The sequence below is a fragment of the Vreelandella neptunia genome, assembly GCF_022489065.1.
GTDB classification, from domain to species: domain Bacteria; phylum Pseudomonadota; class Gammaproteobacteria; order Pseudomonadales; family Halomonadaceae; genus Vreelandella; species Vreelandella neptunia_A.
In genome coordinates this window covers 57672-173014 of the sequence record NZ_JAKVTW010000006.1, presented here as the reverse complement: position 1 = coordinate 173014, position 115343 = coordinate 57672, and the positions used below count along the sequence as shown (strand labels likewise).

The 115343-nt window shown below is 53.2% G+C and carries 103 protein-coding genes (2 of these 103 cut by a window edge); 49 read left to right on the top strand and 54 right to left on the bottom strand.

Annotated features, from left to right (window positions below):
• Positions 1 to 328, top strand: partial view of a DASS family sodium-coupled anion symporter gene (locus MLE19_RS10870; RefSeq protein WP_240718207.1) — the 3' portion only. Its footprint begins 1139 nt before the window's first position; only the last 328 of its 1467 coding nucleotides appear in the window; its start codon lies beyond the left edge, outside the window; it ends in the stop codon at positions 326 to 328.
• Between the two features lie 124 nt (positions 329 to 452).
• On the opposite strand, the gene MLE19_RS10865 is transcribed toward MLE19_RS10870, so the two are convergent.
• The 14 genes from MLE19_RS10865 to MLE19_RS10800 all read right to left on the bottom strand — a co-directional run bounded on the left by MLE19_RS10865 (position 453) and on the right by MLE19_RS10800 (position 14187).
• Positions 453 to 638 carry a CsbD family protein gene (locus tag MLE19_RS10865; RefSeq protein ID WP_240718206.1) on the bottom strand — a complete coding sequence of 62 codons (186 nt, stop codon included), beginning with the start codon at positions 636 to 638 and terminating at the stop codon, positions 453 to 455.
• A 131-nt stretch (positions 639 to 769) separates the two neighbouring features.
• Complete coding sequence (locus tag MLE19_RS10860) at positions 770 to 1837, bottom strand: DUF2955 domain-containing protein (RefSeq protein ID WP_240718205.1); 1068 nt, start codon at positions 1835 to 1837, stop codon at positions 770 to 772.
• A complete protein-coding gene (locus MLE19_RS10855) occupies positions 1827 to 2888 on the bottom strand; it encodes an HlyD family secretion protein (RefSeq protein ID WP_240718204.1) in 1062 nt (353 codons plus the stop codon). Before MLE19_RS10855 ends, MLE19_RS10860 begins: the two co-directional genes overlap by 11 nt.
• Positions 2889 to 3080: 192 nt before the next feature.
• On the bottom strand, positions 3081 to 4406 hold the full coding sequence (locus MLE19_RS10850) for a TRAP transporter large permease (RefSeq protein WP_240718203.1): 1326 nt from the start codon (positions 4404 to 4406) through the stop codon (positions 3081 to 3083).
• On the bottom strand, positions 4403 to 4918 hold the full coding sequence (locus tag MLE19_RS10845; protein ID WP_240718202.1) for a TRAP transporter small permease subunit: 516 nt from the start codon (positions 4916 to 4918) through the stop codon (positions 4403 to 4405). The genes MLE19_RS10850 and MLE19_RS10845 overlap by 4 nt, the downstream gene beginning before the upstream one ends.
• Before the next feature lie 90 nt (positions 4919 to 5008).
• Complete coding sequence (locus MLE19_RS10840) at positions 5009 to 6070, bottom strand: C4-dicarboxylate ABC transporter substrate-binding protein (RefSeq protein WP_240718201.1); 1062 nt, start codon at positions 6068 to 6070, stop codon at positions 5009 to 5011.
• A 361-nt stretch (positions 6071 to 6431) separates the two neighbouring features.
• Positions 6432 to 6941 (bottom strand): porin family protein, encoded by a 510-nt coding sequence (locus MLE19_RS10835; RefSeq protein ID WP_240718200.1) that lies wholly within the window; start codon positions 6939 to 6941, stop codon positions 6432 to 6434.
• A gap of 77 nt (positions 6942 to 7018) precedes the next feature.
• Positions 7019 to 7939 carry an EamA family transporter gene (locus MLE19_RS10830; protein ID WP_240718199.1) on the bottom strand — a complete coding sequence of 307 codons (921 nt, stop codon included), beginning with the start codon at positions 7937 to 7939 and terminating at the stop codon, positions 7019 to 7021.
• 271 nt (positions 7940 to 8210) lie between these two features.
• Complete coding sequence (gene cyoE / locus MLE19_RS10825) at positions 8211 to 9134, bottom strand: heme o synthase (protein WP_240718198.1); 924 nt, start codon at positions 9132 to 9134, stop codon at positions 8211 to 8213.
• Positions 9092 to 9421: a cytochrome o ubiquinol oxidase subunit IV gene (gene cyoD / locus MLE19_RS10820; RefSeq protein WP_240718197.1), complete on the bottom strand. Its 330-nt coding sequence runs from the start codon at positions 9419 to 9421 to the stop codon at positions 9092 to 9094. Before cyoD ends, cyoE begins: the two co-directional genes overlap by 43 nt.
• 1 nt (position 9422) lies before the next feature.
• Positions 9423 to 10034 (bottom strand): cytochrome o ubiquinol oxidase subunit III, encoded by a 612-nt coding sequence (cyoC, locus tag MLE19_RS10815; protein WP_240718196.1) that lies wholly within the window; start codon positions 10032 to 10034, stop codon positions 9423 to 9425.
• Positions 10034 to 12028 (bottom strand): cytochrome o ubiquinol oxidase subunit I, encoded by a 1995-nt coding sequence (gene cyoB / locus MLE19_RS10810; protein ID WP_240718195.1) that lies wholly within the window; start codon positions 12026 to 12028, stop codon positions 10034 to 10036. The genes cyoC and cyoB overlap by 1 nt, the downstream gene beginning before the upstream one ends.
• Before the next feature lie 3 nt (positions 12029 to 12031).
• Entirely contained in the window at positions 12032 to 13057 is a 1026-nt protein-coding gene (cyoA, locus tag MLE19_RS10805) for a ubiquinol oxidase subunit II (protein WP_240718194.1), read from the bottom strand.
• A 338-nt stretch (positions 13058 to 13395) separates the two neighbouring features.
• Positions 13396 to 14187 (bottom strand): DeoR/GlpR family DNA-binding transcription regulator, encoded by a 792-nt coding sequence (locus MLE19_RS10800; RefSeq protein WP_240718193.1) that lies wholly within the window; start codon positions 14185 to 14187, stop codon positions 13396 to 13398.
• A 326-nt stretch (positions 14188 to 14513) separates the two neighbouring features.
• On the opposite strand from MLE19_RS10800, the gene MLE19_RS10795 reads away from it, so the two are divergent.
• The 8 genes from MLE19_RS10795 (at position 14514) to MLE19_RS10760 (ending at position 22665) form a co-directional block, all read left to right on the top strand.
• Positions 14514 to 15368: an outer membrane protein OmpK gene (locus tag MLE19_RS10795; RefSeq protein ID WP_240718192.1), complete on the top strand. Its 855-nt coding sequence runs from the start codon at positions 14514 to 14516 to the stop codon at positions 15366 to 15368.
• 36 nt (positions 15369 to 15404) lie between these two features.
• Positions 15405 to 16688, top strand: coding sequence for a NupC/NupG family nucleoside CNT transporter (locus MLE19_RS10790; protein WP_240718191.1), 1284 nt, complete (start codon positions 15405 to 15407; stop codon positions 16686 to 16688).
• A gap of 103 nt (positions 16689 to 16791) precedes the next feature.
• Positions 16792 to 17589 carry a deoxyribose-phosphate aldolase gene (gene deoC, locus MLE19_RS10785; RefSeq protein ID WP_240718190.1) on the top strand — a complete coding sequence of 266 codons (798 nt, stop codon included), beginning with the start codon at positions 16792 to 16794 and terminating at the stop codon, positions 17587 to 17589.
• Positions 17589 to 18944, top strand: a complete 1356-nt coding sequence (deoA, locus tag MLE19_RS10780; protein WP_240718189.1) for a thymidine phosphorylase — start codon at positions 17589 to 17591, stop codon at positions 18942 to 18944. The genes deoC and deoA overlap by 1 nt, the downstream gene beginning before the upstream one ends.
• Positions 18941 to 20185 carry a phosphopentomutase gene (locus MLE19_RS10775; protein ID WP_240718188.1) on the top strand — a complete coding sequence of 415 codons (1245 nt, stop codon included), beginning with the start codon at positions 18941 to 18943 and terminating at the stop codon, positions 20183 to 20185. The genes deoA and MLE19_RS10775 overlap by 4 nt, the downstream gene beginning before the upstream one ends.
• A 29-nt stretch (positions 20186 to 20214) precedes the next feature.
• On the top strand, positions 20215 to 20940 hold the full coding sequence (gene deoD / locus MLE19_RS10770; protein WP_240718187.1) for a purine-nucleoside phosphorylase: 726 nt from the start codon (positions 20215 to 20217) through the stop codon (positions 20938 to 20940).
• A gap of 56 nt (positions 20941 to 20996) precedes the next feature.
• Positions 20997 to 21404, top strand: a complete 408-nt coding sequence (cdd, locus tag MLE19_RS10765; RefSeq protein WP_240718186.1) for a cytidine deaminase — start codon at positions 20997 to 20999, stop codon at positions 21402 to 21404.
• A 136-nt stretch (positions 21405 to 21540) separates the two neighbouring features.
• Complete coding sequence (locus tag MLE19_RS10760; RefSeq protein WP_240718185.1) at positions 21541 to 22665, top strand: aminotransferase class V-fold PLP-dependent enzyme; 1125 nt, start codon at positions 21541 to 21543, stop codon at positions 22663 to 22665.
• Between the two features lie 81 nt (positions 22666 to 22746).
• Here the strand turns inward: MLE19_RS10760 and MLE19_RS10755 are convergent, their stop codons facing one another.
• Complete coding sequence (locus tag MLE19_RS10755) at positions 22747 to 23436, bottom strand: CBS domain-containing protein (protein ID WP_240718184.1); 690 nt, start codon at positions 23434 to 23436, stop codon at positions 22747 to 22749.
• Between the two features lie 193 nt (positions 23437 to 23629).
• The gene (locus MLE19_RS10750; protein ID WP_240718183.1) at positions 23630 to 25060 is read right to left on the bottom strand and encodes a hypothetical protein; all 1431 of its coding nucleotides are present in this window, start codon (positions 25058 to 25060) and stop codon (positions 23630 to 23632) included.
• 106 nt (positions 25061 to 25166) lie between these two features.
• Here MLE19_RS10750 and MLE19_RS10745 point away from each other — a divergent pair, with 106 nt between their 5' ends.
• Both MLE19_RS10745 and MLE19_RS10740 read left to right on the top strand, forming a co-directional pair.
• Positions 25167 to 26174 carry a J domain-containing protein gene (locus MLE19_RS10745; protein WP_240718182.1) on the top strand — a complete coding sequence of 336 codons (1008 nt, stop codon included), beginning with the start codon at positions 25167 to 25169 and terminating at the stop codon, positions 26172 to 26174.
• A 97-nt stretch (positions 26175 to 26271) separates the two neighbouring features.
• The gene (locus MLE19_RS10740; RefSeq protein ID WP_240718181.1) at positions 26272 to 26703 is read left to right on the top strand and encodes a hypothetical protein; all 432 of its coding nucleotides are present in this window, start codon (positions 26272 to 26274) and stop codon (positions 26701 to 26703) included.
• Here the strand turns inward: MLE19_RS10740 and MLE19_RS10735 are convergent.
• Positions 26620 to 29115: a mechanosensitive ion channel domain-containing protein gene (locus tag MLE19_RS10735; protein WP_240718180.1), complete on the bottom strand. Its 2496-nt coding sequence runs from the start codon at positions 29113 to 29115 to the stop codon at positions 26620 to 26622. The genes MLE19_RS10740 and MLE19_RS10735 overlap by 84 nt on opposite strands.
• A gap of 150 nt (positions 29116 to 29265) precedes the next feature.
• Between MLE19_RS10735 and MLE19_RS10730 the strand changes: the two genes are divergently transcribed.
• The gene (locus MLE19_RS10730) at positions 29266 to 30276 is read left to right on the top strand and encodes an amidoligase family protein (RefSeq protein ID WP_240718179.1); all 1011 of its coding nucleotides are present in this window, start codon (positions 29266 to 29268) and stop codon (positions 30274 to 30276) included.
• Positions 30277 to 30336: 60 nt separating this feature from the next.
• The gene (locus MLE19_RS10725) at positions 30337 to 31017 is read left to right on the top strand and encodes a gamma-glutamyl-gamma-aminobutyrate hydrolase family protein (RefSeq protein ID WP_240718178.1); all 681 of its coding nucleotides are present in this window, start codon (positions 30337 to 30339) and stop codon (positions 31015 to 31017) included.
• Positions 31018 to 31034: 17 nt separating this feature from the next.
• Here MLE19_RS10725 and tpx read toward each other — a convergent pair whose 3' ends face one another.
• Complete coding sequence (tpx, locus tag MLE19_RS10720; protein WP_240718177.1) at positions 31035 to 31535, bottom strand: thiol peroxidase; 501 nt, start codon at positions 31533 to 31535, stop codon at positions 31035 to 31037.
• A gap of 151 nt (positions 31536 to 31686) precedes the next feature.
• Here tpx and MLE19_RS10715 point away from each other — a divergent pair, with 151 nt between their 5' ends.
• Positions 31687 to 32403 carry a glutamine amidotransferase gene (locus tag MLE19_RS10715; RefSeq protein WP_240718176.1) on the top strand — a complete coding sequence of 239 codons (717 nt, stop codon included), beginning with the start codon at positions 31687 to 31689 and terminating at the stop codon, positions 32401 to 32403.
• A 3-nt stretch (positions 32404 to 32406) separates the two neighbouring features.
• Here MLE19_RS10715 and nfi read toward each other — a convergent pair whose 3' ends face one another.
• From nfi to MLE19_RS10700, 3 genes are all read right to left on the bottom strand, one after another.
• Positions 32407 to 33093, bottom strand: a complete 687-nt coding sequence (gene nfi / locus MLE19_RS10710; protein ID WP_240718175.1) for a deoxyribonuclease V — start codon at positions 33091 to 33093, stop codon at positions 32407 to 32409.
• Positions 33094 to 33231: 138 nt separating this feature from the next.
• A complete protein-coding gene (locus tag MLE19_RS10705) occupies positions 33232 to 34947 on the bottom strand; it encodes a DEAD/DEAH box helicase (protein ID WP_240718174.1) in 1716 nt (571 codons plus the stop codon).
• Between the two features lie 90 nt (positions 34948 to 35037).
• Entirely contained in the window at positions 35038 to 35226 is a 189-nt protein-coding gene (locus MLE19_RS10700) for a hypothetical protein (RefSeq protein ID WP_240718173.1), read from the bottom strand.
• A 221-nt stretch (positions 35227 to 35447) separates the two neighbouring features.
• Here MLE19_RS10700 and MLE19_RS10695 point away from each other — a divergent pair, with 221 nt between their 5' ends.
• Positions 35448 to 35645 carry a CsbD family protein gene (locus tag MLE19_RS10695; RefSeq protein ID WP_240718172.1) on the top strand — a complete coding sequence of 66 codons (198 nt, stop codon included), beginning with the start codon at positions 35448 to 35450 and terminating at the stop codon, positions 35643 to 35645.
• A gap of 67 nt (positions 35646 to 35712) precedes the next feature.
• A complete protein-coding gene (locus tag MLE19_RS10690) occupies positions 35713 to 36195 on the top strand; it encodes a PRC-barrel domain-containing protein (RefSeq protein ID WP_240718171.1) in 483 nt (160 codons plus the stop codon).
• A gap of 95 nt (positions 36196 to 36290) precedes the next feature.
• On the opposite strand, the gene MLE19_RS10685 is transcribed toward MLE19_RS10690, so the two are convergent.
• Entirely contained in the window at positions 36291 to 37283 is a 993-nt protein-coding gene (locus MLE19_RS10685) for a glutathione S-transferase family protein (RefSeq protein ID WP_240718170.1), read from the bottom strand.
• A gap of 98 nt (positions 37284 to 37381) precedes the next feature.
• Positions 37382 to 38299: a LysR family transcriptional regulator gene (locus tag MLE19_RS10680; protein ID WP_240718169.1), complete on the bottom strand. Its 918-nt coding sequence runs from the start codon at positions 38297 to 38299 to the stop codon at positions 37382 to 37384.
• A 438-nt stretch (positions 38300 to 38737) separates the two neighbouring features.
• On the opposite strand from MLE19_RS10680, the gene MLE19_RS10675 reads away from it, so the two are divergent.
• The gene (locus tag MLE19_RS10675) at positions 38738 to 40465 is read left to right on the top strand and encodes a peptidoglycan DD-metalloendopeptidase family protein (RefSeq protein WP_240718168.1); all 1728 of its coding nucleotides are present in this window, start codon (positions 38738 to 38740) and stop codon (positions 40463 to 40465) included.
• A gap of 106 nt (positions 40466 to 40571) precedes the next feature.
• Here the strand turns inward: MLE19_RS10675 and MLE19_RS10670 are convergent, their stop codons facing one another.
• Positions 40572 to 42206, bottom strand: a complete 1635-nt coding sequence (locus MLE19_RS10670) for a L,D-transpeptidase family protein (protein WP_240718167.1) — start codon at positions 42204 to 42206, stop codon at positions 40572 to 40574.
• Between the two features lie 107 nt (positions 42207 to 42313).
• Between MLE19_RS10670 and MLE19_RS10665 the strand changes: the two genes are divergently transcribed.
• The 11 genes from MLE19_RS10665 to MLE19_RS10615 all read left to right on the top strand — a co-directional run bounded on the left by MLE19_RS10665 (position 42314) and on the right by MLE19_RS10615 (position 54867).
• Positions 42314 to 43036, top strand: coding sequence for a murein L,D-transpeptidase catalytic domain family protein (locus MLE19_RS10665; RefSeq protein ID WP_240718166.1), 723 nt, complete (start codon positions 42314 to 42316; stop codon positions 43034 to 43036).
• A gap of 170 nt (positions 43037 to 43206) precedes the next feature.
• A complete protein-coding gene (locus MLE19_RS10660; RefSeq protein ID WP_240718165.1) occupies positions 43207 to 44337 on the top strand; it encodes a CZB domain-containing protein in 1131 nt (376 codons plus the stop codon).
• A 111-nt stretch (positions 44338 to 44448) separates the two neighbouring features.
• Complete coding sequence (locus tag MLE19_RS10655) at positions 44449 to 45468, top strand: patatin-like phospholipase family protein (protein WP_240718164.1); 1020 nt, start codon at positions 44449 to 44451, stop codon at positions 45466 to 45468.
• A gap of 370 nt (positions 45469 to 45838) precedes the next feature.
• On the top strand, positions 45839 to 47191 hold the full coding sequence (locus MLE19_RS10650) for a NarK family nitrate/nitrite MFS transporter (protein WP_240718163.1): 1353 nt from the start codon (positions 45839 to 45841) through the stop codon (positions 47189 to 47191).
• Positions 47192 to 47283: 92 nt separating this feature from the next.
• A complete protein-coding gene (locus MLE19_RS10645; RefSeq protein WP_240718162.1) occupies positions 47284 to 48573 on the top strand; it encodes a nitrate regulatory protein in 1290 nt (429 codons plus the stop codon).
• A 103-nt stretch (positions 48574 to 48676) separates the two neighbouring features.
• Positions 48677 to 49363 (top strand): SDR family oxidoreductase, encoded by a 687-nt coding sequence (locus MLE19_RS10640; RefSeq protein WP_240718161.1) that lies wholly within the window; start codon positions 48677 to 48679, stop codon positions 49361 to 49363.
• Between the two features lie 143 nt (positions 49364 to 49506).
• Entirely contained in the window at positions 49507 to 50499 is a 993-nt protein-coding gene (locus tag MLE19_RS10635; protein ID WP_240718160.1) for an LLM class flavin-dependent oxidoreductase, read from the top strand.
• Positions 50500 to 50522: 23 nt separating this feature from the next.
• A complete protein-coding gene (locus MLE19_RS10630; protein WP_240718159.1) occupies positions 50523 to 51017 on the top strand; it encodes a GNAT family N-acetyltransferase in 495 nt (164 codons plus the stop codon).
• Positions 51018 to 51358: 341 nt separating this feature from the next.
• A complete protein-coding gene (locus MLE19_RS10625) occupies positions 51359 to 53023 on the top strand; it encodes a methyl-accepting chemotaxis protein (protein ID WP_240718158.1) in 1665 nt (554 codons plus the stop codon).
• A gap of 190 nt (positions 53024 to 53213) precedes the next feature.
• Positions 53214 to 54278: a cache domain-containing protein gene (locus MLE19_RS10620; RefSeq protein WP_240718157.1), complete on the top strand. Its 1065-nt coding sequence runs from the start codon at positions 53214 to 53216 to the stop codon at positions 54276 to 54278.
• Between the two features lie 22 nt (positions 54279 to 54300).
• Positions 54301 to 54867 carry a GGDEF domain-containing protein gene (locus tag MLE19_RS10615; RefSeq protein WP_240718156.1) on the top strand — a complete coding sequence of 189 codons (567 nt, stop codon included), beginning with the start codon at positions 54301 to 54303 and terminating at the stop codon, positions 54865 to 54867.
• Here MLE19_RS10615 and MLE19_RS10610 read toward each other — a convergent pair.
• Together MLE19_RS10610 and MLE19_RS10605 are read right to left on the bottom strand one after the other, a co-directional pair.
• Positions 54864 to 55424, bottom strand: a complete 561-nt coding sequence (locus MLE19_RS10610) for a DUF1415 domain-containing protein (RefSeq protein WP_240718155.1) — start codon at positions 55422 to 55424, stop codon at positions 54864 to 54866. The genes MLE19_RS10615 and MLE19_RS10610 overlap by 4 nt on opposite strands.
• A gap of 77 nt (positions 55425 to 55501) precedes the next feature.
• A complete protein-coding gene (locus MLE19_RS10605) occupies positions 55502 to 56179 on the bottom strand; it encodes a GntR family transcriptional regulator (protein WP_240718154.1) in 678 nt (225 codons plus the stop codon).
• Positions 56180 to 56358: 179 nt separating this feature from the next.
• On the opposite strand from MLE19_RS10605, the gene MLE19_RS10600 reads away from it, so the two are divergent.
• The 10 genes from MLE19_RS10600 (at position 56359) to MLE19_RS10555 (ending at position 68464) form a co-directional block, all read left to right on the top strand.
• Positions 56359 to 56943: a chromate transporter gene (locus tag MLE19_RS10600; protein ID WP_240718153.1), complete on the top strand. Its 585-nt coding sequence runs from the start codon at positions 56359 to 56361 to the stop codon at positions 56941 to 56943.
• Positions 56940 to 57470 (top strand): chromate transporter, encoded by a 531-nt coding sequence (locus MLE19_RS10595; RefSeq protein WP_240718152.1) that lies wholly within the window; start codon positions 56940 to 56942, stop codon positions 57468 to 57470. Before MLE19_RS10600 ends, MLE19_RS10595 begins: the two co-directional genes overlap by 4 nt.
• 140 nt (positions 57471 to 57610) lie before the next feature.
• Entirely contained in the window at positions 57611 to 58606 is a 996-nt protein-coding gene (locus MLE19_RS10590) for a Bug family tripartite tricarboxylate transporter substrate binding protein (protein WP_240718151.1), read from the top strand.
• A 39-nt stretch (positions 58607 to 58645) separates the two neighbouring features.
• The gene (locus MLE19_RS10585; protein WP_240718150.1) at positions 58646 to 59626 is read left to right on the top strand and encodes a Bug family tripartite tricarboxylate transporter substrate binding protein; all 981 of its coding nucleotides are present in this window, start codon (positions 58646 to 58648) and stop codon (positions 59624 to 59626) included.
• A gap of 62 nt (positions 59627 to 59688) precedes the next feature.
• On the top strand, positions 59689 to 60159 hold the full coding sequence (locus MLE19_RS10580; protein WP_240718149.1) for a tripartite tricarboxylate transporter TctB family protein: 471 nt from the start codon (positions 59689 to 59691) through the stop codon (positions 60157 to 60159).
• 13 nt (positions 60160 to 60172) lie between these two features.
• Positions 60173 to 61687, top strand: a complete 1515-nt coding sequence (locus tag MLE19_RS10575; protein ID WP_240718148.1) for a tripartite tricarboxylate transporter permease — start codon at positions 60173 to 60175, stop codon at positions 61685 to 61687.
• A gap of 46 nt (positions 61688 to 61733) precedes the next feature.
• A complete protein-coding gene (locus tag MLE19_RS10570) occupies positions 61734 to 63341 on the top strand; it encodes a gamma-glutamyltransferase family protein (RefSeq protein WP_240718147.1) in 1608 nt (535 codons plus the stop codon).
• A gap of 156 nt (positions 63342 to 63497) precedes the next feature.
• On the top strand, positions 63498 to 65342 hold the full coding sequence (locus tag MLE19_RS10565; protein ID WP_240718146.1) for an ABC transporter ATP-binding protein: 1845 nt from the start codon (positions 63498 to 63500) through the stop codon (positions 65340 to 65342).
• Positions 65343 to 65501: 159 nt separating this feature from the next.
• Positions 65502 to 67178 carry a methyl-accepting chemotaxis protein gene (locus MLE19_RS10560; RefSeq protein WP_240718145.1) on the top strand — a complete coding sequence of 559 codons (1677 nt, stop codon included), beginning with the start codon at positions 65502 to 65504 and terminating at the stop codon, positions 67176 to 67178.
• A gap of 125 nt (positions 67179 to 67303) precedes the next feature.
• A complete protein-coding gene (locus tag MLE19_RS10555; RefSeq protein ID WP_240718144.1) occupies positions 67304 to 68464 on the top strand; it encodes an EAL domain-containing response regulator in 1161 nt (386 codons plus the stop codon).
• Here the strand turns inward: MLE19_RS10555 and MLE19_RS10550 are convergent.
• Together MLE19_RS10550 and MLE19_RS10545 are read right to left on the bottom strand one after the other, a co-directional pair.
• Positions 68461 to 70698 (bottom strand): ATP-binding protein, encoded by a 2238-nt coding sequence (locus MLE19_RS10550; RefSeq protein WP_240718143.1) that lies wholly within the window; start codon positions 70696 to 70698, stop codon positions 68461 to 68463. The two genes, MLE19_RS10555 and MLE19_RS10550, sit on opposite strands and share 4 nt — an antisense overlap.
• Before the next feature lie 15 nt (positions 70699 to 70713).
• Positions 70714 to 71172 (bottom strand): oxidoreductase, encoded by a 459-nt coding sequence (locus tag MLE19_RS10545; RefSeq protein WP_240718142.1) that lies wholly within the window; start codon positions 71170 to 71172, stop codon positions 70714 to 70716.
• A gap of 215 nt (positions 71173 to 71387) precedes the next feature.
• Here MLE19_RS10545 and MLE19_RS10540 point away from each other — a divergent pair, with 215 nt between their 5' ends.
• Positions 71388 to 72101, top strand: coding sequence for a response regulator transcription factor (locus MLE19_RS10540; protein ID WP_240718141.1), 714 nt, complete (start codon positions 71388 to 71390; stop codon positions 72099 to 72101).
• A 285-nt stretch (positions 72102 to 72386) separates the two neighbouring features.
• A complete protein-coding gene (locus tag MLE19_RS10535) occupies positions 72387 to 72626 on the top strand; it encodes a hypothetical protein (protein WP_240718140.1) in 240 nt (79 codons plus the stop codon).
• Between the two features lie 77 nt (positions 72627 to 72703).
• Here MLE19_RS10535 and arfA read toward each other — a convergent pair whose 3' ends face one another.
• Together arfA and dkgB are read right to left on the bottom strand one after the other, a co-directional pair.
• On the bottom strand, positions 72704 to 72853 hold the full coding sequence (gene arfA / locus MLE19_RS10530) for an alternative ribosome rescue factor ArfA (protein WP_240718139.1): 150 nt from the start codon (positions 72851 to 72853) through the stop codon (positions 72704 to 72706).
• A 111-nt stretch (positions 72854 to 72964) separates the two neighbouring features.
• The gene (gene dkgB / locus MLE19_RS10525) at positions 72965 to 73783 is read right to left on the bottom strand and encodes a 2,5-didehydrogluconate reductase DkgB (RefSeq protein ID WP_240718138.1); all 819 of its coding nucleotides are present in this window, start codon (positions 73781 to 73783) and stop codon (positions 72965 to 72967) included.
• Between the two features lie 29 nt (positions 73784 to 73812).
• Here dkgB and MLE19_RS10520 point away from each other — a divergent pair, with 29 nt between their 5' ends.
• Positions 73813 to 75132, top strand: coding sequence for an MFS transporter (locus tag MLE19_RS10520; protein ID WP_240718137.1), 1320 nt, complete (start codon positions 73813 to 73815; stop codon positions 75130 to 75132).
• A gap of 20 nt (positions 75133 to 75152) precedes the next feature.
• Here MLE19_RS10520 and MLE19_RS10515 read toward each other — a convergent pair whose 3' ends face one another.
• From MLE19_RS10515 to MLE19_RS10500, 4 genes are all read right to left on the bottom strand, one after another.
• Complete coding sequence (locus tag MLE19_RS10515) at positions 75153 to 76874, bottom strand: bifunctional protein-serine/threonine kinase/phosphatase (RefSeq protein ID WP_240718136.1); 1722 nt, start codon at positions 76872 to 76874, stop codon at positions 75153 to 75155.
• A 72-nt stretch (positions 76875 to 76946) separates the two neighbouring features.
• Positions 76947 to 77756 carry a formate/nitrite transporter family protein gene (locus MLE19_RS10510; protein WP_240718135.1) on the bottom strand — a complete coding sequence of 270 codons (810 nt, stop codon included), beginning with the start codon at positions 77754 to 77756 and terminating at the stop codon, positions 76947 to 76949.
• An 81-nt stretch (positions 77757 to 77837) separates the two neighbouring features.
• On the bottom strand, positions 77838 to 78737 hold the full coding sequence (cobA, locus tag MLE19_RS10505; RefSeq protein ID WP_240718134.1) for a uroporphyrinogen-III C-methyltransferase: 900 nt from the start codon (positions 78735 to 78737) through the stop codon (positions 77838 to 77840).
• Positions 78697 to 81411, bottom strand: a complete 2715-nt coding sequence (locus MLE19_RS10500) for a molybdopterin-dependent oxidoreductase (RefSeq protein ID WP_425356809.1) — start codon at positions 81409 to 81411, stop codon at positions 78697 to 78699. Before MLE19_RS10500 ends, cobA begins: the two co-directional genes overlap by 41 nt.
• Before the next feature lie 743 nt (positions 81412 to 82154).
• Here MLE19_RS10500 and MLE19_RS10495 point away from each other — a divergent pair.
• Genes MLE19_RS10495 through nirD form a run of 3 tightly spaced genes read left to right on the top strand, consistent with a single transcriptional unit; the run spans position 82155 to position 86440 of the window.
• Complete coding sequence (locus MLE19_RS10495) at positions 82155 to 83462, top strand: NAD(P)/FAD-dependent oxidoreductase (protein ID WP_240718132.1); 1308 nt, start codon at positions 82155 to 82157, stop codon at positions 83460 to 83462.
• Positions 83462 to 85984 carry a nitrite reductase large subunit NirB gene (nirB, locus tag MLE19_RS10490; protein ID WP_240718236.1) on the top strand — a complete coding sequence of 841 codons (2523 nt, stop codon included), beginning with the start codon at positions 83462 to 83464 and terminating at the stop codon, positions 85982 to 85984. Before MLE19_RS10495 ends, nirB begins: the two co-directional genes overlap by 1 nt.
• Positions 85985 to 86032: 48 nt before the next feature.
• Positions 86033 to 86440 carry a nitrite reductase small subunit NirD gene (gene nirD, locus MLE19_RS10485; RefSeq protein ID WP_240718131.1) on the top strand — a complete coding sequence of 136 codons (408 nt, stop codon included), beginning with the start codon at positions 86033 to 86035 and terminating at the stop codon, positions 86438 to 86440.
• Between the two features lie 93 nt (positions 86441 to 86533).
• Here the strand turns inward: nirD and MLE19_RS10480 are convergent, their stop codons facing one another.
• The gene (locus MLE19_RS10480; RefSeq protein WP_240718130.1) at positions 86534 to 87370 is read right to left on the bottom strand and encodes an alpha/beta fold hydrolase; all 837 of its coding nucleotides are present in this window, start codon (positions 87368 to 87370) and stop codon (positions 86534 to 86536) included.
• A gap of 252 nt (positions 87371 to 87622) precedes the next feature.
• Here MLE19_RS10480 and MLE19_RS10475 point away from each other — a divergent pair, with 252 nt between their 5' ends.
• Positions 87623 to 88567: a cation diffusion facilitator family transporter gene (locus MLE19_RS10475; RefSeq protein ID WP_240718129.1), complete on the top strand. Its 945-nt coding sequence runs from the start codon at positions 87623 to 87625 to the stop codon at positions 88565 to 88567.
• A 4-nt stretch (positions 88568 to 88571) separates the two neighbouring features.
• Here the strand turns inward: MLE19_RS10475 and MLE19_RS10470 are convergent, their stop codons facing one another.
• Positions 88572 to 89729, bottom strand: a complete 1158-nt coding sequence (locus tag MLE19_RS10470; protein WP_240718128.1) for an MFS transporter — start codon at positions 89727 to 89729, stop codon at positions 88572 to 88574.
• A 137-nt stretch (positions 89730 to 89866) separates the two neighbouring features.
• On the opposite strand from MLE19_RS10470, the gene MLE19_RS10465 reads away from it, so the two are divergent.
• The gene (locus MLE19_RS10465) at positions 89867 to 91282 is read left to right on the top strand and encodes a PLP-dependent aminotransferase family protein (protein ID WP_240718127.1); all 1416 of its coding nucleotides are present in this window, start codon (positions 89867 to 89869) and stop codon (positions 91280 to 91282) included.
• Positions 91283 to 91292: 10 nt separating this feature from the next.
• Here the strand turns inward: MLE19_RS10465 and MLE19_RS10460 are convergent, their stop codons facing one another.
• The 16 genes from MLE19_RS10460 to MLE19_RS10385 form a co-directional block, all read right to left on the bottom strand.
• Entirely contained in the window at positions 91293 to 92783 is a 1491-nt protein-coding gene (locus MLE19_RS10460; protein ID WP_240718126.1) for an alanine/glycine:cation symporter family protein, read from the bottom strand.
• A gap of 141 nt (positions 92784 to 92924) precedes the next feature.
• Positions 92925 to 93941, bottom strand: a complete 1017-nt coding sequence (locus tag MLE19_RS10455; protein WP_240718125.1) for an Ldh family oxidoreductase — start codon at positions 93939 to 93941, stop codon at positions 92925 to 92927.
• Between the two features lie 117 nt (positions 93942 to 94058).
• On the bottom strand, positions 94059 to 95633 hold the full coding sequence (locus MLE19_RS10450) for an aldehyde dehydrogenase (NADP(+)) (RefSeq protein ID WP_240718124.1): 1575 nt from the start codon (positions 95631 to 95633) through the stop codon (positions 94059 to 94061).
• Positions 95634 to 95675: 42 nt separating this feature from the next.
• The gene (locus tag MLE19_RS10445; protein ID WP_240718123.1) at positions 95676 to 96431 is read right to left on the bottom strand and encodes a FadR/GntR family transcriptional regulator; all 756 of its coding nucleotides are present in this window, start codon (positions 96429 to 96431) and stop codon (positions 95676 to 95678) included.
• 65 nt (positions 96432 to 96496) lie between these two features.
• A complete protein-coding gene (locus tag MLE19_RS10440; protein ID WP_240718122.1) occupies positions 96497 to 97297 on the bottom strand; it encodes an NAD-dependent epimerase/dehydratase family protein in 801 nt (266 codons plus the stop codon).
• A 37-nt stretch (positions 97298 to 97334) separates the two neighbouring features.
• Positions 97335 to 98195: an amidohydrolase family protein gene (locus MLE19_RS10435; protein WP_240718121.1), complete on the bottom strand. Its 861-nt coding sequence runs from the start codon at positions 98193 to 98195 to the stop codon at positions 97335 to 97337.
• Positions 98196 to 98197: 2 nt separating this feature from the next.
• Positions 98198 to 99334, bottom strand: coding sequence for a mandelate racemase/muconate lactonizing enzyme family protein (locus tag MLE19_RS10430; protein WP_240718120.1), 1137 nt, complete (start codon positions 99332 to 99334; stop codon positions 98198 to 98200).
• Between the two features lie 39 nt (positions 99335 to 99373).
• A complete protein-coding gene (locus MLE19_RS10425; protein ID WP_240718119.1) occupies positions 99374 to 100654 on the bottom strand; it encodes a TRAP transporter large permease in 1281 nt (426 codons plus the stop codon).
• A gap of 3 nt (positions 100655 to 100657) precedes the next feature.
• Positions 100658 to 101194 (bottom strand): TRAP transporter small permease, encoded by a 537-nt coding sequence (locus MLE19_RS10420; protein WP_240718118.1) that lies wholly within the window; start codon positions 101192 to 101194, stop codon positions 100658 to 100660.
• A 59-nt stretch (positions 101195 to 101253) separates the two neighbouring features.
• Positions 101254 to 102309 carry a TRAP transporter substrate-binding protein gene (locus MLE19_RS10415; protein WP_425356808.1) on the bottom strand — a complete coding sequence of 352 codons (1056 nt, stop codon included), beginning with the start codon at positions 102307 to 102309 and terminating at the stop codon, positions 101254 to 101256.
• A 61-nt stretch (positions 102310 to 102370) separates the two neighbouring features.
• Complete coding sequence (gene kdgD / locus MLE19_RS10410) at positions 102371 to 103288, bottom strand: 5-dehydro-4-deoxyglucarate dehydratase (protein WP_240718117.1); 918 nt, start codon at positions 103286 to 103288, stop codon at positions 102371 to 102373.
• 167 nt (positions 103289 to 103455) lie between these two features.
• Positions 103456 to 104781 carry an enolase C-terminal domain-like protein gene (locus tag MLE19_RS10405; protein WP_306420910.1) on the bottom strand — a complete coding sequence of 442 codons (1326 nt, stop codon included), beginning with the start codon at positions 104779 to 104781 and terminating at the stop codon, positions 103456 to 103458.
• 195 nt (positions 104782 to 104976) lie between these two features.
• Positions 104977 to 105738: a metallophosphoesterase gene (locus MLE19_RS10400; RefSeq protein WP_240718115.1), complete on the bottom strand. Its 762-nt coding sequence runs from the start codon at positions 105736 to 105738 to the stop codon at positions 104977 to 104979.
• An 85-nt stretch (positions 105739 to 105823) separates the two neighbouring features.
• On the bottom strand, positions 105824 to 107536 hold the full coding sequence (locus tag MLE19_RS10395) for a thiamine pyrophosphate-dependent enzyme (RefSeq protein ID WP_240718114.1): 1713 nt from the start codon (positions 107534 to 107536) through the stop codon (positions 105824 to 105826).
• 786 nt (positions 107537 to 108322) lie between these two features.
• Positions 108323 to 108874, bottom strand: a complete 552-nt coding sequence (gene speG, locus MLE19_RS10390; RefSeq protein ID WP_240718113.1) for a spermidine N1-acetyltransferase — start codon at positions 108872 to 108874, stop codon at positions 108323 to 108325.
• Between the two features lie 100 nt (positions 108875 to 108974).
• A complete protein-coding gene (locus MLE19_RS10385; protein ID WP_240718112.1) occupies positions 108975 to 110201 on the bottom strand; it encodes an NAD(P)/FAD-dependent oxidoreductase in 1227 nt (408 codons plus the stop codon).
• Between the two features lie 115 nt (positions 110202 to 110316).
• Here MLE19_RS10385 and ltaE point away from each other — a divergent pair, with 115 nt between their 5' ends.
• Positions 110317 to 111324: a low-specificity L-threonine aldolase gene (ltaE, locus tag MLE19_RS10380; protein ID WP_240718111.1), complete on the top strand. Its 1008-nt coding sequence runs from the start codon at positions 110317 to 110319 to the stop codon at positions 111322 to 111324.
• A gap of 29 nt (positions 111325 to 111353) precedes the next feature.
• On the opposite strand, the gene MLE19_RS10375 is transcribed toward ltaE, so the two are convergent.
• On the bottom strand, positions 111354 to 111968 hold the full coding sequence (locus MLE19_RS10375) for a LysE/ArgO family amino acid transporter (protein WP_240718110.1): 615 nt from the start codon (positions 111966 to 111968) through the stop codon (positions 111354 to 111356).
• A gap of 135 nt (positions 111969 to 112103) precedes the next feature.
• Complete coding sequence (gene fhuB / locus MLE19_RS10370) at positions 112104 to 114104, bottom strand: Fe(3+)-hydroxamate ABC transporter permease FhuB (RefSeq protein ID WP_240718109.1); 2001 nt, start codon at positions 114102 to 114104, stop codon at positions 112104 to 112106.
• Positions 114105 to 114312: 208 nt separating this feature from the next.
• Here fhuB and MLE19_RS10365 point away from each other — a divergent pair, with 208 nt between their 5' ends.
• Together MLE19_RS10365 and MLE19_RS10360 are read left to right on the top strand one after the other, a co-directional pair.
• Positions 114313 to 115242, top strand: coding sequence for a siderophore-interacting protein (locus MLE19_RS10365; RefSeq protein WP_240718108.1), 930 nt, complete (start codon positions 114313 to 114315; stop codon positions 115240 to 115242).
• 16 nt (positions 115243 to 115258) lie between these two features.
• Positions 115259 to 115343, top strand: the beginning of a protein-coding gene (locus MLE19_RS10360) for a cytochrome b (protein WP_240718107.1). It continues 503 nt past the right edge of the window; the window shows 85 of its 588 coding nt (coding positions 1-85); it begins with the start codon at positions 115259 to 115261; its stop codon lies beyond the right edge, outside the window.

Here is a 115343-nt window from a genome sequence, read left to right as displayed (position 1 = left end):
ATCGGCCCTTTTGGTGTTGACCTTTCTCTACAGTCATTACTTCTTTGCCAGCACTACGGCACATATCACCGCCATGATGGCCGCCTTTCTTACCGTCGGTTTGAGCCTGGGCGCCCCGCCCATGCCGTTTGTACTGATCATGGCTGCCACCTCTTCCATTATGATGACGTTGACCCACTATGCGACGGGCACCTCGCCCGTTATTTTTGGATCAGGCTATCTCACATTAGGTGAATGGTGGAAAGCGGGCTTTATTATGAGCGTGGTCAATCTCGTTATCTGGGTGGTTGGCGGTGGTTTGTGGTGGAAGCTACTGGGTCACTATTGAGCCTCTCTCATATGACTAAGCCACTCCCAAGCGCATTAGCGCTAATAATGAGGAGTGAGTGTTTTCAAGCTGCATAAACGCCAACAGGGGGCCGAAGCCCCCTGTTGTAATCACTGTTAAGTAACTAGCGCTGTTTTTTCTGGCTCTCCTTGGCATCGCCTTTGCCTTTTTGCACTTCGCCTTTTGCTTGCTGGGCTTTGCCTTTGGCTTCTGTTTTGGTGCTACCAGTCGCCTTGCCCGCCGCTTCTTTAACTTTACCGGCTGCTTTGTTGCCTGCGCCTTTTGCCTTGTCTTCTGTACCAGTTGCCATGACAAACACCTCTAATCCGTTAGTAGGGAAAATGCCGTGTGTGAAGGTGCGAGTCGCACTGCAATCACACGGTGACACTTCATCAGAGTAGTCTTTATTAAAAAAGTTGCGCTACTTTATTGATGGTCGGTTTATTTTATTAAGCGCGTGGACTCCCAGCGGTTCAATAAAACATGTAGGCAAGCCATGACGAGCAGCGTCAGGGCCAGCGCAACACTCATGGATGAGAAGCGATAGAGCGCGCTGTAAATCAAATCCTGCTGCGGGCCTAGCGATTGGCCAAATAGAATTCCCAGCGTTGTTAGCCCACCAAAACCAATACCCGATCCTACGCCTTCATGAATATGCTCGCGTGCGAAAAGCATCAATCCTAGCCAATAGAGCAGTATCACCAATAAAAAATGATGGCTTTGGGTATAGAGCAGTAGCTGCATCAGCAGTGCTAGATTGCAACCCAGCAAAGTTCCCACCGCACGCTTAGCGGCAGATGCCCGCGCCCCGGAGTACCCCAGCGCAAACAGCACCAAAATGGTCGCCATTTGGGCAGATAGTGACCCCTGCAGATCAAACACCTGAAACACCACAAAAGAGAGCGTGGCCGTTAATCCACCGATTAAGGTTTCATGGCGAATCTGTGAGGCAGGCTTGACCACCCGTGGCGGTGGCTGGCGCGCTTCAACGTCGGGAAACAGCGTATGCATCAGCATGGCGATAAATACCGCCAACCCACTGGCGACAAGATTGCAGGCTAGCAGATCGCTGAGAACTACATTCGGGTAGCTGGCAAAATGAAGCAGAATGCTAAGCGTCAGTACGCCGTTGGCGCCAAACAGAAACAGCGGCCCTTTCGCCATGAGATTAAAGCGAAACAGAAACATCCCCAACACCACCAGCGTCATCACCACTGGCATATGCTTGAGCAGCCCAACCACCAGGCTCACTTCAATAACGTTAAGCGATACGTTGGTTAAAAACTGACGAATAATATGGCCGTTAAGAATCGGCACCATGCCCAGTAAAAACATCGGAAAAACGGTAAAAAACACGCCGTAGTTCCAGCCCATTAACTGGCTGACCACAAACCCTAGTGCTCCCCCACACGCTACCCGAAGGCACTGACGTAAACCGTTTTGGGTTAACCCGGGGCGAGCTAAGCGCTCAGGGGACACACGCTTTTTAAACATGCATTTAGTAAACATAGTGCAGCCAACTGATCAGGTGCGCCTGTAGCCATACAAAGGGTTTGGCCAATGCCGCGTCGCTAGGCTGGAGCTGCACCGTCGCACGGGCCCCGCTGGCTAAGGCGTTGGCGATGGGTTCTGTCACCGCTACATGTACGCGCATGCGTTGGGCATCGCGTACCCAGCGGTCAGTCGTGGGTATGTCGGCTAATTGCCCATCCGCCGCTAGCTGCCCTTCCCGAACGCCCGCATCCATAGCGAGCACTTGTGCATCAAATACCTGACCCGGCCAGGCATCAAACACCACGCGTGCTGCATCGCCCGGTGCGATATGACGCAAGCTCTTTTCCCGGAAATCGGCAATGATATCGAGCTCGTCCGTCACCACGGCGATGGCCGGTTGGCCAGCCTGTACATAGTCGCCCACCTCCAATTGCAGGTTGGTAACGCTGCCTGCTTGCGCCGCACGCACCTGGGTATGGGCAAGGTTCAGCTGAGCCTGTGAGAGTGCGTTATCGGCTTGGCGCAAACGCAGGTTAGTTTCGCCAACATCCCCCAGCTGCACTTCAAGACTAACGATTTTCGCCCTGGCCGCCGCCACGCTGGCCTGTGCAGTCCGCTCAGCGGCGACCTGCTGTTCGTACTGTTGTCGCGATACACTCTGTCGCGCCATCAGTGTTTCCGCGCGGTTAAGCTCGCCCCGACGTTCAGCAGCCGTCGCTTCAGCAGATGCCAACTCCGCTTGCGCAGAGGTTAGCTCTGCTTCCAAGCGGGCATTCTCCCGCTCAGCCTGCTCGCGGCTTAGCTGGGCCTGCTCGACGGCTAACCGAAACGGCGCCGGGTCTAGCTGAAACAGCACATCGCCTTTATCAACGTGTTGATGATCACGCACTAAAAGCTCACTGACCGGGCCGCTGAGCTCAGGTGCAATTCGAGTTACCGGCCGCATCACCCGTGCTTCGGGTGTCATGGGCATAAAGCTATCGGCCAGCAGAAAATAGATAAATAGCAGCACAAAGGCAGCAATGGCTACCTTCACCCAGCGGGCAAATGTTTGGTCGGGGGTCATGCAGAGCTCACTTGTTAGCCACCAGGCAACCACCTGGCCAGCGCCACTCATCGGGCGCGCATCGTATAGGGAATAGCATAGGAGACTTTAGTCTAACAATTAATTAGCGCGCTAACAATATATCGCACCATGCTCATAACGCAAGATGCCGCCCGAAGGCGGCATCACTTACTCCCAATCACGCTCAGTTATTTACCAAGACGGACCACTCATCACATCTGGCAGCCATAATGCGAGGCTGGGGAATGTTAACACCAGGGCTAGCACCACTAACTGCGCGATGATAAAAGGCACTACTCCCCAATACATATGCTTAAGCGTAATTTCTGGCGGCGTAATGGCTCTCAAGTAGAAAATGGCTGGGGCAAGCGGAGGTGTTAAATAGCTGGTTTGTAGCACTACCAGAAAGGCTACACAGAACCATATTTCATCAAAACCCAGCATGCGCACAATCGGCATGGCCACCGGAATGATGATCAGAACGACAGAGATCAAGTCGAGTACGAAGCCTGCAATAAAAGCGATGAGTAGAATAAGGCCGAGAATCATCCAGGGGCTTAAACCGGTATCCATCAACATCGACTGAACCGTGGCCATACCGCCTGAGGCAAAGAAGACGCCTGCAAACATACTGCCGCCCATAACGATCAGTAGAATCATCGCTGAGATGTTCATCGTTTTAATGGCCGCATGCCACAATACATCCCGCGTCAGGTTGCGATATGCCAGTGCCAACAAGACTGACCCCAGCGCTCCACAGGCTGCTGCTTCTGTTGGCGTTGCCAACCCCATTAGAATGGTGCCCAGCACGGTAAAAATCAGCAGCATGGTAGGCAGTAATGCGACTACTGTGACACGCATTTTTTCTTGCCAGCTTATATCCGGCTCGCTCTCTTCTACCCTGGGTGCCATCTCTGGCTTTAAGTAGGCGACGCCAACGATGTAGATTAAAAACATTGCCGCCATTAAAAAGCCGGGGATTAGCAAACCACTAAATAGCGAACCGACTGAGACGCCCGCCACCGGTCCAAGTACCACTACGGTAATGGAAGGTGGAATGGCGGTACCAAGTGATCCACTGGCACAAATCGTTCCTGAAACCAGGCTTTTGTTGTAGTGGTGTTTAAGCATTACCGGGATCGCGAGCATACCGATGACTGCCTCGGTAGCTCCCACCACACCGCTTGAGGCCGCAAATAGCGTCCCCATTATTATCGCGCCTACACCTAAACCACCGGGTAAACGACGCGTCCACATATGGATGGCTTCAAATAGCCGTACGGCAATGCCCGAACGCTCAAGCATTGCCCCCATAAAGATAAAGAGTGGCACGGCGGCGAGGATAGAATTAGACGCAGTATCTTCGATTTTGGTCAGCAACTGATAGGCAGCGACATCACCAAATTGAATAATTCCAAAACCCGTTGCTACCAAAATCATTGAAAATGCGATGGGAAAACCGGAAAAAATAAACAGCATTAGAACCGGGAACATCATTAACGATAAATAGCTGCTCATGATGCGTGCTCCTCAGGTAGCGGCTGGCCACGCAGTATCGCGACCGCCTTTAATATCTCTGCTACTACCTGCAGCGCTAGCAAAGTAAAGCCGATAAACCACACCGTTAATATCGGCCAAACGATGGGGTTCCATGCGGAACGGCCCGAGCGTTCATTGGAATTAAAGGCTTCCAATGCGTAATGAAACAACTCCCATACCAACCACGCTAATATGGGTAAAAACAGCGCGTAGCCGATAATACGCAGCAGTGCATTCGCTTTAGCACCAAGCTGCATCGACACCAAATCTACGCTCACGTGGTGGCCAATACGCAGTGCATTCGCCATACCCAGCATAAACATGGCGCCCATGACCATATAGCTAATTTCAAACGCCCATAGCGTTGGGCGTCCGGCAACATAGCGGCTGAACACTTCCACTACTAGCGCGCCCACTAGAGGAAAAATCAATATCGCACCAACCCAACCAGCCCAACGGGTTAGCGACTCAATCGCTTGAATTAGTTTCATGATGGCTACTCATCAACACGTCATAAAAGAGGGGCTTATACGCATGAACGAGAGATCAATGACCTCTCGTTCATATGGTTGATGGTTCAGTTAGCGACCCATGCTACCAATCGGTAAGCGGTATTCAGGCCAAACGCTCATGGTGTCTTTAAAACTGCGCTGGGATTCAACTACGCGTGCAAACCACTCGTTTTCAGCGGCATACTCGTCTTCCCACTTAACCGTCTCTTCATAAATAGTGTCGATGAACGCCTGATCCAGATGAACGATTTCATTGGGGCCATCGAGCAATTCCTGATAGGCGCCCAAGTCAGCAAATGAACTCGCCAACCACGTTTCAAAAACGCTTAGCTTACCCGCCAAACGCAGCATCGCTTGTTCATCTTCACTCAACTCGTTCCACGTATCTTCATTGACCTGGCACTCCAAGAAGCCACCTGATTGGTGAACACCCGGTAGAATTACGTACTGCGCCACTTCCTGAAAACCGGTAGGGCTATTCATTTCAGGACTGCCCCACTCCGCCGCATCAATGACACCACGTTCCAGCGCGCTGTAGATATCACCGCCGGCCATTACCACCGTGGATGCACCAAGCCGGGAAGCTAATTCAGACCATGCACCGGAAGTACGCAAGCGTAAGCCCTGAAAGTCTTCTAATGTTTCGACACGTTTATTGGAATGCAGGAAGATTTCGGTGCCCAAAATCGCACAGGGGAAAGCCACCACATCAAACACATCGCGGCGATACTCCTCATAGAGCTCTACGCCGCCCCCTTCGTACATCCACATCATGAACTCTTCAGGGGTTAAACCACTTGAGTGACCTGCCAACAGGGCAGTCGTCGGGTCGGTACCATAGTCATAGTTAATATAGTTGTGACTTACTTCCGCAACGCCTGACTTAACTGTATTGGTTACTTTCAGCGCACTGCCTAAGGTGCCGCCGGGATAAACCTCAATGGCAATTTCGCCACCGGAAAGCTCATTGACGCGATCTGCAAACATCTGCGCATCACGTTCGAGCCAGGGGCCGCCACTCCATGGGGTTGCCATGCGCCAGTTTTTTTCGGCGGCTTCAGCCATTGCGGATGCAGCCATTAAACCTGAGCATAAACCTACTGCTACAGCCATTTTGCTTATTTTATACATGGTAGTTTCCTCTTGAATGGAGCTAAAGCAAGTTGAGCACTGGTCTTTATATTTTCGTTTCTTGCCAGCGAGTCATCTCGACATTATCACCTTCGCAGTTGCAGCATTTGGCTCAAACTACGAAAAGTTATGCCGAGTCTCTGACAGTCATTAAGCTGTCGATTAAGAAATACTTGTTGTTCAACGTGAGTACACACCTTCGAAGAGATGCACTGACTGTAACTTCAAGCAAGAAACGTTCCATTACACATGAGGAAAATATCGGAAAGACAAAACAAAAACCCCCACGGCTAAACGCCATGGGGGTTCGGGGTATAACTAGCTATTTCTGTAACGATTTTAACCGCTGTTAAAGCCGCTATCAAAACCGATAGCGTAAACCGACACTGGCCGCATCGAAGGTGTAGTCGGATTTATCCAGATAGCGCATGTAATCCGCGCCTACCGACAAATTGGTTGCTACGTCCATTTCAGCGCCGCCGCCGTAGGAGAACCCGCTTTCACGGTTGTCACTGACCTCGACTTCTGTGAAGCCTGCTAAACCGTATAACCGCACTTCAGGCGCCACCGGAAAAATACCTTTTGCATAAGCACCGGCTAGATGGTCTAGATCAGCGCCGCCATCGGAACCGCCCGTGCCTAAATGCCCTTCCAGCGCGAAGTAGTCGTTAAATTGAGCGCCGCCGCGTAGGCGAAGGCCTACGTCATCGCGGGAGGAGCCTCTTTCTGGATCCAGGCTCCAGAACATCGCGTCACCGCCTACATATCCTTGTGGATAGGTGAAAGATTGCTGTGCTTGAGCAGACGTTGCAAAAGCGCCTGCGCCAACCAGGAGTGCCGCCGATGTAAGTGATAATAGGGACATCTTCATAGGTTGTACCTCAGTTAAAAAACAGTGTTTCCTTACGCCACTGCAGTTTGGTCTATAACTATGAAGAACGCAAATATTTACCGCCCCTTGGATAAGCTGAGCACCACAATACCACCAACTACAACTGCCCCACCCATTAGCTGCCCGGGGCTAAGCATTTGACCTAAAACGAAATAACCCAGCACAAGTGAGGCTACAGGCTCGATGTTCATTACCGGTGCGTTGCGCGCCATATCGAGTCGCGGCACAAAGATAAACAGCGTCGAAAACGCGGAGCCATAAAGCAGCCCCAGTAGCGTAAGCCCAAGCCAACCTGCGCTGTTATCCGGCAGGCTCATCCCCCCTGGCACCACGCCAGCAAAGCCGCCAATAATCATAACGATGAACACCGTTTGCATGGTCAGCAGGCTGCGCAGAGTACTGCCCACCCCGGCCAAGCGATGCTCGGTAACCCATAAAGCGCAGGCAAACACAAAGGCGGCCATGAGACCAAAACCAATGCCCGCTATCCAACCTGGACCCATGCCATCCGCAGTGGCAATCCATGAGGGAATATCCAGCACCACCAGTAAGCCAATTAAAATAGTGCCCATAATCAGGCAGCTACGCAGGGTTGGGCGCGGCCCACCCAGCGCCCAGCTCAGTAGCGCCAGCTGAATAGGGAAGGTATTGACCAATAGCAGCGCAATCACCACCGGCAGCCTTGCCACTGCTGAGTACAAACTGACACTTTGCACGGCAATCAGCAGCCCCACGGTGAGCTGCCAGGGCCAGGATCCAGCGGGCAGCCATAAGCGCTTTCGTTGCACAATCACTAGCGCTAGCAGGATTAAGCAAGCGACCCCGGAGCGGGTTAAAACGGCTAATAGCAGGCCCGTGCCATTATCAAACGCCAACCGCGCAGAAACGTGATTCGCAGCGAACATGGTAGCCACGGTCATCATCAACAGAATGGCTAAATGGCGCGGCAACAGTTTGGGCAAAGGGGATGCTGACATAAGAACGGAACGGCTCGTTAAAGTAGTAAAAGGCGCAATGGCGCAGGCAGACACAACCAATAGCTAGCTGTATGCACAGGCGTTAATACGCCTAACGCTGTTTTCTGCACCGCAGCATTTTATACTAAAGTCTAAAAAATTGCGCCTGTTATCCTGCCTGGGCAGACTCTAAGGCAGAAGTGATGGCGCATCAAAAGCAATAAAACGCCCCGGGCAGATGACTGCTCGAGGCGTTGTCTAACGCAGCTTGCGCTTGGTGTCTAAGGCGGTACTACACCAACATAGGCACCATCGCCTCCAGCACCATTACTAAGCTCATCGCGGTAATGGTCAGAATAGAGACGCCAAACACCTTCTTGGCCCAGCGCACGTCATCATCTAAACGGTAGCCACGCAGCGCCAGATAGAGCCAGTAACCGCCCATAATCAGCGCCACACACAAATAGCCCATGCCTGCTTGACTGGCCAACACCAGCGCCAGCGAAGCGGGAATAAACGCTGCGATGTAACCCAGGATATGGTGTTTGGCCATTTTGACCCCACGTACCACCGGCAGTACCGGAATCGATGCCCGCTGATAATCCGCATAGCGGAAAATCGCAATCGCGTAGGAGTGCGGCATCTGCCACAGGCAAAATATCACCAGCAGCATAATGGCGCCGCTGTCGAACTGCCCCGTTACGGCGCAGTAACCCACTACCGGCGGCATAGCACCAGAAAGGCTGCCAACCAAGGTGCCGTACTCTGAGCGGCGCTTCATATACAGGCTATAAAGCCCCACATACACGCCCCAGCCAATCACCGCCAAGGCCACGGTTAACCCGTTAGTCCCCAGCGCCAAGCACACCACACCCGACACACCCAATAGCGCTGAAACGCCCAGCGCCTGGGTGATAGAGATGCTACCTCTTACCAGGGGGCGATGGCGCGTTCGCGCCATCAATGCATCAATATCGCGGTCAATAACGTTGTTACACGCACAGCCTGACGCGATGATTAACGCAATCCCCACCATGACCGAGACAAAGCTAAGCCACTCGAATTGCCCCTGAGCGGCAAGAAAATAGCCGCCCAGGGTGGCAATCAGGTTTCCCCCGATAATGCCGGGCTTAGTCAGTTCAAGCAGATCCCGCCAACGGCTAGGTGCCGTGATCAGCCGATCATCATGTTGAGATGCAGATGCTGCATGATCCACAGCGAGCCTCCTACCACTAAGACGAGAATCGTCAGTGTGAAGACGAAGGACATTACATTCCAGCCCTCGTCGGCTTTGGTACTCATATGCATGAACATGACCAGTTGCACCAGTATCTGCAACACAGCAGTCACGGCCACCACCACTACTGTAGCGAGCACGCTGAGTGCGCCGCTCATCACAACCCCAAAGGGTATAATGGTCAGTATCAGCGACAATACCAGTCCTGTCACATAAGACTTTACGCTGCCATGGGCATTTGTGGGGTTAGACGAAGAATGACTCATCTCACAGCACTCCCATTAGATAGACGAATGAGAAGACACAGATCCACACGATATCGAGGAAGTGCCAAAACAAACTAAGGCACAAAATGCGCGGCCGGGTCATGTCGTTCAAGCCTTTGGTATAGAGCTGAATCAGCATGACCAAAATCCAGATCAAGCCAAAGGTCACGTGCAGGCCGTGGGTGCCCACCAAGGTAAAGAACGCTGACAGAAAGGCGCTTTTATCCGGCCCATAGCCTTCATGAATCAAGTGCTGAAATTCGTAGATTTCCATCCCTACGAACGCAGCGCCTAACACGAACGTAATGGCCAACCACGCCTTTACTTGGCCAAGGCGTTGGGCGTTCATTGCCAATACGCCCATACCAAAGGTAAAGCTACTAAAGAGCAGCAGGAAGGTTTCGACCAGCACAAAGGGCAGCTCAAAAATTTCCGCCGCCGAGGGGCCTGCCGCCGTGCCCTTCATTAGTACAGCGTAAGTGGCGAACAGTGACCCGAAGATCACCAAATCGCTCATTAAATAGACCCAAAAGCCAAACAGCTTGGTGCCCGCAACATCATGATGCTCGTGGGGCTCATCCGTTGCGCTGTGATGTAACGTATCCGTTGCCATTACGCTTGCGCCTCCACGCCTAGTTGTTGCTCACGTTTGAGTTGATGCTCACGTTCGATGCGCTCAACTTCAGCGGCGGGAACGTAGTAGTCGATATCGTCGTTAAATACCCGCGCCATAAAGCTTGCGAACACACCAACAGCGCCAACGCCAGCTAACCACCAGATATGCCACACCAGGGCAAAACCGATGACCAGTGCAAAGAAGCTAATAACCGGCCCGGCCACGGTATTACGCGGCATATGAATATCGGTGTAGGGGGCATCTTCAAGCTGCTCCTCGCTACGCTGCTTCTGCGACCAGAAGCTGTCGATATCGCCAACTTCCGGCAAACGGGCAAAGTTGTAGAACGGCGCAGGAGAAGAGGTCGACCACTCTAGGGTGCGACCATGCCAGGGGTCACCGGTGACATCAGCATTCTGTTTGCGGTCACGGATACTCACCCAGAACTGGATGATGGTGCAGGCGATACCCAGCATAATGATCACTGCGCCTACCCAGGCCAGAATCATCCATGGCTGCCATTCAGTATTGGCATAGGACTGCATGCGGCGTACGGCACCAAAGAAGGCCAGCACGTAGAGCGGCATAAAGGCCACGTAGAAGCCGATAAACCAGCACCAGAACGAGCGCTTGCCCCATTTCTCGTCGAGGGTGAAACCGAATGCTTTGGGGAACCAGTAGGTAAGACCCGCCATCATGCCGAACACCACGCCGCCGATAATGACGTTGTGGAAGTGAGCAATAACAAACAGGCTGTTGTGCAGCACAAAGTTGGCCGCAGGCACCGCCAGCATAACGCCGGTCATACCACCGATGGTGAAGGTGATAATAAAGCCCAGCGTCCAGAGCACCGGCGAGGTCAGCTCCAAGCTGCCGCGGTACATTGTGAACAGCCAGTTGAACACTTTCACCCCGGTAGGAATGGCAATGATCATCGTCATAATGCCGAAGAAGGCGTTAACGTTGGCGCCCGCCCCCATGGTGAAAAAGTGGTGTAACCAAACCACAAACGACAGCAGGGTGATCGAAATCGTCGCCCACACCATGGTCATATAACCAAATAGCCGCTTACGGGCAAAGGTCGCAATCACTTCAGAGAATACGCCGAAGGCCGGCAGGATCAGGATATAAACTTCCGGGTGGCCCCAGGCCCAGATGAGATTGACGTACATCATCATGTTGCCGCCAAAATCATTGGTAAAGAAGTGCATACCCAAATAGCGATCCAGGGTTAGCAGTGCAATCGTCGCGGTCAGAATCGGGAAAGAGGCGATGATCAACACGTTGGCGCACAGCGAGGTCCAGGTAAAGATCGGCATGCGGAACATGGTCATGCCTTTGGTGCGCATCTTCAGAATGGTCACGAAGAAGTTGATACCGGTGAGCGTCGTACCTATCCCGGATATCTGTAACGCCCATATCCAGTAATCGACCCCCACCCCGGGACTAAACTCGATCCCCGATAAGGGCGCGTAGGCAAGCCAGCCGGTTTTGGCGAATTCGCCCACCACCAACGAGATATTGACCAAGATCGCCGCTACGGCAAACAGCCAAAAACTTAAGTTATTCAGGAAAGGGAAAGCAACGTCGCGGGCACCAATTTGCAGCGGCACCACCAGGTTCATCAGACCGATGACCATAGGCATGGCGACAAAGAAGATCATAATCACGCCGTGGGCGGTAAAGATCTGGTCGTAGTGTTCGGGCGGCAAATAGCCCGCAGCATCCCCGGCGGCCATGGCCAACTGGGTACGCATCATAATCGCATCCGAGAAGCCACGCAGCAGCATGACCAGGGCGACAATGAAGTACATGATACCGAGCTTTTTATGGTCGACGGAGGTAAACCACTCGTTCCACAGCCAGCCCCATTTACGGTAGTAGGTAATCAAACCAAACAGCGCGATCCCACCAATGGCCATTATGGCCGCCACGACCATGATGATCGGCTCGTGGTAGGGAATTGACTCTAACGTGAGTTTTCCAAACACGGCTTAACCTCCCGCTTCTACGCTAGAGGGATGGCTGCGCATGGCATGATCCTGACTAGCATGGTTGTTAGTGACATGACCTGATTCGGCCGCGTGATCGGTCGTATTAGCCGTTTCGCCATCGAGGGAGTCAGCATGTTCGGCGCCCATTTGATGCTCGCCGCCCATATTGTGCTCACCGCCGGTATGGAAGCTTCTTAAGATGCTTTCATACAGCGAGGGCGAAATAGCTGAGTAGTATTCAACCGGATTCGATTCACTGGGTTCCGCCAGCGCTTCATAGCCTTCGGGGTAGGTCAGCGTTTGTGGAGCAGTGCGTACCGTTTCAACCCAGGCGTCAAAATCAGCGGTGTCGGTTACTTTGGCTTCAAAGGTCATGCCAGAGAAACCCGCGCCACTGTAGTTAGTGGAACGACCTGGATAGCTACCAATTTCATCGGCGATGAGATGGACATCGTTATCCATACCGGCCATGGCATAAATCTGGCTGCCCAGATGGGGGATAAAGAAAGCGTTCATCACTGAGCCTGAGCTGACCCGAAAGCGCACCGGCGTATCCACCGGAAAGGCCACTTCGTTAACGCTGGCAATACCCTGTTCGGGGTAGATAAACAGCCACTTCCAATCCAGCGCCACTGCCTGTATTTCGATCGGTGCCACATCGCTTTCCAGCGGTTTGTGGGGATCAAGGCTATGAGAGGTTTTGTAGGTCAACAGGGCGAGCACGGCGATAATCGCACAGGGCACGATCCATACCACTGCTTCAATCACGTTGGAGTGCGCCCAATCAGGCGTGTATTTAGCCAAACTATTACTACGCCGATAACGCCAGCCAAACAGCAGCGTCATGACAATCACAGGAATAACTACAATCAACATTAGGCCAAAGGCGGTCAGTATCAGCGTGCGCTGCTCAGCGCCAACCTGCCCTTTTGGGTCTAGCAGAGCCGAACTACAGCCTGCTAGAAACAGACACAGCGCAAGGAGCACTAGCGTGCCTCGCCTGCGCCAAAGTGAGCGTCGTTGCATGGTGTGATCTCGTCAGAGGTTGTTTAAAACACTAGTTAGCCATGCTACCAAGCTAAGTAGCAGGCTAACTACCACCCCATACTCTTCCCAAAACATGCTCTGAAAGGCGTTTTAAAACCACGTAAAACGTACTTAAAACAGTGCACAGGTAACGCTAAGCGTCATTGCTCCGGGAAAAATATGCGTCGCCGAGTGGGAATTGGCGACGAGCCTCGCTGGCTTAAGCATTAAAGGCTTAAGCAGTTAAGACTAAAGTATTTTCTATTGATCCAGATCATGAAAGAAGTGGCGCATTGCCGCACCCTAGGTATTGATTACCAAGAGCGTCGTAAAAAGGGTTATGCCACGGTTATTTCGGGTACCACTATTTCAGGGGCAACGCAGCCGTTCTCCTTTAGCAATTGCGGGGCGCCCTCTTCATCGGTGACGACCACATCAAAGTCTTCCAGCGCAGCGAAATAGGCAGGACGCACTACGCCAAACTTACTGGCATCCACTACCAGCAAGCGCTGCATGGCAGTGGCAATAGCGGCTTGTTTAGGCGTCACTTCGTGAAAGTGAAAGCAGCTCACACCTCTTTCCAGGTCCACCCCTGCCGCCGAGATGAGCGCTTTGTTAATACCCAAGCGCTCAATAGCCGCCGTCATATTATCGCTGCCGAACGACTGCGAGGCAGCATAGAAAAGTCCGCCCAGTAGTACTAAGCGAACGTTCGGCAGCGCGGAAACCGCGTTTGCTACGTTAAGCGCATAGGTCACCACCGTCAGCTCTCGAAAATGGCTTAACTGGCTCAATAAAGGGATCAGCGTTGAGCCACAGTCGATAAATAGCGTATCGCCCTCCTCAATGAAGGCCAGTACACGCTGGCAGAGGCGATACTTCGCCTGGTAGTGGCTAGCCTGCTGCTCAGTTAAATCGTAGATGGGTGTCACGCCCGGATAGTTTGCCATCACCAGACGCCCGCCCAGCAGAGTCATCGCAGTAGGCTGGGTAGTGAGATCGCGGCGGATAGTCATTTCTGAGACATCACACAGCTCTGCGGCATCGCGCAGGTGTAGAGTCCCGCCGCTGGCAAGCGCTTCCTGAAGTTTGGCAAGGCGCTGAGCGCTGCGGGCATTCGTGGTGGGCATCTTCGGGCAAACCCTCGTGTTGTGATTAGCGCAACGCAAGTCTGCATGTCGCGTCAATGTTGTAGCTATGTCTTAGTGCTATGCCGAGTTTCTATGCTGAGCGAGCGGCGACGTAATTACCACTACGACGACAGCTATTCGCGCTATCGACAATACTTACGATAGCTTTATGACATTTAAATAGCGTTGATGTGACAACGCTTGCAAATCAACGTTAGAAAAATAACACTAAATGTTATAATTTTAACATTAACGCCAGCCCGCACGACTAAAACCCCGGTTAGCCACACTCAAATGGCACCGCGACAACCCTTGTTGAGGCTTTCATGACAGCTAGTAAACACTCTCGCTCCCCTTCGTCTCTGATCGCGCTTGGCGCTGGCGTGTTAGGGGCAATGCTCACAACGCCGCTAATGGCTGATGAGGCTGTTCAGCCGCATCCCCTTGATCGGCTGTGGTCATTCGCCAACGTCTCGGTTAACTACCTGGACTGGTCCAACGGTACCGAAGCACGCACCGCGTCTAACGCCGCGAAAAGCGACTTTATGTTTCTCGAAATTGAAGGCGGCGCTGGCTTTAGCTGGGGCGAGTTTTACGGCTTCTTTGATTTCGAGAACCCCACCAACGATCAGTTCGATGAATCCAGCGGCGGCAAAGACAACTTCCGCACTGCGGGTAAAGTAACCTCGCACATTTATCTGGGCGACAGCCCGCTGTCGATTTATGCCCACCTTTATGACTTCCGCGATTACGGTTACAACAGCCGCGAACAGGATCAGATTCTGGGCCTGGGCTACCGCACTACCTTTGACAATGGTCTGTGGTTTAAACCCTTTATCGGGGCCGCGCGAGTACAAAGTAATAGCTATACCGGTATGAACGGCTATATGGCAGGCTGGGTCGCGGGTTATGATTTCACTGCGCTCAACCAAAACTTCAGCGTCACCAACTGGCACGAGCAGACCTTTGGCCGCGACGATGAGTACCTGGAAGAGAACTATGTGGGCGAGGTGGGCGAAAAAGCAGGCAGTGTGGGCACCAACGGTGCACTGAGCCTGTGGTGGCATCCAAGCGACTTGATCACCACCGGTATTCAGTATCGCTACTCTGATAACAAGTTGGGCACGCCCAATAATTACCAGAATGCGATGATCTACTCCGTCAAGCTCAACTTACTCTAAACGCGTTTCACACGCGCGGACTCGAAGGATCCCCATATGACACTCCTTATGAGCTTGGTGGGTATGGTCACTCTGGTGGCCATTGCCCTGATCTTCTCCTACGACCGTAAGTCTATTCGGCTGCGTACGGTACTGGGTGCTTTTGCTATTCAAGCGGGTATTGGTGCTTTTGTACTCTATGTGCCGTTTGGTCAAGCGGTGCTGCAGGCCATTTCAGCGGGCGTTAGCCAAATATTGGTATATGCCGATGACGGTATTGGTTTTCTGTTCGGCGGCTTAGCTGATGTAGAGAACATCGGCTTTATCTTTGCCATTAAAGTCCTGCCGGTCATTATCTTCTTCTCCTCGCTGATCGCCGTGCTCTATTACATCGGCATTATGCAGTGGGTCATTCGCATTCTAGGTGGCGCCCTGCAAAAAGCCCTCGGCACTTCGCGCACGGAGTCGCTCTCCGCAACCGCAAATATCTTCGTCGGCCAAACCGAAGCGCCGCTGGTGGTGCGTCCATTTATCGCCCGCATGACGCCTTCACAGCTGTTTGCCGTTATGTGTGGTGGTTTGGCGTCTGTGGCCGGTTCGGTATTGGCAGGTTACGCGGCACTGGGGATTCCCATGGAGTACCTGGTAGCGGCCTCCTTTATGGCGGCACCCGGCGGGCTGTTGTTCGCCAAGCTGATCATGCCGGAAACCCAAGATGTCACCGACAGCGATAGCGTTACCAAGGTGGAAGAAGAGATTGAGGCCCAGGAAGATAAACCCGCCAACGTGCTGGACGCGGCGGCATCGGGTGCTACCTCGGGTTTAATGCTCGCCGCCAACGTTGGCGCCATGCTACTCGCCTTTATTGCTCTGATTGCGCTGGTCAACGGCATTTTAGGCGGCATTGGTGGCTGGGTGGGCTTTGACTCGCTGAGCCTGGAACTGATCTTGGGTTGGCTGTTTGCCCCGCTGGCCTTCCTATTGGGTGTACCCTGGGAAGAAGCCACGCTGGCAGGCTCGTTCATTGGCCAAAAGCTAGTGGTCAACGAATTTGTCGCTTACATCAACTTGGCGCCCTACATTGATGGGGAACAGGTGGTGACTGCCACGGGTCAGATGATGACACCGCATACCATGGCGATTCTCTCCTTTGCGCTGTGTGGCTTTGCTAACCTCTCCTCCATCGCGATTCTACTGGGTGGCCTGGGCAGCATTGCACCGACTCGTCGCAAAGAGATTGCTCGCTTTGGGGTTAAAGCTGTATTGGCCGGTACACTGTCCAACTTGATGTCGGCCACGATTGCTGGCTTCTTTATTGCGCTGAGTGGCGCGTCTGCATAGCGCTTGTATGCTTATTAGCGTAATGACAGCAACTTAACGCTTCGGGCGCTGCGGTTTTATCCGCAGTGCCCGTTTTTATCTTTTACTGATTTGTGAGAACTCCATGACCGCGACTGCCTCCTCCCATACCGTCCAAGCCGCCCGCCAGGCACTCACCCTCATGGACCTGACGAGCCTGAATGACACCGACACAGACAGCACCATTGAATCACTCTGTCAGCAGGTAAAAACCCCCTTTGGCACCCCTGCTGCCGTTTGCGTCTACCCGCAGTTTATTGTCACCGCTCAGCGCGCGCTCACTGCTCACACTCTCAATGACCAGGTAAAAATCGCCACGGTCACCAACTTCCCCAATGGCGGTGACGACATCATGGGCGCTGCCCGTGAAACTCGCGACGCAGTTGCTTCCGGTGCTCATGAAGTCGATGTGGTGTTCCCCTACCGTACCCTGATAGCAGGCGACGAAGAGACTGGCCTTGAGCTCGTTGAGATGTGCAAAGCCGCCTGCGCTGGCCAGGCACTGCTCAAAGTGATTATTGAGTCCGGCGAACTCAAAGAGCCTGCACTGATCAAACGCGCCAGCGAACTCGCCATTGAAGGCGGTGCGGATTTCATTAAAACGTCGACCGGCAAAGTAGCGGTTAACGCCACCCTGGAAGCCGCTGAGATCATGCTAAAAGCGATTAAAGCCAGCGGCAAAGATGTTGGATTCAAAGCAGCGGGCGGCGTTAAAACCGCCGAGGATGCAGCGGAATATTTGGCCCTTGCCAACGACATTATGGGCCCCGGCTGGGTAACCCCCGCGCACTTCCGTTTTGGTGCCTCTAGCCTGCTGGGTAATCTGCTGGATACGTTGACCGGCAGCACCAGCGCGGCACCCCAAGGCCAAGGAGGTTACTAATGTCTGTCAATGCAACCCAACACGCGTTGCTGCCCCAGGAGCTGATTCGCCTTAAGCGAGATAACCAGCCGCTGCCTGCGGAAGAGATCAAAGCGTTTGTACAGGGCATTGCCGATGACCGCATCAGCGATGCCCAAATTGGCGCCTTCACCATGGCGGTGTTTTTGAACGGCATGAGCCGTGAAGAAGTGGTCGCGCTGACCACCGCCACCCGTGACTCCGGCCATGTGATGCAGTGGAGCGACCTGAACCTGCCCGGCCCGATTGTCGATAAGCACTCTACTGGCGGCGTGGGTGACTTGGTATCGCTGGTGCTCGGCCCTTGGGTCGCCGCCTGCGGTGCCTTTGTACCGATGATTTCCGGACGCGGCCTGGGTCACACCGGCGGTACGCTGGACAAGCTCGAATCGATCCCCGGTTACGACCCCTATCCCGCGCCAGCACGCTTCCGCGAGGTGGTGAAATCCACCGGTGTGGCGATTATCGGCCAGACCGGCGACCTTGCCCCCGCTGATAAGCGCATCTACGGCGTACGTGACGTGACCGCCACCGTGGAATCGATTCCGCTGATTACCGCCTCTATTCTGGGTAAGAAGCTGGCCTCAGGGCTGGATGCGCTGGTGATGGACGTTAAGGTCGGCAGCGGTGCCTTTATGCCCACCCCGGAGAAATCCCGCGAGTTGGCCAAAAGCATCGCCAATGTGGCCACCCAAGCGGGCACGCCCACCACGGCCCTGCTTACCGACATGAGCCAGCCGCTGGCCCCCTGCGCCGGTAATGCCGTAGAAATCGTTGAGACCCTGGCCCTGCTGCGTGGCGACCGCCCAGACAGCCGAGTGATGCAAGTTACCCGCGAGCTGGCAGTGGAAATGCTGATCGCTGGCAAACTGGCAGGCTCTCGTGAAGAAGCTCTGACCAAGCTTGATAAGGCGCTAACCTCTGGCGCCGCCGCTGAGGTGTTCTCCCAGATGGTGCGTGAACTAGGCGGCCCCAGCGACTTTATGGAGCGCTCCGATCACTACCTGGGCAAGGCCGAGGTGATCAAACCCGTATATGCCGAGCAAGCGGGTATCGTGCAGCGCATCGATACCCGCGCCGTGGGTATGAGCGTGGTGGAGCTGGGCGGTGGCCGTCTTCGTAACGATGCCAGCGTGGATCACAGCGTCGGCTTTACCGAGATCGTCGAGATTGGCGAGCGCGTAGATAGCCAGCGCCCTATCGCCATGGTGCACGCCCGCAGTGACGCCGCTGCCGAGCGCGCCGCGCAGCAGCTCCGCGCAGCGTTCACGATTGGCGAAGCGGCGGCCAACGCCGATACCCTGCTGCAAGACACCTTCCGTGGAGAAGCCTTATGAGCCGCGCGATTTTACTGGTACTCGATTCATTTGGGATTGGCGCCGCCCCGGATGCCGCCAAATTTGGCGATGAGGGGTCTGACACCCTGGGCCATATCGCCGCCGCCTGCGCCTGTAATGAGGCCGATAATGCCAACCGTTCAGGCCCACTTAAGCTACCCAATATGGCCAAGCTGGGACTGTTTCACGCTCACCGCGATGCCACTGGCAGCGTGGCCGAAGGCGTCACACTGCCGGGAAATCTGGAAGGCGCCTACGCCCACGCTAAAGAGATCTCCAGCGGTAAAGACACCCCCTCCGGCCACTGGGAAATTGCCGGTGTCCCGGTGCGCTTTGAGTGGGGCTACTTTCTGGATAAAACCGACAGTTTCCCTCTTGAGTTGCTCGACGCCATTGTGCAAGAAGCCGACCTCACCGGAGTGATTGGCAACTGTCACGCCTCGGGCACCGAGATCATTGCCCGCTTAGGTGAAGAGCATATTGCGACGGACAAACCGATTGTTTACACCTCGGCGGATTCGGTGTTTCAGATCGCCGCCCACGAAGAGTATTTCGGCCTGGAGCGGCTTTATAAGCTGTGCGAAACCGTCCGTGAACTGCTGGAGCCTTACAATATCGGCCGTGTCATTGCGCGTCCTTTTATCGGTGAAGACAGCACCACCTTCGCCCGCACCGGCAACCGACGCGACTATAGCGTTGAACCACCGGCGCCTACCGTGCTGCAAAAGCTTGATGATGCCGGTGGCGAAGTGGTCTCGATCGGTAAAATTGCCGATATCTACGCTCACTGCGGCATTACCCACAAGGTAAAAGCCAGCGGCCACGACGCGCTAATGGACGCCACGCTCAAAGAGATCGAGCGTACCGGTAAGCGTGAGGTCGGCGAACGCGCCATGATCATGACCAACTTTGTCGATTTCGACTCGGTCTACGGCCACCGTCGCGACGTACCGGGCTACGCCGCCGCGCTGGAAGAGTTTGATGCCAAGCTGCCAGCTTTGTTGGCTGCGCTAAGTGAAGATGACCTGCTGATTCTCACCGCCGACCACGGCTGCGACCCAAGTTGGCACGGCACCGAGCACACCCGCGAATACATTCCGATTTTGGTACACGGCCCCGGCTTTACCCCCGGTTCGCTAGGCGAGCGCGGCACCTTTGCCGATATTGGCCAAACCCTGGCTGACTTTTTCCTGCTTCCGGCCATGGCCGATGGCACAAGCTTTCTACCTGACGCTGCTTAAAGGCTAGCGCCGCTTAAAGGAGACCTTTGATGGCAACCCCACATATCAACGCTGCCCCCGGTGATTTTGCCGATACCGTACTGATGCCCGGCGACCCGCTGCGCGCCAAGTACATTGCTGACACCTACCTGGAGAACGTCCGCCAGGTCAACGACGTGCGCAACATGTTTGGGTATACCGGCACCTATAAAGGCCGCGAGATTTCCGTGATGGGCCACGGCATGGGTATTCCGTCGGTCTCTATCTACGCCAAAGAGCTGATCACCGACTACGGCGTTAAATCACTGATTCGTGTGGGCTCCTGCGGCGCGGTGCGCGACGACGTTAACGTGCGCGATGTGGTCATCGGCATGGGCGCCAGCACCGATTCAAAAGTTAACCGTATGCGCTTTAACGACCACGACTTCGCCGCCATTGCGGATTTTGAACTGACCCAGCACGCCGTTGCTGCCGCCAAGGCCAAAAACGTACCGGTGAAAGTGGGCAACATGTTCTCAGCGGATCTGTTCTACAACCCGCAAACCGAGATGGCTGAAATGCTCAAGCGCTACGGCATTGTCGGCGTCGAGATGGAAGCCGCTGGCCTTTACGGTGTGGCCGCCGAGTTTGGCGCCCGCGCCATGACCATCTGCACGGTGTCAGATCACATCCTGAAAGGCGACTCGCTCTCCAGCGCCGACCGTCAAACCACCTTTGACGATATGATGCTGATTGCACTCGACACCGTATTGCGCGACGACGCTGCCCGCGCCTAGAACGTTAAAGCGAGAACGTTTAAAAGAGGGCGTTGAAGCGTCCAAAAGGAAAAGAGATGGAACAGGTATCAGAAGAGATCGTTCAAAAGCTGTTTAGCGCGAGGGCTAACGCCTATGTGCCCTACTCCGCCCACCCGGTGGCATCGGTAATGGTGACGCCGGATGGTCAGCAGTTTGCGGGCACTAACGTGGAAGTCGCCCACTACAAAGGCCTCTGCGCCGAAGCCTCGGCCATCTCCGCCATGATCACTGCCGGGCAGCGCCAGCTAGCGATTGTCTACGTCATGGGCCCCGGCGATCACCTCTGCACGCCCTGTGGCGACTGCCGCCAGCGGATTCGCGAATTCGCCACGCCAGAGACGCAAATCAAGGTGCTCTCCGGCAGCGGTGAATTGATGAAAACCTACACCATGGAAACGCTGCTGCCCGATGCCTTTGGGCCTGAGCAACTACCGCCGCGTTAAACAAGCCTGCACTGCATCCAAGACCAGCCCCTTTGCGGGCTGGTTTTGTGCGTTTATTGCTCGTACTCTTAGTGACAGCTTATTTATTGACGATAAAGCGTGCCATTAAGAGCACAGCATTTACTTGGAGAACGCCATGGCTGGTTTACTGCCCAACGTCGACCCCGACGGTTTGCTTGAGTACTCAGTGGTTTATACCGACCGCTCGCTAAATCATATGTCGCAGCAGTTTCAATCTGTGATGCGCGATATTTCCGCCACGCTGAAAGAGGTGTATAGCGCCCACGCAGCGGTGATTGTACCCGGCAGCGGTACCTTTGGTATGGAAGCAGTGGCGCGTCAGTTTGCCGTTGATCAGAAAACCCTGGTGATCCGCAACGGTTGGTTCAGCTACCGCTGGACGCAAATTATCGAGATGGGCCGTTTAACCGATCAGCACTCAGTGCTTAAGGCGCGAAGGCTCAATGCCGATGCCCCCCGCTCGCCTTTTCAGCCGGTTCCCATTGATGAAGCCGTTGCGCAGATTCGTAGCGAAAAACCTGCAGTGGTGTTTGCCCCGCAAGTCGAAACCTCTGCTGGCTTGCTGCTTCCAGATGACTATATTCAAGCGCTCGCCAAGGCCACTCACGAGGTAGGCGGCCTGTTTGTGTTAGACGCCATTGCCGCTGGCACGCTGTGGGTGGACATGCAGGCGCTCGGCATTGACGTGGTGGTGAGTGCGCCGCAAAAGGGTTGGAGCGGTTCGCCCTGCTGCGCGATGGTAATGCTCTCAGAGCGCGCCACCCAGCGCTTGAGCGAAACCCAGAGCAATAGCTTTGCTTGCGACTTGGGCAAGTGGCACAGCATCATGCAGGCCTATGAAAACGGCGGCCACGCTTACCACGCCACCATGCCCACCGATGCCCTACGGCAGCTGCGCGACATTATGTTTGAAACCCGCGATTACGGCTTTGCCAAGGTAAAAGAGGAGCAGCAAGCGATTGGCCGGGATGTCCGCGCCATGCTTAAACGCCACGGTTTTGTCAGCGTTGCGGCGGAAGGCTTTGAAGCCCCTGGCGTGGTGGTGTGCTATAGCGACGACAGCGGCCTGGTCGGCAAACTTGCTCAGGCGGGCGTTCAAGTGGCCGGCGGCGTGCCGCTGATGTGCGATGAAGGCGATAACTTCCAAACCTTCCGCATTGGCCTGTTTGGGCTCGATAAGCTGCACCACACCCAGCGCAGTGTAGAGAACCTGGAGCAGGCGATTAAGGCCGTCTTATAAGCAATAAAACTGAGAATGCCCGCTATGATTAGCGGGCATTGGGTCAAACTTGGTGCTAGTTAAGCGGGGCTTATAGCTAGCTTAAAGATACCCCAAGCCCCGTGGCATCAAACCTAGATGATTTTCTACCTTCATTACGCCAGATATGTTCTCTGCCGCCACCGTTACCGCCTGCTTTTGTTCCTGTGATTCAACCAGCCCCCAGATCTCCACCACTCCGCCATCCACTATCAGGCTGATGCTTTCAATTTGTACGCTGGTATTGTCCTCAAGTTCTTTGAGTATGGCCTCGCGCACCTTGCGATCATCCATGGGCGACTGCGTCGGTGCTACGGCGGCATTGGCCATTCCTTGCAGCAAATTAGCGCGGCTGACAATGCCGACCAATTTGCTGTCCCGCACTACGGGTACACGCTTAATGCGGTGCTTCTCTAACAGTCGCGCAATAGTATGTAGCGGCGTGTTCTCTTCAACGGTCATTGGGTTTGGCGTCATGACCTCATAGGCTTTACGACCGTGGGATTTCACATAGTCGCTATCACTTTTTCCGCCGGTAAACAGCGTCAGCCACCAGGAGCGGCCGTGGTCTTCGTCATCTTTTACCCGGCGCATTAAATCGCCTTCGCTGACAATCCCTATCACCCGGTGTTCTTCATCCACTACCGGAACGGCGCTAATATGATGATTGAGCAACAGCTGCGCGATTTCTCTCACTTCTGCATCGGGCCCCACGCTCACGACTTTGGGTGTCATAATATCGATAGCTTGCATGGTTCTCCTCCTTGTGACGGGCCCTAGAGACCTCCCTTTTAAAATTGTGCTGCAGATACAGGTTGTCCCGCCCGTTCTTTGAGCCTAGTTCGCTGGCGGTCATTTGCCTATGCGAGATAGCTATTTCAGAGAACGCATTGAGACTGTTTTGATCTAGCGCAGTTTATTGTGGCGGTTTTAACGACGCCCTTACTTATTTTTTCTCCTGAGCCGCACTGCTCTCTTCGACTTTCTCAATGTCGACGATGCCCGAACGGCTTACTACCACCTTCCAGCGAGCGAGATAGGGCGTATCTTCACTGCCCGTTTCACGAATCACCAGGTTGAACAGGTGGCGGCGCTCAACGCTTTCACGCACCGCCTGACCATCTTTCAAGCGGTAGATGTGGTGCTTTCCTTTGCTCATCAACCGGGTGAGCATGGAGATATCCAGGTTGAGCGTTTCACGGGTATGCTCATAGCCGCTTAAAAAGCGCGTAGGCGACATACGTGAGCTTGAACGGTAGTGCAGCACCATTTCTTCACGCTGAGCCACCGTGCGGCGGCGCATCTGCTGAATGTCGTCACTCAACAAAGCAAAACGCTTATAGTCAAACCACTCCAATTGGCGCCCTACCACGGCATTACGTGTGGGGTCTAAATACTGACGGCGCCATTTAGGCCGACCTTTACGCAACCAGCGCCATAGGGTGTTGCGCAAATCATCCTTAAACACTTCACGCATGGCATAGAGCAGCGCCATGGCTAATACGAATAACGCGGAGAGATCCCCTAGCGCGCTACGTAGCTGAAGCACGCCTAGTGTCACAAACCCCATTACCACAGCCGTGGCCAGGGCTTTGACCGCCTTTTGTTCACCGCTACCCAGCTCCAATGCTTCTTGTTTCAGGGTAATCGGGTGCTCAATCAACCGCCGCAGTAAGCGCATTTTATTCGACATGCGCGTGGGGTCGGCCATTACCCGCTCAGCGTTGTACTGCTGTTCGCGTCGATACTCACTTTCACGGTGACAAACGCTGATAAAGCGACGACGAATATCGGAAAACTCTCCGCCTCGGGGCATATGTGCCACCAGTGCCAGCAGTTGCTGGTCGGTGAACCAAGAGAGATAGTTATCAATATTGGCAAAATATTTGATGAGGTTTTCATCATCCGGCTGATTGCGCCGCAAACGCTTAAGAATACCGTCACTTAAATCAATCATTTCATGCAGTTGGTCACGTAGCGCAACGGCATTCTCTTGACCTTCACTGCTCTCCTCCCGTTGCTCTTGACGGGAATGGCGCAGTTTGTTGGCACTGACCAGCATCGTTTGCGTGGTGCGCTCCATCGCTTCCACATATTGATAGGCGTATAAGCTCAAACTTAACCGATACGAGTCACTACCCAATCGGTTACGACTGGCCAATCGACTATGCACTAACGGCAGAAGGTATTCGTCACTGTAGTAGGTGCGCGAGACATTGATGGCCGCATGATAAAAGGCTTCTTCTGAGATAAGTTGGGTACTCAAGCCCAGCTCGCCAGGCACAAAGAGATAGACGTCGAGGTTATGCGACGTCTCTTCCTTGAGCCGCCGGGTAAGACGCAGCTGAAAGCTGTTTTTACGCTCAACGTTAATCAACTCACCAATCTCCTACTCCTTTGCCTAACGTGATGATATACCATGGCTGAAATAATCATGGCGCTGCACACGACCACTGTCGCCTTTTCATCTGTGGAGCTAGGAAATGTCCATTGCCCGTTTTTCACCCTTTGAGCTGCTGCTATTAAAGAGCCGCAGCCAAGTGGATACGGCAACCCTGCTACTGTTGGCGTGGGTGCTGGTACACCGCCAACACGTTTCTGAAGGTCAGCGACGCCGTCGCTTGGCTCAGGTTACCGCTCAGTTTCGCCATGGCCATGAGCTCGCCCCGGTCATGAGCATTGCCCACAGCCAGGATTTACAGGCGATTCAGCTAGCCGCTGAAGTCGTGCGCAAAGAGTGCGGTAAAGAGCGCTGCCTGAGCGTCATCCATCAAGCAATCACCGTGGCCACTGATGATGGCGAATTGTCACTCGCCAACCACTACATTTTGCGTTTTTTGGCTGACTTGCTGAGCGTTGCTCCAATGACCTTAAACACCCTGTTTAAGGAACTGACAGGCACACCGCTTGCCACCCCTGAAGACCCCAGCCGGGACACTTATTGGCAAACCCACGACCCAGATTACCATGCGCGTAAAGCCCGCGAAGCCGCGGCAGCTGAGCAGCAACACCAGCAGGCCAATGCGCGGGCAGAGCAGCAGCAACGACAGAAAGAGCAACGCGACGCTCAGAAGCAGCAAAAGCAACAGGAAAAACAGCAGCGCCAAGAGCAAGCCCGCCAAGCCCGTGAGCAAGAGCAGCGTCGCCACCAGGAGAGTGAGCGCCAAAGGCAGCGTGAACACACCGAACGGGAACAGCAGCGCTCTCGGCGGCAGAACTCCCATCAGCAAGGCTCGCAAGAGCGACGTAATAACGACTCACGCCAGCAGCGCACCTCACCGCCGCCGCCTGACCGCACTACTCGGGCACTTTCCATTTTGGGGCTTACCCCAGGCGCCACCCGCATAGAGGTTCGCCACGCTTATCGGCGGATGGCGCAATTACACCACCCTGACCGCTTCTATTCAGAAAGCGAGCATCAGGTAGCCTTGGCCTCCGCGCGCTTTCAACGCATCAAAAACGCCTATGATTATTTGATGCAAACTTACTAAGGCCGTGCAACGCTATGCGCTGGCCCGCGAGAAGCGAGTTTGAAGAGAAACGATAGCCTCAAAAAAACGATAGCCCCACGAGAAACGATAGCCCTTTATGCGCGATTTGTATCAGCGCCTCGCGGTTTCCCCCGAGGCTAATGAACTTGAGATCAAACACGCCGTGGCTCGCTGCCAGCATAGCGCACTGCGTCAGGATGCCGAGTCGGTATTTGCCGTTGCTGAACGCCGCGATGCTTACGACACGCTGCACGACACCGTTAGCGATATTGGCAGGCTACGCGCGCGCCTAGGCCTCAGCCACGGTGCCCACTGGCAAGGCGACGTGGCCAACGACTTCTCGCTGCCCGCTGATCACGCGATCTCCCGCCACGACGAACTGGTGGACCGCGTTAGCCACGCGGTCTCGCTGTATAATCGCTGGCGTCGTTTACGCGGTCCGTGGCTACTCATCGCCGTGTTCGCCTCTGGGGCTGGCATAGGTCTCGCCCTGGGGCTCGCCCTGTGCATGGGGCTTTTGCCGATGTGAGGCAGCATGATTGGCCGGTTCATCCTGCTTACGCGCCTGCTCATCACGACGAATTTCTGCCTTGGTCGGGCGCGGTGCGGGTTTAGGCGGCGCGGGTTTCTTATGCTCCTCCGAGGTTGATTCGCTCTCTTGCTCAGCTTCAGCACTCCTCTGCCCGCGCTCCGGCGAGTCGTTTTCTTGCGAATCGCTGTCTAAAGAGAACGACATGCCTGCCGTGGCCTCCATACGATCTTCAGAGCGAGCTTCCATACTGACACTAAGACGCGGCACACCCAGATCGATCTCTTGTGCTTCCATACGTTGCTTGAGCAGCAGATTAAATGCGCGCGAGACATCCCACTGCATCTCAGGCGCGGTGCGAAAGCGCATTCGCAGGATGGGGCAGCCATCTTCAAACCCTTGCACACCCTGCATCTCCAGCGGCGACCAGATGTAGTGGCGCATCATTGGGTCACGGCGAAGCTCCTGAGCGGTCTCCTGCATCAGCGTAATCGCATCGTCGATTTTCATATCAAACGGTATGCGTATACGCATTAACGCAATGCCGAACTGGCGCGACATATTGTGGATCGACTCAATCCGGCTAAAGGTGATGATATGCACCACGCCATCCAAGTCTCGCAGCCGCACGGTGCGCAACGTCAGCCCCTCGACCGTGCCCATGTGATTATTGATCTGCACAAAATCATCTACCGCCAGCGAGTCTTCGATCAAAATGAAGATGCCGGTAATTAAATCCTGCACCAGGGTTTGAGCACCAAAACCAATGGCTAGACCAATGACACCGGCACCGGCGAGCAGCGGCGTGACGTTGACGCCCAAGTTGGCCAACCCGGCGATCACCGCAATGATCAAAATGGTTACGAAGATAACGTTGCGGATCATCGGCGTGATGGTTTGCGCTCGGGCCTGATTGACTCGACGCCCTCGCGAGCGTGCTGACGACGTTAGGGCACGCTGAATAGCGGTATCAGCAAAAATCCATACCAACCACGCCAACAGCACCGTGGCACCCAAGCTGATTAGCGCTTGGCCAATACGTGCACTGGCCACCGCTTGCTGGCCCAGGCCAAAGAACGAGCTGCCCCACACTTGCATGGACAACTCGGCGAACACCATCCATGAGCAGATATGTGCCAACACAAAGCCAAAGCGCTCTAAGCGTTTACGATACTGGCTATAGCGATGGCGGTGACGACGCTTGCCCATCCGTTCAGCTTGGCGGCGCAGCAATCCGGTTATGACCAGCGTCAGCACTAGCAAGCTAGCGGAGATAATCGAGCGCGCCAACGCGGCGCCTACGTTGCCCACGGTGATAAAGATCGCCAGCAATGAACCACTCACCAGCAATAGCGCCGGGATGTGCCATAGCCCGCCCAGCGAGCGAATCATCTCGACGGCGGTACTCGCATCGCGGCGCTGTTTAAACGGCCGGTTGCAAATCAGGTGGCGCACCGGGCGTTTGAATTTGAGAATAAACCGCGCTGAGAGCAGCGCCGCCAGCATGTTGGAAAGAATCGATACCAGGCTCGACAGTTCGCTGCCGAGCATTTCAACCAAGCGCGTTGAGTTGACCGCATCCCCCAGCGCAATCAAAGCACCAATCACAAACAGCCCGCGCAGGGCGCTCTGCTGTAGTACCTGCACAGCGGTAAACCGGTGACCACGGCTGAAGAACGCAATCACGGTCTCAAATATTACCGACAACGTCCGGCCACATAGGCAGATATACGCCACTACCAGCACCAGCGTTCGTCCTGGGCTGTCGGGCAGCACTTGGCCAACCCCCAGCGTTATGGCGAACGACAACACCCAGGGCAGCATACGGCGCAAAAAATGTACCGCCATCAGCCAACCTTTTGGGTCGCGAGGCAGGTCTAACGGCCACTCCCGCCGGGTGGCAAGCATGCGCCCAAAGGCAATCATCGCTACCAACAGCACGATCCAAATAAGCGCCAGCACCGCCCCTTCAGCAACCGCCCTAATTGCTTCACCCTGGTCGGCATCATCATTGAGCGCGCGCAGATCGTCCGCGCCCTGAACAAGTTGGCGTGACCATTGATCAATCGGCGAATCCCCCGCCTGGGCCTGATCGCCAAGATCGCTTAAGGTATCGGCCAGCGCGCCCAGGAGGCCTTGGCGCATCGCGCCCTCCTCCTCACTGGCGGCACCCGCGGTCACCTGCAGTTCACGCAGCGATGTTAGCAACTCAGTACGCCGCTCCTCGTTTTCAAGCATGGTGATGACGTCATTGAGCGAGGTCTGAAACTCTTCGCCGCTAACCTCGGCCGTCTCCTCTTCACCACCACCGCCCAAACTGGGTAGCGACACCATTTGCGCCTCTGTCTGCGTTATTGTCAACACAAACAAAATGACGCCTATTACCGAGCTGATTAACCAGTGCTGTCGCACGCCTTACTCCTAATAATTAGCTAAGATAGCACCCTACTTACCGCTTGTTGCTTGCCGCCGCTATGGTTTACTGAATCCAGTAAACCGCTCAGTCTCAACGCGTGACTATGATAGGCTGGATACTTAAACGTTCACCTCAAGGATGCCGAGATGACGCTACAAGCTCCACCTAACCGTTTAAACAGCCATGGGGATATCCGGCACGTTGGCGTCGAAATTGAGTTCGCTGGCCTGCCACCCCACGACACAGCATTGGTCGTACGTGAGCTGTTTGGCGGGGAGCTTAACGTGGTAAGCCCCCATCGGCTACTGGTAGAGAATACCCGCTGGGGCGAATTTGGCATTGAGCTCGATACCCAGTATGCCCATCCCGACAAATCTCTTGTCGATGACCCTCATGCAGAGGACAGCGAGTGGGCGCGCCATCAGCACCAGCGGCGGATCGAGTTTCACCAAAAAACCCGCGAACTCATCGGTGACATGGTCACAGGCCTAGTGCCTACCGAAATCGTTTGCCCACCAGTGCCCTGGAATGAGCTGGAAGCATTAGACGCGCTATTTGAAGCACTTCGCGCACATGGTGCCAAGGGCACCGATGCCAGCTTGATGTATGGGTTTGGGCTGCACCTAAACCCTGAGGCTGAGCGTTTTGACGTCGACTATTTGCTGGCTATGCTACGCGCGTATTTATTGCTTGCCGGGTGGCTACGCGATGAAATTAAAGTCGATATTACGCGCGAAATGCTACCCCATGCCAATCCGTTTCAAAAAGCCTATGCGCTAAAAGTGCTGGATAGCCGCTACTCGCCTGATCTCGATACGCTGATTGACGATTACCTGCACTACAATCCAACCCGCAACCGCGAGCTGGATATGCTGCCACTCTTTGCCTATTTGCGCCCCGAACATAGTCATGAACTGCTGCATGCTCAGCTCACCAAGCCGCGCCCTACCTTTCATTATCGCTTGCCTAACGCCCAGCTTTCTCAGCCTGGATGGGGCTCGGTGGTCGAGTGGAATCGCTGGGTAGAAGTTGAGAAACTTGCCGCGAACTCAGAGGTGTTGCTCGCGCGCTGCGCTGAGTATATTGCTGACCACAATCGACCAATGCTAACCCGGGCCAAAGAGAAGCTGGTTCGCTGGTTTCGTCGTGAGCGCTGATGTTCTTACACAGCCCCATGTTGCCTTCTTCACTTCCTGTCACAGTGAGTAAACACCCGCATGTCTCGGCCGCTTATCGGAATTACTACCTCTGACAAAAAAAGCCACTTAGCGTGGTGGTTTGACTGGTTTGCCGTTTGGCGGCATGGCGGTAAACCGCTGCGGCTGTCGCCTTCGCGCGCCCAGCCGGAAAGCCTGGATGGACTCATCATTGGCGGCGGCGACGATATTCAAGCCCACCTTTACGGTGGCGAAGTGCAGCTGGATGTGCGCCTTGATCCCGCTCGGGATGAGCTGGAGCTTGCCTTGCTGGAGCGGTTTATTCCGCTAAACACCCCCGTGCTGGGTATTTGCCGGGGAGCCCAGCTAATCAACGTGCATCTTGGCGGCACCCTGGACCCAGATATCTACACGACTCATGAAGGGCTAAAGCGGCGCCGGACGGTACTGCCACGCAAAACCGTCGATATTGTCGGGGCGAGTAAACTGCACCGCTTGCTCGGCGTCACCTGGTGTCGGGTCAACAGCCTGCATCACCAGGCCGTTTATGACGCCGGCAGGGGGATAGAGATTGTCGCTAGAGACAGAGACGGCTTGGTGCAGGGCATAGAGTCCCGCGAGCACGACTTTTTGATAGGCGTGCAGTGGCACCCGGAGTGGTTGATTTTCAACCGCCCCCAGCAGCGTCTCATTCGTGCGCTGGTGAGGGCGTCAAAACGCCACGCCACACGGCGTAGCTAGCCGTAAAGCCGAGTTAATTAGTTTAACGCTGCCAACGCGGCTTCGTAGTCCGGTTCGTTTTTCAGCTCGCTGACGAGTTCGCTATGCAGCACGCGGTTATCGGCATCCAACACCACTACCGCGCGGGCACATAGCCCCTCCATCGGGTTATTGCACAGCGCTACGCCCCAGGCTTCACGAAACTCTGGATGACGGAAAGTAGACAATGTTTCAACGTTGTCCAGCCCCTCTGCTCCGCAGAAGCGTTTGGCTGCAAAAGGTAAGTCCGCCGAAACAACCAATACCACGGTGTCAGCAAGATTCGATGCCAGCTCGTTAAAGTGGCGCGTCGACATCGCACAGGTGGGCGTATCCACACTGGGAATAATATTGAGCACCTTACGCTTGCCTGCGTAGGTCTCTAGCGTGACATCCTGTAGATCAGTGTTGGTAAGCGTCATCTTAGGTACTGATTGACCTTTAGCAGGCAGTGTGCCAGCCACATCCAACGGTTCGCCCGCACGGGTAATTTGTTGCATTATTGTCTCCTTAACATCGTTCATAATGAATGCTTTCTTACCAGCTCGTTCTGACCAGCTAAGAAGCCATGATAGGCTATCTTCACGCCTTTACGCTCTTCCTTAAAGGCCTTTGTTTAATGTCTGCGTTTCATCCTACCGAGGGAGTGATATGGCCTGTGTATTAATCGTTAAAACCGGCGACGCCTATCCAGAAATCGTCGACCAGCACGGTGATTTTGAAACGCTATTTGAAAATCAGCTTAACGCGGCTCTGCCAGCGCATTTAAACGTTCAAGTGTGGGATGCGAGACGCAACCCTACTGCGCCAGCCCTCGACACCTTAGCAGGCATATTGATCACCGGTTCTCACAGCATGGTCAGTGATGCCGAGCCCTGGAGTGAAGCGCTTAAACCGTGGCTGCAAGAAGCGTTGGCAAACGATACCCCCATGCTGGGCGTTTGCTACGGTCACCAGCTCATGGCGGCCGCCTTTGGTGGCGTTAGCGACTATCACCCCGCTGGCCGCGAATCGGGCACACATACGGTGCGGCTGACTCAGGCTGGCCAACGAGACCCGCTGTTTAGCCAATTACCGGAAAGTTTTGCCGCACATCTTTCCCATGCGCAATCGGTAATGCAGACGCCTCGTGACTGCACCGTGCTGGCCCACAATAGCCACGATGCCCATCAAGCGCTGCGCTACGGATCACGCCAGTGGAGCGTACAGTTCCACCCTGAGTTCAGCGTGCCCGTCATGCGCGCCTATATAGAGCGCCAACGCGCCGCGTTGCGCGACCAAGGAGAAAACCCTGAAAGCCTCTCGGCAGAGGTGACGGAAGCCCCAGAAGCAGCCAGCCTGCTGCAGCGCTTCCTAGCCTTTGTATAGCCCCTACTTACGCTGATCGCGTCGCGACGCTAAGCGATCGGCAAGCCGCGTTGGCTCAGGTAGTTTGGTGCGCCCCAGGCAGCGCATCACCCAGGTAAGCGAGGTCTCCAAGGTGATGCGGTGCCCAGGCGATACATAGACAGGCTTGACCTTGGCGCGTGAGCGTAACACGGCCCCAATCGTCTCGGCTCCCGCGTAAAGCGGCATCCAGTCACCGCGCTGTTCACCCACCTCAGCGTGTTGGCCATACAGGCGTGACTTGGCAATGCCTATCGTGGGCAAATCCAGCCACAGCCCCAAGTGAGCGGCGACCCCTAAACGACGCGGGTGGGCAATTCCCTGGCCGTCTACCATCACCAGTTCGGGCCTCACGCTGAGTTTTTCGAACGCCCCCAGCGCCGCCGGAATTTCACGGAACGAAAGCAAGCCTGGAATGTAGGACATGCGGGTGGGCTCACGGTGAACCACTTGCTCAACCACGCTTAAATCGGGTGCGGTGGCAGGATCCCATTTCAATACCACCACCGCTGCCCGAGTAATTTCGCCACCCTCTTCGAACCCGATATCCACCCCGGCAATATGCGTTACCGGCGCAAGGCGATCAGTAAATTCCAAGCGTTTAGCCAACGCTGTTTGCAGCGCCCTCGCCTCTCTGGGCGCAAGATTCCATTCGTGTAGCGGTGCGGGCATTTCATCCTCCTTGAACGCCGATTAATGGTAAATAAGGTAGCAAAAAAACGCCCCCGCACCAGTAAAGGGGCGGGGGCGTTTGAGATTTTCTCAGCTGCCGCCTGGCGGCAACTGATTAATCCTTACGTCGATGAAGACTTAAGCGCGTTCGCGACGACGAACCGGCGCATCGCCTTCATCACGACGGCGGCGCGGTGCGCGCTCAGCCGGTGCACTGTCTTCGCTGATTTCCAGCGGACGACCAGCCACACGGGCACGTGCCATCTTAGCCAGAATCGTTGAGGGCAAGCCGCTCGGCAGCTCTACAACAGAGAACGCGTTGCGGATATCGATACGACCGATACGCGCGCCTTCAATGCCGCCTTCATTGGCAAGGGCACCGACTAGCTGACCCGGCTTAACGCCATCTTTATGACCAACGGAGACGCGGTAACGCGTCATGCCTTCGGTCGGGCCGCTAGTACGTTCGCGACGAGCACCCGGCTTACCGGCAGGTGCGCCATCACGTGAGGGCTTCTCTTTGCGCGGTGCCTGTAGACGACCAATCGGCGCTTCGTCAGCGCGAGCCATAGCGGCAAACGCACATGTCAGCTCGATCGGGTCATGGCCTTCTTCGATCAAACGCTCAATCAGAGCACGCTGCTCTACTGCGCCTTTGGTCAAGGAAGCAATCACGCGCTGATGGAAGACTTCATCGCGGTGGGCACGAATAGCGGCTTCATCGGGTAGCGCCATTTCAGTCATTTTCTGACCGGTTGCCTGCTCCATCCAGCCTACTTTGCGGCCTTCACGGAAGCCTGCAAACGTGATCGCGATGCCGCTACGACCCGCACGACCGGTACGACCGATACGGTGGGTGTAAGCTTCTGCATCTTGCGGCAGATCATAGTTGATAACGTGCGTAATACGCGACACGTCAAGACCACGCGCTGCTACGTCGGTAGCGATCAATACGTCTACCTTGCCACGCTTCAAGCGGGTAATGGTACGCTCACGCAGGCTCTGGTCCAGGTCACCGGACAGGCCAGCGGCGTTAACACCACGAGCCGTCAATTGCTCAACGAGCGTGGTACAAGCAGCACGGGTACGAACAAAGACGATGGCACCATCGACCGGCTCGACTTCGAGAATACGCGCAACGGCTTCAAGCTTAGCGCCGCCATCAACGCGCACAATACGCTGTTCGATGTTTTCGCCAGTGGTCGTACCTGACTCAATCGCGACTTTAACCGGATTAACTAAGTAACGGTTAACAATACGCTCAATTTCAGCCGGCAGTGTGGCCGAGAAGAACACGCGTTGAGCATCTTTCGGGGTATCGGCAACCACGCGTTTTACGTCGTCGATAAAGCCCATGCGCAGCATTTCATCAGCTTCGTCCAGCACTAGAGCAGAGAGGCCATCAAGCTTGAGGCTGCCGCGATCCAGGTGATCGATAATACGTCCTGGGGTGCCTACTACTACTTGCGCGCCACGCTTAAGGGCACCTAGCTGTTCACGGTACTCTTGACCGCCACAAAGGGTCGCTACTTCGAGACCTTTGAGGTTTTGGCCATACTTACTAAAGGAGGCAGCGACTTGCTGAGCTAGCTCGCGAGTCGGCGCCATGACTAACACTTGTGGTTCGCGGCGAGTCAGTTCTAAACGTGACAGTAACGGTAATGCAAACGCTGCGGTTTTGCCGGTACCCGTCTGGGCCTGGCCCAGCATATCGCGGCCTTCAAGCAGCGCAGGAATGGTTTGTGCTTGAATCGGCGAGGGAACGAGGTAGCCCTGTGATTCAACAGCAGACAGAACGGCAGGCAATAGAGCAAGATCGCCGAAGCTCGGCGAGGCGACAGAAGTCGAGGTCATTAATCACACCTTGGTAGGCCGGCAAGTACCGGCAAAAAACATCATAAGCGTCCCTGACTCTGTTATCGCATAACGTCAAATAAATGGACGTTATAGAAAACAGGCACCGCCGTAGCGGTCATAGCCATCAATGGAGTCTGAGACGCCGGTCGCACCTAGCATCCGGTTGGCAAACACCGCATTTGCGGGCCAATCGTTGTGGCGACCTTCTGCGCCGATTTCACCCGTGTGGTGAAATACTGGAGGCGCGCCATCTACACAGCAATGAACATCTAGCAATTGGCGAGATGTTCCCGCAAGCGAAGCTACGAATAACTATACGCTTACCGTCGTGATGGAGGGGTCAACACATGCGAGGAGCGCGCATCCTAACATCGCATCTGGCTTCTGACCAGCACTTTCTAACTTGCACCACAATGAATCAGGGGCTTGCACTTGTGCATATTTCGTCTAACCTAAGAAGTGCCTTATTAAGTTCACTACTCTCAAGGAGCGACGCGATGAACTGGGATCAGATTGAAGGCAAATGGACTGAAATGAAGGGTAAAGCTCGTTCTAGCTGGGGCGAACTGACCGACGATGAGCTGGATCAAATCGGCGGCAAGAAAGATCAACTAGTAGGTAAGCTTCAGCAAAAATACGGTTTAGAGCGCGAAGAAGCAGAGCGTAGAGCCGACGACTGGGCTGACAAGCAGTAGCTATCTACTATTTACAGCAACTATCTATAGTCACCTATTATTTAACGTAGCCACATGGAGAGATGCTATGCGTAAGACAATTCTCACAACAGTAATCGGCACAGCACTAATGGGAAGCTTTGCCATGAGCGCTCATGCTCAAAATGAGCCTCAGGGTATGTATTCTGCCGATGATATCCTTGATGCAGAGGTTTACTTTGCTGGTGGTTCCGGTGAAGAGATTGGTGATGTCGATGACATCTTGTTTGATGAAGAGATGAAGATCACTGCGCTGGTTATTGAAAGTGGTTCCGTTCTTGGTTTAGGCGGTCGTGAAATCGTCGTTGGAACTGATTATTTCACTCTTGAAACCAGCACTGAAAATGATGGTGATACAGAGCACCGCATCATGGTTGATGCCAGTCAGGAAGAAGTAGAAGCTTTCCCTGCTTACGATAACGACTGGTGGGAACAGACCAAAGCTAACGCCCGCGATGCTTGGGAAACTACCCGTGATGGCGCGCAAAGCGCTTGGCAGAGTACACGTGATGCAGTAAACGCCGACGAGTAATGGCTTAAGTGTCACTACTTATCACGATATATAAAGCGTGATCTAAAGGGCCGCCCGGATGGGCGGCCCTTTTTGATACTTGCTTGTTCGATTAATCAATGCCGACGGACACCTCTTGCAGATAAACGCTCACGGTCGTGAGGTCGCTCAAAATCGAGCAACGGGCCAGCAGGTACGATGCGTGTTGGGTTAATCGTATCGTGGCTATAGTAGTAGTGGCGCTTGATGTGATCCATGTTGACGGTCTCCGCCACTCCCGGCCACTGATAGATTTCTCTCACGTAATTAGAGAGGTTGGGGTAATCCTCTATACGTTTGAAATTGCATTTGAAATGACCGTAGTAAACCGCATCAAAACGAACCAGCGTAGTAAACAGACGAATATCCGCTTCAGTTAACCACTCGCCGGCTAAGTAGCGATGCTCTGATAAACGCGACTCCATACGCTCCAGTGCGTCAAACAGCGCTTTCACATGCTTTTCGTAAACCCCCTGCTCGGTCGCAAAACCCGATTTATAGACCCCATTATTGATGTGGTCGTAAACATCGGCGTTCACTTTATCAATCACGTCGCGCAGATCATCTGGATAAAAGTCCAAATCATTGCCGGTGAGCTCATCGAAGGCATGGTTTAACATGCGCAGCAAGTCAGCAGACTCATTGTTAATAATGGCACTACGCTGCTTGTCCCAAAGCACTGGCACGGTAACACGACCGGTGTAGTGAGGATCGGTCTTGGTGTAGAGCTGATGGTGAAAGTCGACGCCGTTAATGGGGTCACCGCTGGCACCTTCATCCTGCCGGTAGGTCCAGCCTTGGTCGAGCATTAGCGGACTCACATGGGAGGTGCCCATCAATGGCTCAAGCCCTTTCAGTTTACGCATGATAAGAATGCGATGTGCCCAGGGACAGGCTAACGATACATATAGATGGTAGCGGTCTTTCTCTGCGGGATAGACGTCGCCGTCTGTCTCTGGCTCGACGCCCACCCAGTCGCGGAGTTGGGCTGATTCTCGTACAAACTCGCCGCCGTGTTTTTTAGTGTCGTACCACTGATCTTGCCATTCGCCGTCTACAAGTAGTCCCATGGGGCGTCTCCTGAAAAATTTTAAAGGTGTTTGGCTTGCTGCCTTACTTTTTCTCAGCATACGCCCGCTTCAAGGATGCTCAAGCGGATGTTTTACGGTCATTCATTCGAGTGAATCGAATCATACAACGCACACTCGCTGACAACGGCCTGTTTTAGTGCGGCGGCCATCGCATGGGCCGCTGGTCCTGCACGATCCCGATCACGAAAAATCATCTGCATGGGCACTTCTCGAATGCCTCCTGCAGGCAGTGGAAGAGGCTTTAGCTGGCCATTTTTTAACTCTTCGCCAATACGCGTCTCGGGCATCCACGCAAATCCCAAACCACGCCGGAGCATATCAAGCGACGTATTAAGGTGGGTAACGGTCCAGCGCTGCTCCGCTTTTAACCAGCCCGAATTAGTCGATTGGCGCAGCGCTGAGTCGCGCACTACCAACTGCCGATGCTGAGCCAAGTCGCGCAGATCCAGCGTGCGGCCCAACTGGTGAAGGGCGTGCTTAGGATGCGCGACGGCAACAAAGCGAACCGTTACCAGTGGTTCACCTAAGAAGCCCTGCGCCTCAATACCCGAAACCACTAAATCGGCGCGCCCATCATTCAGCATTTCAATGCCACCGTTGAGCACACTCTCGTGCAACTGAACACGCACCTGTGGGTAGGTTTCTGAAAAGCGCTCTAGCGCCTTAGCCTGCGCGGCGGCAGGGAATATCTGGTCAATGGCGACTACCACTTCCGCTTCCAAACCAGCGGCGAGCCGAGTGGCCACATCCTCAAGCGAGGCCGCGCTTTCAATTAACTGGCGCGCACGGCGAAGCAGCAACTCCCCCGCTTCGGTTAAGCGAACCTGGCGCCCGATGGGCTCCAGCACCTGAACACCTAACTGCTCTTCTAATTTATGGACGGCATGGTTCAATGTAGAAGGGCTTTTGTGTACAGCTTCCGCCGCACGCGCAAATCCGCCATGATCAACCACAGCGGCCAACATTTGCCATTGTGAAAGTGTTACCCGGGACATTTCGATTTCCTCAACGCAATACAGCGAAACAATGCGCTTAATATTCGAAAAAACACGACTAGAATGCCAGGAAATGAACTACAGTTCCGCCCATAGGTATAAAAACCCTGTTAAAAGCTATTAATAGCGGGTATCAACGGGCGCATTCAAACAAGAAGAAGACATATTTTTAGACATTTATTGTATTTATACTTTAAAAAAATCAATTATCGTCTACCATAGATTCAGGTTATTTAATTAGCACGCTTAATCGGTTACATTTGTTAGCAAACGGTGTTTATAAATTATATTCTTTGCTTATTATTGCCATATTTCTGTTTAATTAAATTTTATGTATAGATATACAGTCTATGCACCCCTGCCTTCATGGGGTATGGTTTCCGGGTTTATGCACTCTTATAGTTAATTTTAATCACGAACTCGGCGGTCCATTTACTCATGTTGCGAATCCTCCATTCGCTGCCCCGCACGCACAAATTATTACTGTTACCCGTGGCCACAATGGTCACTGTGCTGGGCACACAGAAGTTACTGACGACATACCAAGATTTAAATCAATCCTATACACCGCTTGAAAGCGTGCTGGTACCGCTTCCTAGCGACTCTGCTCCGGGTGTTCCTTCCCTGCGTCAAGAACGCACCCCGGTGGCAGAAGCGATCGATCGCGCCTCTCGCGCCCTCGACGCCACCCGCGAAAATATTCCCCTCAGCGAATTAACAGCCACCGAGATCGTTGATCTCGATATGAACGTCATCGCCACTGCAGAAGCAAGTATGGCGGTTCAAACCGCTGCTAATGAAGATGTCACGGTGCTTAATGCCGCAAAATTGGATACACCAGCGCTTAATAACGCAATGTTAAGCAGCGCTGGGCTTGATGATGGCGCCCTGCATATGGCCATTGTGCTGGGCACTCTCTCCAGCGGTATGCTGGATGTAGACAACACCTCTTCGGTTGAAATCGCTGACGCCACCTCCTATGAGGATTACGGCGTTGAGCTATTTGATGACATCTCATTCTTGGAATTAGAACTAGCAGCGGAAGAGCCGTTTGTTCCCGAGTGGGAAACGCACATTGTTGAATCTGGCGAAACCTTCGCCGTGCTGGCGCAAAATGAACTTGGCCTTGGTTACAGCGAAGTGCTGGCCCTGCTTGACGACTTGCCCGACCAGCGCATGCTAACGAACTGGCGCGCCGGGCACAGCTTTGACTATCAGTTAGATGAAGATGGACGCTTACTGTCGCTGCGCATGATGAAAAATACCCGCGACGGCATATTGCTGGAACGGGATTCAGATCACTTCGCCATTACCACGATCGAACGCCAGGGCGAACCTGTTCAACGCCTTTACGCGGGTAGCGTTAGCGGTAGTTTCGCACGCTCAGCCCAGGCGACTGGTTTAAACAGTGGGTCGGTAACGGAACTGACAAAGTTACTTGAGAAGAAACTCGATTTTCGTCGTGACAGCCGCCGTGGCGACCGCTTTCAAGTGCTGGTTGAGTCGGACATGATCGACGGTGAAACACTTGATTCACGCGTACTTGCGGTGCATTACAATGGCGAACGAATGGATCTCACCGTTGTTCGTAACGCCACCGACGATAACTTTTATACCCCAGAGGGTGGTAGCCTAGACCCAGCGTTTGCTCGCCACCCCTTTGAGGGCAGCTACCGTTTAAGCTCCAACTTCAATCCACGCCGTAAGCACCCCGTGACTGGCCGTATTAGTCCGCATAACGGAACCGACTTTGCCATGCCGATTGGCACGCCCGTAACGGCTCCCGCCAACGGAGTTGTCGAACGAGTGAGCAATCACCATGCGGCGGGGCGCTATATCGTCGTTCGTCACGACAATGGCTACCGTACTCGCTACCTGCACCTCTCTCGCCCACTGGTAAGCCAGGGTGAACGTGTAACGATGGGCGAGCGTATCGCGCTGTCAGGCAACACTGGCCGAAGCACCGGCCCGCACCTGCACTACGAAGTCATCGTCAATAACTCCCCGGTGAATGCGATGACCGTCGACCTTCCCGAAAACACCAGTTTAAGTGGCGATACGCTGATTGCATTCCAGAGCCAGGCAGAACCTATTTTAGCCGCGCTTGAAAGTGGCGAAACAGGCCCGGTGAGCGTGGCTAACTACCAACAGGAAAGCGACGATTAGACACCTGTTTTTCATTCGGTATTAAACTGCAAAACACCGCCAATTGGCGGTGTTTTGCGTTGTCTGAAGCTATTTTATTTGTGCACGTTAACGAGTATTAAACCCCCTAAACCGGACGCTGTAACGCTGCCAGCAGTGTTGCGTCACGGCGATAAATGTCAGGCCTAAACTCTACCTCTCCCAGTTCATTGGGCCAGGCGGTTAAGTAGTGAAGCGCAACAGGAATACGCTGGGTCAGGCTTATGTTGCGGTCACTCCCGCCGCTTAACAGAGTGCTCATCTGGTAACGACTACCAGTATCTTGGAGCAGCATTTGCGCCAGCTCAGCGACGCCTTCGACCCGAATACAGCCTGAACTAAGCGCGCGCTGGTCACGTTGAAACAGGCCGCGTGCGGGGGTGTCGTGCAAATAGATCATATCGTCGTTGGGGAACCGCACCACGACTCGCCCCAGCGGATTGCCTGCACCCGCCACTTGGCGCAACATCACGCTGCCAGGGCGCTGCCAATCGATCTCCTCGGCTACCAGCGGCTCACCAGAACTACTGATCACCTGAATATTTTGACGCGCCAAGTAATCGATATCTGCCCGCACGCGGGGTAACACATCCTCACGCATGATCGTTGGCGGGATGGTCCAGGATGGATTAATCGTCAAATGGCTAATAGTGGAGTGAATGATCGGCGTTTCGCGACGCGGCGAGCCTACCACCACTCGAGCATCCCAATGCTGACCGTTAGGGCGAATATAGTGCATACGGTACCCGGCTATATCGACCCACACCCGTGGCTCGGCAGCCTGCATTGGCCGGATCCACCGCGCGCGTTCTAGATTGACGCGTAGCTGATCGATTCGTGATGCTACGGTGGTATTCAAAGCTTGCCGAGTTTGCTCACCCACCACGCCGTCTTCCTGGAGTAAATGTCGGCGCTGAAAACGCTTTACGGCGGCTTCAAGTGAGACATCAAAAGCACGTCGATTGGATCCTGTCTGTACGCCAATTAACGGATAAGCGCTGCTATCAGCCATCATTAAGTCAGCCTCACCCCACAAGGCCAATCGTTGGCGCAGCACGACAACGTCGTCGGCTTCATCGCCTGGTCGAAGAGATTCATCTCTAGCGGCTAAGTAGGGTGCGCTGCCCAGAGTGGCCAATTGATAATGCTGTTTTAAGGCTTCTCGCAACTGCTGATATTCAGCTGATGAAGGCCTGGCTAACGCGATAGCGTTATCTATCTCGCGATCCTCAATCGCATGCACAACCCGCAGCATCGAGTAGCTGGTTTCCGTACGTGGCGCATCCCACTGGGGCTCCACATCACGAGGGTTTACCTTGCCGCGCTGTAAATGATCCAGCGCCAGCAATAGTGAACGAGTGGCCTTAATATCGAACGTCGCTTTCGCTAAATCGTCGTTTGCTTGGCTGCGCTGAAACTCTTCAAGCAAGGTGTCGGCATGATAATCTTCCGGCACCAAGCCATCGTTTTCCAAGCTGTTTAGCGCCTCGACCAAAGACTCAACCGCGACTACTGCTTGCCAAGCCGGCTGGCCATCACGCAGTTGATAAAACTCATCAATGGGCAGGCGATGCGCCTCTGTAACGTTTAACTGTTGGCCCAACGCCTGTTGCAATGGGAGTGAGTCCGCATATACATTGCTTATGCCTAAAGGGCCGTGGGTAAACGTTAGACACAGGGCAACGCCTATTGCCCAGTGTCGTAACGGCTGTATCTGATTCATCGCCCTCTCCTTGCGTTACTATAGGCTTCCACACCAGCTGGCCTCTCTTTTTATCTTAGCCAGCTACTCTTTATCATGACTTATTATGACTTGCGGGACCGATTTATATGGCTCTTAAATTAAATATTGCCACGTTACTATTTTCCCTGCCTTTACTATTATTTACATTACCTCTGCAGGCTGCCAGCTTCTTTGCCCAAGTGGCTTCAACGCCACCGCTGGGCGTGCTGCCTTTACACCATCAACTGCAGCAACTAGCCCCCCAGGCAACACCTGCTGCACTGCGTTTAGCGGCTCAGGCCCTTAACTGCGCCGAACCCAATGCAGAGCGCCTCGCGGTGATCGATTACTCACTGCCGTCTACCGAGCCACGCCTATGGGTATTTGATTTGCGCCAACATAAGCTACTCTTTGAAGAGCTGGTCTCCCACGGTCAGGGGTCAGGAGATGCACAAGCAGAGACGTTTTCAAATACGCCCGACAGCCATCAGTCCAGCATTGGCTTATTTCGCACCATGAATAGCTATTATGGGCGCAACGGTTACTCACTGCGCCTGGAGGGGCTTGAGCCTAACGTAAATGACTTGGCGTATGAGCGTGCCATTGTGATTCATGGGGCTGACTATGTGAGCGACGCGTTCATCACTCAAACGGGCAGACTCGGGCGCAGCCATGGTTGCCCAGCGGTGCGAGAAGACGTTACTTATCCGCTGATCGATAGCCTCAAGGAAGATCAATATGTGTTCGCTTATTATCCCGATGCCGAGTGGCTCGCTACTTCAGCGTTTTTAGGCTGCACAGCCGCCGCTGCGCAGCTTGCTCGACGCTGATGTTATCCAGACTCTTAATAAGAATAACGTTAACAACTTCATTCTCGAAAGCAAACAACAGCTGAATTTCATCATTTAAAGCAGCTAAATCAGGCGTACCAAGGAACCCTCTGCAATACTTCGTGACAAATTAACACAAAGTTTTGCTATCTGCCGTAGGTGTCTCCGCCATGTTCACCTTTATGCATCCGTACCAAAAAATTCGCCGCCTAGAGCAGGAAGTCGCAGAGTTGCGCGATCAGCTTGAAGCCGCCACGCCCTCCCCAAGCTCCCGACTGTTGAGCCTGATGAAACCGTCACAATCCATTGGCATGCTGCAAGCGAGAGGAGCGGATATGCTGGCCTCGCTTAATCTCGGCATTCAAGAGTACGCCGACCAGCTTGCCGGTGAGCGTGCCACCCTCACGGAGACGTTTAATCTGATTGCCGCCGCCGAGCAAGCCGTTAATACGGTTGATCAGCGTTGCCAGGATCCTGAGCATACCGAAGCGCTACCCATCTCGCCGTTAGTCCTCGCTAAAACGCTGCACGCTCTCAGCCAGCTGCAGGTAGCGCTTGCTCGCAATGCTGGCCACGCGCAATCGTTAGCGGTTAGCACAGCGCTCGAAACAGCCCATAGCCAAGGCCTGCTTGAAAGCGCCGATTCTGCGAGCCAACCCTCGCCAGGATTAGCAGCCATCGCCGATGACGTTCACCGCCTAGCGCTAAATATGCACCAACTAAGCCATCAGCTAAGCCAACTGATGGAGCAGATGAATAGTCAAGTAAGAGCTCACTCGCAAGCGGCAGTGAAAAAACGCCAGGCCGATGATGAAACTGCCCTCACGGCGCATGCTGCCAAGCAAGCAGTTCATAAGCTCGCTGATCAAGCCCAGCATATGCATAAGGTCATTCACCACAACGCCACGGCTGCATTTTTGCACTCGGCGAAGCTTGATCATGCGGTGTGGAAATGTCGTCTTTATAAGCAGTTATTATCTGCAAACACGGATGCACCGCTGGAAGACCATCATCAATGCCGCCTAGGCCGCTGGCACTACCAGGGCGAAGGTTACCAGCGCTATGCGCGCACCGAAGCTTATCGAGCCTTAACCGCGCCGCATCGCCGCATGCACGAAAGCGGCGCTGAAGCGCTTAAATTTGCCCGGTTAGGCGACCGCAACGGGCAGTTGGCTGCATTAGGCGTCATGGAAGAAGCCAGCCAGCAGCTAGCCCTTCAGTTGGACAACCTGATGGAACACGCCATGTTTGAGGCGCCCTACTCGACCAGCCTCCACTCACCCTTAGCGGGGTCACCTTGAGTGCTCACCGCTTAGCTGTCTGCTAAATAGCCTTTCGTCTTCTCTGCCTGCCTATGCCATGCTGGTTTCAGTGAAACTACTTTCCTCACCGGTCGCAATGGGAAACAGCATATGGCACAGGTCAAAAAGCTAGACCTCGCGTTACAAGGCGGCGGCGCCCATGGAGCCTATACCTGGGGCGTGATTGATCGCCTTTTAGCGGATGATCGCATTGAAATTGAAGGCATCAGTGGCACCAGCGCAGGGGCAATGAACGGTGTGGTGATGGCAGATGCGCTGACACGGGGCGATAAAGACACTGCACGACAAGCACTCCACGACTTTTGGCAAGCCGTCAGCCGGGCAGGCATGGCAAGCCCGATCCGACGCTCACCCATGGATATACTGACTGGCAACTGGAGTCTGGATAACTCGCCCGGTTTTATTGCCATGGACCTGATAAGCCGAGTGGCTTCGCCGTATCAACTCAACCCGCTTAACATCAATCCGTTACGCGATATCGTCGCCAACCACATTGATTTTGAGCGGGTACGACAATGCCAACAGCTTAAGCTGTTTGTAACAGCCACTAACGTGCGGACGGGGAAACAGCGCGTGTTCCGCCGTGAAGAGATGAGTGTTGACGCGGTGATGGCCTCAGCTTGCTTACCGTTTATGTTCCAAGCGGTGGAAATTGACGGCGAGGCCTATTGGGACGGCGGCTATATGGGCAATCCCGCGCTGTTCCCTCTCATGGAAGAGTGCAGCGCAAGAGATATTCTGCTGGTACAAATTAATCCCATCAGCCGAGATGAAGTCCCTACCTCGGCATCAGCGATTATGAACCGGCTCAATGAGATCACCTTTAATTCAGCGCTGATTAAAGAGATCCGTATGATCGCGCTGCTTAAGCACGCGCTCGATGAGCAGGGTATAGAAAACTGCTACCAGCAGGCACTTTTTCACCGCATTAGCGGGGAGCTGGCCCTAGAGGGGCTTTCTGTCTCCAGTAAATCCAATTCAGAGTGGCCATTTTTATGCCATCTTTTTGAGCAAGGCCAAGCCGCAGCTGAACGCTGGCTAGGGGAACATTTCGATGCACTTGGCGAATACTCCTCTCTCGATATTGACGCTGTCTATCTTCATGAGTAACGCCCAGCGTCAGCGCGGGTTATGCGAACAGCGATAACAATCGAATGCTTAATGAGTATATCTCTTTAGCACCAACATGCCGCAGAGCATGAACAGCATGCCCAATTATGCAGCATGCTCGCGGCCTACCTTCACTCAAAAAAACCAAATAAATAAATTAAGATTATGATTTTTAAAATTAAACATCCAACTGGCAAATTACCTGCATAACTCCTATCAGTGGTGGTAGGCGTGGACCAGGCCCAACTGGGTACGAGTGCGTCGAGCCTGACCTTCAATGATGAAGGCATGTTCTCGTCAATTGTTTGCGCGGCGCTCATTTTTGCGCTGCGTAGCGATCAACTCGTTTTATGCCCCGTGAGGCCAACCCATGGACATACGCAATAAAGCCAACCGCATTCGACTACTCAACTTCTCTACACCGCAAATGCGCGCTTTCCACTTCTCGTGGTTCGCGTTTCATATCTGTTTTTTTGGCTGGTTTGGTATCGCCCCCCTCATGGCGATCGTTCGCGAAGATCTTTCACTGACGCAAACACAAATCGGCAATACCATTATCGCGTCGGTAGCGATTACCGTGATTGTGCGCCTTGCCATTGGCGTACTGTGCGACCGCATCGGGCCACGTAAAACCTACACTGGCCTGCTGCTATTAGGCGCTATTCCCGTAATGGGCATTGGTTTGGCCAATAGCTTTGAAACCTTTCTCCTGGCGCGCTTAGCCATTGGCGCTATCGGCGCCTCCTTCGTTATAACCCAGTACCACACCTCGATGATGTTTGCCCCCAATGTGGTCGGCACTGCCAACGCTACCAGCGCAGGCTGGGGTAACTTAGGCGGTGGTACCACACAAATCCTGATGCCGCTGATCTTCTCAGGCATGTTGATGCTGGGCGTAAACGAAGCCTTTGGATGGCGCTTGGCGATGATGGTGCCTGGCGTCGTGATGTTCTTTACCGGTATTGGCTACTGGTTCTTCACGCAGGATGCACCCAACGGCAATTTCAGCGAGCTGCGCGCACGCGGCGAGTTACCCGAGGCCACAGGTGAAAACGGCGCAAAGCAGAGTTTTCTGGCCGCCGCCAAGGATATTCGCGTTTGGGCACTGTTCGTTGTATACGGACTCTGCTTTGGCGTAGAGCTGACCATTAACAATATCGCGGCCATCTACTTCTTTGATAAATTTGATCTCACCCTGGCTACCGCGGGCCTAATCGCTGGCTTATTCGGGCTCATGAATATTTTTGCGCGTACCCTGGGGGGCGTTTTCTCGGATCTGTTTGCCAAACAAGGCGGCTTGAAAGGACGCGTTCGCTGGCTGTTTATTGCCTTGATTTGCGAAGGGATTGCCCTGGTGGCGTTCTCACAAATGCACGTACTAAGCCTCGCGATTGGCATCATGCTGGTATTCAGCCTCTTTGTGCAGATGGCGGAAGGGGCTACCTATGGCGTTGTCCCCTTTATCAATAAAAAAGCGTTAGGGGCAGTTGCTGGTATTGTTGGCGCTGGCGGTAATGTGGGCGCAGTAGGCGCAGCCTTTTTGTTCCGCAGCGAAAGCCTTACCTATCAACAAGGGCTGTTCTATTTAGGTCTTACGGTGCTGATTTTGGCCTCCTGCGTGTTGCTGGTGCGCTTTAGCGATGCTACCGAAGCCGAAGAGGCCGAAGCCTACCGTGATGCCGTTGGTGATGACGTAGGCGCTGGCGCACTGTCGTTGCGTTAAGCGCTTTCCAGTACACTTCAATCACTCCCCTCCAGCTAATCAGCAGAGCGGGAGTGTTCATTTTAGGCGGCGAGTCACCCAAGGAAATTTCTATGTCCTCAGCGCAGCAACTGCTTCTAACCGCCATCCGTTGCGATATCGACAACCTTACCCACTTAGCCACCACCGCCGATATCGTCGGAGACATTAGCCACTTTATTCATATGCTCCAGCGTGAACGGGGAGCATCGACGATATACCTCGCCTCTCAAGGACAGCGCTTCAAAACTCGCCGCGACACTTATCGGCAAAACAGTCAGCAGGCAGAGACGTTAATGCGCCAACGCTTGGAAGCGCTCAGCCAGGAGGCCCGCCCTCAAGCAGCCGCCCGCTTACTGCGCCGAATTGCCGCCGTTTGGTATGCACTCGATGAACTAGGCACGCTGCGCCGGGCCATTGATACCTTTGCCATCTCCCCTGACGCGGCAACTCAAGCGTTCAATCAACTGACCAGCGGGCTGCTGGCCATTGTATTTGAAGCGGCTGACACCTCTATTGATCCCGACATTACGCGCACGCTGGTCGCCATTTTCCACTTAATGCAGGGCAAAGAGCTGGCTGGCCAGGAGCGTGCCTGTGGCGCCTTTGGCTTTACCCATGGGCACTTCGACGAGCCCCACCGAGCCCTGTTAAACCAGCTAATGACAGATCAACAGCGCTGCTTTGACACCTTTGTAGAGTTTGCGACACCCGAAGCGCAGCAGGCGTGGCAAAAAGAGCTTTCACCGCGCACGCTATCGGGCATTTGCCACCTGCGCGATATCGCTTGCCAGCGCTCGCAGGCAACGCAATCACCGCCCAAAGAGGCACCTGATAAGCTGGGTGAAACCTGGTACGAACTGACCACCCTGCGTATCGACTCAATGAAAATGGTTGAAGATTCGCTAATCTCACAGCTGAGCGTACTTTGCCATCGTAAAATCGCTCAGGCACAGGATGCTTTAGAGAAAGCTAAAACGCAGCCTTTCACCTATGTACCTGCCCCGTGCGAACAACTACTAGCGCTTAATGATGGGCAACCATTAGGAGACTTGACCGCTAACGCTCTAACCTCGCCGCTGGGGCGCTCGCTGATTGAGCTGACCCAGGCACAAGCAAGCCGCTTACAAGGCCTTAGCGATGAGCTTGAAAATACCCGCAAAGCACTCCGCGAACGCAAACTCATCGAGCGTGCCAAGGGCCTTATTATGGCCCATCAGGATATGAGCGAAGAAGAGGCCTACCGGTTCCTGCGTAAAACCTCGATGGATCAAAGCAAAAGCATGGCGGATATGGCCCAAGCAATTTTGGACCTTTCAGCGATGCTACAGCGCAAAGAAGATGGCCACTTCCGCTCGCGGTAAATTAGCAGAGCCTTAACGCGTAAGTTAGGTGTATGTTTGCAGGATGCCATCACCTTAGCCATGCTAAAGGCTTACCTAAGTCAGCGAGCAAGGAGTGCACACCATGAATAACAGGGTGCTATTGATTACTGGCGCATCCAGCGGTATCGGCGCAGCTACCGCCCGAGCAGCCTCGCGCGAAGGTTACAAACTGGTATTGGCCGCTCGTTCAAACGAAAAACTCACCGCCCTTTCTCAAGAGCTGGGGCCGGAAAACGTATTAACCTGCGAGCTTGACGTGACCCATTTAGAGCAGCAGCAGGCAATGGTTGAACAGGCACTTGAAACCTTTGGTCGCCTTGATGCTATCTTTGCCAACGCTGGTCGTGGTGGCTCGCCCGGTGGGTTTAGTAGTGCTGACCATGAAGCATGGCGTGAGATGATTCTGACCAACATTTATGGCGTTGGCCTGACTATTCAAGCCTGCTTACCCGCCTTAAAGCGTAGCAAAGGTCATGTGTTACTTACCGGCTCCGCAGCAGGTCGCACGACGATCCCTGGATCAATGTATAGCGCCACTAAGTGGGCGGTCACCGGAATTGGCTATAACCTGCGCGAAGAACTACGTGGCACCGGCATGCGTGTGACGCTAATAGAGCCAGGAATGGTCGACACGCCCTTCTTTGATGAACCACCCGAGCATGCGCTAGAAGACCGCGACATCGCCAATGCGGTGGTTTATGCGCTTTCACAGCCTGCCCATGTCGACGTTAATGAAATTCTTATCCGCCCCACCCCGCCCTTAGAGTAAAACCATCATTCCACGTTTACACCGCCAATATCTGCATGGCTGACACCTTGCAATTCATCTGCACTGACCGCATAACGTGTAATTACCAAGCGCGCTAAGTAATTTTTCACTATAGCGCCCACGTATTAACTTGCAGGTGAACCATGAGCCAACTCGCTTCCACGGCGCTTTCCGTTCTTGATCTGGCCCCTATACGCCAGGGCGGCAGCGCCGCTGAGACTTTTCGCGACAGCGTTGAGCTTGCGCAATTAACCGAGCGGCTAGGCTATACCCGTTACTGGCTGGCCGAGCATCACAACATTGCTGGCATCGCAAGCGCTGCTACAGCGGTGCTGATCGGTCATGTCGCTGGGCAAACGTCGACGATACGTGTGGGCAGTGGCGGCATAATGCTGCCTAACCATCCACCGCTAGTGATTGCCGAGCAGTTCGGCACGCTGGAAACACTCTATCCCGGCCGTATTGACCTGGGTTTGGGTCGCGCTCCCGGCTCGGATGGCGCCACGATGCAGGCCATGCGCCGCAACGCCCACGCTGGCGTAGATGACTTCCCTCAACTGCTTAATGAGCTTAGCAGCTACTTAGAGGATGCCGACCCTCAGCAGCGGGTAAAAGCCGTTCCTGGTCAAGGTACCCATGTGCCTATTTGGCTACTGGGCTCCAGCGGCTATAGCGCGCAACTGGCAGCAAAACTAGGCTTGCCCTTTGCATTTGCAGCGCAGTTTGCGCCGGGCTATTTATTTGAGGCGCTGCGCTTATACCGTGACAACTTCCGCCCTTCTGAACACCTAGATAAGCCCCACGCCATGGTCGGCCTGCCCGTGATGGCGGCTGAAAGTGATGCGATGGCGCACTACCTGGCCACGACCGCACAACAGAAATTCCTCAACCTTATTCGCGGCAAGCCAACACAGTCACAGCCGCCGGTTGAACAACTCGATTGGTCACCCGTTGAACAGGCTCAGGTCAGCCAATTTTTAGGGGCCGCTATTATTGGCGGACCAGAAACAGTCAAAGCAGAGCTTGAGGAGTTCCAGGCACGCACTGGTGCGGATGAGCTAATGATTAACAGCGATTTTTATAATCATTCTGATCGGCTACGCAGCTACGAAATTGTGGCAGAAGTCGCTCGTTAATCGCTTCGCTTTAAAGGACACTTATGAGTGCACTCGCGTTTTCTACAGTAACGGATGACGACTTTGCTGCTTTTTGGCCAACCTTCCAAGCGATTGTCACAGCGCAAGAGACCTATGCGTTTGATCCAAATATCAGCTTTGAAGCGGCCCAGCAGCTCTGGTGTAAATCGCCTAACGCCAGCGTGGTGGCCAAAGATGAAAATGGCCAAGTGCTGGGCGCCTACTACTTAAAAGCCAATGCGGCAGGCCCCGGCGACCATATCTGCAATTGTGGCTATATGGTAACGCCCGCCGCACGCGGGAAAGGCGTAGCACGTGCCATGTGCGAACATTCCCAGCAGCGGGCTCGCGAGCTAGGTTTTCTAGCCATGCAGTACAATGCCGTAGTGGCCACCAATGAAGTCGCCGTCGCCTTATGGCAAAAGCTTGGGTTTAGCATCGTGGGTACCGTGCCTAACGCCTACCGCCATGCACGCCTGGGCTTTGTCGATACTTATGTGATGTATAAAGCGCTTTAATTAAACTGAAGCCCTAATCATAAGCAGGCTTCATCGCCTGCCTTTTTCAACGCTACAAAAGGCAAAATCAAATATAGGTAAAAACCCTTACAATCAAGAAGCACTAACAACTTACAAAAAAACCAAATTCACAACATCTTAACCCGCCCTAGTAACGCCAATTTTACATAAGAAACATAATAAAACAGTTTTCTTAAAAGCCTACATATTATATTAAAAACAAACGTTTAAAAAAACAGATCAGCAGTCAATTATCTTGTAAATACCATCAGCAATCCATTGTTACCCTTTAAAACCCGCATTAACGCCAATAAAGGCGTTGGGGCTTTAAAGGGATGTATATGCAAAAAATATCAGTAAAAACCCTGATTACGGGTGCGTTAATTTCGCTTCTGATAATGCTGACAGGCGTTGGCCTGCTTGGTTACCTAGGGGAGCGAGAAGCAGCCTTGCACCTTGATGAAATCAATCAAATCAGCGCTCAGCAATCTAGCGCCGCTGCCCGTGCCGAAGCGAACCTCATGGAGATGCGCGTTAGGCTTGAGCGGCTCGCACAATATTATGAAAATGGCTCAGAGGAGAGAGCTGCTGATGCACTTGGTTTTGCGATAGAGAGCCTAGCTGTTGCTGATACGCGAATGGAGGCACTCAATAGTGTAGAAACCACGCCCGAGATGGAACGTTATGCCTATTTGGAGGCCATCAACACCGCTTACTCAGCCATTACCAATACTCAGTTCAGGCAAGACCTACAGGCCGGCGATTACCGCGAACTTATTAATTTTAAAGATAATATTGACAACAATTTTTTAACTTTTGGGGATGCCATAGGTAACTTTAATCGCTATGCATTGGAGCGTGGTGAAGAAGTTACTCAGAAAACCTCAAGGGATAGCCAAATACTCGGCATTACCGTCGGCGTGCTTATAGCGCTTGCATTGATCATCTATGCCGTTATGCAAACAATCATTAACCGGCAGCTTATTTCCCCGCTCCAGCGTGCTGTGCAAATTTGTGAAAACATCGCCAAGGGAGACCTAACCAGCTCCATAGAAAACCGTGGCAGAAACGAAATTGGTCGTTTATACAGCGCGATGGACGATATGCAAGAGCGCTTGGAAGATATGATTGGCACGTTAAACCAGAGCAGTGAAGCCGTGGCCAGTAGCTCTAAGCAAATTGCTAGCGGTAGTGAGGACTTAGCATCACGGACGGAAGAACAGGCAGCAGCGCTTCAGCAAACCGCCGCGAGCATGGATGAAATCTCATCCATTGTACGCCAAAACGCTGACACTGCCGGTCAAGCACAGGAACTCACCCAAGATGCAGCACAGCAAGCGAATAATGGCCAACAGGCATCTGAGCGCACCAGCCTGTTAATGCGTGAGCTGGAAGAAACCTCCCATAAAGTACACGACATTGTTCAAGTCATCGATTCAATCGCCTTTCAAACCAATATCTTGGCATTGAATGCATCGGTGGAAGCTGCCCGGGCAGGTGAGCATGGTAGAGGATTTGCAGTGGTAGCCAGTGAGGTTCGTTCATTAGCAACCAAAACCTCCAGCTCGTCAAAAGAAATACGCGAGATGATTGAAGATATCTCACAGCGTATTGCCATGGGTGCAGAGCAAGCAGCAAAAAACGGTCATGATATGGCCGAGATCAATGAATCCATCTTCAAAGTCACTGAAATGATGCAGGCGCTGGCGCTGGCTGCCAAAGAGCAAGAATCAGGTATCAGTCAAATCAGTACGGCAGTCTCTCAGATGGACTCGGCGACTCAAGAAAATGTGTCGTTGGTGGAAGAGACCAGTACTGCGTCAGCCTCGCTGCAGGATGAAGCCACGCGGCTTGCCGAGTTAGTCATGACGTTCAAACTGAAACGCTTAATTAAAAATAACTCGGCAAGCCCTATTATCGCCAGCCCTCAACCTGCTTTCGCCTCCACTTCCGCTTATCCAAAAAAAAATAGCGTTAGCACCTCGCCAGATCGGGAAGAGTTTTAGCTGTAGCAAAAGGGCTTCTGTTAATAGTCGACATGTCTCGGGTCAGCACTGCTGGCCCATTTTATTGTTCATCTCTGGCTTTAATAAAAATTAGCCGACATCGAAATGCAAATGTCTATAAAATAAGTTAAGTTCCCTCTCTTCTAATGACAATACGCTTTTAAGCGCCTCTTTCTAGTGATGGCAAATTATGTCCGTTCATCCCCCGTTTTACTCACGTTTCTCACTGCGTTCACGTTTTATCGCTCTAATTGCCACATTGGTATTTGCCACGACGTTACTGCTTGGCTGGGTGGCATCCCGGGAATCGGCGCAGCAAATGGAAGCCGCTATTGGCACTGCGGCGTCTGAAGCAGCCTACCAAATGGTGGATAAACTGGACCGCAGCATGGATGCGCGGATTAAGGAAGTTAAGCTACTGCTGGGTATTCAAGCTTTTACAAACGATGCTGGCACCAGCTTACTGCGTGAACAGTTGGAGCTACTACAGAGCAACCATAACGTTGTGTCGTGGATTGGTTTTACCGATTCAGAAGGGACTGTTCTAGCTGCAACGGGTGGGATTTTAGAAGGGGTTTCAATCGCACAACGCCCGGTATTTATTGAGGGCCGGGAGGCGATGTGGGTAGGTGATGTTCATGAGGCAGTGATGCTAGCCCAATTGCTGCCCAACCCCAGCGGTGAGGCTCTTCAGTTTGTTGATATTGCCACCCCTGTATATGACTCTAACGAGCAGCTACAGGGAGTGTTGGCAGTCCATTTAAGTTGGCAGTGGGCGGAGTACATTCAGCAATCCATGCTAGCGCCTACCAACCAGCGGCATAATACTGAGATGCTGTTACTATCTGCTAACGGCACGGTGCTGCTAGGGCCTGCGGCGCTTATTGGCGAGTCATTAGACAGCCTGAAAAATATACCTGCCCCCTCCAACACATCACCCCAATGGGCCATTGAAACGTGGCCCAATGGGGAGCGTTTCATGACAGGCTACGCGCGCAGCAGCGGGTTTGAAGACTTTCCTGGATTGGGCTGGATAGCGGTGAGCCGTAAACCAATAGCCTCCGCCCTTGCGCCCATCGAACAACTGCAAGCCGCCATTATGGGTATGGGGGTCTTATTAGCGTTGCTATTTGCGATCATTGGGTGGGTCACTGCATCGCGCCTTGTCGCCCCGCTCACCCGCTTAGCGAAAGCCGCCGACAAAATACAGGATGGCGAACACGCCGATAGCATTCCACTGGAAAGTGGTTCCTGAACTTAAAGACCTTTCAACCTCTATGCGCAATATGGTCACCCGGTTGTTAGATCAACACAGGACTATCAACCGCTTAGAAGATTTAGCCAACACCGACCCGTTAACGGGCCTGCCCAATCGTGCGTTTTTGAATCAGTACCTACAGCTTGCGATACCAGAGGCGGAAAGAAACCAACAAAGCATGGCCGTCATTTGTATTGATTTAGATGGTTTTAAGCAGGTCAACGATGAATTAGGCCATCACGCGGGCGACCTACTATTGATTGAAATCACCCAGCGATTAAAAAGTGCGTTACGCAGCGGCGATGTAGTCGCCCGATTGGGCGGTGATGAGTTCGTTATGGTGCTTAAAACCAAGGAAGAGCATTTGGAAATGCTCACCCATGAAATTAGCAGACGCTTACTGAGCTCCATCGATCAACCCGTTTTACTTCCTGACAACGAGCAGGCATGCGTTGGAAGCAGTTTAGGGGCCGCATGGTGGCCTCACCACGGGCATCATATCAACACCGTGTTGCAACTCGCTGACGATGCCCTGTATGCGGCTAAAGCGAAAGGCAAACATCAACTCGTGATTCATTCGTTCTAATCAAAACAACGCTGAAGCTGTTGCTCAGCGGCATCGCTACCCATTGCGGTTAACTTGGCAATATTACGCTCGGGAATAGCGTCAGTGTCGCCGTAAAACGCGATCGCTTTTTCGACACTCTCTTCGCGTAACAGATGCACCATGGCGTAGGGGGAGCGGTTGGTATAGTTTGAAGCATCATCGGGCTCAGCGTCTTCAAAGCAGTAATCTGGGTGAAAAGTGGCTAACTGATAAACACCTTCATAGCCCTGATCGACCAAGATACTTTCTGCAAGCTCGACAAAATCTAAGTAGTGATCAAAGCTTTTAAACAGCGTCGGAAACACCAGCAGCGTGGTTTCTGTTTCGGGGTGCTCATCTAACCACTGCACTTCCACCATCAGTTCCTCGAGCGCTACTTCGATTTTTTTAGAGCGCACTACTTCCACGCGAATCGATTCACGCTCCAGCTCCCGCTGTGCAAACGGGCAAATATCATGCGCCACAATGAAGGTGCGCACCCAGTTCAGCGTTTGCGCAGCTACTTGGTAATCTGCGTGTTGGTTATCTGTGTGCATAGCACCCTCACGATTATCGTTAGGTCGGCGATGGCCGACGCTTTGTGCGGGGGAGTTTACCAACTGTTCATTAGCAACTATACGTGCTCTTGATAGCGTTTCAGGGCAACTTCATAGGATTTATGAATATGATCATCCATTAATTCGCGCGCCGCTTTAGCTTCCCGCTTCAGCGCCAGCTCCACCAGTTGGTGGTGCTGCTCGTCTAGCTCTTGACGAATCGTTGGCATTTTCGGCCCCAAGCGGCGATAGCGATCAAACTGATCATGCAACTGTTCAATAAAACGTAACAACCAGACTGAACCACAGGGAGCGACTAAAGTGCGGTGAAACTGAGTATGTAGATGCTCCCACTCCTCGCCTTTATCCAGCGTGATGTCGGCTCGTTTCAGGCGGTGAGCAGCGGCTAATAAATCGGCTTCCCATAGCGAATCACCGTTAGCAATTGCCCGCTCTAACGCCATCCCCTCCATCTCCAAGCGCATGTGGGCAATATCATCAAGCTCTTCCCGCGACAGCTTCGGCACTCGAAAACCGCGCTGATTTTCTTGGATTAACAAACCATAGGCCGCCAATTTATTGAGCGCTTCTCGCAATGGGCTCAAGCCTACTTGGTAACGCTCTTTAAGCGCATTGATAGCGAGTTTTTCACCCGCCACAAAGCGCCCGCCGACGAGATCCTTACGTAAATTATCAAATACGCGGCTTGATGCAGTACCTACTGGCGTTGCTGTATTAGGTAAAAAATTATTCATAAAGATGTCCTTTATTTATCTCAGCTTCCGCTGTCCATTCAATTTTTCACTGTTGACGTCGGATCGGGCACTACCTATATTCTATTTTAGACAAGATAATCGATTTTTTAACCTACAAACGATAAATAAGGTTTAGGTATGCTTCTGATCTCGTCATTAGCTTTGTGGGATACGCATTCATGAAAACACGCGGCGTCTCCTGGCAGCTGTTCTGGGCTTTTTTCCGCGTCGGCATTTTTGGCTTCGGTGGCGGCCCGGCCATGATTCCTCTGGTGCGCGCCGAAGTTGTCACTCGCCATCATTGGCTGACCGATGAAGAGTTTGCCGACGTGCTGGCGATCGGCAATACCTTACCCGGCCCTATTGCCACCAAAATGCCAGGCTACATTGGCTATCGCGTGGGCGGTGTGACCGGCTGTATTGCTGCCGTGATTGCCATTATCTTGCCAATGATTGTGGCAATGATTGTCATGTTAGGCATTTTTAGCCGATATCGCGATGTGGCATGGATTCGCGGTATGGGCCAAGCAGTAGTGCCGGTGGTGATGGTGATGATGGCACAACTCACCTGGGACTTTTTCGATAAATCAAAGGCTGCGCTTGGCTGGCTGGCAAGCGTCGTAATGGCCATTATTGCTGCCGGGCTTATCTACTGGCTTGGCATTCATCCCGGCTGGGTCATTGGCGCCATACTTGTTGCTGCTCTACTGCGCCCCTCTGGTTCTAAGCCGTCGGGCACTAAAAAAGCGGAGGGGACGGCATGATCTACTGGGATCTCTTCTTAGCCTTTTTTATCCCGAACATTATCGGTTATGGGGGCGGCCCGGCCATTATTCCACTGATTGAAGCCGAAGTTGTTGGTCGTTATGGCTGGATGACCGCGCAGACGTTTGCTGAAACCTTAGCCTTGGGTAATGCGCTGCCTAGCCCAATCGCTACCAAAATGGCGGGCTATGTTGGCTATGAAGTGGCAGGCATTGGCGGTGCCTTTATTGCGGTGGCTGCCACCGTCATCCCGACCTTACTCTTGATGCTTGGCGCACTTGGGCTGCTGTATCGACATCGCGACTCCCCCCGGGTTAAGCGCATGAGCCAATGGGTTCGCCCGGTTATCGCCATGATGATGGCTTGGCTAACCCTCGGCTTTCTACTCGAAAGCCTTAACACTAGCGGCGCGCTCCATACCGTGATTATTGGCGTAGTCGCGGCTATCGCATTGATTCGCTTCAAAACGCACCCCGCGTTTGTCGTCATGGGCGCTCTGATTTATGGAGGACTGTTTCTCGGCTAACACTCACTGACACACGATCGCAATAAAAGGCGATTGTGCTGGACAACAAGAACCCGATAACGGGACCACGCGCTCACCACACCGCTGCAGTATTGGCGGCATCCCACAACACCACCCCTAAACTATAAAGGTGTAGAAGAATGACGCGTTCAAAATTTACTCTAAGCACTCGCACTTTAAGCACTACCCTCGCTGCTATCGGACTTGCGTCTGGCATGGCGATGTCGACCGCCGCTCAAGCTGACTATCCTGAGCAGGATATCCGCTTGATCATTCCTTACGGCCCGGGCGGCGCAACCGACATTCTTTTTCGGCTAATTTCCCAAGAGGCTGAAAAAAACCTTGGCGAATCCATCGTGCCCGTCAATATGGCCGGCGCTGGGGCGACCTTGGGATCACGCAACGTGAAAGATGCTGATCCCGATGGCTACACCCTGCTTGGCAGCCACGACACCATTGCGCTTTCCAAGCTAGCAGGCACTGTCGATTACTCGTTTGATGCCTTCGAGCCCATCGCGCTACTCACCCAAACCATCAATATTCCAACCGCGCATGCCAATCATCCTGTGCAGAGCGCTGACGAAATTGCTGACTATGTGAGCGAAAACCCAGGTCAAGTGCGATTCAGCATGATCCCTAGCTCCACTGACCACTTCTTCTGGGCACAATTCTTCCAGGAAGCGGGCATCGATACGGCCGATGTACGCTTAGTCGGTTATCCAGATACCGGTGAGCAGGTATCGGCCCTAATGGCGGAAGAAGTTGATTTCGCTATGTTCAACCTGCCATCCGGCGGTGCGTTTTTTGAAGATGGCACCTTCCGCGCCCTCGGCATCGCTCATCCAGAACGTCTCGAAAGCATGCCCGACGTTGCCACTCTGCGCGAGCAAGGCATCGAGATGGATCACTCCACCAGTCGCGGCATTTTCGCTCCTAAAGGCACACCTCAGGAAGTGATCGACACCATCGCCGAAGCTTACGGCGAAGCATTGGAAAATGAAGAAGTGCAGAGTCGTATTGAGAATGAATTTGGCTCTGTCGTGCGCTTCCTGGCAGGCGATGAGTATCAAGCGTTCCTGGATGAAAACGAAGCTGCGCTAAGCGCTGCTGCCGAAAACATCGATTTCCAGAACTGATTCATACCATTTTGCATCACTACATAAGCGAGCAAAGACATGATTACTCCTCTGAAATCAACGTTTTTAGCGACATCTATAGCCGCGTTAACATTAGGTGGTTTCACTGCCAGTATCCAGGCGGATGAATTCCCAACCCAAGATATCCGGATGGTCATTCCCTACGGCCCCGGTGGGGCCACTGATATCATTTTCCGCTTGGTTTCCCAGGAAGCCGAAAAGCATCTGGGGGTATCCATTGTTCCCGTCAATATGGCGGGAGCAGGTGCAACCTTAGGCTCGCGTAATGTGAAAGATGCCGATCCAGATGGTTACACCATACTGGGTAGCCACGACACCATTGCGCTTTCCAAATTAGCGGGCATGGTCGATTACTCCTATGATGCCTTTGAACCCGTCGCCTTACTGACCCAAACCGTCAATATCCCCACCACTTACCCAGGCCACCCCGTCGAGGACGCTGGCGGCATGGCGGACTACATTCGTGAGAATCCGGGTGACGTTCGATTCAGCATGATTCCTACCTCCACGGATCATTTTTTCTGGGCGCAGCTCTTTGAAGCGATTGATATAGACATCAATGATGTTCGCTTAATTGGCTATGCGGATACGGGTGAGCAGGTTTCTGCTCTGATGGCTGAAGAGATCGACTTCACGATCACTAATATCCCATCGGGTGCTTCCTTCTACGCAAACGAAACCCTTCGCCCTCTCGGTGTTGCACACTCTGAGCGCTTAAATGGCTTAGACGACGTTCCAACACTTAATGAATTGGGCATTGATATGGTGAACGCCACCAGCCGTGGCTTATTTGCGCCGGAAGGAACCCCACAGGAGCGTATCGATATTATCGCTGATGCTTATGAAAAGGCGCTTCAGAACGAAGACCTTATTGCTCGCATAGAGAATGAATTCGGCTCGGTTCCACGCTTCCTCGCTGGTGAAGATTATCGAGAGTTCCTGGTTGAGAATGAGGAACGGCTAGCAGAAGCAGCCAATGATATTGATTTCGACAGTTGAGGCATCCCTCTCGCTAGCGCTGGTTATATCACCTAGCGAGAGGACTGCTACGGAGAGCTTATATGCTAACGCTAACTAAAGACCGCGCCTTGGCGCTGGCGCTGCTCTTAATTGTGGCTGTCATGTGGATGGAGTCGGGTGATATTCGTCCGCCGACCAGTTGGCAACCTTATGGGTCAGCGCTTTTCCCCCGCATTTTGTTAGTCGTGATTGGATTGTTATCGCTGCTGATTTTGGTGCGTTCCTTATTGGTAAAAGTGCCTGAACGGCCTGGCGCAAAACAGCTTATTACTGAGTGGTTTCAAAGCCGACGCACCATACTCGCTCTGTTTCTACTATTTGGGCTTTATGCCGCGTTACTTCCAGTGGTGGGGTATATCGTAGCCACCATAGGCTTTTTAGTCACTTCGCTTGCACTACTGATGGGCATCAACACGCGACGTAAATGGATGATTAATCTCACCCTTAGCTGCACTTTAGCTATCGTGATATTTGTCGTTTTCCGCTATGGCCTGAATGTTTGGCTGCCTTAACCTGGAGTAAATAATGACCAACTTTTTCCTCCAAGCGCTCGCTGAGGTCGGCACGCCATCGGTTCTGGGCTTGATCGTCATCGGTGTACTGTTTGGGATTGTGGGCGGTAGTATCCCGGGCTTTACCGTCACCATGGCCATCTTGGTGGTCTTCCCTTTCACGTTCGCCATGGACCCGGTAAGCGGTGTCTCGCTGATGGTCGGTGTGTTTGTCGGTGGGTACTCTGGCGGTATTGTGTCTGGCGTCATGCTAGGGATACCCGGCACCCCCTCCTCGATTACCACCGTTTATGATGGCTACCCAATGGCACAGAAAGGCGAACCTGGCCGCGCCTTGGGCATTGGCGTCGTATCGTCGTTTCTAGGTACGCTGATCAGCGTGGCCGTACTAGTGTTTTTCGGCCCGTTGATTGCCAGTTTCAGCATGAATTTCCGCCCCTGGGAAATCACCGCATTAATCGTTTTCGCCCTGACGCTGGTAGCAGGACTTTCTAGTGGCGCCCTGCTAAAAGGCTTGATGGCCGCGGCGCTAGGCCTTCTGATCACCACTGTTGGCTATGACCGCAACAGCAACCTGCGCTTTGACTTTGGCCTACCTGCGATGGGTTCTGGGTTCGAAATTCTGCCCGTCATGATTGGTATCTTTGCCTTCTCACAGCTACTTGGAAATATCGAAAAGCTAAAGGATGAGAAAAGCGACGCCAAAAAAATCGACACCAATGTAATGATCCCCTACGGCCAAATACTCAAAGATATGGCGGGGCAAAAGCTCAATACCCTTCGCTCATCTCTGATTGGTAGCTTAGTGGGGGCTCTCCCTGGCACCGGCGGCACCGTTGCCAACTTTTTGAGTTACGACCAAGCTAAAAAATTCTCCCGCCATCCGGAAAAATTTGGCACGGGTATACCTAGCGGTATTGTCGCGTCTGAAGCCTCTAACAGTGCTGTAGCGGGCGGTGCTTTCGTGCCCACGCTGGCACTGGGCATACCGGGCGATTTGCCCATGGCGATCATGATGGGGGTACTGATTCTGCACGGCATTACGCCAGGGCCAATGATGTTCGAACAAAACCCCGTATTGGTGGGCGCTATTTATGCCAGCCTGCTGATCGGCGCGGTAGTCATGGTGCTTTGCAACCTGCTGTTGGTGCGCTGGTTCGCCAAAATATCGTTGATCCCCCAGCAAATTCTCGTTCCCGTTGTGTTGATGCTTTGTGCCATTGGCGCTTATGCCCTGAATAACAATCTGTTTGATATTTGGGTGCTGTTTATCTTCGGCATCATCGGCTACTTACTGTGGAAAGCGGAGGTTCCCCTAACGCCACTGATCCTTGGTGTGGTACTGGGCGACAACCTTGAGCGACAACTATTCCGTGCCCTTGAGCTTAACGAAAGTTGGTTGACGTTTTTAACTCGGCCACTCTCCGCGCTTTTCCTGGCATTAGCCGTCGCTTCGATTTTGTTTTCGCTCTATCAGGATCGCAAAATTCAGCGATTAAAAAATGCCGCTCAGCAAGAAAATATTTAAGACATCACTCGGTTATTTGAAAACACCGTTCAAAAGGAACTCTGGCATGCAACAAAATGCACTCTATTATCCCAGCGCCTCGCGCCGGATGGCCACCTTCGGCAAACGTGGCATGGTCGCCACCTCACAGCCATTAGCGGCGCAGGTGGGTATTAGCATACTGCAGCAAGGGGGGAATGCGATTGATGCAGCCATTGCAGCCGCCGCCGCATTAACGGTGGTCGAACCAACCTCTAATGGGATCGGCAGCGATGCCTTTGCTATTGTGTGGGTCGACGGCAAGCTGCATGGCCTTAATGCTAGTGGCCCTGCTCCACAAGCAGCGACCATTGAAGCACTGAAAGCACTCGGCCATGACGCAGTGCCAAACCACGGCATGCTACCGGTGACAGTACCCGGAGCCCCAGCTGCATGGGCAGCGCTGTCTGAGCGATTCGGTAAGCTGCCATTCGCTGAACTGCTAGCACCTGCCATTGCGCTGGCCGATGAAGGCTTTCCCGTTTCCCCGATTATTCATCAAATGTGGAAGGAGGCTTTCAATACTTATTCAGCGTATAGCGAGGCGTCTTTCAAACCTTGGTTTGATACGTTTGCACCTGAAGGTCGAGCCCCTGAGGCTGGTGAGCTGTGGCGCTCTGAAGGTCATGCTAAAAGCCTAAAAGCGATTGCTGATACTCACGCCAAAGCGTTTTACGAAGGTGAACTGGCTGATGCTATCGACGCTTTTTCACGTGAACATGGCGGCCTGTTACGCAAGGAAGATCTGGCTGCTTACCAGCCGGAGTGGGTCGACCCGATTAGTGTTCGCTATAAAGGCCATGATATTTGGGAAATCCCTCCCAACGGCAGCGGCATGATTGTGCTGCAAGCGCTGGGTATGCTTGAGCACTTAGGCGAAGCGGGTTCCGACCCAGTTGAAACGCTACACCGCCGTATTGAAGCCACCAAACTGGCCTACGTCGATGGTTTTGCACACGTTACCGATCTAGACGCCATGCGCCCTACTGTTGATCAGATGTTGGACAACGACTATCTGAAGTCGCGAGCAGCGCTGATTGGCGAACAGGCGGTCGAGCCGGTACATGGCAACCCAATTAAAGGCGGCACCGTGTATCTCGCAACGGCTGACAGTGATGGCAACATGGTGTCGCTGATTCAAAGCAACTTTAAGGGCTTTGGTTCGGGCATGGTAGTGCCCGGCACTGGCATTAGCCTGCAGAACCGTGGCTGGTCGTTCTCCCTCGACCCGCAGCACCCAAATGCCTTGGCGCCCGGCAAACGCACCTACCACACCATCATCCCTGGCTTTATTACTAAAGATAACCAAGCCGTTGGGCCCTTTGGCGTCATGGGTGGCTATATGCAGCCACAGGGCCATGTGCAGGTGGTAACGGCCATGCTTGAGGATCAACTCAACCCCCAGGCGGCGCTCGATATGCCGCGCTGGAAGTGGACCAAAGGCAAAACCATCGAAGTCGAAGCCGATTTTCCCAACCACTTAGCGCTGGCGCTGGCCCGCCGCGGCCACGACATCGTCAAAGTCGCCGATTCCATCAGCTTTGGGCGTGGCCAAATCATACTGCGCGACCCTAAAACCGGCGTACTGCAAGGCGGCACCGAGCCGCGCACCGATGGGGCAGTACTTCCTTGGTAAATCGATTCTTTGATAAGTTGCCGCCCTGGTAAACCCTTTCGTTTCTAAACCTCTCCGCCGCGTTGCCGTTGAAGGCAACCGGCGGTTGGGCTGGCTATCCACGTTTAACCACCTCATCATGTCACTCCTTTTTACTCGGTAAGCGTCCTTCTTTTTATGCCCCCTTCTGAAACCACTTCCTCCTCGCCGCTAAGCGGTTTTTTTGGCGTGTTTCGCTATAGCCGTCGCGCGCTTGGCTTGGTGTGGGAAACCTCTCGCTGGATGATGCTTGGATTAGCGCTGTGTACGCTGGTTGCAGGGGTACTGCCTGCGGTGGCCGCCTGGGTGGGCCAGTTGATTGTGGATGGTGTGGTGAGTGCGATGGATGCGCACCAAACGGCTTCTGATCCCAACCTACTGGCTTCCATCACGCCCGTACTAAAGCTGGTGGGTATAGAAGCGCTGATCATTGGTTTAATCGCTTTGGCCCAGCGCGGTCTTTCGGCCCAGCAGTCGCTGTTAAGAGCGCTGTTAGGGCAAAAAGTAAACGTGATGATCCTGGAAAAAGCGGGCACGCTGTCACTGAGCCAGTTCGAGGATTCAGAGCTCTACGATCAGCTTACACGGGCTCGGCGAGAAGCTTCTACCCGCCCGTTGGCACTGGTAAATAAAACGTTTGGGCTGCTGCAAAATGCTATATCGCTAGGCAGCTTTGGGGTGCTGCTGGTGCAGTTTTCCCCTTGGGCACTGCTGATTTTAGTGGTTGGCGCTTTACCGGTATTTATCTCGGAAGCCAAATTCTCTGGTGACGCTTTTCGACTCTTTCGCTGGCGCTCGCCGCAAACCCGTATGCAGATTTATTTAGAGACATTACTCGCGCGGGAAGACAGCATTAAAGAGGTCAAGCTGTTTGGGCTTGAAGGGCTCTTTCTCAAGCGCTACCGCGATATCTTTACCCAGCTGTTTGCGGAAGATCGTCGTTTGACGTTACGCCGGGAAAGCTGGGGGTTTCTGCTCGGCTTGCTTGGCACCTTAACCTTTTACGCCGCCTACGGCTGGGTGGTCATTGAAACCATTGCGGGGGCACTGACACTTGGCCAAATGACCATGTACTTAATGGTCTTCAAACAGGGCCAAGCCGCGCTTTCTGCTAGCCTCACCGCGATTAGCGGCATGTACGAAGACAACCTCTACCTCTCAAATCTTTATGAGTACTTGGAGCAACCTGTGGAGGCGGCGAGCGGCACACTTACTGAAGGCATATTACCTGGGGATGGGCTGCGCTTCGAGAACGTCAGCTTCTCCTACCCTGGCGGCGCTGATGTTCTGCACAATATCTCGCTACACCTCTCCCCTGGGCAGAGCCTAGCCTTGGTAGGCGAAAATGGTTCAGGCAAGACCACACTCATCAAACTATTAACGCGGCTCTATCACCCTACCCAAGGGCGGATTCTATTAGACGGCAGTGACCTGCGCGAATGGAGCACTCAGGCACTACGTGAGCGCACTGGGGTGATCTTTCAGGATTTTGTGCGCTATCAGCTACAGGTGGGTGAAAACCTGGGTGTTGGCGATACTAATGCCTTCGACGATGAGCAGCGCTGGCAGCAAGCCGCTCGTCACGGCATGGCGGATGACTTTATTGCGCGCATGGCGAGCGGCTACAAAACCCAGCTTGGTCGCTGGTTTAAAAATGGCCAGGAGCTCTCCGGTGGCCAGTGGCAGAAGATTGCCCTTTCTCGTGCTTATATGCGCAAAAACGCCGATATCATAGTGCTAGATGAACCCACAGCAGCAATGGACGCTGCCGCTGAAGCAGAAGTCTTCGCCCGCTTTCGCGAACATAGCCGCGATAAGATGGCTATTTTGATCTCGCATCGTTTCTCAACAGTGCGCAGCGCCGACCTGATCTTGGTAATAGATCAGGGGCATATTATTGAACGTGGTACCCATGAAGGACTGCTGAAGGCAAATGGTCGTTACGCAAAATTGTTTAAGCTTCAGGCTCAGGGGTACAAATGATGAAAATAAAAAACCTTCCTAAAAATGAAAAAATAATTCGTTAGCATCTTAATTAAAATGAAAAGTGAACAAAGGTGACGAAACTCATAAATCCTTCGACGATGCTAATACTTTAAAGGTAATGTGCGCTCATAATTTCTCACTACAGGAGAGGAAAGCATGAACCGCCTTCATCAGATAAAAGTTAAATATGCGATAGCATTCATTAGCATTGCAATAGCAATGCTAATTATCGTCGCCACGGATATGTTATTGGTTAACATGGTCAAAGGTAGACTAGATAACTTTATCTCTAATTACATACCTGCCACATCAGCGACACTCAATGGAGATCGCGATCTATATCAGGCTCGCATAGCAGAAATTGAGTACCTATTATCCAACCCCAGCTCTGATCGAGCATCCGCATTAATCTCCGAGTTTGAAGAGAATGCGCAGCAAGCATATGACCGCATGACCATGTATGCTAATTTGATGCAAAACTATCCAGCGCTAACCTCTCACTTAACTAATTTTGAATCGCTTTACGCTGAATGGAAACAAGAGGTAGAACGTGTTTTTGAATTGCATCAAAATGGAGAAACTGCATCAGCATTAAACATGCTAACAAGCTCTTCATTAGATCACTTCAATACTCTACGTGAAGTGTATGATTTTTCGGGAGCAAATATAGAAACAGCGACATACCAAGCAGAAGCAGCCGTTGTAGATAGAATTAAATTACAGCAAACAACCACCATCATTGTGGCTTTAACAATTTTCATCATCGCCACGCTTATTGCATTACTTGGACCATTAATGATGTCCAGGGCTATTCGTCAAATTTCGGGCCGTATTAAAGAAATTACTGAAGGTGATGGTGATTTAACAGCACGTATTGAAAATCAACGTCGCGATGAAATTGGTGAGCTAGCGCAACAGTTTAATGCTTTTATCAAGCGCATAGACGATACGCTCCAATCAGTTAGCAGTAGTACGGTAAGCCTGCAACATGCATCAACTGAAATTGCCAAAGGCAGCCAAGAACTTGCAGCCCGAACAGAACAAGCTGCCGCTAACCTGCAGCAAACCTCTGCCTCTATGGAACAAATCGCAGCGGTTGTTACCAACGCTTCTGACTCCGCCCAACAAGCAGACCAGCTCGCCCATTCAACCAAGGAGCTCGCTCAGCAAGGACTGCAGTCGATGCAAAGCGTTGAACACACTATGGATACCATTAACGAGTCTTCGTCCGAAATAAGTAATATTGTTAGTTTGATCGACAGTATTGCTTTTCAGACCAATATATTGGCGCTCAATGCGTCAGTTGAGGCTGCCCGGGCTGGTGAACATGGCCGCGGCTTTGCAGTGGTCGCCCAAGAGGTACGCATATTAGCCAGCCGTTCAAGTGATGCTTCGAAAAGCATTGCTACGCTAATCAGCACGTCATTGAGTCGCACTAAGTCTGGCGTCGATCAGGTTAAGCAAACTAGCGCGACTATGCAGGAGATGGTCAAGAGCATCGAACGCGTGGCGGATGTAATTGCCGAAATTAGCGCAGGCGCGAAAGAGCAAAGTGTCGGGATTGGGCAAGTCAATGATGCTGTCAATGAGCTGGACAGCATGACGCAACACAATGCTTCAATGGTTGAAGAATCCAGCGCTGCTGCTGCTGAACTAAGTGACCAAGCAGATCGACTAAGTGAACTGGTAGGTGCCTTCAAGCTTAGTAACACACAAAACGAGCTATTAGCACCTAGACAAGTGGCGTCCAATACAGTTAGAAGCCTGTCATCAAACGCGGTTGCACCTCGTCGATTAGTGAGCCGCCAGCAACCCGAGTGGGAAGCATTCTAAGTTCTTTATTTTTCCCCAGGCCTACTTAAGCCTGGGGGAACTTAACCCTCTTCTAATAATATCTGGCTATGTCTTCAAGTAATTATAAAAACTCCCTTACATAATTCGCCGTCACAGGAATTTCTATGCTCTCAAATGCTTTAGTTATTGACGATGATCTAGATGTACAGTTGCTGGGTAAAATGTTATTGAGTCAACAGGGTTATGACGTCGAAACAGCAGGCAGCCTAGGAGAGCTGGCACGGCAGCCTACACTTCTCAACGCAGAGCTAATTTTGCTAGATCTTGGCCTAGCCGAATTTACAGGCCTTGACATCTTGGACTATCTCTATGATTTAAGGTTAAAAGCTTCAATCTTGATTGTTAGCAGTTGCACTCAGGAAGCGGCAGATATTGCTCTCTCAGCAGGGAAGGCAATGGGTTTTCACATGCTCGGATTTCTACCTAAAACAAAGCTTCTTAACGACTTAGCATCATTCCTTGAGCCATTAAAAAGTGCCCCCAAACCGCCTACAAAAGATGATTTGGAACATGCTATTTCTGATAATCAGCTATTCCTAGCCTATCAGCCTAAAATCGATCTTCAGCGAGGCCATGTTATTGGGGTAGAAGCGTTGGTACGCTGGCAGAACCCTGAGCGTGGAATACTTTATCCCGATAGTTTTATTCCACTTGCTGAGCAAAGCGGGCTAATGATTCCCCTAACCTGGTGGGTAATTGAGCATGCTTTGAAGCAACAAGCAATGTGGCAGGCGCTGGGATGGAACTTGAATGTCGCAATCAATATACCGGTGGCCTTTATTCAAGCAGAAGGCGTGGTGAAAGAGTTTGAGCAACTCACTCAGCAATATGGTGCATCACTCACCAATATTACGCTAGAGCTTACTGAATCTGTAGGGGTTGAGTGCCTCGGTTATGCTAGTCATGTACTTAAAGCATTAAAACAACACGGATGCCAACTGGCATTAGATGATTTTGGTACTGGTTACTCGTCTTTGACTCAGCTCTATCGATTACCATTTAGCGAGGTCAAAATTGATCGTAGTTTTGTCTCAATGATGGATCAGGATAAAGATGCTCTTGCGATCACGTTATCGATTATTGATCTAGGTAAACGCCTTGGGCTTACAGTGGTCGCCGAAGGTATCGAAACAGCTTCGCAGTACGTTCAGCTTGTTGAAGCGGGTTGCCATGTGGGGCAAGGGTACTATATTTCTCGCCCATTAACTGCTGGACCACTCAATGCCTGGTTATGTGCGCGCTCACAACCAACTAATAAAATTTAGGCATAAAGCATGCTAGCCCGCTGCAACGCTTGTTGTGTAGTGGTTTGCAGTGTTGATAAGCGCTCCATATAAGCGGCAATTTCCTCTATTGATACTTTCAAAGCTGCTTCCTCTAACTGACTTGCTTGCTCTGCAATAGCAATACAGCCTAAAGAGGAAGCAGCTCCTTTTAACGAGTGAGCCTCTCGACATATAGCTTCGCGCTCTTCTAGCCGCCAATGAGCATAAAGGCGAGCATTTCGCTCGCTTAACCGGGTTAAAAACGTACTCAGCAAATTATTTAACGCGGCTGATTCAAAAGTGTCTTTTAATTCTGCACAGATACGTTGATCAAGAATGGGTTCCAAACCATCTGTATCTAGCGAAGGAGTGAGGTTCTCAGCACCGGAGACAGCAGCCACATGCTCTTGAGCGTTAGAAGTTGTTAGATAGCGACATATGACCTGATATAGCTCATCCCGAGTAAAGGGTTTATGTATCATATCGTCCATACCGCTACTGATACACCTTTCTCGGTGCTCAGACATAACATTCGCCGTCATCGCTACGATAGGCAACTGCGGTAGATGATGAGTATGTTCAAAACTCCGCCAGCGCTGAGTCGTTTCAGTACCATCCAGCACGGGCATCTGCATATCCATTAGCACTAAATCGAACTTGGCATGCTCGACTTCTAATCGATCGAGCGCTTCTTGCCCATTTTCTGCGATCGTCACCTGTTGACCAAGACGCTCCAGCATTACTTGAGCAACCGTTTGATTGAGCGGGTTATCTTCAACCACTAAAATATGGTGATTTTCAGCAAGACCAAGATGGTTCTTACCCGTTAGATAAACGGTGACTGGTTCAGTTTTTGGCAGATGAACCCTAAACCAAAAACGACTACCTAAACCTTGTTGACTATTAACGCCGATTTCACCCTGCATTGCCTCTACTAACCGCTTGCAGATTGCAAGCCCTAGACCGGTGCCTTCGTGGCGTCGTGCGATCGAGGTATCGACCTGAGAAAACGCTGAAAATAACTGCGTTTGATCAGCTTCATTAATACCACAACCCGTATCATGTACCTCAAAAAGTACATTATCGTCGTCTATTGGTTTTACATGGCATTTCACAAAGCCCTCGACAGTAAACTTCAGCGCATTGTTAACTAAATTCATCATTACCTGACGTAACCGTGCGATGTCACCAATGACATAACGTGGCAATGATGGGTCAATGGAGTAACTAAAGACGACCTTCACCTTGGGTTCTCTGAGCATGTAACTTTCACATAGCTCGTCAATACATTGGTGAAGATCAAATGGTTGGCAGTCTAAATCAAGCCGCCCTGACTCAATCTTGGTGTAATCGAGAATATCGTTAATCACCGCGCGCAGACTTTCGGCACTGCGCTTCAACGCCGCTAAATACGTCTCTGCTGTAGGTGTTTTAACCTCTTCGCTGAGCAAGTCGGCCATACCGACGACGCCATTCAACGGCGTACGAATTTCATGACTCATAACAGCCATAAACTCTGATTTCGCTAGGCTGGCTTTTTCTGCCTGTTTGGCAGCCTCATTTAATTCTAACCCCGTGGCCTCTAATGCCTGCGCCTTGCGAATACTTGACCGTCCTTCTAAGATCAACGCACGAACCAACATACCGCCTGAAAACATTAACGAAGTAATAAGTAACAGCACTAATCCGTAAAGACGTGTCAATACCTTGCGTTCCTCGCTCCGCATTCGGGATACATGGGCATTGGTTTCTATCAAGATGGTGCCTGTGAGCTGTTGTAGGCTCGATGTTTTATCCAAGAGTATGGCAATCAATCCGCTACTTAATTCAGCACCGCTATCCCAGAGCGGCACTAAGAGGGTTTCCATCTCTAAAATTAACACTTCCGTCTGTCGAATAACGCCCTCAACACGCTCGAGTTCGTTCACGACCGTCCCAATATCCCCTTGAAAAAAAAGCATTTTCCTACTAAAAAGGATTTCATAGCGTAATAGCACATCATCAGTGGTGGCGTTACCAGCTTGGGTTTCGAGTAACATTAAACGAAGTTCACGCACTTCGCGGTCATACTGGTATCCGGCCCATAACAAGTTTTCAAGCAGACGATTTTCCAGCGCATGCTGTCGGTTGAAAATGACACCACCGGTGGTTAGTGCTGAAAGAAAAAAAAGGATCGCTGAAAATGTAGCGACCCTGGTGCGGCGGGTAAAATAGAATTTAAGCGTTCCCAGCATATCAGTTACCCATCTCTATTCATTAATTTCAATACGCTTTACCTGCCAAACTGAGCGTGAAAGGATTTCTTCATTCAAGAGCTCAGGACGTTGGTCGAAAGGATAAATAACGAATAGCGGCCCCTGATCGCGAACGCGCAGTGCTCTGCCATCTGCCTGCATAGCCAGAATTACGTCGAGATTCTCAAAGTCACTAATAGGTATTGTTGCTGCGTAATCATTAAGCGCTACCACACGCATATTCTCGCCTTGAGCATCAGCGGCTTCCAATATGGCCCGACCCAAAGGGCCAGAGAATCGCACCACGCCATCATACCAAGGCGTGTGGGTAATCGTTTCGTGTTTATCCAAAGCCTCTAACATTGCCCTATCAAAATGGGCTTCGTTCCCCACATTGGGCTGCCCTACCTCACCACTGACCACCAAGATTACCGGGCCTTCAGGCGCTTCAAGAGCGATAGCACAAGTCGACATTAGGGCAAGGCTCGTCGCCACGAATATACAAACATAACGCACTATCATGACGCACCTCAGTATTTATGTTTAAAAGTGCGGTCAGTATATATCGGCCGTTTAAAGGTTAACTGTGAACCTTTGTGTCAACGCATTCTTTTTCCACTAAGCTTAACGTACGAGTTTGCCGCTCCCGCGGGTGTGATGCTTATAAAACGATAATACGGGAAATCACCATGCATATTGGCGTACTTGAAGACGATCTCGACCAACAAGCCTTTATTGAAGCCTGCCTTACCACTGCTGGGCACCAGGTATCGCTATTTGCTCGCTCAAGCGAGCTCCGGCGCGCTACAAAGGAGCAAACGTTTGATTTTTTTATTATTGATTGGCGGCTTCCCGATAGTTGTGGCATGGATGTTGTCTCTCATTTACGGCAGCATGAGGGTTGGCGCGGGCCTATTCTGTTTATTACCGCCAGCCAAGGAGAGGACGAGATTGTCAAAGCACTTGAGCTGGGCGCAGACGATTTCCTCGCCAAGCCTCTGCGTCCAAAAGAGTTTATTGCCCGAGTTAGTGCGCTAGGACGACGGTCAGGATATGTAACGCCTCATCCGGCGGCAACATGCCCCGAGTCGTTTAAATTACATACTGAAGAACACTACATCAGTGTGGCGGGCAATGCCGTTGGTTTAACCGAACGTGAGTATCGGTTAGCCGCCCTTTTCTTCTCTAAAATAGGTGAACTTATCACCCGTGCTCACTTATTGGAGCTGGTATGGGGAATTAAAGGTGATGTTTCTACACGCACGGTGGACACGCACGTAAGCCGCTTACGTCGTAAGCTGGAATTGGATGGTCGTCACGGGCTGCGGCTAAGAAGCGTGTATCAATCGGGATACCGGATGGATACCTGTCAAACCACCAACGCAGAACAAGTGGCTAACTAGAGTTGACGCCCCTAATAAACATCGGTTAAAAGATAAGAGCTGCTTTTTAAATGGCAGCTTTCTTTTATTAACGAGACCTTCTCATGCGCTGGCAAATCCGCGTTACACGAATCAATAAGCTACATCGCATTATGAATAATGCGGTATCAGCTTATTGTCGTCGCGCGCCAGGTATAGAGTAAGAAAATTGGCCGCGGCAGGTGTCGCGGCCATGTGTTTTATCGTTACCTTTGATACTCCCTGATCGCGATGTTGCCCGGCCTCCTAACCCAGGAGACCGACCCCATGGCAATCGCCACCATTATCCGTAAGCTACTTAGCGTCTTAAAGCGTCATCACACCCAGCGTCGACTGTATGAAAATCCGCGCCTGCATGACGCGCACTTATTAAAAGATATTGGCCTACGTTGGGAACAGGGCCAGTTAGTATCTATTCACGGTGTAGAGGAGCCAAACCAGCGCCATCAGGCTGAAATCCGTGACACATACGAAAAATGTCCACACTGCGGGAGTAGCTTGGCATAGCCAACGCCCCGTCCACAGGAAGTGGGCGGGGCGTTTTATCGTTAGAAAGTTGCAGAGATATAGCTAAAACGCTTGGCTCAAGCGGCTTGGTTATATCCCCGCTTATTAATACGGACCTTACGGGAGTAGCTACCTTTGCCTTTTTTCGGGGTTTGCTGCTGCATTTTAAACATCGGCGTTCTTAGCTGCGCTTTTAACGCATTATCTTGACTCTTGCGCTGTTTCATTATGTTCTCCGCTAATTTAAGGATGCCTGCCAAAAGCAGGCATCCGTTAAGACAGCTATTAACTTTTAGCGTTCCACGTTTTGCCTATTTCGAGTTACTTATTCAATCAGTTTACTCATCCCACGCGGGCGCAAAGTCGGGGTTAGCGATACGCTCTTGGCGATCCAACATGGCAATATCTGCCATTTCGCTGTCGCTTAGCACTAAATCAAAAGCGGAAATATTGCTTTGAATATTACGTGCCTTCGTGGAAGAAGGAATGGTGATCATATTACGCTGTTTTATCCAGGCCAGGGTAATTTGCGCAGGCGTTACGCCATGGGTGTCGGCAATTTTCTGAAGCGTCGGATCTTCCATTACTTTGCCCACCGCCAATGGCATAAAGGCGGTCACCTGAATACCTTGCTGCTCGCAGTGATCAACTAATTTACGGTTTTGAAGAAAAGGGTGAACTTCGATCTGGTTGGTCAGAATTTCACCTTTGCCCAGAATACTAATCGCTTCGTCCACCTGTTCGCAGGTGAAATTGGAAATACCAATATGGCGCGCTTTACCTTCTGCTTTGACTTCTTTAAGCGCCGTTAAATAATCTGCCATCGGCACTTCATTTTTTGGCGACGGCCAGTGAATCAACAGCAGATCAACGTAACCTGTATCCAATTTCTGAAGACTTTCATCTACGCTGGTCTTAAGCGTGGCAGGCTCCAGGTTGTCAAACCACACCTTGGTGGTGAGGAAAATATCGCTGCGGTGCACATCACTGTCATGAATCGCTGCGCCCACTTCCGCTTCATTACCATAAAACTGTGCCGTATCAATGTGCCGATACCCCGCTTCAAGCGCCGCATGAATGCTCTGCTTTAGCGTATCGCCTTCCAGGCGAAAGGTACCGAAACCGGGGTTAGGCATTACATTTTGCATCATTAACATCCTTTTCTATTGATAGCGTGTTAACTAACATGGGGTGGCAACCGCCCTACTTCAACCCTTTGCTAGTGAAACTCGCTGACCATGACGATATGACCTCCTCTACCGATGCATCCTTTAACACAACAGAACCTTTATTACCGCTGCACCGCCAATCAGGCTTCTTAAGCTTCCTGCTTTCTCGTCTGGCTGCGGTATTTGCCATGCAGATTCAAGCCATCGTGGTGGCCTGGCAGGTTTACGATATTACCCGCGACCCAATGGCCCTGGCCTATGTGGGCTTAGCACAATTTTTACCCATGGTGCTACTGCTGCTTCCTGCGGGGGATTTCGTTGACCGTTTCTCGCGCAAGCGCATTTTACAAATTAGCTGGTTAGTGCAAGGGCTCTGCAGCGCTCTGCTGCTCACCCTGTCGCTGAACAGCAGTCACAATGTAGGCGGCTATTACGCAGTATTGGCGCTGTTTGGTGCTGCACGGGCGTTTACCGGCCCCGCTTTACAAAGCCTACTGCCCAATATTGTGCCACGCGCGCAGCTTGCCTCCGCGATTGCCTTGAATAGCTCCATTATGAAAATCGCCGTGATTGCTGGACCGCTGTTAGGCGGCATTCTGTATGGTTTAGGCGGTGGTAGCCTTGCATACAGCGTATGTTTAGGATGTTTTGTCGTGGCATTAGTGCTACTGCTTCCCGTGCCGATACGCTACGCAGAAGCGGCCAAAACACTGGAAAGCACTGCCGTTAAACGCTTTACAGCGGGTATTCGCTATATCCGCCACCAACCGATTATCTTGGGTGCCATTTCGCTGGATCTGTTTGCAGTGCTATTGGGCGGCGTCGTAGCACTGCTCCCCATCTATGCGCAGGAAGTACTGCACGTTGGCCCGGAAGGGTTGGGCGCGCTTCGCAGCGCTATTGCGGTGGGGGCGCTGCTAATGGGGTTGTACTTAGGCATCCGCGGTATCAAACGCCGTGCTGGCTTGGTGATGTTTATGGCAGTTGCAATATTTGGCATTGCCAACTTAGTGTTCGCCTTTTCAACGATTTTTTGGCTCTCACTGATAGCCATGTTGGTGGCAGGCGCCGCCGATATGATTAGCGTCTATGTGCGTATGACGCTGATTCAACTGGCCACCCCCGATGAAATGCGTGGGCGGGTGAATGCAGTCAATATGCTGTTTATCGGTTCCAGCAATGAGTTAGGCGAGTTCCGGGCAGGCAGCATGGCGGCATGGTTTGGCGCCGTACCCGCGGCCATCATCGGCGGTGTTGGTACGTTAGCGGTGGTAGGTGCTTGGATGAAGCTTTTTCCCACTTTACGCCAGGTTGACCGCTTTGACGATGCACGCTGATAATACTCATTCTGCCCTTTTTAACGCACTAGCAGGGCGATAACGACCATCGCCAGCGCCAGCGATACGCCTTTCCAAAAAAGCACCGGGTCACGTTCTAGCAATGGTAACTGGGCACGCTTAAGTATTTCTGAGCTTGGTGAGCGCAGCTCAAAGATAAACTCCGAAAGTGCCGGAAAGCGTTTGTGAGGGTTGGGGTGCAGCGCTTTTTTGAGCACTTCATCTACCCAAGTGGGCAGCTCACGATTTTCGCTTAACGCTGATTGATAAGCCAGTTTATGCTGAGCCGCCCGTGTGCGAGTTTTGGCGACCTCAGTGCCATAGGGCAGCGTGCCGGTTAGCATTTGGTAGGCAATCACCGCCAACGAGTATTGATCCGCGCGGGGTGACCCTCCTTCCCCTAGAAAATACTCCGGCGCGGCGTACTGTGCGGTACCTAGGATATCGTCGCTAAGCTGCTCTTTGCTCTCCGCTTCGGCGATGCCCGCCACTTTCGCCGCACCAAAATCAATCAGTTTTACCGTCCCGTGGATGTCAATCATGACGTTATCGGGGCGCAAATCCTGATGCAGCATCTCCAAGCGATGAAAGGCACGAAGCCCTTTGGCGATCTGTTCGATGATGGGCCGTACACTGGCCAGTTCAGCCTGGGGATGATCGCGCATCCACTGGGTGAGGGTTTGCCCTTCGATATAGGCCAATACAGTGTAGAGATAGCGCCGGGGACGCTCTTGAGTGGGTGCTTTGAGGACGTTGACATTGTCGATACGCCGGGCAATCCACTCTTCACGCACAAACCGCTCAATGCTCGCTGGGTCCTGGCTTAGCTCGGTAGATAGCGTTTTCAGAGCCACCTTTTCGCCACTGGCGACGTCTTCCGCCAGGTAAACATGGCTGCGGCTGCTGGCATGCAGTTGACGGAGAATGCGATAACCGTCCAGCTCGCTGCCTGTATGCAGTTCAGAAGGAGAGGGTAAGGCACTAATCGCCTCGTAAAGCTCATTAGCGTGGCGCGCCGGTAATGCATCAATACGCACTATCTGCACGGTGAGGTTATCGTCACTACCGTTCTCAATAGCGGCAGCGATCAGCGCCTCGGCCCCAGCGTTGAGATCGCCCCAGTGGGCATGAATCAGCGCGGCCATTTCAGCGCCGGTTAACCACTCGTAAACGCCGTCGGTGGTGAGCAGGAATACATCGCCTGCGTTGAGCGATACAGCACGATAATCAAGTTCCAGATGCTGGCTAGCCCCCATGGCGCGGCTTAAATGGCTCACCTCCCGCGATGCCCAGAAACGGTGATCTTCGGTCAGCGGCTCCAAGGTGGTGCCCGAAAGTTGATAGATACGGCTATCGCCAACGTGAAACAGATGCGCAGTGGTGGACTTAATCACCATCGCACTCAAGGTACACACATAGCCGCGGTCCAGGTTGTAGCGGTGCTGACTTTGCCGAGTTTGGGCGTAAAGCCACGCATTGGTGGCCTGCAGTACCCGCTGAGCAGAGGTTTTAACCGCCCAAGTGGCGGGGGTGGCATAGTAATCCGTCAGGAACCCACCCACCGCCGCCTCGCTCGCTTCACGGCTTACCTCGCTGCTGCTAATCCCGTCCGCCAGTGCTATTGCAATGCCTTTAGTGGAACGCTGGGGCTCAGTAGGCAGGTATGCGCCGTAAAAATCCTGATTACTCGGTTTGCGCCCTTTATCAGAGTGCTGGCCGAGCGAAATGGTGAGCACGGCCATTCAGGCCCCTTCTAAAAAAAGCCTTCGCGGGGGCGAAGGCTTGGATAAGTAACAAACCCACTCGCTATCGGATCACAGGGCCTTTTGCGGCGCGGTACGCACGTGGGTGGTATAGAGCGTCAGGCCGGTTAGCGCTAGGCCACCAATCAAGTTACCCAGCACTACCGGTATTTCGTTCCAGATCAGGTAATCCATAATCGAGAAATTACCGCCCATCATCAGCCCGGACGGGAACAGGAACATGTTGACTACCGAGTGCTCAAACCCCATGCCGAAGAACAGCATAATTGGCATCCACATGGCAATGACCTTACCGCTAACCGTGGTTGAGATCATTGCGCCAACCACGCCCAGCGAGACCATCCAGTTACATAGTACGCCACGGATAAATATCGTCGCCATGCCACCAGCGCCATACTCTTTATAACCGACGGTACGACCCTCCCCCACTTCACCGATCACCCGGCCCACGTCGCTAGGCTCAGTGCTAAAACCGTAGGTAAAGACAATCGCCATTAGAAAGGCGACCGTTAACGCCCCGGCAAAATTGCCAATAAAGACAATACCCCAGTGCTTGAGAATGCGATTGATAGTGACTCCCGGCCGCTTATCCAGCCATGCCAATGGCGTTAACACAAAGACCCCGGTCAATAGATCGAACCCCATCAAATAGAGTATCGAGAAGCCCACCGGAAACAGGATGGCGCCGATAATCGGGTAGCCGGTTTGCACCGCTACGGTTACCGCAAAGACCGCCGCAATGGCCAAAATAGCCCCGGCCATAAAGGCGCGGATCAGTGCATCGCGGGTGGACATATGCAGCTTGGCTTCGCCGGCATCGACCATCTTGGTGGCAAATTCGGCAGGCAATAAATAGGACATGAAGGCGTTTCCTTTGCAGTAGGTTTAAGGGTTGTAGATTGAAGGGTTAGGAAGGCAATGAAAGCCCAGCAGCCCTCGCCGTTAAGGCGTGATTTCCTGGGGGGAGATAAATTCGCTGGCTAGCGCAACGGGTGTTGTGGCGACCCGCTGTACGACGCTGCCTACCACAATCAAACAAGGGGAAGGCAGGGGATGTGCGGCAAGCTTCTCAGGCATGCTTGCTAAGCTGGCTACTAGCGACTGTTGTTCAGGCTGGCTGGCATTGGCCACCAGCATGATGGGCCATTCATCCGGTAGCCCCGCTTGGCGTAGGCCTTGGCAAATTGCGGATACTTTAGAAAGGCCCATATAAAACACCAGGGTTTCATCTTTGCGCGCCAGCGACGTCCAATCTGGCGTACCGTCCTCGCGGCAAAGCTGGGCAGTCACAAAGCGCAGTTGCTGCGCATGGCCACGGTCCGTTAGCGGAATGCCCATAGAGGCAGCCGCCGCCGAGGCTGCAGTAATGCCCGGTACTATGGCAGCAGGTATTTGAGCGGCGGCCAGGGCATCCAGCTCCTCACCCATCCGCGCAAATACCGACGGGTCACCGCCCTTAAGACGCACCACCGACTTACCTTCGCGGGCGAGCTTTACCATCAGCTCGCCGATTTCTGCCTGGGGAACGCTGTGGTGACCACGGGCTTTGCCTACGTAGTAGCGCTCACTGCGATGGGGGATCAACGCCAACACGTCGTCGCCGACCAAGCGGTCATACACGACGGCGTCTGCCTGCCTTAGCAGCCGAGCGGCTTTTAGGGTTAACAGCTCCGCATCACCGCTACCGGCGCCGACCAGGTAAACTTGCCCTGCGCGGCACTCACCCCGTAGTGGCAAATGTACGTCGGAGGCATGCTGTACCAATGGTGACAGCGCGCGGTTCGACAACCGCATAAAGGCGTTATACCACTTCAGTAGCAAGGGGTTGCTTTGCGCGCGCATAGGGCCGTTCCTCTTCAATAAGTGATTTCAACTCAGGAATACAGCTACCGCACTGAGTACCGCAGGCTAGCCTAGCGCCCAGCGCTTCAACGCTGGTATCGCCCTCGCGGATGGCATTGGCAATAGTGGTTTGGCCAACCTGATGGCAACTGCAGACTACCGGGCCGGTATCCGCAGCGCCGTCTTCGCAGCCTGCCAATAGACGGCGGCGGTGGGTGTCGCTCAAAGCCGCATCGTTAAATCGTATTTCCAGCCATGCTAACCCTGGCAATTCATTGGGCGGTCCAACCATCAACCACCAGCGCAGCTGACCGTTTTCCACGCAGGCAGCGCGCAGCCGCTCATTGGCCGGGTCTTGGCTGAAGAGTGACACCTCCCCAGGCAGCCACGTTTTCAGCCGCGCCCACCAATCATTAATCGGCTGCGTATGGGCAAGCTGCCAACGCTGGCAGCCGCGCATGGGAATTCGCGCCCAGTAGTCGCTAGTGCACCAAGGCGTTGATTCTGTAACGCCATCGGCGATTAGCAGAGTGGCCTGCCAATGCGTCGCCAGTGGCGTCAATGCCACAGCGCCATGCTTGGCTTCCGGCTGCCCAGAGAGCGGATCAGTGATGCTATCGATCAACGCACTGCTTCTGGCCTGTTGGGTGAAGCAGTCGGTCCAGTGGATAGGCACAAATATTTCACCACGTCGCTGGGCATTAGAAACCCGCACCCGGCCACGAAACTCACCCTTCGCGGCGGTCAACACTGCTAGCCCTTGATCCACCACACCGGCGAACTGAGCATCATCTGGATGTACGTCCATAAAAGGTTCCGCGCGGTGGTTCATTAACCTGGGTGCGCGGGCGGTGCGGGTCATGGTGTGCCACTGGTCGCGAATTCGACCGGTGTTTAAACGCAGCGGATAGGCTGTACTCAGGGCCTGTTCTGGCCCTTGAGGTTGAATCGCCACCAGTTTGGCGCGGCCGTTGGCGGTGGCAAACTTGCCATCCTCAAACAGTCGCGCGGTGCCCTTCGGCGCTTGAGCAGTCACCGGCCACTGAATCGGCGGCAGGGCGTCATAGCCCTCTTGGCCCAGGCCTACCAGTCCCGAAATATCAAAAAGCCGCGGCGGATTGTTGCTAGCTCCGTTTTCAAACCCAGAGAGCCGGGCGTGTTCATCGAAGATCTCCCAGGGATGCGAGTAGCCAAAGGCCTCAGCAAAGCCCATTCGCTTGGCCACTTCAGCGATAATCCACCAATCATGGCGGGCCTCCCCAGGGGGAGCCAGCATGCCTCGCTGACGTGAAATACGCCGCTCGGAGTTAGTCACGGTGCCATCTTTCTCTGACCAACCCGAAGCTGGCAGCACGATATCTGCGTAAGGCAGCAGATCGGTATGGGCAGCGCACTCAGAGACAATCACCAGCGGGCATTTTTTCAGCGCGGCGCGCACTCGTGCAGCATCGGGCAGGCTGATGGCAGGGTTGGTGGCCATTACCCACAGCGCTTTTATCTCACCGCGCTCAATGGCGTCAAACAGCTCCACTGCTTTGAAACCCGGCCCCTTCGGCAGGATTGGTGTAAGACTCTCGGTGGCCCAAAAACGGCTCACCAGCTCGCGGCCGCCGGGGGTGTGATAATCCATATGCGCGGCTAGCTGGTTGGCCAACCCACCTACTTCGCGGCCGCCCATCGCATTGGGCTGACCGGTAATTGAAAACGGCCCCGCCCCCGGCAAGCCAATCTTTCCACCCGCCAGATGGCAGTTGATAATCGCGTTGCACTTATCGGTGCCGCTTGAGGATTGATTAACGCCTTGAGAATAAAGCGTGACCACATGCAGCTGACTGGCAAACCAGTAGTAGAACGTTTCCAGGCGTTCGGGATCGATATCGCAGGCCGCCGCAACGTCAGCTACCGAGCCCGCGGTTTGTTGAGCCGCGGCTAAGGCCTCGTCGAAGCCCTCGGTATGGCGCTCAAGGTAGAGGGTGTCGAGTTTGCGGCGCTGCGCCATCCACGCCAGCAGGCCATTAAACAGATAAGCATCGCTGCCAGGTTTGATACCTAGGTAGAGGTCGGCAATTTCACAGCTGTCGGTCACGCGGGGATCGATTACCACCAAACGCATCAGCGGATTGCGCTCTTTAGCGACTTTGATGCGCTGATAAAGCACCGGATGATTCCAGGCTAGGTTGGATCCTACCAGCACCACCAGCTCCGCCTCTTCCAGATCCTCGTAGTTGCACGGCACGGCATCGGCCCCGAAGGCGCGTTTGTAGCCCGCCACCGCCGATGCCATGCAAAGCCGCGAATTGGTATCTAAATGAGGCGTGCCTAAAAAGCCTTTAAATAGCTTGTTAGCCACATAGTAATCTTCGGTTAATAGCTGACCAGAAAGATACGCCGCCACGCAGTGGTTGCCATGCTCGACCTGCAAGATATTTAAACGATCAGCGGTAGCGCTCAGCGCGGTCTCCCAGGAGACTTCAACACCATCCACCCGTGGATGCATCAGGCGCCCCTGCTCACCCAAGGTTTCATGCAGCGCAGAGCCTTTTACACACAGCCGACCGTAGTTAGCCGGGTGCTCGCGGTCACCCTCCACGGCGCTCAGCGTGCCCGCTTCAATGGTCGCCGTTACGCCACAGCCAACGCCACAGTAGGGGCATGTCGTGTTGGCTTGCTGCATCGGTTTAGACTGCTGCATAAGTACTCCTAGGCTGGTACCTGAATGCCGCGCATAAAAAAACGCCCAGTCCCTTTCTCTAATACGCAATACATACGCATTAAGAGAAGAGGGCTGGACGTCGTTGCCACAGCGCACCTTCATCGGTGCATTACTCACATCTAAAAACTATCTTTTATCTAACAGCTACACATTTTCTAACGATTGCTTATTTTTCTAACGGCTTTGGAGTTGTTCGCTGCCATCGCCTAGCAATGAGCGCTTATCACTTGTTGCCTAGATAGCTGCAAAAGCCGAGCCTACCATCGCCATATCAAAAATTTATTTTTTATAAACAGATACTTAAAATTACAAAGATAGCAACACAGCGCTCTGTGTAGCACTCTTCGCCAGCTAAACGCTGCTTGAAAGTGCACGCCACACTCATTATTGCCCCACAACAGTGCGACCGAAACAGCGTGCAACGTAAGTGAATATCTATTGCTCATATCTAAGCGCCTGACGTTACAGAATAAATAATGATTAATGGCCAATTGGCTAGTTCCTTGCTTGGTATTACGTAAGGTTTTTAATCAGCTGGCAGCCAATGGCGGTTGTCTTGTGTTTAAAACACGGATTTAAAACGACGCTATCTGGCAACGACGCCCCTGTTACGTTCTCTTTTTGCCAACGGCAAAAATGGGATCGCGACAGGGGCGTTTTTTGTTTGGTGCTCAAGCAGCCGCAAAGACACAAAGGAGCCGCCCATGGAAACGACTTCCCGGTGCTCACCCACTAGCCACCTGGTGATAATTGGCAATGGCATGGCAAGCCACCGCCTAATTGAGGCGTTAGTAAAACAGCCAGCACGCCCCCAGCACATCACGGTGATTGGCGCCGAAACCACCCCTGCCTATAACCGTATTCTGCTTTCGCCACTGCTGGCCGGTGAGATGCAGCAGGACGCGCTGACGCTGCGCGATGCCCACTGGTACGCCGAACAGAGTGTCACGCTGATACTGGGCGAAAAGGTCGAGGCGCTTGATGGCTCACACCAAACATTAACGACGAATACTGGCCGGGCGCTTGATTACGATCATCTGGTCATCGCCACCGGCTCGCGCCCAGCGCTGCCCGACGTTCCCGGCATTGAGCTTGAGGGCGTACACGGTTTCCGCGACTTACAGGATGCTGACGCGCTGAAGGCGATTGCTCAGCGTGGAGACAACGCGGTGGTCATCGGTGGCGGTCTATTAGGCCTGGAAGCCGCCGAAGGGCTGCGTAAACGCGGCGATGATATCAAAGTAAGCGTGCTCCAGCGCAGCGAGCGGCTAATGAACCGCCAATTGGATGCTACCGCTGCGCACCTGCTCAAAGACTCCCTGACTCAACGCGGCTTGAACATCATCACCGGTGCCCAGTTGGCACGACTAGAGAGCGATGCTCAGGGCCGGGTCACGAAGGTGCACCTTGCCGATGGCCGCCAGTTAGACGCCTCCAGCGTGATCGTAGCTGCAGGCATTACCCCTAATGCGGAACTCGGTCATCAGGCGGGCCTAACGACTCAGCGCGCCATTGTCGTGGATGAGTTTCTGACTACTTCAGATCCGGCCATTTCCGCCCTCGGAGAGTGCTGCCAATTTGAGGGCACCACCTTCGGCCTGGTAGAGCCAATCTGGCGTCAGGTAGAGGTACTTGCCGCCAAGCTATGCGGCACGCTAACCCATGGCTACGCGGACGCCCCCAGCGCCACCAAACTCAAAATTAGCGACGTAGCGCTCTATGCTTTTGGCCCCACCGAGGCCAGCGACGAGCATGACGTATTGAGTTACCACGACCTTGAGCGCGGCGACTACCGCCGTTTGCTACTGCGCAACGGCCTGATTGAGGGCGCGGTACTTTACGGCGACACCAGCCAAGGCCCCTGGTACTTCGAGCAAGCGCTTGCAGGCAATAACCTTCAAGACTGCCGCCAAGCACTGCTGTTTGGCGCCGCTGATGTCGAAGTCCTCCAGGCGGGCATGGCTGACCAACAGAACGACACTCCCCATTTACCGACCGAAGAGGTGGCATGATGTCTACCCAAAAAACGGCAACTCCCGAACAACTTATTATTATCGGTAACGGTATGGTCGGCCACCACTTGGTCGAGCAGTTAGTCGATAGCGGCGCTTTAGCGCAATACCAAGTCACCGTGTTTGGCGAAGAGCGCCATCGCGCTTACGACCGGGTGCACCTGTCAGAGTACTTCAGCGGCCGCGATGCCGATTCGCTGGCGCTATGCGATGCGGATTACTACGCCGTTAGCGGTGTGGAGCTGCGCAGTAGCGAAAGCGTGATTGAGATTGATCGTAATGCTCACGAAGTCATTACCGATCAAGGCCGCTACCCCTATGACCGCATCGTGCTGGCAACGGGCTCTTTCCCCTTTGTACCGCCGATCCCCGGCAACGACCGGGAAGGTTGCCTGGTGTATCGCACCCTGGACGATTTGGACGCCATTAGAGCGGCCGCTGAAACGGCCACTAACGGTGTAGTCGTTGGCGGTGGTTTGCTGGGCTTAGAAGCGGCTAACGCCCTGCGCGGCTTGAATCTTGACACGGCAGTGGTGGAATTCGCCTCTCGACTTATGCCCATGCAGGTAGATAATGAAGGCAGTGAACTGCTGCGCGAAAAAATCGAAGCGCTGGGCGTACAGGTGCTTACCGAACGGGCCACTCAGCGTATTGAAGACGGTGATGCAAGCCGCCACCGTATGGTCTTTCAAGACGACAAAGTGCTCGAAACCGACCTGATTGTGTTCTCCGCAGGCATTCGCCCCCGTGACCAATTGGCCCGCGACTGCGGCCTGGAAATTGGCGAACGCGGCGGCGTGGTGGTAGATAATCAGTGCCTCACCAGTGATCCGGCCATCCTCGCGATTGGCGAAGTAGCGCTGTGGAACCAGAGCATTTTTGGCTTAGTGGCGCCCGGTTATCAAATGGCCAAAACCGCCCTTTCGACGCTGACCGGCGGCGATAGCCATTTCGGCGGTGCCGACATGAGCACCAAGCTCAAGCTACTGGGCGTGGATGTGGGCTCGATTGGCGACGCCCATGGCAATCAGAACCCCGGCGCGCGGATGTTCCGCTACCTCGACCCCATCAAGCAGGAGTACCGCAAGCTGGTGGTTTCCAGTGACGGTAAAAAGCTGCTCGGGGCTATGCTGGTGGGCAACAACGGCGTTTACGATACTCTGCTGCAGTACTACTCGAATGGCATTGATCTGCCCGATGAACCTGCCTCGCTAATCCTGCCTCAGAGCAGCGGCGCGGCACCGACTCTCGGCCCAGGTGCGCTGCCCGAAACCGCCACCATCTGCTCCTGCCATAACGTCACCAAGGGCGATATCTGCGCCACCATTGATGACGGCGCAGTCGATCTAGCGGGTGTCAAAGGTGTGACCAAAGCCAGCACCGGTTGCGGCGGCTGCACCGCACTGCTTAAAAGCGTCGTTGATCACGAGCTGGAAGCCCGTGGCGTAGAGGTCGATAAATCAATTTGCGAGCACTTCGCCCATACCCGCCAAGGGCTTTATGACATTGTGCGGGTCGAAGGCATCAAAACGTTTACTGCTTTAATTGAGAAACACGGCAACGCCGACACTCACCGCCTTGGCTGCGATATATGTAAACCCGCCGTGGCATCCATCCTGGCCTCCTGCTTTAACGAACCAATCACTGATGCTGCGCATATTCCCCTGCAGGATACCAACGACACCTTCATGGCCAACATGCAGAAGAACGGTACCTATTCGGTGGTGCCGCGTGTGGCCGGGGGCGAAATCACGCCCGATAAACTCATTGCCCTGGGCGAAGTGGCTAAAAAATATAGCCTCTACTCCAAAGTGACCGGCGGCCAACGGATCGATCTATTTGGCGCGCGTTTGGAAGACCTGCCGGATATCTGGAGCGAACTGATAGCGGCGGGTTTCGAAACCGGCCACGCCTACGGCAAGTCGCTGCGCACGGTTAAATCTTGTGTAGGCAGCACCTGGTGTCGTTACGGCGTGCAGGACAGCGTCGGCATGGCGATTCAACTAGAGAATCGTTACAAAGGACTTCGCGCCCCACACAAGATCAAGTTTGGCGTTTCCGGTTGCACCCGCGAGTGCGCCGAAGCCCAGAGCAAAGACATCGGCATTATTGCCACCGAAAACGGCTGGAATCTCTACGTTTGCGGCAACGGCGGCATGCGCCCGCGCCACGCCGAACTGTTCGCAACGGATCTCGATGACGAACAGCTCTACCGCACCATTGACCGCTTCTTAATGTTCTATGTGCGCACCGCTGACCGGCTGCAGCGCACGGCGGTATGGCGTGAGAACCTCGACGGCGGACTGGAATACCTCAAAGAGGTGATTCTGGAAGACCGCCTGGGCATCAACGATGAGCTAGAGCGCCAGATGCAAACCGTGGTCGATACCTATCAGTGCGAATGGTCAGATGCCATCAGCGATCCAGAGAAGCTCAAGCGCTTCCGCAGCTTCGTCAATGATGACCGCCCAGATCCATCGATCATCATGACATCTGAACGCGGTCAGCCACGGCCCGCTTAAGCGAGCCTGCGCATTTTATAACTGATAGCGAATAAAAAGAGGCAACCCATGACCGCAATGGCACTGAAAAAAGAGATGGATACCATGGCTTCTCAAGACAGTAAGACGTGGCAAAAAGTCTGCACCAAGGCTGATCTGGTAGAGTTTTCAGGCGTCGCCGCCTGGATTGAAATCGCCGAAGGCCCGGCTCAAGTAGCGATTTTCTATCTCCCCGGCGATCGTTTACAAGGAGAGGGTAAACCACTTTACGCTCTCGACCACTTTGACCCTTTCTCCAAAGCGAATGTGATCGCCCGTGGTATCGTCGGCGACCTTAAAGGCTCGGCGGTGGTCGCCTCACCCATTTATAAGCAGCACTTCCGCCTTGAAGATGGTCAGTGCCTGGAGGATGAGAGCGTTAAGCTGCAAACCTGGAAAATTGAATTTAAGGGTGAAGAGGTTTGGGTTGAGGGGTAATGCCAAGCCATTAAACAGCGCCGCCTTTTTCGAGGCGGCGCTATTCTCCATACAACACTCGAAATACGCATATAGCGTTCAGTACATGCGTCTTTAGCTATCCAAAAACTTAATCAAAGCCTGATTAAACTCGTTAGGATGGGTAGCAGTTAGGCCATGTGGCCCGCCTTTAATCACTTCTGTCTTGGCATTGGGTAGAAGCTCCTGCGCCCGCTTGCCGCTGATTTCAAACGGCACGATGCCGTCCGAGTCACCGTGAAGAACCAGGGTAGGAATATCGATATTGGGCAGGTCTTTGCGGAAATCGGTATAGCTAAAGGCTTTAATGCAGTCGTAAGTGGCTTGAGGAGAGGCGAAGGCGGCGATATCGCGATGATACTGGCGGTTTGGCTCGCTGATTAAACCGCTGCGCTCACCTGCAGTGAAAAAGTTCTTGGTAAAATCTTCCAGGAACGCGATGCGATCAACCTTCACTCCGTCTAAAAACTGATTAATGGTGGCGTCATCCAGGCCACCTTCGGGGTTGTCATCTGACTTATATAAGTAAGGGGGTACCGCCGCTGCAAAAACGGCTTTCTGAACACGCCCCGTGCCGTAACTGGAGAGATACCGGGCCACTTCACCACCGCCCATGGAAAAGCCCACCAGAGTGGCATCGTGCAAATCCAGCGCGTCGATCAGTTTCTTGAGGTCTGACGCCAGCGTATCGTAATCGTAGCCGCCATCAGCCTGCGTCGACCCACCAAACCCGCGGCGGTCATAGGTAACCACTTTGTAGCCCGCCTCTACCAGTGCGGGCACCTGCTTTTCCCATGAGCGACCACTTAGCGGCCAGCCGTGAATCAGCACTACGGGCTTGCCCGCCCCGCGCACTTCATAATAAAGCTCAACCGGTGTGCCTTTTTCCGTTCCTACACTTAGCATCGGCATCGTTACACCCTCCTGTTTGGCTTAACGTCAGTCATTCGTATGCCATGTAAGGCTAGTACAACCTTTTCGGCCTTTCCAAAGCCCTATTCTGCGTGGCGCATAAGTACATCTCTCACGGGGATGCAGAGTCGGCGGGCCAAAGGCTGAAGGCATTCAATAAAGTGATGACAAACAAATCGCTGACATTGCGACCAATGATATTGCTATGCTTGCCAGCCTCTTTATTAGGTAAGCATAGGAGCAGAAAAGTTCGTGAAGAGTGAATCGAGTACCTTAGCCTTCTCCGCTTTTATGGCGCTGCTCATTGGCTGTGCAGGCATTATTGCTACGCTCGCCTCTAACTCCCAAGCGATCCTTCTCGATGGGCTGTTCAATCTGATCTATTTCAGTGTCGCCCTGGTGACTATAAAGGTAAGCAAACTAGCCAGCCGTCCGGATAGTGAGTCCTACCCGTTCGGCTATAGCTACTTTGAGTCATTGGTGAATCTCTGCAAGGGACTGCTGATTTTAGGCGTCTCTATCTTTGCGTTGGTTGATGCCATTGCTGCCTTGCTCACCGGCGGCCGTGTCATCGCAGCGGGTTTGGCCGTCCTGTATGCCCTGTTTGCTACCTTTGCCTGTTCGCTGACGGCTTGGGTGATGCACCGTAGTCAGCGGCATGTGAGCAGTCCCTTAGTGGCTGCAGACAAGCTTAACTGGGTGGTCAACAGCATCATTTCGGCTGCGGTGCTAACCGCATTTTGCTTAGTGATCGTATTCGAGCGTTTGGGCTGGCAGGCTATTCTGCCCTATGTGGATTCGGTGCTCGTCATTGCAGTGGTAGTGCTCTGTTTAGGCGTACCTGTACGTATGGCCTCCCAGGCACTAAAAGAACTGCTCAACAAAACGCCTGAAGAAGCTATCGCGGTACCCGTTCGCCAAGCCGTGGCGAATGCTCTGGCGGCTACCGACACTCAAGAAGTGCGCGTACGCATGGTACGCCCTGGTCGCCTGCTGTATGTCATCGTGCATGTGGTGCTGCCCGAAACATCCCACCTCTCCATCGCCAACCAAGATGCCCTGCGCGCCCGCGTTGATGAAGAAGTACGCCGCTATTACTCGCCGGTGGTGTGTGATGTGGTATTTACTGCCAATACCCGCTGGGCGGCCCCTTCGTGCGGACTATTGGTAGAAAAATCCTACGGCAAGCACCTTTAAGTCACTATTGTGCTTTACGCAGCAAAAAGATTGTACTGATTACGCCGCCCAGTAGCGCCAGCCCAAACAGCGTTAAGGCGGGCGTATGCCCTACAGCATCAATCAGTATCCCGGTGGTAATGACCGGGATACTAAAGCCAAGATAGGCCATCAGAAAATAGCCAGCACTGGCCTGGGTTGAGGATGTCCCGGCAACCGCCAGTACCCCACTTAAACCGCCCAAATAGATAAATCCATAGCAAGCACTGCTGGCGGCGATCGTGCCCAGCAGGACAGCCACAAGGTAGCCATGAACAGCGCCCCAGGCGGTCAACCCATAGGCCAACGGCAGTATTAGAAGCCCCAATCGAGTGGCGGCATATGGTTTGAGCTTTCGCGCCCAGGGCTGAAAGAGTACACCACAGCTGCAAATACCAAACGTGGCGAAGCCGCTCCAGGCTGATAACCCGTGCTGCTGTAGCGTAGAGGGTAAAATCGCAATCACTAACCCGACCATCGCCCAAGCCAGCATGATAGCCAACCCATAAGCGAATGCGCCTGGAGGGTAGCTGGGCAGACGCAGCATTGGGCTTTTAGTCGCATTGGGCGCACGATCCTTAAGTGTGGAAACGGCCACTAGCGCCAGTGAAGCGAAAGCGAGATAAAGCCACAGACTGGGCGGCGACACACTTGGGGTATGAAAAACAAACAGGCTCGTGACAGCGGCCCCCAAACCAAACCCAAGCGCGGTACTGGCCGTCACATAGTTCGTCGCGACACGATTGTCCTTACCTTCTAACACTATCTGCATATACGCCGGTGCTACCGCCGATGTCAGCCCCATGCTGATGCCGAGCAGAAAGCGGGTCACCCCCAGCGCGTACAAATTAGGCGCCACCAGAGTGAGAGTGGTAGCCAACAGGCTTAACAGCAGCGCCGTTACGATTAATGGCTTGCGCCCTACCCGCTCAGCAAGACCATTTAAACCGAGCAAAACCGGCAAAACGCCCATCACATAGCAGGCAAAGGCGACGGTGGTCGCTCCTACCCCTAAACCATCCCGAGCCGCGAACGCATCATAAAGTGGCGCCTGTAAATTAACCGCCGAGGTAATCATACACAGCGCAAAGGCCAAACAGGCGGCACTCCTTCTGTTGATAGCTGGGTTAACCGTGCGGCTCATAGCGAAGTCCTGAGTGTGTCAATCAGTGAACCGCTAAGCTCGCACGCTTACACCACAGCGGTAAGGTACACTTATCCATCACTATCACGGCACTGTTCCGCTCTTTCCGAGAACAGTTGAAAACCATTGGGTCAGTTATGAAACTAGAGGTTAATCGACACGCCAATACCTCCATCGCCCAGCAGCTTGAGGCGGGTATTCGCGCGTGGATTAAAGCACACGGCGCAGGTGGCGGCCGCCGGTTGCCTTCGATTCGCCGTTTAGCCGCTACCCATCACATTAGCCGTAATGCGGTTATTGAAGCGTATGAACGACTGGTGGCGGCCGGGTTGGTGCGCTCACGGCCCGGCTCAGGTTTTTATGTGGCTGATAATGCGGCCTCATTTACCTCACAGCCTGCTGTCAATAACGCGCTGCAAGAGGTCACCAACGGCTTGTGGGGGCTTTTCAATGCCAATGAACACGCCCTAAAACTAGGCTGCGGCTGGCTTCCCAGCGATTGGCGCGAAGGTGATGATCTAACTCACGCTATCCGCTCCGTCGCACGTAAGAGCCGTCCTGGAATTTTTGAATACAGCACACCTCATGGCTCGCAGCTGCTACGCGGCTTGATTCAGGAGCGCCTGCGGCCGCTGGCAATTACCGCTGATGCCCAACAGATCGTGATGACCGGCGGCGGCAGCCATTCGTTGGATCTATTGGTTCGAATGCTGCTTGAGCCTGGCGATGTCGTGTTTGTGGAATCGCCTGGCTATTACAACCTGTTCGGCCTGCTTCACTTGCAGCGCATTCGCGTGGTAGGCGTACCGCGTCTCGCCGATGGGCCGGATATCGAGCGATTGGAGGCGATGTTAGTCCAGCACCGCCCTAAGCTGTTTTATATCAACAGTGTGTTCCATAACCCCACGGGCAGCACTCTAACCCCGGCGGTAGCGCACAGAGTGTTACAGCTCGCCGAACAGTACGATTTTCAGATTATTGAAGATGACATCTATGCGGATTTTCAACACACACCCACCACGCGCCTTGCAGCACTTGACGGTTTGCGGCGCGTTTTTTACCTGGGCAGCTTCTCAAAAAGCCTCTCCTCTTCCCTGCGAGTTGGCTTTATCGCCTCCCCTCCACCGCAGGTACAGCCATTGGTCGATATCAAAATGTTGACCAGCATCTCAGCTTCGCGCTTTGCAGAACAGGTGGTTACTACCTTGCTACAAAACGGTAGCTATCGAAAGCTCACCGAACGGCTGCGCACCAAGCTCTCTAGCCAGATGGCCATAGCGCTGACAATGCTCAAGGGAGCAGGTTGGGAGATCTATACCGAGCCAGCAGGTGGGATGTTTGTATGGGCAAAACCACCGGCAGCCACCTCGCCCCAACAACTGAGCGAGCTGGCTAACCGGTGGGACGTCATGCTATCACCAGGGCACTTGTTTTTTGCCGACCACCAAGCGACGCCCTGGCTGCGTCTTAACGTGGCTTATATGCAGGACCCGAGAGCAAAAGCATTTATTGACGCCGCGAGCTTAAAGCGGCCAGAGGGCCGCATTAATTAAATGTAAGTCCCTACTCTTGTTTTGCCTCTTTCACTGGCCATACATCTGCATCCACCAGCTCTGGACGTTTAAGAATGGCAGGGTCAAACAGCGGCTCCTTAATGCCTTCGCGGCGCTGGCGCTCATAATCTTTCAGCACTACAACGGCGATTGGGCCCATCAACAGTATGGCGAACAGGTTAGTTGTGGCCATCAGCCCCATGGCCAGATCGGCAAAGTCCCACACCACGCTTAGCTCGGCGACAGAGCCAAGGAGCACCATAACGATAATGATCACCTTGAACACACTGACCGCCTTTTTAGCGTGGCGGCGGAACAGAAACTCAATATTCACTGACGAGAATGAGAAGTTAGCCAAGATGGAGGTAAAAGCAAAAAACAGAATCGCTAGAGCGATGAATATTTCCCCGAAGCCGCCTAAATGGTCAACCATGGCATCCTGAGTCAGTTGAATACCTTCGATGCTGTCGCCGGGCGACTCCGACATCAGCCGCTCATAAACACCAGAGAGCAAGATAACCACCGCCGTACAGCTACAGATCACGATGGTATCGACGAACACACCAAAGGATTGAACTAGCCCTTGCGCCGCCGGGTGCTTTACGGTTGCTTGGGCAGCCGCATTGGGCGTTGACCCCATGCCCGCTTCGTTGGAGAACAGGCCACGCTTAATGCCGTTTTCCATTGCCGCTTTAATAGCGTAGCCCGCGACGCCACCCACTGCGGGGCCAAGGCCAAAGGCACTCATGACGATCAGTGAGAGCATATCGGGCACAGCAGAAAGGTTGGCAAACAGAATCCAAAGCGCCACCAGCAGATACGCAATCGCCATGACGGGTACAATTTTCTCGGCGGTTCGCGCCACCGACTTAAGCCCCCCATAAATGACGAAGCCTGCCAGAATGGCAATCACAACGCCGGTGAGCCAATGAGGAATACCAAAGGCGCCATTCATGCCTTGGGCGATGGTATTCGACTGAGCGGCATTAAAGGCCAAGCCGTAGGCAATAATCAGAAACACGGCAAACAGCGCGCCCAACCAACGCCAACCCAGGCAACGCTCGATATAAAAAGCGGGGCCACCGCGGAAGACGCCATCTTCATTACGGTGCTTATAAACCTGCGCCAAGGTGGATTCTATAAACGCGGTGGCAAACCCCAATAGCGCCGTCACCCACATCCAGAAAATCGCCCCAGGCCCACCAATCCACAGCGCTAACGCCACCCCGGCTAAATTACCGGTACCGACCCGAGCCGCCATTGAGGTTGCAAACGCCTGGAAGCCGCTGATGCCATCGCCAGCACCGCGGGCGGTAAACGTGACATAAGCCATATGCCTGAACATCCGGAACTGCATACCCCGGGTCATGATGGTAAACAGCAAGCCAGTGCCTAGCAGCAGATAAACAAGAATGTAGCTCCAGATAAAGTTACTGACAGGCATCATGATGGTATAGAGACCATCGCGCAGCGGGGCAATGAGTAATTCGAGGGTCTCCATGGGAATGCTCTCCAGTTCGTTTTTGTTCACACCTGAGTATTTACCCTAACTCAGGGTGCTGAGTCAGCTCGCCTAAATGGCGATGCCACCCCACGATTCTAGACAGTTTTTTGACCCCGCCCCAAAAAAACGCATTAAAAACTAACCAGCAGCAAGCTGCGTCAGCTCATCATACAGTGCCTTAGGAAAGCTCAAGCCATTGACTCGACTTCGCTCCCTCGCCTCAAAGCGGCGCTGAGAAGGCAAGCGCGCACCTTGGCCCAGTATGCCTTCGAAAAGGACTTCAGCGTGTTTGAGGTGGCTCTCTGCGTCCTTGCCCAAAAAAGCCTCAGGCGACATGGCAATAATCAACTCGCCATGAAAAGGCTTGCCGGTTTTCTCAGCATTCGCGGCCTGGGTTTCGTGGCCTAGCAAATCGCCAATCAGCGGGCCCGCTAAAAGCTCGACCATGGTGGAAAGCGCGGAGCCTTTATAGCTACCAAAGGGCAGCATAGCGCCAGCGAGTGCCGCCACTGGATCTTTCGTCGAGTTACCCTCACTATCAATCGCCCACCCTTCGGGGATAGATTTGCCCGCTCGCCGATGTAGCTCTATCTCGCCACGGGCGACCACGCTGGTGGCAAAATCAAACGTATAAGGTGTACTCCCTGGGCGTGGCCAAGAGAAAGCGATGGGATTGGTGCCAAAAAGGGGCGAAGTACCACCCGCCGGGGCCACAAAAGCGTGACTGGGCGTCATGGCCAATGCCACCAACCCTTCTGCTGAAAGCGTTTCCACCTCAGACCACAGCGCTGAAAAGTGGAAGCTGTTATTAATCGCAAGCGCCGCAATTCCGCTACGTTTAGCCTTCTCGATCAAATGCGGCTTACCCATTTCAAACGATAGCAGCGAGCAGCCCTTATTCGCATTCACTTTGACGACACTGGTTGCTTGGTCAGTGAACGTTGGCTCGGCTTGGGTATCAACACCGCCGTTTAAGGCGGTTTGGACACAGCCAATGAGCCGGTATAAACCGTGGGAATGGCACTCATCCCGTTGGGCCGCCACAACGCTGCGTGTTATCGCGTCGGCGTGGGCCTGACTATAGCCGTTATGGGTAAGCACCTTGTTACTCAGCGCTTCAGCTTGTTGTAGAGAAATAGTAATATCATCACTCATGGAATCACCTAAAATACTCTTTTTATTAATTATTTATTCAAAACCGTCTTTAAAAAAGGCACTAAAAAAGCAGGCAAACAATGCCTGCTTTTGAACTGCAATAGTGGCAGCTGTGTTTTAAAGTTCGCGCTTACCGTCAACTAATCGCGACACCTTCAGCGGGTTGCCCTCTTTAAGCGCATCGGGCAGCAAGCCTTCAGGCAGAGACTGGTAGCAAACTGGCCGTAAGAAGCGGTGGATGGCCGCCGTCCCTACCGAGGTCGTGCGTGAATCAGAGGTAGCCGGGAACGGGCCGCCGTGCACCATGGCATGGCAAACCTCAACACCGGTGGGCCAACCATTGGCAAGAATACGCCCTGCTTTACGCTCTAAGGTGGGCAGCAGCGCTTTAGCGGCCTCCAGGTCGGCGTCATCCATATGCAGTGTGACGGTGAGCTGACCTTCTAGCTGCTCAGCAACACGTTTCACTTCCGCCTCATCTGCGCACTCAACCACCAGCGAGGTGGCACCGAACACTTCCGCTTGCAGCGCTTCAGACGCAAGGAAATCGCTCGCTGATGCAGCAAATAGGCCCGTTTGGCACTGATAGTCACTGCCGGTTTGGCCACGAGCAATTTCACGCACTTTATCAGCACCGCTCAGGCTGGAAACTCCCTCTTGATAGGCACGATGAATGCCTGGCGTCAGCATGGTCTGTGCGCCGCTGGCTTCCACCGCACCGCGTGCCGCTTCAATAAAGGCATCCAGCTCAGGGCCTTTTACCGCAATCACCAGGCCAGGGTTGGTGCAGAACTGGCCCGCGCCCATATTGAGCGAACCGACAAAGGCTTCACCCAGCGCTTTACCACGCGCTTTCAGAGCCGCCGGTAGCAAGAAAACAGGGTTAATGCTGCTCATCTCGGCGTAGACCGGGATCGGCTGGGGACGTGCTTGGGCGGTTTTCATCAGCGCCATACCGCCACTGCGCGAGCCGGTGAAACCAACGGCTTGGATGCGCGGGTCATCAGCCAGCGCCTGGCCGATCTCGTTACCGGCACCAAACAGCAGCGAGAACACGCCTTCCGGTAAGTTGCAGGCTTTCACAGCTTTTTGAATCGCTTGCCCGACTAGCTCAGACGTACCTGGGTGCGCCGAGTGGCCTTTGACCACTACCGGGCAGCCAGCAGCCAGGGCTGATGCGGTATCGCCACCCGCTACCGAGAAGGCCAGCGGGAAGTTGCTGGCGCCGAAAACGGCCACAGGGCCTAATGCAATATGGCGCTGGCGAAGGTCGGCGCGGGGCAGCGGCTGACGCTCCGGCAGCGCTGGGTCGATGCGTACATCCAGCCACTCGCCGGCGCGGACAACAGAAGCGAACAAACGCAGCTGACCGCAGGTTCTACCCCGTTCGCCCTCGATGCGCGCCTGAGGCAGGCCCGTTTCGGCCATAGCACGCTCAATCAGCGCACCACCAATCGCTTCAATTTCACTAGCAATGGTTTCTAAAAAGGTCGCCCGCTCTTCGAGGGGCGTTTCGCGATAGGTAGCATAGGCCGTTTCAGCTAGCTCGCAGGCTTGCTCAACGTGTGCCCGGCTGCCGCCAATATAGATGGGCTCTAGCTTTTCGCCAGTGGCGGGGTTAACCGCTTGAATGTTGGCTTGAGTTCCGGTCACTGCTTGTTGACCGATTAGCATTTCGCCTCGAATCGTCATAGGTCGCTCCTTATCTTGTCAGTGATGTCACTGGTCGCGATGCTACTGGTCACGGTATTGAGCATAAGTATTGCGCGCCCGGTTAAGGTGCTGATACATCGTTTCGCGGGCAGCTTGAGCATCGCGGGAAAGAATAGCTTCAAGGATATAAGTGTGCTCTTCCTGAACGCGCTCTAAATAGCGCTCTGAAGAGATCGGGTTAATATCGATACTCAGCAGTTTGGCGCGGGGAATCACGCTCTGGCTCCACTGCTTGTAAAAAGATTGGAAAAAGGGATTTTTGGTCGCGGTGGCAATCGCAAAATGGAATAGATAATCCTCTTCCCTGGCCTGGGTTTTGGCGGCAAACGCATTACTAAAAGCGAGATGCTGCGCTTCAAGCCGCTGCCGATCCTCATCGTCATGGCGTAAGGCTGCTAATTCGGCCGCCGCAGGCTCTAAGGTTAGCCGCAGTTCCAGCAGGTGCAAGATATCTTCCACAGTCGTCGGGTTAATACGCTCTGCAGGACGCGCATCTACTTTGGAAGAGCGTAGCACCGAGGTGCCTACGCCTCGCCGGGTTTCCACTAACCCTAGGGACTTAAGGTGGGTAATCGCCTCACGGATCACTGTGCGGCTAACCCCAAAGGAGTCACACAGGCTATTCTCAGTAGGTAGCTTCTCACCCACCGCGACTTTTCCCTGGGTGATTAACGCTTCCAATTGGTCGGCCACGTGCACGGACAAGCTTCCTTGCTGCGTCACTTTACTTACTTGAAGCGGTTTTAAGGCAGAAGCCGTTGCGCTAGGTTTGGCCATGAAAGCAATCCTTCAATAATGTCCAAGTTGTATTATATCGCACAACTTAGGTCTTATAAGTGCCATCAAACGTCGTCAGGGTGACCTGATTTGGTGAATTTACCGCCTTGATAGCGCACGGCCAAATCACTGCTATCAATATCAAAATCCAACGCTTCCGTTTCTTCCCGCCATGGCTCAGAGCTATCTTGTGGCGCCCAGCCTAAGAAACCAGCACGTGAATTATCCCACCATTTTTCTGTATTATTCGATGCGCCATACACCACCGTATACCCTAAACGCGGTGTCACAAACGCACGCTGCAATAAACTAACAAAATCCGCCTGACTCAACCATGTCGCCATCATACGGGTATCAGCAGGCTTATCGAAGCAAGAACCGATTCTGACGCTGAGTGTTTCTACGCCAAATTTATCGTGGTACAGGCTGGCAAGATTTTCGCCAAAGCACTTTGAAACGCCATACAGTGAATCGGGCTTTTGAACCACTTGGTTGTCTATTAGCTGATTGCGCTCGTAAAAGCCGATGGTGTGATTGGAACTGGCAAATACGATGCGTGGTTTACCCTGCTTGCGGGCTGCCTCATACAGGTGATAGGTACCCAGGATGTTGGCCTGTAAAATGGCTTCCCAAGGGCTCTCTACCGACATACCACCAAGGTGAACAATACCATCGCAATCGCGCACTAACTCGGTCACGGCCTGCATATCGCTTAGATCGGCTTGAATTAACTCCTCGCCCTCATCCGCAGTGCCTAAATCTGCAATATCTGACAGGCGAACATGCTTAGCGAGTTTGGATAGATGAGGTCGCAAGCTTTTGCCCAAGCCTCCAGCCGCACCGGTAACTAAAATTCGATTTAACATATGGATTCCTTACTATTTGGTAAAATTATGGACAGGCTTAGAAGCCGTACAACGCGGCAGGGTTATCCACCAGGATCTTTTGACGGGTGGTCTCATCTGCCCACTGCAGCAATACATCAAGCTGTTCGGCATCATCTGGATATTGCTCACGCGGAACTCCGACATGAGGCCAGTTCGTGCCCCAGATAACCCGCTCAGGCGCATGCTCAATAAGTCGCTTTGCGATAGGGCCGACATCGGAATACGCGGGCCCGCCGGTTAGGCTAGCTTCATAACCCGCACAGATTTTTATCCATGCATTACCACGATCCAGCAAGCTAAGAAGCTGGTCAACGCGGTGGTCATCAGCGGCCACCGGCGGCATAAACTTACCGATATGATCAATGATGTAATCGGTTTTGATTGCTTTCAGCGTGGCCATATAGTCGTCAACCTCACGACCATTAAACTGCACCATTAAGTGCCAGCCGAAGGCTTTGATCCGTGCTTCCACCTCTGCTAAACGATCCATCCCTACCGCGCCGCCGGGCAACTGCATAATTCGCGCCCCACGTGCCCCTTGGGCGTGAAACGCCTCAATCTGGGATTCGTCAGCATCCGGCGCTACCGCCACAATCGCACGGGCATTTTCCTGCCCTATTTCCGCCACGCCTTGTAATATCGCGCGGTTGTCAAACTGGTAGGCATTGGGTTGCGTCACCACAACGCGCTCCAGCGAGAGCCACTTTTGCAGCCGGCGGTAGTCATCGACCGTTGCCAGCTCAGGGATTTTAGGGCCACCCGGCTGCGCTTCAAAGCCCGGCAGATATAGGTGAACGTGGCAATCAGTTGCCCCTGCAGGCGCTTTCAACGTTGGCGGCGTTCCGGTTAATGGTCGTGTATTAATTGGAATAGACACGGTTATTTGTCCCTAAGTGCGTAGGTGGATAGCGCATCGCGGTTAATTTCAATACCCAGCCCTGGGCCATCGGGAATTGTCATCACGCCCTGGTTATGTTCCAAGGGCGTTTGCACGACGGCCTGACGGAAAGGGTTTTCAGTACGATCAAACTCCATGATCGGTTCGATCGGCTTGCGACGTGGCGGGTTGGGCGGCAACGCGGCCATGAACTGCAGGCTTGCCGCTAGACATACGGCTGTACCCCACACATGAGGTACCAAGCGCACGCCGTGCATGGCCGCCATATCGGCGACTCGACGCATTTCGCTAAACCCACCGACACCACAGATATCCGGTTGCACAATATCTACTGCGCGGCGAGCCAACGGCTCGTGCATGGCATAGCGCCCGTGCCAGTTTTCACCGCTGGCGATAGGGATGGGCTGGCCAGCGCGAACGGCTTCGTAGGTAGAAATTTGCTCTGGCAGAACAGGTTCTTCAAACCAGTCGATACCAAAGGGGGCGGCACGCTGGCCTAGTTCGATCGCTTCTAGATAGTCATAGCCGTGGTTGGCATCAATCATCATGCGCATATCAGGGCCAATGGCATCTCGCACGGCGGCAATCACTTCCAGATCCTCTTCGACATCAAAGCCGATTTTGATCTTCACCGCATGAAAGCCATCGCGGCGATAGCCTGCCACCTCAGCGGCTATGTCGGTTACCCGGTCAACACCTGCCCGAGCGAACGAACCGGTGGCGTAGGCACGCACGCTGTCACGGAAGCGGCCACCCAGTAGCGTTGAGATTGGCACGCCAAAGCGCTTGCCTTTGATATCCCACAACGCGATATCAATACCGCTTAATGCCGTGACCGTTAAACCGCGCTGACCTTGGTCGCGTAAACGGTTATAAAGCGTTAGCCAAACTTTTTCCGTTTGCAGCGGATCTTCGCCTATTAATGATTGGGCGTAGACCTCCACAATGGCGGCATTGGGCTTAGCAGGCCCTAAACACTCCCCCCAGCCAATGGTGCCATCATCACAGATGATCTCAACTAGGCAGTGCTGGCGACGGGAGAAGTGCATAGAGGCACTCTCAAATGCCGTCTCAAGTTGGTAATCGAGTATATGCGTGTTTACAGCAACAACTTTCATAATCGATCTATCCTTTTTAGCAGCTTTTTGAAAGCGCACCTATTGGAAAAAGCCGGGCAAAGTCAATGAGATGGCGGGAACATAAGTCACCAGCATCAAGGCTGCAAACAGTGCTAAGAAGAACGGCCAAATAGTGCGTACTGCTTCCTCGATTTTAATTTTGCCAATGACACAGCCCACAAATAGGCACGCACCTACCGGAGGTGTACACAGGCCTAGCCCCAAATTCATCATCATAATGATGCCGAACTGAATGGGATCCATGCCGAACTGCATGGCCACAGGTAGGAAAATAGGCGTGCAGATAAGGATTAACGCCGCCATATCCATAATCATGCCAAGAATCAAAAGGATGATATTAAGCATGAGGAAAATAACGACCGGCTTATCGGAAATAGCCATCAAGCCCGTGGTCAGCATTTCGGGGACATTATAGAGGGCAAGTAGATAAGAGAAGGCCGATGCACAGCCGACTAAAATCATCACTAGCGAGGTGGTTTTTACCGCCTGAACAACAGCGGCCTTGAAAGAGGCCCAGGTCAGTTCTCGGTAAACCAGTCCAGTTACAATAATGGCGTAGATAGCACCGAAGGCGCCTGACTCTGTCACGGTTAGAATGCCCGAAAGCACACCCCCGACAATAATAATCGCGGTCATGAGGCCAGGCAGAGAAGCGATAAAGCTGATCATCAACGCATACCAGCCAGGGAAGGCCTCCCCCTTATAACCGCGCTTCACCGCTACAACATAAGCAGCGACGGCTAAGCTGACACACATCAATATGCCTGGAACAATACCGGCTATAAACAGTTGGGTAACGGAGATGCCTCCGCCTGCTGCAACTGCATACAGAATCATGTTGTGGCTAGGTGGGATGACGACGCCTGCGATCGATGATGTCACGGTGACATTGACGGCATAGTCGGCGTCATACCCTTTCTCTTTCATTACCGGAATTAGAATAGAACCTAACGCTGAGGTGTCTGCTACTGCCGAACCCGAGATTCCTCCGAACAGCATGGAGGAGAAGATATTCACCATACCCAAACCACCGCGCACCTTACCTACCATCGCTGAGGCTAAACGTACAAGGCGGGTAGATATACCACCGTGCATCATTAACTCACCGGCAAATATAAAGAAGGGAATAGCGAGCAGCGAAAAAACAGAAATACCAGAAAGAATGCGCTGAAAGGCAACAAACAGTGGTAAGCCTTCATAAAGAAACGTTACAACGGCCGCTAACCCAACAGCAAAAGCCACCGGTGCGCCCACTAAAAGGCCCAGAAAAAATATCCCGAAAAGAATAATAAGACCCATCGATTATACCCTCTTTACTTTTCGAGTTAGTAAGCGCTGCGCTATATCAGCCGATGAAAACAGCATGATTAACACACCACATATCACCAGGGGAGCCGCACGCCAACTTTCTGAGAGTCCTATCATGGGGATGGCTCGCTCCAAGTTAGTCATTACCAGTTTCCAACCTTGGAAAGCCATAAAGCCGCCAAAAAAGAAGATAAAAAGATCAGAAATATGGTGCATTATGTCGCGTATAGGGCCAGAAAAGCTTTCGCGAACAAAATCTATATTGAGATGGCTGTGGTGTCTTACGCCAGCCGCTGCACCTAAGCAGGTAATATAAACAACCAGCACTAGAGATGTCTGTTCAACCCAGGTTGGCGTATTGTTTAATATATACCGGCCAAAGACTAACCATCCAAATGTAACAATAAGCGCTACTAATAAAATGCCCGCAACCAAAATGCATAATGCGGCAGCACTGTCTAGAATTCTATTCAGCGAGCTGCTCTCTGTTGCGTCTTCTTTATCGACTGAGGGTTCAAGTTCGATACTCACGGCACATATCCTTTTCAACTTCCGGCAGCACTAACTGCCGGAAGCGTGTGGAGGTAGAATTACTCGGTGGCGCGAATTTCCTCGATCAGCTCACCCGTGCCTGGATTGTTAGCAATAAACTCTTCATACATAGGCTCCATAAGCGCTTGGAAGGCTGCTTTGTCGTCAACTTCGTTAATCTGCACGCCGTGATCAAGCACTATCTGACGACTCTCTTCGGAACTTTCCACCCATAGCTCACGCTGGCGCACTGAGGCTTCTTCGCCTATTTCACGAATGATCTCTTGATCTTCTGCTGAGAGTTCGTCCCAGCTAGCTTTCGCCACACACAAACACTCAGGAATAATTAAGTGTTCAGTCAGTGAGAAGTAATCCGTCGTTTCATAGTGGTTACTTGACTCAAAAGAGGGGTAGTTATTTTCTGCCCCATCCAGCACGCCAGTGGTTAAACTTTGATACACCTCGCCATAAGACATCGGAGTGGCATTACCGCCCATTGCCTCAATCATGTCGACATAAAGATCGTTATTCATTACTCGAATCTTTAAGCCTTCCACATCCTCCGGCGTTTTGATGGGCCGCTCAGTGTTGTAAATACTTCTTGCACCTGAATCAAACCAGGATAAAACCACCAGCCCTTTTGCTTCTAAAGCGTCAGCGAAGCGTTCACCAATTTCGCCATCCATTACCGTATGCATGTGTTCAACGTTATTGAACAGAAAAGGTAATGAGAACACATTGGTTTCTGCGACGATGGGCCCCATGGGTCCCATATTAAAATTGGCAAAGTCCAATGCTCCGTTGCGGGTCTGCTCAATAGCATCCGACTGGTCGCCCAGTACCGCATTGTTATAAACACGTGGGGTAATGCGTCCTTCCGTTTGCTCAGCTACCGCTTCTGCAAACTCTTCCATTGCCACTGAATTGGGGTAACCATCAGGGTGAATATTCCAGCCACGCCAGTTATCCGCTTGAGCAGGCAGTGCAAAGGCCATGAGTGCCATTACGCTAACGGTAGGCAGCATCGCTTTTAAAGAGTGAGACTTTAAAGAACGGGGTTCCAAAAAGCTGGTTTTCATAGCGCTGGCGCTCATGAAGTTATTATGTGTGCGCATGTGTAATATCCTCTTATTATTGGTAATTACATACTAACTATTAGTGATAGTTAGTAGTGGGTTAATACTTCTTGGCTACTTTGATAAGCGCTTCAAGTTGTTGGCACTCATCTTTGGTTGGCATTGACAGAGGCGCGCGAACGCTGCCTGCTGGGCGGCCAATAAGCTCAGCACCTGCTTTGATCAGGCTAACGGCGTAGCCCGCTTTTCGATCCCTGAGATCTACAAAAGGAATGAAAAAGTCGTTGGTGATCTGTTTCACAACGTCTTTATTGCCTTTGCGTAACTCCTTATAAAACGTCACAGCCATTTCCGGTACAAAGTTGAAAACGGCAGAGGAGTATGTGTTCACTCCAATGGAGACATAGGCTTCAGCAAAAATTTCAGCCGTCGGTACACCACCGATATAAACTAAGCGGTCTCCTACGGTTTTGACGATTTTGTTTAACGCTTGAATATCGCCTTTACCATCTTTAAGACCGACTAAATTAGGACATAGGTCAGCGAGCTCCTGAACAGAAGGCGCCGTCAAGATGCCGTTCCCGCGATTGTAATAAATCACGTTCACTGACGTAGCATCACAAATCTGACGAGCATACTCGACCAATCCATCTTGCGGGCACTCAGTGAGATACGGCGGCATTAAGAGAATGCCATCAGCACCCGCCTCTTCAGCAGCTTTTGCAAACGCAGTGCCTGTTGCCACGCTTAGCCCAGCACTGGCAATAACCGGTAAGCGCCCATCAATGACCTCGACCGCTACGCGAACAATCCGACGATACTCTTCCAGCGAAAGACTGAAGAACTCCCCTGTGCCACCCGCGACAAAAACTGCGGAAATTTCATGGCTAATAAACCACTCGAGCCGCTTGCGATAGCTCGCTTCATCGAAGCGGCCCTGATTATCGAAATCCGTAATCGGGAACGATAACAAGCCATCGCCGATAGCATTGACCACTGCTTCTCTTGAAAATGTCACATTGAACCCTCTTTATAAATGTGTTGGCCAAGACATAAACAGGCAGTAAGAGCTGACCAACATCTTATGTAATACATCATACAACTTAAACGATATGCATCAGCGGAGCATCTCGCAAGCAGAACTAACAAAATTTAAACCAAAGTAGCAGTCGTTCATACACGGCTTCAGCGGATTAGGGCGGGCTTTTTGGGATCAAACTCCCAGCCAGGAATTAAAAACTGCATGGCCATGGCATCATTTCGCTGCGTGGTATCCAACGACTTATAAAGATTGTGTGCCTCCATAAGTTTTTGTTTGTCAAGCTCAACTCCCAGCCCTGGGATAGTGGGCACCTTGAGTTTGCCACCGCGGATGAGCAGAGGTTCTTTCGTGATACGCTGCCCGTCTTGCCAAATCCAGTGGGTGTCAATGGCGGTAATCTCACCCGGACAAGCCGCCGCAACGTGGGTCATCATGGCGAGCGATATATCAAAGTGGTTATTACTGTGAGAGCCCCAGGTCATGCCCCACTCATTGCAAAGCTCACCGACTTTGACCGCACCTTGCATGGTCCAAAAGTGACAATCTGCCAAAGGTATATCGACAGAATTTAGCTGAACGGCATACTGCAGCTGCTTAAAATCTGTCGCAATCATATTGGTAGCGGTGGGTAGTCCGGTGCGCTTCTTGAACTCCGCCATGGTCTCGCGCCCTGAATAACCCTCTTCCTGACCACAGGGATCTTCAGCATAGCTCAGCAGGTGTTTGATAGGCTCCAGCACTCGCACCGCTTCATCGAGTTTCCAGGCACCGTTGGGATCAAGCGTTAATCGTGCATCGGGGAAGGCGTCATGTAGGGCGCGAATGCATTCGGCTTCCTCTTCGCCACGTAATACACCACCTTTTAATTTAAAGTCTTTAAACCCATACCGCTCATAGGCGGCTTTGGCCAAATTAGCCACGGCATCGGGGGTTAGCGCTTCTTGGTAGCGTATTTCGTCCCAGCTATCTTGAGGATTATGCGCTTTAGGGTACGGGAGGTCTGTCTTGGCCGGATCACCCAATAAAAATAGGTAGCCCAATACTTCGACTTCATCACGCTGACGGCCATACTGACCAAGCAGGTCGGCAACGGGTAGATGTAGCGCCTGCCCATAGAGGTCTAATAGTGCCGACTCAATACCGGTGATCACATGCACCGCTACGCGCATATCAAACGTCTGGCGCCCCCGCTCTTCACGTCCGTTCTGAGCTAATCGCAGGCGAACCTGATTCAGAGTGTGCTTGATATTATTGATTGGAGAGCCTTCCACCAGCTCACGGCACTGCTCTAAACCTTTAAGTATGCCGCCACTGGACGGAATCTCACCAACACCTTGATTACCCGCGTCATCTTCAAGGATGACTACACAGCGAATAAACCAGGGGGCGTGGCCGCCACTAAGGTTAAGCAAGAAGCCGTCATAGCCTGCAATTGGAATTACACGCATTGTTTTGATTTTTGGGAACATATGCCTACTACACTGTTAGTTATTGAGCCGCCTGACTCTTTATGTAATACATCATACAACTGGAAGGTAAGTAGAGGCGCGTTGGATCACAAGCAAAACCAGCGGAATTTAAACCAAAGTAGCAGTAGCGATCATGCAGCTCACATCGCTATTGGCAGCCCAGGCCTATAGCGATTCTTTTTGAAAACTAAGCGTTTAGATATCTATCACCCAATCCGGCTTAAACAGCACCGGATTAAACTCGTAGGGATAACCGCCAGGATTAGCGATGATGCGAGTGCCATTGCGCAGAATATCCACGGGCTCGTGAACATGTCCATGCACCCATACATCCATCTTGCCCATTAATTGCGGCAGATGGGAGGCAAACGCGGGGGATAACGCATCGCCTATATATTGATCAGGAATGCAGTCATGAAGGGGAGCGTGATGGCTCACCACCACCTTTGGGCCATCAAACGGTTGAGATAGCGCTTCTTCAAGCCAAGTGAGTGCGTCAGCGTGCACCTGCTGGCTCGCTTGGGGTGTGAATGTTACTCCTGGAGAAGTTTGAACGATCTTAAAATCGGGCATGTACTGCAATGCTTTTGATTCGGTATGGGCAGGGTTTTGGGTAGGGTCATTGGCATAGAGCGCAAAGTCCGTCCACAGTGTTGTGCCATAAAAGCGCGTGCCATTAAACGTAATGGCACGGTTATCAAGAAGCTCTATATCAAGACGCTCGGCCTCTAGCGCCAGTTCATCACGCAGTAGCGACATGCAAGTGCCATAGAATTCATGATTACCCGGCACATAGATAATCGGGGTATCAGGGAAGCGCCGACGAGCCCAGGTAAGCCCCTCGCACTTGTGGTGAATATCTCCTGCCAGAACCACTACATCGGCGTCCACCTCAGGCAACTCACGGTTTCCGTCAAAAAACTCCAGGTGTAAGTCAGACAAAATACGCAGCCGCATAGGCCTCCCCAAAAGACATTACTAAGGTAAATAACACTCAACAAACTGCATTATGCCTGCTGCTGCCATTATGGTGATAAGCCACTCAGCGTTTTAAAAAGTTACTTTTGACCAAATGAACCACTTCATCCATACGCCCACTCAGCACCGCTTTAGCGGAGTAAAGTGCAGTAGAAGCCACTTGTCCTGATTCCACTTTAGGCGGCATGACGAGTTCCATTGGGTTCACAACCACATCCAACAGCGCCGGGCCGGGATATGCCAGCCAGTCGCCAATAGCGTCCTCAAGCTGATCTTCTCGTTCAACGCGCTTACCCCACAGACCCATGGCTTGTGCGACACGCCCAAAATCAGGATTTTCCAGCTCGGTATAGGCATCCAGTAACCCTTCCACTTTCTGCTCCAACTCCACAAAGCTTAACGAGCTGTTGTTATACACCACGATTTTAAGCGGAATACGCCGCTGCACTAGGGTTAACAGGTCGCCCATTAACATGGAGAGCCCGCCATCACCGCACATAGCGATGACCTGACGATCTGGATATGCCAGTTGGATACCCAGCGCTTGAGGATAGGCGTTCGCCATGGTGCCATGCTGCAAGCTTGCTAGGGTGCGGCGCTGGCCCAGCGAGCGAATGTGACGCAACATCCACACGTTAACACTGCCGGTATCTGCTGTGATCAGTGCATCGTCATTGGCCAAACGATCAAGAGCGAGCGTTAGCTCTTGAGGGTGGATTAGCCCATCGTCTTTGCTTTTATGAGCCGACTTCTGCAGTGATTTTTGGTAGCGCTTGCGGCATTTTTCTAGCCAGCGCGTGCTGCTATTAGGCTCGACGACCTGAGAGAGCGCTTCGCATGTATCTCGCGTACTGCCTATGATGCCGACATCAACAGGGTAACGCTTACCAATGTGTGCTGGGTCGTGATCCACCTGAATAATCGCAGCGCTCTCTGGGTAAAACTGGCTAAATGCAAAGTTACAGCCAAGTAGCAGCAACGTGTCGCACTCTGCGACAGCATGGTAGCCGCCTTCAAGGCCATAAACGCCGGTCATCCCAACCTGATACGGATTATCATGCTCGATGAAATCTTTGGCGCGGGAGGTCCAGGCGATGGGCGCCTGCAGTTTTTCTGCCAGGGCAATCACCTGTTCACGGGCATCTTCACAGCCTGCACCGGCGAATATCGTGATATTGCCGCCTTTATTGAGCTGCTGAACAGCGGGAACCAAGGCCGCCGCTGTCGGGCGTAGTGAGTAGTTAAACCGGTGGGTACGATAAGCAAGTTGGTTTTGCGGCGTTTGATTGAAAATATCACCTGGAACGATCAATACCGCGACCCCACGCTTTGCCAGCGCGTTTTGCGCAGCAAGCGCCGTCATTCGGCGTGCCTGTTCAGGGGAATTCAGGGTTTCACAAAACACACTGTACTGTTCGAACACTCGAGATTGATCGACTTCTTGGGGGAAACTACTGCCTGTTTCGCCTAGTGGTACCTGTGTCGCAATGAACACGACAGGTGAACCATTGCGATGTGCATCGAAAAGACCATTTACAAAGTGCAGGCTGCCTGGCCCACAGGAACCGGCACACAGCGCTAACTCTTGGGTAAGGTAGGCTTCACCGCCAGCCGCGAATCCGCCGACTTCTTCGTGGCGAACGCCTATCCACTCTATGTCACTTTGTCGCAGGGCATCGGTGAAGTGATTAAGCGTATCTCCTACAACTCCGTAGCAGCGCTTTGCACCTGCATTTTGAAGAGTTTCGACCATGATTTCAGCAACATTGGTGCTCATTAGCGACTCCTTTCGCGGCGAACTGATAGTAGATGATGCAGGATATAGCCTAGCGGGTTATCACTTATTCTGCGTAATGCGGGCCTTTTTATAGCAGCCACTCACCTCAAAATGCTGCATCGCAACAAAAAGGCGCTATACTGTCAATGTAGTCCCACTAGGAGGACCACACTATGACGTTTCTAATAACTCCCCCTGCACGCGATAAAGAAGTTCTGGAGTTCTGGAACTTGAACGCCCAGTGGCATCGCGCCGCAGTCGAAGCGCTGAAAGCCTATTTAGGTTAATTCAGGTGCTTTATCCCCTTAAGACTAAAAGATAATCACCGAAGCCGGGGTCATTCCCGGCTTTTTTATGTCTATGAAAACCTTTTCCATTCAAACTTATAGTGCCATAAGCGGCTTAAATGTAAGCAAATGCTTACATGAAATGGCAAATTACCTACACCTTTTGGACTATCGGAAGCCTGCAAAAACTCTTATTATCATTCCCCACAGCTAAAATGCTGCTATGCACAAATTCACTCGTGTACAAAAATAGGCTGTGAATAACAATATTTTCCACCTAACCTCTGAAAAAGGAGTAGCCGCCATGCAGCACTCAGTTAATCAAGCACAGGCGATGGAAGCCGATATCATGGAAGTATGGGCCAAACGCGCTCAACAGCAGCGGGCAGCGCTTGATGCAATCCAGGCCTACCTGGACTAAGCGTAAGCACTGTTTTATACCTTGCAATATCCGCTACATCCCACGCCTCGTCTCAGCGAGGCGTTTTAATTGGGAGAATCATAGCCAGTTGGATTCAGGTGCTTCGGTGGTATCCAGCTGATCGAGATAGGTGTTCTGCAGAATATACATGCGCTTCACATCCCGGTATTTGCCATTGATAAAGAACTCCTGCACTAGGTGCCCCTCTTCAATAAAACCGCTCTCTTCGTAAAGATGGATCGCTTTGACGTTCTCCACCGCCACAATGAGATATACCTTGTGTAAGTTTAGGATAGTGAAGGAGTAGTGCAATGCTTGGCGAATCAAGGAACGGGCAAATCCTTTACCCTGATGGTCCGGGGCAATGATGATTTGAAACTCGGCACTGCGATGGATGTAGTCGATCTCAATCAGTTCCACCAAACCAATCGCGGCACCGTGGCTATCTTCAGCAACAAAGCGCCGCTCGGCATTGTCATGAATATGCTTGTTATAGAGCTCCTCTAACTCGTCAAATGACTCGTAAGGCTCCTCAAACCAGTACGACATGATGCTCTGGTTATTATTGAGCTCGTGGACAAAGCGCAGATCATTGCGCTCAAGTGCCCGTAAATACAGTGTATGGCTCATGGCCCTCAATCCTTGTGAATATCCCTTCAGAAGTCTCGTTTTCCACTGACGCGCCGCTAGATTTTATGACTGGTTTTAGGGCCGATGCCAAGGTCGCTTTTTACTGTTCATTCATTTTGGCTAGGCGCCGGAATGAAAACAGCTCTGCCAGCGGATGCTCCTCTCCTTCAATCAGCGCCCGCAGTAATGTTGCGCCGATCATGCTATAGCTAATGCCGTTACCGCCATACGCCATGGCGAAATGTACCCGTGGCCCGTGCGCTTCATGGGGACCAAAAAAAGGCAGGCCATCATCGGTTTCAGCAAAGGTGCCTCCCCATGAGAACGTCGGGTTGATATCGAGCTTGGGCCATAGAGCCTCCACCTTATTCGCCAGCCCTTCGGCCTTCTCTTCTACCCGAGCATCGCGACGTTTGGGAATATCTTCATCATCATCGTCCCCTCCCACTAAAAGCCGGCCATCGCAGGTCGTACGCATATAAAGGTAGGGCCGCGCGGACTCCCACACCATGGTATGACGCAATTTACCTAATGCCTCCGGCGGTAGCGGATCGGTAATCAGCGCATAGCTACTGCGGTTAATAGCGACCTTCTCAGGCAACCAGGCTTGCGACTCATAGCCAGCCGCCATTACCACGTACTGGCAGCGCAGCGTGGCACCGTTAGTAAGCGTGAGCGTGACTCCCTGTTCATCCGGCGTCATCGTCTCCATTTGCGTACGGTCATACACTTCCCCACCGCGCTCGACTAACTTAGTAAACAGCTGATAAGCCATACGATACGGATCGATACTGGCGGCCAGCTGGGTAAGTATCGCGCCGGGTGCTACAAAGCCGTACTCCGCCAAGATGGCATCACTTTCGAGCCAGGAAGCGTCAAAGCCGTGCTTTAAACGTAGCGACAACTCCTCTTTTAAGGACGCAACATCTTCGTCATTGCTGGCATAGTAGAGACTCTGCTGACGTTCAAAATCCACATCCCCCAGGCCCGCCGCCAAGGTTTCAATCTCACCAATAGCATCGGCGCAAGCACGGTAAGCAAGCACCGCATCGGCTTCACCGTAACGCTTCGCAAGCTCCGTCATATGTGTGTCAATTTCATACTGAAGCAAGGCGGTGCTGGCAGCGGAGCTCCCCCACCCCACATCGCGTCGTTCAAGTACGACCACATGGTGGCCGTGTCGGCTCAGCTCATCAGCAATCAGCGCGCCCGTAATACCGCCACCAATCACCACCACTTCACTTTGGTGGTCTCGGGTAAGCTGCGGGAAGGTTTTCAATAGGCCGTTCTTCACAGCCCAAAAGGGGTAACCACTTTTTAGGTCCATCGGGGTGCCTTTGCTGGAGAGACTTGCAGTATGCTGTTAACCATAGATGGTTCCTCAAAACTTGCTCGATAAAAAGGCCCTAAGTGGGCGCTCTTAAACAAAAAAGGAGTTCCACATGATTGATTTACGCAGCGACACGGTAACGCGCCCCACTCCCGCGATGCTTGAAGCCATGATGGCCGCGCCGGTAGGTGATGATGTATGGGGCGATGATCCAACGGTAAATGCTTTTCAAGCCAACTTGGCTGAACTGGCAGGCAAAGAAGCAGCGTTACTGTTTCCTAGTGGCACGCAAAGCAATCTGGTAGCGCTAATGGCTCACTGCGAACGCGGCGATGAGTACATTGTGGGTCAGTCGGCCCACACTTACCGTTATGAAGGCGGTGGCGCAGCGGTCTTAGGTAGTATCCAACCCCAGCCAATTGAAAATGCGGCCGATGGCACGCTGCCACTGGAAAAAATAAGTGCTGCCATCAAAGCTGACGATTTTCACTTTGCCCGCAGCAAGCTGCTGGCGCTGGAAAACACCATTGGCGGTAAAGTGCTGCCCGATGAGTATGTTCTAAAAGCGACAGAACTCGCTCGCGAACGCGGTTTAGCAACGCACTTAGACGGAGCGCGCCTGTTTAACGCCGCCGTCGCAACCGACAAGTCGCTTAAGCAGCTCTGCCTGCCTTTCGATAGCGTTTCATTATGCTTTTCAAAAGGGTTAGGAACTCCAATGGGGTCGGCGTTGGTGGGCTCCCAAGCGCTGATCGATAAGGCTCGCCGTCTACGCAAAATGGTGGGGGGTGGAATGCGGCAAGTGGGGATTATCGCGGCTGCCTGTCAGTACGCCCTTGATCATCATGTGAGCGATTTAAGCGAGGATCACCGCCGCGCCACACGGCTGGCCGAGGGCTTGGCAACACTGCCTGGCGTCGAAATCACCTCGCAGGCAACCAATATGGTATTTGCACGCTTTCCCGACACGCATGTGCAATCACTTTCCGCTTGGCTTAAAGAACACGGCATTTTGATTGAGCTACTTTATGCCACTCGTTTTGTTGTCCATCGCGATATCGACGATGCAGATATCGATAAGGTCATTGCCGTGATGGAGGCTTACTTCAGCCGTCATTGACGCCTAGCCACAACTCGTCCTTCGTCGGTTCAGGAGGGTGATGTGGTACCCAGTGCCAAATGCACTGCAATGCCTGCCATCATCATGCCAATCAACCCATCAATGATGCGCCACGCAACAGGCTTTGACAGCCAAGGGGAAAGCGCGGCGCCTCCCCAAGCCAGTAGGCTAAACCATAGGATTGAAGCCGTTGAGGCTCCCGCAACGAACACGCCCGCACTCTCTTGCTGTGCCCCAATGGCAGGTATCAGCAGTAGCGTATCCAGGTAAACCTGGGGGTTGAGCACGGTGACGGCGAGCGTTGCAAAAATCACCTTCGTTAAGCTGCGCGCTTTGCCAGCTTCGGCACTCAATCCTTGCCGACCACTGGCCGCCCGGAATAGCGCCTGGGCCGCTAACCAGCTCAAAAACACTACGCCTACCCAGCGCATGAGTTCCAAGGCACTGGGCATGGTGAGCAGAAAAGCGCTCACCCCAAACATACCTGCAGTGAGCAGAATGATATCCGCGCTCATACACAGCCCCGCCGACCACCAATGGTACTCACGGCGAACGGCTAGCCCCAGTATGTAGGCATTTTGCGCACCAATGGCCATAATAATACCGCCGCAAACCAGCAGTCCGGTAAAGTAGCTTTCCCACATTGCCCAATCCCCAGCGTCAGAATAATTGTCGCGTTAAGGACACATTGCATCCTTAAACATGACGCTAAGTTAACGGACAGCCTAAATAACTAAAAATCATCTTGCTAATGAGGCATTAGTTTTTCTTATAGAACCTCACAACCGCCGCAGCCCCCACATAAAATAAGCGCCGCCAATCAGCGAGGCGACCAAGCCTGCCGGTATCTCATAGGGGAAAATAATCTGGCGGCCGACCCAATCTGCCAGCACCATCAACAGCATACCGATCAACGCCGCCCCCAGCAGATGCTGACCCGCCCGGGAGAAGCCGACCAAGCGCGCCATGTGCGGTGCTAACAAACCAATAAACGATAACGGCCCCACCACCAGGGTGGCGCAGGCGGTGAGCAGTGCAACGAGCAGTAGCAGCGCCAAACGGGCGCGGTTGAGGGTTACCCCAAGCGCCTTGGCCGTCGGTGCGCCTAAGGGCAAGATATCCAGCCAACGGGTAAAGGGCAGTGTGACAAGTGCCAGTACGGCGGCAATCCCCCCGACCACCACAGCATTGGTGATATCCACGTAATAGGTGGAGCCCGCCAGCCAGGCAATCACCTGCTGCCCACGCGGGTCACCGCCTGCCAGCATCACGCTGCGCACGGCATCAAACAGCGCACTGATCGCCACCCCAGTGAGCAGCAAACGCTCGGGCAGAAAGCCGCTTTTACGATTGATTCCCACCAGCACCAACAGCGTCGCAAAAGCGCCCAGGGTGCCCACACCAATCAGCATCATATTGGTGGGTGCAGGCAGCAGGAAAATACCCAGAATCAGTGCGATGGCACAACCACCGCTAATACCCAGTACTTCAGGGCTGGCCATGGGGTTGGCAGAAAGGCGCTGGAGAATAGTGCCCGCAATCGCCAGCATTAAGCCACTGGCTGCGGCCGCCATCACTCGCGGCAGGCGCCACTGCATCACGTTCCAGTTATCCGGCGACAGCAAGTACCAGCCATCAACACCCTGGCCAACGAGCAGCCCAAGCAGCGTAGCCCCCAGCAGCGCAAGGATTAAACCAGTAGCCAAGCGGGAAGGCGCAGGGTGACGATGGGCGAAAACGCCCGCCCCTTTCGGCGGCTGGTCGCCCTGCAGTTTCAGGCGCGGAATTAGCCACATTAACAGTGGCGCCCCCAGGGCACCGGTAATCGCCCCAGTGGGGATAAAGGCCGCCACCATGCCACCGAACTGCTGTAGCAGCAGATCGGTGGTGGCCAGAAGCACCGCCCCCAACAGGGTCGACCATAACAACCGGGGGCCCAACCGGCGCGCCCCAGCCATACGCACAATATTGGGCGCAGCCAGGCCGATAAAGCCAATGATACCCACCACGCTAACAATGCTACCGGTTATAAACACCGCCAGCCCCATGCCCGCAAAGCGTAGATAGGCAAGCGAGACCCCCAGGCTCTTGGCGCTGGCATCGTCAAGCTCTAGCACCGCTAAGGGGCGCAGCAAGAACCAGGCAGCAACGCAGCTAATCGCCAGCCGTGGCCAGAGTACCGCCACCCCGTCCCAACCGTTTTGCGCCAGCGAACCCGCTCCCCAAATCAGTAGCCCTGAGAGCGCCTCGTGGTTAAACAGCAATAATGCCGTGGCCAGCGCACCGAGATACAGGTTCACTACCAACCCTGACAACACAACGACCATGGGAGCCAGGCCACGTCGCCAAGAGAGCAAGAACACCAAGCCAACCGCCAGCGCTCCCCCCACCAAAGCAACCCATTCCCGGCCTGCGATAAGCAACCCAGGAGCAAGGAGTGTTGCGGTCATCAGTGCCAGATTGGCCCCTGATGCCACGCCCAGCGTAGTGGGCGACGCCAGGGGGTTACGCAACACTTGTTGCATCAACACCCCCGCCAGACCCAGCCCACCGCCAGCCAGCAACGCCACCGAGAGCCGTGGCCACCAAGCATAATAGAGCAACAGTTCGTTAACATTTTCGAATGTGGGTGCCACCAGAGCACGCATCCCAACAGCAAAACCACCCTGCTCCTGCAGCCCCATCCAAAACAGCACTAACATCGGCAGGCTAAGCAGCAGACAGGCTTTGGCGGCAGTCATATGGCGCATTAGTTGAGACGACGATACTGAACCTAGCATTGGGGAGGATTCCGTTTCGTCGTCAGATCCCAAGCAGCAAGCAGCTCTGTCACAAGTCCTTCAATCACCTTCATTTTTTGCAAAGCTTTTATTAGCGGCATGATCTGCGCCTTAGTATTTTCTGTACGTTAGCTGTTGAATAATAGATAATTCTAAATGATAACGATTAGCACTACAATTGATACCCATATCGCGGGAGTTATACTGTATGGCCGCACAGCAGAGCTATCGAATTTTTGATATCACGCTTTCACGGCGTACCCAAGTTAGCGCGTCACTCGTCAGGTTCACGTTTAGTGGCCCCGATGTGGGCCAAATGGCGACCCACGCCCCCGATCAGCGCATCAAGCTATTCTTTCCGCAAGCAGATGTCAGCCTTAACTCGCTGCTTGAAATAGCCAAGCTTGAAGAGCACGACTGGTACGAAGCCTATCGCGCTCTTCCAGATGCTCAGCGGCCACCAATGCGCACTTATACCATCCGCGCTCTACGCCCTGAGTTAGCCGAGGTGGATGTGGAGTATGTGCTTCATGGTGATAACGGCCCCGCATCGCGCTGGGCCATGCATGCCCGCCCAGGTGACCGGCTGGCCATGACAGCTCCTGCCGCTAATGCAGAGGGCCCTAAGCTTGGTTACGAGTGGAAGCCACCCCAGGATGTCCGTCGCATTCTTATTATCGCCGATGAAACTGCCCTCCCCGCTGCCGCAGGCATTCTGGAAACCCTTGATGATTTGCCTCTCAAACCCAAGGTCGAAGCGCTACTTGAAGTACCTCGTAGCGACGATGTTCAACCACTTCCCCAGGTCGCCAAACTGCGCTGGCTGGCCCGCGACGCTGAGCCCAACTGCCAACACGGTGATCTACTCCTGAGAGCATTACGCGATATCGATTTGCAACAGGAGATTCACGCGCTGGGGGGGAATCCTTCAACGGCTATCACCGATGACAGCGAGGATACTGATGCACCGCTATGGGAAGCTGCCACCCTAGATGATAGCGCTCCCTTCTATGCCTGGATTGCCGCTGAGACCATGGTCGCCATGCAACTGCGTCGCTACTTAATCAACGAGTGCGGGCTACCCAAACAGTACGTCACCAGCATGGGCTACTGGCGCCAGGGCAAAGCCAACGGTTAAAGGAACACCAAGCATAATGACGTTGAGTATCGAAAACTCCCCTTCAAGGAGCTATACCCCACCTAAATGGCAAGATAGCCCCATTCGCTATGGGCGTATCA

Excerpts from the sequence above, each read along its gene's own strand:
- cyoD (WP_240718197.1), bottom strand. The coding sequence starts at position 9,421 with ATGAGTCATTCTTCGTCTAACCCCACAAATGCCCATGGCAGCGTAAAG.
- MLE19_RS10745 (WP_240718182.1), top strand. The coding sequence starts at position 25,167 with ATGTCCATTGCCCGTTTTTCACCCTTTGAGCTGCTGCTATTAAAGAGC.
- cyoA (WP_240718194.1), bottom strand. The coding sequence starts at position 13,057 with ATGCAACGACGCTCACTTTGGCGCAGGCGAGGCACGCTAGTGCTCCTT.
- MLE19_RS10365 (WP_240718108.1), top strand. The coding sequence starts at position 114,313 with ATGGCCGCACAGCAGAGCTATCGAATTTTTGATATCACGCTTTCACGG.
- MLE19_RS10830 (WP_240718199.1), bottom strand. The coding sequence starts at position 7,939 with ATGTCAGCATCCCCTTTGCCCAAACTGTTGCCGCGCCATTTAGCCATT.
- MLE19_RS10620 (WP_240718157.1), top strand. The coding sequence starts at position 53,214 with ATGTCCGTTCATCCCCCGTTTTACTCACGTTTCTCACTGCGTTCACGT.
- MLE19_RS10725 (WP_240718178.1), top strand. The coding sequence starts at position 30,337 with ATGTCTCGGCCGCTTATCGGAATTACTACCTCTGACAAAAAAAGCCAC.
- MLE19_RS10760 (WP_240718185.1), top strand. The coding sequence starts at position 21,541 with ATGGCTGGTTTACTGCCCAACGTCGACCCCGACGGTTTGCTTGAGTAC.
- MLE19_RS10425 (WP_240718119.1), bottom strand. The coding sequence starts at position 100,654 with ATGGGTCTTATTATTCTTTTCGGGATATTTTTTCTGGGCCTTTTAGTG.
- MLE19_RS10800 (WP_240718193.1), bottom strand. The coding sequence starts at position 14,187 with ATGCCCACCACGAATGCCCGCAGCGCTCAGCGCCTTGCCAAACTTCAG.
- MLE19_RS10515 (WP_240718136.1), bottom strand. The coding sequence starts at position 76,874 with ATGGCCGTGCTCACCATTTCGCTCGGCCAGCACTCTGATAAAGGGCGC.
- MLE19_RS10625 (WP_240718158.1), top strand. The coding sequence starts at position 51,359 with ATGCAAAAAATATCAGTAAAAACCCTGATTACGGGTGCGTTAATTTCG.
- MLE19_RS10430 (WP_240718120.1), bottom strand. The coding sequence starts at position 99,334 with ATGAAAGTTGTTGCTGTAAACACGCATATACTCGATTACCAACTTGAG.
- cyoC (WP_240718196.1), bottom strand. The coding sequence starts at position 10,034 with ATGGCAACGGATACGTTACATCACAGCGCAACGGATGAGCCCCACGAG.
- MLE19_RS10385 (WP_240718112.1), bottom strand. The coding sequence starts at position 110,201 with ATGGACCTAAAAAGTGGTTACCCCTTTTGGGCTGTGAAGAACGGCCTA.
- deoA (WP_240718189.1), top strand. The coding sequence starts at position 17,589 with ATGTCTGTCAATGCAACCCAACACGCGTTGCTGCCCCAGGAGCTGATT.
- arfA (WP_240718139.1), bottom strand. The coding sequence starts at position 72,853 with ATGAAACAGCGCAAGAGTCAAGATAATGCGTTAAAAGCGCAGCTAAGA.
- MLE19_RS10575 (WP_240718148.1), top strand. The coding sequence starts at position 60,173 with ATGACCAACTTTTTCCTCCAAGCGCTCGCTGAGGTCGGCACGCCATCG.
- MLE19_RS10685 (WP_240718170.1), bottom strand. The coding sequence starts at position 37,283 with ATGGGACTACTTGTAGACGGCGAATGGCAAGATCAGTGGTACGACACT.
- MLE19_RS10495 (WP_240718132.1), top strand. The coding sequence starts at position 82,155 with ATGGAAACGACTTCCCGGTGCTCACCCACTAGCCACCTGGTGATAATT.
- MLE19_RS10480 (WP_240718130.1), bottom strand. The coding sequence starts at position 87,370 with ATGCCGATGCTAAGTGTAGGAACGGAAAAAGGCACACCGGTTGAGCTT.
- MLE19_RS10545 (WP_240718142.1), bottom strand. The coding sequence starts at position 71,172 with ATGTCGACTTGTGCTATCGCTCTTGAAGCGCCTGAAGGCCCGGTAATC.
- MLE19_RS10595 (WP_240718152.1), top strand. The coding sequence starts at position 56,940 with ATGATCTACTGGGATCTCTTCTTAGCCTTTTTTATCCCGAACATTATC.
- MLE19_RS10650 (WP_240718163.1), top strand. The coding sequence starts at position 45,839 with ATGGACATACGCAATAAAGCCAACCGCATTCGACTACTCAACTTCTCT.
- MLE19_RS10655 (WP_240718164.1), top strand. The coding sequence starts at position 44,449 with ATGGCACAGGTCAAAAAGCTAGACCTCGCGTTACAAGGCGGCGGCGCC.
- MLE19_RS10860 (WP_240718205.1), bottom strand. The coding sequence starts at position 1,837 with ATGTTTACTAAATGCATGTTTAAAAAGCGTGTGTCCCCTGAGCGCTTA.
- deoD (WP_240718187.1), top strand. The coding sequence starts at position 20,215 with ATGGCAACCCCACATATCAACGCTGCCCCCGGTGATTTTGCCGATACC.
- MLE19_RS10560 (WP_240718145.1), top strand. The coding sequence starts at position 65,502 with ATGAACCGCCTTCATCAGATAAAAGTTAAATATGCGATAGCATTCATT.
- MLE19_RS10865 (WP_240718206.1), bottom strand. The coding sequence starts at position 638 with ATGGCAACTGGTACAGAAGACAAGGCAAAAGGCGCAGGCAACAAAGCA.
- MLE19_RS10570 (WP_240718147.1), top strand. The coding sequence starts at position 61,734 with ATGCAACAAAATGCACTCTATTATCCCAGCGCCTCGCGCCGGATGGCC.
- MLE19_RS10460 (WP_240718126.1), bottom strand. The coding sequence starts at position 92,783 with ATGGAGACCCTCGAATTACTCATTGCCCCGCTGCGCGATGGTCTCTAT.
- MLE19_RS10755 (WP_240718184.1), bottom strand. The coding sequence starts at position 23,436 with ATGCAAGCTATCGATATTATGACACCCAAAGTCGTGAGCGTGGGGCCC.
- MLE19_RS10395 (WP_240718114.1), bottom strand. The coding sequence starts at position 107,536 with ATGAGCACCAATGTTGCTGAAATCATGGTCGAAACTCTTCAAAATGCA.
- MLE19_RS10590 (WP_240718151.1), top strand. The coding sequence starts at position 57,611 with ATGACGCGTTCAAAATTTACTCTAAGCACTCGCACTTTAAGCACTACC.
- MLE19_RS10640 (WP_240718161.1), top strand. The coding sequence starts at position 48,677 with ATGAATAACAGGGTGCTATTGATTACTGGCGCATCCAGCGGTATCGGC.
- MLE19_RS10585 (WP_240718150.1), top strand. The coding sequence starts at position 58,646 with ATGATTACTCCTCTGAAATCAACGTTTTTAGCGACATCTATAGCCGCG.
- dkgB (WP_240718138.1), bottom strand. The coding sequence starts at position 73,783 with ATGTTAATGATGCAAAATGTAATGCCTAACCCCGGTTTCGGTACCTTT.
- deoC (WP_240718190.1), top strand. The coding sequence starts at position 16,792 with ATGACCGCGACTGCCTCCTCCCATACCGTCCAAGCCGCCCGCCAGGCA.
- MLE19_RS10415 (WP_425356808.1), bottom strand. The coding sequence starts at position 102,309 with ATGCGCACACATAATAACTTCATGAGCGCCAGCGCTATGAAAACCAGC.
- MLE19_RS10510 (WP_240718135.1), bottom strand. The coding sequence starts at position 77,756 with ATGTCCTATTTATTGCCTGCCGAATTTGCCACCAAGATGGTCGATGCC.
- MLE19_RS10855 (WP_240718204.1), bottom strand. The coding sequence starts at position 2,888 with ATGACCCCCGACCAAACATTTGCCCGCTGGGTGAAGGTAGCCATTGCT.
- MLE19_RS10775 (WP_240718188.1), top strand. The coding sequence starts at position 18,941 with ATGAGCCGCGCGATTTTACTGGTACTCGATTCATTTGGGATTGGCGCC.
- MLE19_RS10405 (WP_306420910.1), bottom strand. The coding sequence starts at position 104,781 with ATGTTCCCAAAAATCAAAACAATGCGTGTAATTCCAATTGCAGGCTAT.
- MLE19_RS10605 (WP_240718154.1), bottom strand. The coding sequence starts at position 56,179 with ATGAATAATTTTTTACCTAATACAGCAACGCCAGTAGGTACTGCATCA.
- MLE19_RS10645 (WP_240718162.1), top strand. The coding sequence starts at position 47,284 with ATGTCCTCAGCGCAGCAACTGCTTCTAACCGCCATCCGTTGCGATATC.
- nirB (WP_240718236.1), top strand. The coding sequence starts at position 83,462 with ATGTCTACCCAAAAAACGGCAACTCCCGAACAACTTATTATTATCGGT.
- MLE19_RS10665 (WP_240718166.1), top strand. The coding sequence starts at position 42,314 with ATGGCTCTTAAATTAAATATTGCCACGTTACTATTTTCCCTGCCTTTA.
- speG (WP_240718113.1), bottom strand. The coding sequence starts at position 108,874 with ATGAGCCATACACTGTATTTACGGGCACTTGAGCGCAATGATCTGCGC.
- MLE19_RS10845 (WP_240718202.1), bottom strand. The coding sequence starts at position 4,918 with ATGAAACTAATTCAAGCGATTGAGTCGCTAACCCGTTGGGCTGGTTGG.
- fhuB (WP_240718109.1), bottom strand. The coding sequence starts at position 114,104 with ATGCTAGGTTCAGTATCGTCGTCTCAACTAATGCGCCATATGACTGCC.
- MLE19_RS10795 (WP_240718192.1), top strand. The coding sequence starts at position 14,514 with ATGACAGCTAGTAAACACTCTCGCTCCCCTTCGTCTCTGATCGCGCTT.
- MLE19_RS10540 (WP_240718141.1), top strand. The coding sequence starts at position 71,388 with ATGCATATTGGCGTACTTGAAGACGATCTCGACCAACAAGCCTTTATT.
- MLE19_RS10660 (WP_240718165.1), top strand. The coding sequence starts at position 43,207 with ATGTTCACCTTTATGCATCCGTACCAAAAAATTCGCCGCCTAGAGCAG.
- MLE19_RS10670 (WP_240718167.1), bottom strand. The coding sequence starts at position 42,206 with ATGAATCAGATACAGCCGTTACGACACTGGGCAATAGGCGTTGCCCTG.
- MLE19_RS10610 (WP_240718155.1), bottom strand. The coding sequence starts at position 55,424 with ATGCACACAGATAACCAACACGCAGATTACCAAGTAGCTGCGCAAACG.
- MLE19_RS10695 (WP_240718172.1), top strand. The coding sequence starts at position 35,448 with ATGAACTGGGATCAGATTGAAGGCAAATGGACTGAAATGAAGGGTAAA.
- MLE19_RS10840 (WP_240718201.1), bottom strand. The coding sequence starts at position 6,070 with ATGTATAAAATAAGCAAAATGGCTGTAGCAGTAGGTTTATGCTCAGGT.
- MLE19_RS10705 (WP_240718174.1), bottom strand. The coding sequence starts at position 34,947 with ATGACCTCGACTTCTGTCGCCTCGCCGAGCTTCGGCGATCTTGCTCTA.
- MLE19_RS10445 (WP_240718123.1), bottom strand. The coding sequence starts at position 96,431 with ATGGCCAAACCTAGCGCAACGGCTTCTGCCTTAAAACCGCTTCAAGTA.
- MLE19_RS10715 (WP_240718176.1), top strand. The coding sequence starts at position 31,687 with ATGGCCTGTGTATTAATCGTTAAAACCGGCGACGCCTATCCAGAAATC.
- ltaE (WP_240718111.1), top strand. The coding sequence starts at position 110,317 with ATGATTGATTTACGCAGCGACACGGTAACGCGCCCCACTCCCGCGATG.
- MLE19_RS10615 (WP_240718156.1), top strand. The coding sequence starts at position 54,301 with ATGCGCAATATGGTCACCCGGTTGTTAGATCAACACAGGACTATCAAC.
- MLE19_RS10790 (WP_240718191.1), top strand. The coding sequence starts at position 15,405 with ATGACACTCCTTATGAGCTTGGTGGGTATGGTCACTCTGGTGGCCATT.
- MLE19_RS10455 (WP_240718125.1), bottom strand. The coding sequence starts at position 93,941 with ATGAGTGATGATATTACTATTTCTCTACAACAAGCTGAAGCGCTGAGT.
- MLE19_RS10520 (WP_240718137.1), top strand. The coding sequence starts at position 73,813 with ATGGGGTGGCAACCGCCCTACTTCAACCCTTTGCTAGTGAAACTCGCT.
- MLE19_RS10440 (WP_240718122.1), bottom strand. The coding sequence starts at position 97,297 with ATGTTAAATCGAATTTTAGTTACCGGTGCGGCTGGAGGCTTGGGCAAA.
- MLE19_RS10630 (WP_240718159.1), top strand. The coding sequence starts at position 50,523 with ATGAGTGCACTCGCGTTTTCTACAGTAACGGATGACGACTTTGCTGCT.
- MLE19_RS10465 (WP_240718127.1), top strand. The coding sequence starts at position 89,867 with ATGAAACTAGAGGTTAATCGACACGCCAATACCTCCATCGCCCAGCAG.
- MLE19_RS10375 (WP_240718110.1), bottom strand. The coding sequence starts at position 111,968 with ATGTGGGAAAGCTACTTTACCGGACTGCTGGTTTGCGGCGGTATTATT.
- MLE19_RS10690 (WP_240718171.1), top strand. The coding sequence starts at position 35,713 with ATGCGTAAGACAATTCTCACAACAGTAATCGGCACAGCACTAATGGGA.
- MLE19_RS10680 (WP_240718169.1), bottom strand. The coding sequence starts at position 38,299 with ATGTCCCGGGTAACACTTTCACAATGGCAAATGTTGGCCGCTGTGGTT.
- MLE19_RS10600 (WP_240718153.1), top strand. The coding sequence starts at position 56,359 with ATGAAAACACGCGGCGTCTCCTGGCAGCTGTTCTGGGCTTTTTTCCGC.
- nirD (WP_240718131.1), top strand. The coding sequence starts at position 86,033 with ATGACCGCAATGGCACTGAAAAAAGAGATGGATACCATGGCTTCTCAA.
- MLE19_RS10500 (WP_425356809.1), bottom strand. The coding sequence starts at position 81,411 with ATGCAGCAAGCCAACACGACATGCCCCTACTGTGGCGTTGGCTGTGGC.
- MLE19_RS10535 (WP_240718140.1), top strand. The coding sequence starts at position 72,387 with ATGGCAATCGCCACCATTATCCGTAAGCTACTTAGCGTCTTAAAGCGT.
- MLE19_RS10470 (WP_240718128.1), bottom strand. The coding sequence starts at position 89,729 with ATGAGCCGCACGGTTAACCCAGCTATCAACAGAAGGAGTGCCGCCTGT.
- MLE19_RS10740 (WP_240718181.1), top strand. The coding sequence starts at position 26,272 with ATGCGCGATTTGTATCAGCGCCTCGCGGTTTCCCCCGAGGCTAATGAA.
- MLE19_RS10730 (WP_240718179.1), top strand. The coding sequence starts at position 29,266 with ATGACGCTACAAGCTCCACCTAACCGTTTAAACAGCCATGGGGATATC.
- MLE19_RS10635 (WP_240718160.1), top strand. The coding sequence starts at position 49,507 with ATGAGCCAACTCGCTTCCACGGCGCTTTCCGTTCTTGATCTGGCCCCT.
- cdd (WP_240718186.1), top strand. The coding sequence starts at position 20,997 with ATGGAACAGGTATCAGAAGAGATCGTTCAAAAGCTGTTTAGCGCGAGG.
- cobA (WP_240718134.1), bottom strand. The coding sequence starts at position 78,737 with ATGCGCGCGCAAAGCAACCCCTTGCTACTGAAGTGGTATAACGCCTTT.
- nfi (WP_240718175.1), bottom strand. The coding sequence starts at position 33,093 with ATGCCCGCACCGCTACACGAATGGAATCTTGCGCCCAGAGAGGCGAGG.
- MLE19_RS10850 (WP_240718203.1), bottom strand. The coding sequence starts at position 4,406 with ATGAGCAGCTATTTATCGTTAATGATGTTCCCGGTTCTAATGCTGTTT.
- MLE19_RS10580 (WP_240718149.1), top strand. The coding sequence starts at position 59,689 with ATGCTAACGCTAACTAAAGACCGCGCCTTGGCGCTGGCGCTGCTCTTA.
- tpx (WP_240718177.1), bottom strand. The coding sequence starts at position 31,535 with ATGCAACAAATTACCCGTGCGGGCGAACCGTTGGATGTGGCTGGCACA.
- MLE19_RS10565 (WP_240718146.1), top strand. The coding sequence starts at position 63,498 with ATGCCCCCTTCTGAAACCACTTCCTCCTCGCCGCTAAGCGGTTTTTTT.
- MLE19_RS10400 (WP_240718115.1), bottom strand. The coding sequence starts at position 105,738 with ATGCGGCTGCGTATTTTGTCTGACTTACACCTGGAGTTTTTTGACGGA.
- MLE19_RS10555 (WP_240718144.1), top strand. The coding sequence starts at position 67,304 with ATGCTCTCAAATGCTTTAGTTATTGACGATGATCTAGATGTACAGTTG.
- MLE19_RS10450 (WP_240718124.1), bottom strand. The coding sequence starts at position 95,633 with ATGACGATTCGAGGCGAAATGCTAATCGGTCAACAAGCAGTGACCGGA.
- MLE19_RS10550 (WP_240718143.1), bottom strand. The coding sequence starts at position 70,698 with ATGCTGGGAACGCTTAAATTCTATTTTACCCGCCGCACCAGGGTCGCT.
- MLE19_RS10675 (WP_240718168.1), top strand. The coding sequence starts at position 38,738 with ATGTTGCGAATCCTCCATTCGCTGCCCCGCACGCACAAATTATTACTG.
- MLE19_RS10835 (WP_240718200.1), bottom strand. The coding sequence starts at position 6,941 with ATGAAGATGTCCCTATTATCACTTACATCGGCGGCACTCCTGGTTGGC.